The sequence below is a fragment of the Mycobacterium persicum genome, from assembly GCF_002086915.1.
In the GTDB taxonomy this organism is placed as follows: domain Bacteria; phylum Actinomycetota; class Actinomycetes; order Mycobacteriales; family Mycobacteriaceae; genus Mycobacterium; species Mycobacterium persicum.
In genome coordinates this window covers 4,840,025-4,954,733 of the sequence record NZ_MWQA01000001.1, presented here as the reverse complement: position 1 = coordinate 4,954,733, position 114,709 = coordinate 4,840,025, and the positions used below count along the sequence as shown (strand labels likewise).

General features: G+C 63.7%; 106 protein-coding genes, 1 tRNA gene and 7 pseudogenes (1 of these 114 only partly in view). 59 read left to right on the top strand and 55 right to left on the bottom strand.

All coding sequences use genetic code 11. From position 1 onward, the window contains the following. From B4U45_RS22660 to B4U45_RS22615, 10 genes and pseudogenes are all read right to left on the bottom strand, one after another. Positions 1 to 57, bottom strand: a pseudogene (locus B4U45_RS22660) (putative quinol monooxygenase); its annotated part reaches 183 nt to the left of the window's first position; the annotation flags it as partial. Between the two features lie 141 nt (positions 58 to 198). After that, entirely contained in the window at positions 199 to 879 is a 681-nt protein-coding gene (locus B4U45_RS22655) for an NADPH-dependent F420 reductase (RefSeq protein WP_033717985.1), read from the bottom strand. Positions 880 to 889: 10 nt separating this feature from the next. Beyond that, complete coding sequence (locus B4U45_RS22650) at positions 890 to 1,669, bottom strand: SDR family NAD(P)-dependent oxidoreductase (protein WP_033717987.1); 780 nt, start codon at positions 1,667 to 1,669, stop codon at positions 890 to 892. Positions 1,670 to 1,808: 139 nt separating this feature from the next. Next, the gene (locus tag B4U45_RS22645) at positions 1,809 to 2,579 is read right to left on the bottom strand and encodes a helix-turn-helix domain-containing protein (protein ID WP_071321467.1); all 771 of its coding nucleotides are present in this window, start codon (positions 2,577 to 2,579) and stop codon (positions 1,809 to 1,811) included. 386 nt (positions 2,580 to 2,965) lie between these two features. Then, positions 2,966 to 3,223, bottom strand: a complete 258-nt coding sequence (locus B4U45_RS22640) for a hypothetical protein (RefSeq protein ID WP_033717990.1) — start codon at positions 3,221 to 3,223, stop codon at positions 2,966 to 2,968. After that, a complete protein-coding gene (locus B4U45_RS22635; RefSeq protein WP_033717992.1) occupies positions 3,220 to 4,251 on the bottom strand; it encodes an SDR family oxidoreductase in 1,032 nt (343 codons plus the stop codon). The genes B4U45_RS22640 and B4U45_RS22635 overlap by 4 nt, the downstream gene beginning before the upstream one ends. Positions 4,252 to 4,300: 49 nt before the next feature. Then, the gene (locus B4U45_RS22630) at positions 4,301 to 5,092 is read right to left on the bottom strand and encodes an SAM-dependent methyltransferase (RefSeq protein ID WP_033717994.1); all 792 of its coding nucleotides are present in this window, start codon (positions 5,090 to 5,092) and stop codon (positions 4,301 to 4,303) included. Positions 5,093 to 5,126: 34 nt separating this feature from the next. Beyond that, complete coding sequence (locus B4U45_RS22625; RefSeq protein ID WP_033717995.1) at positions 5,127 to 5,513, bottom strand: hypothetical protein; 387 nt, start codon at positions 5,511 to 5,513, stop codon at positions 5,127 to 5,129. Further along, positions 5,510 to 5,638: an SRPBCC family protein gene (locus tag B4U45_RS22620; protein ID WP_217809555.1), complete on the bottom strand. Its 129-nt coding sequence runs from the start codon at positions 5,636 to 5,638 to the stop codon at positions 5,510 to 5,512. The genes B4U45_RS22625 and B4U45_RS22620 overlap by 4 nt, the downstream gene beginning before the upstream one ends. A 5-nt stretch (positions 5,639 to 5,643) precedes the next feature. Beyond that, complete coding sequence (locus B4U45_RS22615) at positions 5,644 to 6,741, bottom strand: NmrA family NAD(P)-binding protein (protein ID WP_033717997.1); 1,098 nt, start codon at positions 6,739 to 6,741, stop codon at positions 5,644 to 5,646. 58 nt (positions 6,742 to 6,799) lie between these two features. Here B4U45_RS22615 and B4U45_RS22610 point away from each other — a divergent pair, with 58 nt between their 5' ends. Beyond that, a complete protein-coding gene (locus B4U45_RS22610) occupies positions 6,800 to 7,378 on the top strand; it encodes a TetR/AcrR family transcriptional regulator (RefSeq protein ID WP_080691729.1) in 579 nt (192 codons plus the stop codon). Positions 7,379 to 8,240: 862 nt separating this feature from the next. Here the strand turns inward: B4U45_RS22610 and B4U45_RS22605 are convergent. Next, positions 8,241 to 8,852 (bottom strand): TetR/AcrR family transcriptional regulator, encoded by a 612-nt coding sequence (locus B4U45_RS22605; protein WP_033717999.1) that lies wholly within the window; start codon positions 8,850 to 8,852, stop codon positions 8,241 to 8,243. Then, a complete protein-coding gene (locus B4U45_RS30540) occupies positions 8,849 to 9,502 on the bottom strand; it encodes an STAS domain-containing protein (RefSeq protein ID WP_075545900.1) in 654 nt (217 codons plus the stop codon). The genes B4U45_RS22605 and B4U45_RS30540 overlap by 4 nt, the downstream gene beginning before the upstream one ends. Positions 9,503 to 9,964: 462 nt before the next feature. On the opposite strand from B4U45_RS30540, the gene B4U45_RS22600 reads away from it, so the two are divergent. Both B4U45_RS22600 and B4U45_RS22595 read left to right on the top strand, forming a co-directional pair. Further along, positions 9,965 to 10,864 carry a haloalkane dehalogenase gene (locus tag B4U45_RS22600; protein ID WP_033718000.1) on the top strand — a complete coding sequence of 300 codons (900 nt, stop codon included), beginning with the start codon at positions 9,965 to 9,967 and terminating at the stop codon, positions 10,862 to 10,864. 583 nt (positions 10,865 to 11,447) lie between these two features. Beyond that, positions 11,448 to 13,058 (top strand): adenylate/guanylate cyclase domain-containing protein, encoded by a 1,611-nt coding sequence (locus B4U45_RS22595; RefSeq protein WP_158006308.1) that lies wholly within the window; start codon positions 11,448 to 11,450, stop codon positions 13,056 to 13,058. 36 nt (positions 13,059 to 13,094) lie between these two features. On the opposite strand, the gene B4U45_RS22590 is transcribed toward B4U45_RS22595, so the two are convergent. Both B4U45_RS22590 and B4U45_RS22585 read right to left on the bottom strand, forming a co-directional pair. Then, positions 13,095 to 13,658: a class I SAM-dependent methyltransferase gene (locus B4U45_RS22590; protein ID WP_225345397.1), complete on the bottom strand. Its 564-nt coding sequence runs from the start codon at positions 13,656 to 13,658 to the stop codon at positions 13,095 to 13,097. Positions 13,659 to 14,100: 442 nt separating this feature from the next. Beyond that, positions 14,101 to 14,751, bottom strand: coding sequence for a cutinase family protein (locus B4U45_RS22585; RefSeq protein WP_370530926.1), 651 nt, complete (start codon positions 14,749 to 14,751; stop codon positions 14,101 to 14,103). 457 nt (positions 14,752 to 15,208) lie between these two features. On the opposite strand from B4U45_RS22585, the gene B4U45_RS29975 reads away from it, so the two are divergent. Both B4U45_RS29975 and B4U45_RS22580 read left to right on the top strand, forming a co-directional pair. Beyond that, a complete protein-coding gene (locus tag B4U45_RS29975; protein ID WP_254893896.1) occupies positions 15,209 to 15,331 on the top strand; it encodes a hypothetical protein in 123 nt (40 codons plus the stop codon). Between the two features lie 29 nt (positions 15,332 to 15,360). Next, on the top strand, positions 15,361 to 15,837 hold the full coding sequence (locus B4U45_RS22580) for a flavodoxin family protein (protein ID WP_050594572.1): 477 nt from the start codon (positions 15,361 to 15,363) through the stop codon (positions 15,835 to 15,837). A 5-nt stretch (positions 15,838 to 15,842) separates the two neighbouring features. On the opposite strand, the gene B4U45_RS22575 is transcribed toward B4U45_RS22580, so the two are convergent. Continuing rightward, positions 15,843 to 16,481: a response regulator gene (locus B4U45_RS22575; RefSeq protein ID WP_033719492.1), complete on the bottom strand. Its 639-nt coding sequence runs from the start codon at positions 16,479 to 16,481 to the stop codon at positions 15,843 to 15,845. Positions 16,482 to 16,725: 244 nt separating this feature from the next. Here B4U45_RS22575 and B4U45_RS22570 point away from each other — a divergent pair, with 244 nt between their 5' ends. Further along, positions 16,726 to 20,277, top strand: coding sequence for a GAF domain-containing protein (locus tag B4U45_RS22570; protein WP_158006309.1), 3,552 nt, complete (start codon positions 16,726 to 16,728; stop codon positions 20,275 to 20,277). After that, entirely contained in the window at positions 20,274 to 20,759 is a 486-nt protein-coding gene (locus B4U45_RS22565) for a response regulator (protein ID WP_080691821.1), read from the top strand. Before B4U45_RS22570 ends, B4U45_RS22565 begins: the two co-directional genes overlap by 4 nt. Positions 20,760 to 20,925: 166 nt before the next feature. Here B4U45_RS22565 and B4U45_RS22560 read toward each other — a convergent pair. The 6 genes and pseudogenes from B4U45_RS22560 to B4U45_RS22530 form a co-directional block, all read right to left on the bottom strand. After that, positions 20,926 to 21,075, bottom strand: a pseudogene (locus B4U45_RS22560) (IS3 family transposase); the annotation flags it as partial. 5 nt (positions 21,076 to 21,080) lie between these two features. After that, entirely contained in the window at positions 21,081 to 21,971 is an 891-nt protein-coding gene (istB, locus tag B4U45_RS22555; protein WP_082275278.1) for an IS21-like element helper ATPase IstB, read from the bottom strand. After that, positions 21,968 to 23,644, bottom strand: a complete 1,677-nt coding sequence (gene istA, locus B4U45_RS22550; RefSeq protein ID WP_055578112.1) for an IS21 family transposase — start codon at positions 23,642 to 23,644, stop codon at positions 21,968 to 21,970. The genes istB and istA overlap by 4 nt, the downstream gene beginning before the upstream one ends. 148 nt (positions 23,645 to 23,792) lie before the next feature. Continuing rightward, positions 23,793 to 24,814 (bottom strand): annotated as a pseudogene (locus B4U45_RS22545) (IS3 family transposase); the annotation flags it as partial. 278 nt (positions 24,815 to 25,092) lie between these two features. Further along, entirely contained in the window at positions 25,093 to 25,452 is a 360-nt protein-coding gene (locus B4U45_RS22535; protein WP_050594573.1) for an SDR family NAD(P)-dependent oxidoreductase, read from the bottom strand. 174 nt (positions 25,453 to 25,626) lie between these two features. Beyond that, on the bottom strand, positions 25,627 to 26,163 hold the full coding sequence (locus B4U45_RS22530) for a nitroreductase/quinone reductase family protein (protein WP_033719495.1): 537 nt from the start codon (positions 26,161 to 26,163) through the stop codon (positions 25,627 to 25,629). Positions 26,164 to 26,325: 162 nt separating this feature from the next. Here B4U45_RS22530 and B4U45_RS22525 point away from each other — a divergent pair, with 162 nt between their 5' ends. After that, positions 26,326 to 26,961, top strand: coding sequence for an FMN-dependent NADH-azoreductase (locus B4U45_RS22525; RefSeq protein ID WP_033719496.1), 636 nt, complete (start codon positions 26,326 to 26,328; stop codon positions 26,959 to 26,961). A gap of 980 nt (positions 26,962 to 27,941) precedes the next feature. Here the strand turns inward: B4U45_RS22525 and B4U45_RS22520 are convergent. Beyond that, a complete protein-coding gene (locus B4U45_RS22520) occupies positions 27,942 to 28,898 on the bottom strand; it encodes an SDR family NAD(P)-dependent oxidoreductase (RefSeq protein ID WP_033719497.1) in 957 nt (318 codons plus the stop codon). 758 nt (positions 28,899 to 29,656) lie between these two features. Between B4U45_RS22520 and B4U45_RS22515 the strand changes: the two genes are divergently transcribed. The 4 genes from B4U45_RS22515 (at position 29,657) to B4U45_RS22500 (ending at position 33,548) form a co-directional block, all read left to right on the top strand. Next, entirely contained in the window at positions 29,657 to 30,115 is a 459-nt protein-coding gene (locus tag B4U45_RS22515; RefSeq protein WP_033719524.1) for a GNAT family N-acetyltransferase, read from the top strand. A 980-nt stretch (positions 30,116 to 31,095) separates the two neighbouring features. Continuing rightward, positions 31,096 to 32,325 (top strand): cation:proton antiporter, encoded by a 1,230-nt coding sequence (locus tag B4U45_RS22510; RefSeq protein ID WP_075545905.1) that lies wholly within the window; start codon positions 31,096 to 31,098, stop codon positions 32,323 to 32,325. 390 nt (positions 32,326 to 32,715) lie between these two features. Then, positions 32,716 to 33,042 (top strand): DM13 domain-containing protein, encoded by a 327-nt coding sequence (locus B4U45_RS22505; protein ID WP_241780184.1) that lies wholly within the window; start codon positions 32,716 to 32,718, stop codon positions 33,040 to 33,042. Next, complete coding sequence (locus B4U45_RS22500) at positions 33,039 to 33,548, top strand: DoxX family membrane protein (RefSeq protein ID WP_075545906.1); 510 nt, start codon at positions 33,039 to 33,041, stop codon at positions 33,546 to 33,548. Before B4U45_RS22505 ends, B4U45_RS22500 begins: the two co-directional genes overlap by 4 nt. Before the next feature lie 51 nt (positions 33,549 to 33,599). Here B4U45_RS22500 and B4U45_RS22495 read toward each other — a convergent pair whose 3' ends face one another. Together B4U45_RS22495 and mtr are read right to left on the bottom strand one after the other, a co-directional pair. Further along, on the bottom strand, positions 33,600 to 34,409 hold the full coding sequence (locus tag B4U45_RS22495; RefSeq protein WP_239988013.1) for an SDR family NAD(P)-dependent oxidoreductase: 810 nt from the start codon (positions 34,407 to 34,409) through the stop codon (positions 33,600 to 33,602). A gap of 732 nt (positions 34,410 to 35,141) precedes the next feature. Continuing rightward, positions 35,142 to 36,521, bottom strand: coding sequence for a mycothione reductase (mtr, locus tag B4U45_RS22490; RefSeq protein ID WP_033719500.1), 1,380 nt, complete (start codon positions 36,519 to 36,521; stop codon positions 35,142 to 35,144). A gap of 589 nt (positions 36,522 to 37,110) precedes the next feature. Between mtr and mdlC the strand changes: the two genes are divergently transcribed. Together mdlC and B4U45_RS22480 are read left to right on the top strand one after the other, a co-directional pair. Beyond that, a complete protein-coding gene (gene mdlC, locus B4U45_RS22485; RefSeq protein ID WP_075545907.1) occupies positions 37,111 to 38,703 on the top strand; it encodes a benzoylformate decarboxylase in 1,593 nt (530 codons plus the stop codon). Between the two features lie 288 nt (positions 38,704 to 38,991). Beyond that, entirely contained in the window at positions 38,992 to 39,708 is a 717-nt protein-coding gene (locus B4U45_RS22480; protein WP_272896424.1) for a superoxide dismutase, read from the top strand. A 185-nt stretch (positions 39,709 to 39,893) separates the two neighbouring features. Here B4U45_RS22480 and B4U45_RS22475 read toward each other — a convergent pair whose 3' ends face one another. After that, on the bottom strand, positions 39,894 to 40,361 hold the full coding sequence (locus tag B4U45_RS22475) for a GNAT family N-acetyltransferase (RefSeq protein ID WP_033719501.1): 468 nt from the start codon (positions 40,359 to 40,361) through the stop codon (positions 39,894 to 39,896). Positions 40,362 to 40,919: 558 nt separating this feature from the next. On the opposite strand from B4U45_RS22475, the gene B4U45_RS22470 reads away from it, so the two are divergent. Both B4U45_RS22470 and B4U45_RS22465 read left to right on the top strand, forming a co-directional pair. After that, a complete protein-coding gene (locus tag B4U45_RS22470; RefSeq protein ID WP_080691824.1) occupies positions 40,920 to 41,828 on the top strand; it encodes an alpha/beta fold hydrolase in 909 nt (302 codons plus the stop codon). Beyond that, positions 41,825 to 42,376 (top strand): Mpo1-like protein, encoded by a 552-nt coding sequence (locus B4U45_RS22465; RefSeq protein WP_075545908.1) that lies wholly within the window; start codon positions 41,825 to 41,827, stop codon positions 42,374 to 42,376. The genes B4U45_RS22470 and B4U45_RS22465 overlap by 4 nt, the downstream gene beginning before the upstream one ends. Before the next feature lie 3 nt (positions 42,377 to 42,379). Here B4U45_RS22465 and B4U45_RS22460 read toward each other — a convergent pair whose 3' ends face one another. From B4U45_RS22460 to B4U45_RS22445, 4 genes are all read right to left on the bottom strand, one after another. Beyond that, complete coding sequence (locus tag B4U45_RS22460; protein ID WP_050594270.1) at positions 42,380 to 42,961, bottom strand: TetR/AcrR family transcriptional regulator; 582 nt, start codon at positions 42,959 to 42,961, stop codon at positions 42,380 to 42,382. A gap of 270 nt (positions 42,962 to 43,231) precedes the next feature. After that, on the bottom strand, positions 43,232 to 43,642 hold the full coding sequence (locus B4U45_RS22455) for a YHS domain-containing (seleno)protein (protein WP_050594578.1): 411 nt from the start codon (positions 43,640 to 43,642) through the stop codon (positions 43,232 to 43,234). A gap of 357 nt (positions 43,643 to 43,999) precedes the next feature. After that, complete coding sequence (locus B4U45_RS22450) at positions 44,000 to 44,275, bottom strand: zf-HC2 domain-containing protein (RefSeq protein ID WP_033719504.1); 276 nt, start codon at positions 44,273 to 44,275, stop codon at positions 44,000 to 44,002. Beyond that, positions 44,265 to 44,939: an RNA polymerase sigma factor gene (locus tag B4U45_RS22445; RefSeq protein ID WP_225345393.1), complete on the bottom strand. Its 675-nt coding sequence runs from the start codon at positions 44,937 to 44,939 to the stop codon at positions 44,265 to 44,267. The genes B4U45_RS22450 and B4U45_RS22445 overlap by 11 nt, the downstream gene beginning before the upstream one ends. 101 nt (positions 44,940 to 45,040) lie before the next feature. Between B4U45_RS22445 and B4U45_RS22440 the strand changes: the two genes are divergently transcribed. Together B4U45_RS22440 and B4U45_RS22435 are read left to right on the top strand one after the other, a co-directional pair. Continuing rightward, positions 45,041 to 45,577, top strand: coding sequence for a carboxymuconolactone decarboxylase family protein (locus B4U45_RS22440; protein WP_033719505.1), 537 nt, complete (start codon positions 45,041 to 45,043; stop codon positions 45,575 to 45,577). A 291-nt stretch (positions 45,578 to 45,868) separates the two neighbouring features. After that, entirely contained in the window at positions 45,869 to 46,645 is a 777-nt protein-coding gene (locus tag B4U45_RS22435) for a DUF427 domain-containing protein (protein WP_033719530.1), read from the top strand. A gap of 152 nt (positions 46,646 to 46,797) precedes the next feature. Here the strand turns inward: B4U45_RS22435 and B4U45_RS22430 are convergent, their stop codons facing one another. After that, positions 46,798 to 47,409, bottom strand: coding sequence for a hypothetical protein (locus B4U45_RS22430; RefSeq protein ID WP_370530862.1), 612 nt, complete (start codon positions 47,407 to 47,409; stop codon positions 46,798 to 46,800). Further along, the gene (locus B4U45_RS22425; RefSeq protein WP_236723054.1) at positions 47,376 to 48,635 is read right to left on the bottom strand and encodes a molybdopterin-dependent oxidoreductase; all 1,260 of its coding nucleotides are present in this window, start codon (positions 48,633 to 48,635) and stop codon (positions 47,376 to 47,378) included. The genes B4U45_RS22430 and B4U45_RS22425 overlap by 34 nt, the downstream gene beginning before the upstream one ends. A gap of 408 nt (positions 48,636 to 49,043) precedes the next feature. Here B4U45_RS22425 and B4U45_RS22420 point away from each other — a divergent pair, with 408 nt between their 5' ends. Beyond that, positions 49,044 to 49,556, top strand: a complete 513-nt coding sequence (locus B4U45_RS22420; RefSeq protein ID WP_033719506.1) for a YkgB family protein — start codon at positions 49,044 to 49,046, stop codon at positions 49,554 to 49,556. Positions 49,557 to 49,651: 95 nt separating this feature from the next. Here B4U45_RS22420 and B4U45_RS22415 read toward each other — a convergent pair whose 3' ends face one another. Next, positions 49,652 to 50,260, bottom strand: coding sequence for a TetR/AcrR family transcriptional regulator (locus B4U45_RS22415; protein ID WP_033719507.1), 609 nt, complete (start codon positions 50,258 to 50,260; stop codon positions 49,652 to 49,654). A 63-nt stretch (positions 50,261 to 50,323) separates the two neighbouring features. Here B4U45_RS22415 and B4U45_RS22410 point away from each other — a divergent pair, with 63 nt between their 5' ends. The 7 genes from B4U45_RS22410 (at position 50,324) to B4U45_RS22380 (ending at position 56,750) form a co-directional block, all read left to right on the top strand. Continuing rightward, positions 50,324 to 52,366, top strand: a complete 2,043-nt coding sequence (locus B4U45_RS22410; protein WP_219859512.1) for an oxidoreductase — start codon at positions 50,324 to 50,326, stop codon at positions 52,364 to 52,366. Then, positions 52,363 to 53,370 (top strand): fumarylacetoacetate hydrolase family protein, encoded by a 1,008-nt coding sequence (locus B4U45_RS22405; RefSeq protein ID WP_075545910.1) that lies wholly within the window; start codon positions 52,363 to 52,365, stop codon positions 53,368 to 53,370. Before B4U45_RS22410 ends, B4U45_RS22405 begins: the two co-directional genes overlap by 4 nt. Continuing rightward, positions 53,367 to 53,849 (top strand): SRPBCC domain-containing protein, encoded by a 483-nt coding sequence (locus B4U45_RS22400; RefSeq protein ID WP_080691825.1) that lies wholly within the window; start codon positions 53,367 to 53,369, stop codon positions 53,847 to 53,849. The genes B4U45_RS22405 and B4U45_RS22400 overlap by 4 nt, the downstream gene beginning before the upstream one ends. After that, the gene (locus B4U45_RS22395; protein ID WP_033719509.1) at positions 53,846 to 54,847 is read left to right on the top strand and encodes a saccharopine dehydrogenase family protein; all 1,002 of its coding nucleotides are present in this window, start codon (positions 53,846 to 53,848) and stop codon (positions 54,845 to 54,847) included. Before B4U45_RS22400 ends, B4U45_RS22395 begins: the two co-directional genes overlap by 4 nt. 222 nt (positions 54,848 to 55,069) lie before the next feature. Further along, a complete protein-coding gene (locus tag B4U45_RS22390; RefSeq protein WP_129560190.1) occupies positions 55,070 to 55,600 on the top strand; it encodes a hypothetical protein in 531 nt (176 codons plus the stop codon). 287 nt (positions 55,601 to 55,887) lie between these two features. After that, positions 55,888 to 56,511, top strand: a complete 624-nt coding sequence (locus B4U45_RS22385; protein ID WP_033719511.1) for an RNA polymerase sigma factor — start codon at positions 55,888 to 55,890, stop codon at positions 56,509 to 56,511. Positions 56,512 to 56,540: 29 nt separating this feature from the next. Beyond that, on the top strand, positions 56,541 to 56,750 hold the full coding sequence (locus B4U45_RS22380; RefSeq protein WP_338396531.1) for an anti-sigma factor family protein: 210 nt from the start codon (positions 56,541 to 56,543) through the stop codon (positions 56,748 to 56,750). Positions 56,751 to 56,846: 96 nt separating this feature from the next. Here the strand turns inward: B4U45_RS22380 and B4U45_RS22375 are convergent, their stop codons facing one another. The 4 genes from B4U45_RS22375 to B4U45_RS22360 form a co-directional block, all read right to left on the bottom strand. After that, positions 56,847 to 57,821, bottom strand: coding sequence for an MBL fold metallo-hydrolase (locus B4U45_RS22375; protein WP_033719512.1), 975 nt, complete (start codon positions 57,819 to 57,821; stop codon positions 56,847 to 56,849). Continuing rightward, positions 57,815 to 58,594: an enoyl-CoA hydratase/isomerase family protein gene (locus B4U45_RS22370; protein WP_033719513.1), complete on the bottom strand. Its 780-nt coding sequence runs from the start codon at positions 58,592 to 58,594 to the stop codon at positions 57,815 to 57,817. The genes B4U45_RS22375 and B4U45_RS22370 overlap by 7 nt, the downstream gene beginning before the upstream one ends. 137 nt (positions 58,595 to 58,731) lie before the next feature. Further along, complete coding sequence (locus tag B4U45_RS22365; RefSeq protein WP_033719514.1) at positions 58,732 to 60,066, bottom strand: cytochrome P450; 1,335 nt, start codon at positions 60,064 to 60,066, stop codon at positions 58,732 to 58,734. Between the two features lie 274 nt (positions 60,067 to 60,340). Beyond that, positions 60,341 to 61,264 (bottom strand): LysR family transcriptional regulator, encoded by a 924-nt coding sequence (locus tag B4U45_RS22360; protein ID WP_033719515.1) that lies wholly within the window; start codon positions 61,262 to 61,264, stop codon positions 60,341 to 60,343. 99 nt (positions 61,265 to 61,363) lie between these two features. On the opposite strand from B4U45_RS22360, the gene B4U45_RS22355 reads away from it, so the two are divergent. From B4U45_RS22355 to B4U45_RS22320, 8 genes are all read left to right on the top strand, one after another. Continuing rightward, positions 61,364 to 62,209: an SDR family NAD(P)-dependent oxidoreductase gene (locus B4U45_RS22355; RefSeq protein WP_033719535.1), complete on the top strand. Its 846-nt coding sequence runs from the start codon at positions 61,364 to 61,366 to the stop codon at positions 62,207 to 62,209. Continuing rightward, positions 62,115 to 62,717: a nuclear transport factor 2 family protein gene (locus tag B4U45_RS22350; protein WP_080691826.1), complete on the top strand. Its 603-nt coding sequence runs from the start codon at positions 62,115 to 62,117 to the stop codon at positions 62,715 to 62,717. Before B4U45_RS22355 ends, B4U45_RS22350 begins: the two co-directional genes overlap by 95 nt. Beyond that, positions 62,710 to 63,411, top strand: a complete 702-nt coding sequence (locus B4U45_RS22345) for an SDR family NAD(P)-dependent oxidoreductase (RefSeq protein ID WP_033719518.1) — start codon at positions 62,710 to 62,712, stop codon at positions 63,409 to 63,411. Before B4U45_RS22350 ends, B4U45_RS22345 begins: the two co-directional genes overlap by 8 nt. 158 nt (positions 63,412 to 63,569) lie before the next feature. Beyond that, positions 63,570 to 64,376, top strand: a complete 807-nt coding sequence (locus B4U45_RS22340; RefSeq protein WP_095785941.1) for an SDR family oxidoreductase — start codon at positions 63,570 to 63,572, stop codon at positions 64,374 to 64,376. A 681-nt stretch (positions 64,377 to 65,057) separates the two neighbouring features. Continuing rightward, the gene (locus B4U45_RS22335; protein WP_033719519.1) at positions 65,058 to 65,681 is read left to right on the top strand and encodes an isochorismatase family protein; all 624 of its coding nucleotides are present in this window, start codon (positions 65,058 to 65,060) and stop codon (positions 65,679 to 65,681) included. 45 nt (positions 65,682 to 65,726) lie between these two features. Next, positions 65,727 to 67,229 (top strand): aldehyde dehydrogenase family protein, encoded by a 1,503-nt coding sequence (locus B4U45_RS22330; RefSeq protein ID WP_158006312.1) that lies wholly within the window; start codon positions 65,727 to 65,729, stop codon positions 67,227 to 67,229. 100 nt (positions 67,230 to 67,329) lie between these two features. Next, entirely contained in the window at positions 67,330 to 68,067 is a 738-nt protein-coding gene (locus B4U45_RS22325) for a dienelactone hydrolase family protein (protein WP_158006313.1), read from the top strand. After that, positions 68,064 to 69,197 carry an NAD(P)H-dependent oxidoreductase gene (locus tag B4U45_RS22320; protein WP_080691724.1) on the top strand — a complete coding sequence of 378 codons (1,134 nt, stop codon included), beginning with the start codon at positions 68,064 to 68,066 and terminating at the stop codon, positions 69,195 to 69,197. The genes B4U45_RS22325 and B4U45_RS22320 overlap by 4 nt, the downstream gene beginning before the upstream one ends. Before the next feature lie 264 nt (positions 69,198 to 69,461). Here B4U45_RS22320 and B4U45_RS22315 read toward each other — a convergent pair whose 3' ends face one another. After that, positions 69,462 to 70,106 (bottom strand): TetR/AcrR family transcriptional regulator, encoded by a 645-nt coding sequence (locus B4U45_RS22315; protein ID WP_071321541.1) that lies wholly within the window; start codon positions 70,104 to 70,106, stop codon positions 69,462 to 69,464. Between the two features lie 600 nt (positions 70,107 to 70,706). Between B4U45_RS22315 and B4U45_RS22310 the strand changes: the two genes are divergently transcribed. From B4U45_RS22310 to B4U45_RS22280, 7 genes are all read left to right on the top strand, one after another. Next, on the top strand, positions 70,707 to 71,249 hold the full coding sequence (locus B4U45_RS22310) for a cupin domain-containing protein (RefSeq protein WP_071321477.1): 543 nt from the start codon (positions 70,707 to 70,709) through the stop codon (positions 71,247 to 71,249). A 196-nt stretch (positions 71,250 to 71,445) separates the two neighbouring features. Further along, positions 71,446 to 71,964 (top strand): MarR family winged helix-turn-helix transcriptional regulator, encoded by a 519-nt coding sequence (locus tag B4U45_RS22305; protein WP_071321478.1) that lies wholly within the window; start codon positions 71,446 to 71,448, stop codon positions 71,962 to 71,964. A gap of 296 nt (positions 71,965 to 72,260) precedes the next feature. Next, a complete protein-coding gene (locus tag B4U45_RS22300) occupies positions 72,261 to 73,037 on the top strand; it encodes an SDR family NAD(P)-dependent oxidoreductase (protein ID WP_033718003.1) in 777 nt (258 codons plus the stop codon). Positions 73,038 to 73,050: 13 nt separating this feature from the next. Beyond that, positions 73,051 to 73,800, top strand: coding sequence for an isochorismatase family protein (locus B4U45_RS22295; RefSeq protein ID WP_217809554.1), 750 nt, complete (start codon positions 73,051 to 73,053; stop codon positions 73,798 to 73,800). A 103-nt stretch (positions 73,801 to 73,903) separates the two neighbouring features. Next, positions 73,904 to 74,347, top strand: coding sequence for a nitroreductase/quinone reductase family protein (locus B4U45_RS22290; protein WP_071321479.1), 444 nt, complete (start codon positions 73,904 to 73,906; stop codon positions 74,345 to 74,347). A gap of 737 nt (positions 74,348 to 75,084) precedes the next feature. Beyond that, positions 75,085 to 75,306: a type II toxin-antitoxin system VapB family antitoxin gene (gene vapB, locus B4U45_RS22285; protein WP_033718008.1), complete on the top strand. Its 222-nt coding sequence runs from the start codon at positions 75,085 to 75,087 to the stop codon at positions 75,304 to 75,306. Beyond that, positions 75,303 to 75,728, top strand: a complete 426-nt coding sequence (locus tag B4U45_RS22280) for a PIN domain nuclease (RefSeq protein WP_033718005.1) — start codon at positions 75,303 to 75,305, stop codon at positions 75,726 to 75,728. Before vapB ends, B4U45_RS22280 begins: the two co-directional genes overlap by 4 nt. Before the next feature lie 968 nt (positions 75,729 to 76,696). Here B4U45_RS22280 and B4U45_RS22275 read toward each other — a convergent pair. Next, a pseudogene (locus B4U45_RS22275) lies at positions 76,697 to 77,455 on the bottom strand (dienelactone hydrolase family protein). Between the two features lie 323 nt (positions 77,456 to 77,778). Between B4U45_RS22275 and B4U45_RS22270 the strand changes: the two are divergent. Both B4U45_RS22270 and B4U45_RS29560 read left to right on the top strand, forming a co-directional pair. After that, entirely contained in the window at positions 77,779 to 78,156 is a 378-nt protein-coding gene (locus tag B4U45_RS22270) for an ArsR/SmtB family transcription factor (protein ID WP_306255285.1), read from the top strand. Next, entirely contained in the window at positions 78,153 to 78,974 is an 822-nt protein-coding gene (locus B4U45_RS29560) for an SRPBCC family protein (RefSeq protein ID WP_071321481.1), read from the top strand. The genes B4U45_RS22270 and B4U45_RS29560 overlap by 4 nt, the downstream gene beginning before the upstream one ends. 29 nt (positions 78,975 to 79,003) lie before the next feature. On the opposite strand, the pseudogene B4U45_RS30535 reads toward B4U45_RS29560, so the two are convergent. Next, positions 79,004 to 80,210 (bottom strand): annotated as a pseudogene (locus tag B4U45_RS30535) (IS30 family transposase). A gap of 126 nt (positions 80,211 to 80,336) precedes the next feature. Here B4U45_RS30535 and B4U45_RS30160 point away from each other — a divergent pair. Beyond that, a complete protein-coding gene (locus B4U45_RS30160) occupies positions 80,337 to 80,648 on the top strand; it encodes a hypothetical protein (RefSeq protein WP_336242252.1) in 312 nt (103 codons plus the stop codon). Here B4U45_RS30160 and B4U45_RS22245 read toward each other — a convergent pair. Further along, the gene (locus B4U45_RS22245; RefSeq protein ID WP_050594517.1) at positions 80,645 to 81,151 is read right to left on the bottom strand and encodes a hypothetical protein; all 507 of its coding nucleotides are present in this window, start codon (positions 81,149 to 81,151) and stop codon (positions 80,645 to 80,647) included. The genes B4U45_RS30160 and B4U45_RS22245 overlap by 4 nt on opposite strands. 245 nt (positions 81,152 to 81,396) lie before the next feature. Between B4U45_RS22245 and mobF the strand changes: the two genes are divergently transcribed. Both mobF and B4U45_RS22235 read left to right on the top strand, forming a co-directional pair. After that, complete coding sequence (gene mobF, locus B4U45_RS29970) at positions 81,397 to 87,249, top strand: MobF family relaxase (RefSeq protein WP_033718006.1); 5,853 nt, start codon at positions 81,397 to 81,399, stop codon at positions 87,247 to 87,249. Positions 87,250 to 87,502: 253 nt separating this feature from the next. Then, on the top strand, positions 87,503 to 90,217 hold the full coding sequence (locus B4U45_RS22235; protein ID WP_131808357.1) for an nSTAND1 domain-containing NTPase: 2,715 nt from the start codon (positions 87,503 to 87,505) through the stop codon (positions 90,215 to 90,217). 181 nt (positions 90,218 to 90,398) lie between these two features. Here B4U45_RS22235 and B4U45_RS22230 read toward each other — a convergent pair whose 3' ends face one another. The 4 genes from B4U45_RS22230 to pgm form a co-directional block, all read right to left on the bottom strand. Beyond that, positions 90,399 to 90,773 (bottom strand): helix-turn-helix domain-containing protein, encoded by a 375-nt coding sequence (locus tag B4U45_RS22230; protein WP_129560181.1) that lies wholly within the window; start codon positions 90,771 to 90,773, stop codon positions 90,399 to 90,401. A gap of 66 nt (positions 90,774 to 90,839) precedes the next feature. Beyond that, positions 90,840 to 91,931: a tyrosine-type recombinase/integrase gene (locus B4U45_RS22225; RefSeq protein ID WP_033719368.1), complete on the bottom strand. Its 1,092-nt coding sequence runs from the start codon at positions 91,929 to 91,931 to the stop codon at positions 90,840 to 90,842. Positions 91,932 to 92,008: 77 nt separating this feature from the next. Continuing rightward, positions 92,009 to 92,081, bottom strand: a tRNA-Ala gene (locus B4U45_RS22220). 65 nt (positions 92,082 to 92,146) lie between these two features. Beyond that, a complete protein-coding gene (gene pgm / locus B4U45_RS22215; protein ID WP_075549135.1) occupies positions 92,147 to 93,793 on the bottom strand; it encodes a phosphoglucomutase (alpha-D-glucose-1,6-bisphosphate-dependent) in 1,647 nt (548 codons plus the stop codon). 91 nt (positions 93,794 to 93,884) lie between these two features. Between pgm and crcB (B4U45_RS22210) the strand changes: the two genes are divergently transcribed. The 3 genes from crcB (B4U45_RS22210) to B4U45_RS22200 are packed head-to-tail and all read left to right on the top strand — an operon-like array spanning position 93,885 to position 95,757. Next, complete coding sequence (gene crcB, locus B4U45_RS22210; protein ID WP_075549134.1) at positions 93,885 to 94,283, top strand: fluoride efflux transporter CrcB; 399 nt, start codon at positions 93,885 to 93,887, stop codon at positions 94,281 to 94,283. Beyond that, entirely contained in the window at positions 94,280 to 94,648 is a 369-nt protein-coding gene (gene crcB / locus B4U45_RS22205) for a fluoride efflux transporter CrcB (RefSeq protein ID WP_075549133.1), read from the top strand. The genes crcB (B4U45_RS22210) and crcB (B4U45_RS22205) overlap by 4 nt, the downstream gene beginning before the upstream one ends. Further along, entirely contained in the window at positions 94,645 to 95,757 is a 1,113-nt protein-coding gene (locus B4U45_RS22200) for a DUF190 domain-containing protein (RefSeq protein WP_075549132.1), read from the top strand. The genes crcB (B4U45_RS22205) and B4U45_RS22200 overlap by 4 nt, the downstream gene beginning before the upstream one ends. A 10-nt stretch (positions 95,758 to 95,767) precedes the next feature. Here B4U45_RS22200 and B4U45_RS22195 read toward each other — a convergent pair whose 3' ends face one another. Genes B4U45_RS22195 through B4U45_RS22180 form a run of 4 tightly spaced genes read right to left on the bottom strand, consistent with a single transcriptional unit; the run spans position 95,768 to position 98,016 of the window. After that, the gene (locus B4U45_RS22195) at positions 95,768 to 96,394 is read right to left on the bottom strand and encodes a GNAT family N-acetyltransferase (RefSeq protein ID WP_075549131.1); all 627 of its coding nucleotides are present in this window, start codon (positions 96,392 to 96,394) and stop codon (positions 95,768 to 95,770) included. A 1-nt stretch (position 96,395) separates the two neighbouring features. Then, on the bottom strand, positions 96,396 to 97,289 hold the full coding sequence (locus B4U45_RS22190; RefSeq protein WP_075549130.1) for an LLM class F420-dependent oxidoreductase: 894 nt from the start codon (positions 97,287 to 97,289) through the stop codon (positions 96,396 to 96,398). A 21-nt stretch (positions 97,290 to 97,310) separates the two neighbouring features. Beyond that, on the bottom strand, positions 97,311 to 97,667 hold the full coding sequence (locus B4U45_RS22185) for a DUF488 domain-containing protein (RefSeq protein ID WP_075549129.1): 357 nt from the start codon (positions 97,665 to 97,667) through the stop codon (positions 97,311 to 97,313). A gap of 4 nt (positions 97,668 to 97,671) precedes the next feature. After that, complete coding sequence (locus B4U45_RS22180) at positions 97,672 to 98,016, bottom strand: DUF732 domain-containing protein (protein WP_158084033.1); 345 nt, start codon at positions 98,014 to 98,016, stop codon at positions 97,672 to 97,674. Between the two features lie 148 nt (positions 98,017 to 98,164). Between B4U45_RS22180 and B4U45_RS22175 the strand changes: the two genes are divergently transcribed. Continuing rightward, positions 98,165 to 99,433 (top strand): HNH endonuclease, encoded by a 1,269-nt coding sequence (locus B4U45_RS22175; RefSeq protein ID WP_075549127.1) that lies wholly within the window; start codon positions 98,165 to 98,167, stop codon positions 99,431 to 99,433. Here B4U45_RS22175 and B4U45_RS22170 read toward each other — a convergent pair. Then, positions 99,430 to 100,347 (bottom strand): HpcH/HpaI aldolase/citrate lyase family protein, encoded by a 918-nt coding sequence (locus B4U45_RS22170; RefSeq protein WP_075544133.1) that lies wholly within the window; start codon positions 100,345 to 100,347, stop codon positions 99,430 to 99,432. The two genes, B4U45_RS22175 and B4U45_RS22170, sit on opposite strands and share 4 nt — an antisense overlap. A gap of 95 nt (positions 100,348 to 100,442) precedes the next feature. Further along, on the bottom strand, positions 100,443 to 101,036 hold the full coding sequence (locus tag B4U45_RS22165) for a TetR/AcrR family transcriptional regulator (protein WP_089025300.1): 594 nt from the start codon (positions 101,034 to 101,036) through the stop codon (positions 100,443 to 100,445). A gap of 76 nt (positions 101,037 to 101,112) precedes the next feature. On the opposite strand from B4U45_RS22165, the pseudogene B4U45_RS22160 reads away from it, so the two are divergent. From B4U45_RS22160 to B4U45_RS22145, 4 genes and pseudogenes are all read left to right on the top strand, one after another. Then, a pseudogene (locus B4U45_RS22160) lies at positions 101,113 to 101,928 on the top strand (mycofactocin-coupled SDR family oxidoreductase). Between the two features lie 11 nt (positions 101,929 to 101,939). Further along, positions 101,940 to 103,133 carry a cytochrome P450 gene (locus B4U45_RS22155; RefSeq protein ID WP_075549126.1) on the top strand — a complete coding sequence of 398 codons (1,194 nt, stop codon included), beginning with the start codon at positions 101,940 to 101,942 and terminating at the stop codon, positions 103,131 to 103,133. 48 nt (positions 103,134 to 103,181) lie between these two features. Continuing rightward, positions 103,182 to 103,658 carry an SRPBCC family protein gene (locus tag B4U45_RS22150; protein WP_075549125.1) on the top strand — a complete coding sequence of 159 codons (477 nt, stop codon included), beginning with the start codon at positions 103,182 to 103,184 and terminating at the stop codon, positions 103,656 to 103,658. Then, positions 103,651 to 105,459: a sulfatase-like hydrolase/transferase gene (locus B4U45_RS22145; protein WP_075549124.1), complete on the top strand. Its 1,809-nt coding sequence runs from the start codon at positions 103,651 to 103,653 to the stop codon at positions 105,457 to 105,459. The genes B4U45_RS22150 and B4U45_RS22145 overlap by 8 nt, the downstream gene beginning before the upstream one ends. A gap of 86 nt (positions 105,460 to 105,545) precedes the next feature. Here the strand turns inward: B4U45_RS22145 and B4U45_RS22140 are convergent, their stop codons facing one another. Continuing rightward, positions 105,546 to 105,926 carry a DUF2750 domain-containing protein gene (locus B4U45_RS22140; RefSeq protein WP_075549123.1) on the bottom strand — a complete coding sequence of 127 codons (381 nt, stop codon included), beginning with the start codon at positions 105,924 to 105,926 and terminating at the stop codon, positions 105,546 to 105,548. A gap of 92 nt (positions 105,927 to 106,018) precedes the next feature. On the opposite strand from B4U45_RS22140, the gene B4U45_RS22135 reads away from it, so the two are divergent. Beyond that, complete coding sequence (locus tag B4U45_RS22135; protein ID WP_075549122.1) at positions 106,019 to 106,420, top strand: styrene oxide isomerase; 402 nt, start codon at positions 106,019 to 106,021, stop codon at positions 106,418 to 106,420. 19 nt (positions 106,421 to 106,439) lie between these two features. Here B4U45_RS22135 and B4U45_RS22130 read toward each other — a convergent pair whose 3' ends face one another. Continuing rightward, the gene (locus B4U45_RS22130; protein WP_075549121.1) at positions 106,440 to 107,267 is read right to left on the bottom strand and encodes an LLM class F420-dependent oxidoreductase; all 828 of its coding nucleotides are present in this window, start codon (positions 107,265 to 107,267) and stop codon (positions 106,440 to 106,442) included. 194 nt (positions 107,268 to 107,461) lie between these two features. After that, positions 107,462 to 108,319 carry an oxidoreductase gene (locus B4U45_RS22125; protein WP_075549120.1) on the bottom strand — a complete coding sequence of 286 codons (858 nt, stop codon included), beginning with the start codon at positions 108,317 to 108,319 and terminating at the stop codon, positions 107,462 to 107,464. Between the two features lie 92 nt (positions 108,320 to 108,411). On the opposite strand from B4U45_RS22125, the gene B4U45_RS22120 reads away from it, so the two are divergent. After that, positions 108,412 to 108,999: a TetR/AcrR family transcriptional regulator gene (locus B4U45_RS22120; RefSeq protein ID WP_075549119.1), complete on the top strand. Its 588-nt coding sequence runs from the start codon at positions 108,412 to 108,414 to the stop codon at positions 108,997 to 108,999. Positions 109,000 to 109,056: 57 nt separating this feature from the next. Then, positions 109,057 to 110,484 (top strand): protein adenylyltransferase SelO, encoded by a 1,428-nt coding sequence (locus B4U45_RS22115; protein WP_176358196.1) that lies wholly within the window; start codon positions 109,057 to 109,059, stop codon positions 110,482 to 110,484. 150 nt (positions 110,485 to 110,634) lie between these two features. Here B4U45_RS22115 and B4U45_RS22110 read toward each other — a convergent pair whose 3' ends face one another. Next, positions 110,635 to 110,826 (bottom strand): transposase, encoded by a 192-nt coding sequence (locus B4U45_RS22110; RefSeq protein WP_075549117.1) that lies wholly within the window; start codon positions 110,824 to 110,826, stop codon positions 110,635 to 110,637. A gap of 78 nt (positions 110,827 to 110,904) precedes the next feature. Here B4U45_RS22110 and B4U45_RS22105 point away from each other — a divergent pair, with 78 nt between their 5' ends. Both B4U45_RS22105 and B4U45_RS22100 read left to right on the top strand, forming a co-directional pair. Continuing rightward, complete coding sequence (locus B4U45_RS22105; RefSeq protein WP_075549116.1) at positions 110,905 to 111,150, top strand: hypothetical protein; 246 nt, start codon at positions 110,905 to 110,907, stop codon at positions 111,148 to 111,150. Positions 111,151 to 111,681: 531 nt separating this feature from the next. Beyond that, a complete protein-coding gene (locus tag B4U45_RS22100; protein WP_122535178.1) occupies positions 111,682 to 113,298 on the top strand; it encodes a PE family protein in 1,617 nt (538 codons plus the stop codon). Between the two features lie 247 nt (positions 113,299 to 113,545). On the opposite strand, the pseudogene B4U45_RS22095 reads toward B4U45_RS22100, so the two are convergent. After that, positions 113,546 to 114,709, bottom strand: a pseudogene (locus B4U45_RS22095) (PE family protein); the annotation flags it as partial.

Below are 114,709 nucleotides of genomic sequence, written 5' to 3'. Positions count from 1 at the left end.
AAGATTGCCCGGTTCCGCGCGTGACGGGACGGCCACGGCTCGCAGGACCTCGGCGAGTCTGTCTGCGGCTTGCTGGTCTTCGCCCGCACGATCGTCTGGAGTCCGAAAGGGCTGTTTTCACCGATGCTGCGCCGTATGCGCGCCGGCAAGTCGTCGCCTTGGTCGTGTTCACTCATCGCGGTGCGTCCTTTTCTGTCGTCATTTCGCCCCGATAGCAACGGCCGGGCCGGCACGCAGTATCGCCGGCGCCAGGTTCTGATATTCGCCGCCGAAGTTGTGTTTCCCGACCTGGTGGGTCAATACCCCGAGCTGCTCGATGCTGCGGGCGGCCGCCGCGTGCCCGGTATCAAGTGCTGTGAAGCCAGCATCGCGGGCCAGCGTGGCCACGACCGCTTTGGCTGCAGTATCGTCGCCGGCCAGAAACACCGGCGGCGGGGTGGGCGTGTCATGCCAGAGCCGAATGTCGAGAAGTTGTGAGGGCATGGTGCTGAACGCTTTCACCACCCGAGCGTCGGGCAATTCGCGTTGCAGCTTTTCGGTCGTCGACGAGCGGGCCATGAACTCGAGATCGTGGCTGTGCTGGAAATGCTCGTCGACCCGCAGCGGGTTCATGGTGTCGATGACGATTTTGCCGGCGATCGGACCGGTCGCCGATAGCACGGCGGGTAGCCGCGGCCAGTACACCGAGAACAGCACGACATCGCCGAAGGCGACAGCTTGAGCCGGTGTGCCGCGACGTGCGATCGGATGGTCGACGATAAAATCGTCGAGCTTGCGTTGGCATCCGTCCTTGGCGAGCAGGAGATCATGACCCGCGCGAAGCCACGCCTGCGCTAATGTCCGACCGATGTTGCCAGCGTTGACGACACCGATGCGCACTACGGATTCCTCATCTGGTGGCGACCAAGTCGAATCCACCGCTTGCCTCAATGTATTGGCCGGTAATCCAGGCCGCCTGGTCAGAAGCCAGGAACGCGGCCACGGCGGCTACGTCGTCGGCTTGTCCTAACCGCCGCAACGCGCTGATCTCCGAGATGGCCTGCTGATTGTGCGGGTCGCCGAGAAATTCTGAGCTCAACTCGGTCACCGTCCATCCTGGTGCCAATGCGTTAACCGTGATGCCACGCGGGCCCAGCTCGGCGGCGAGCATGACTGCCAAGGTGTCCACTGCCGCCTTGGCCATGCAGTAGGCGGCGGTAGACACCAGCGGGCGTTTCGACCGCCCGGAAGAAATGAACACGACTCGGCCAGCATCGCGTAAGCGTGGGATGGCGGCCTGAGTAACGAAGAACGGTCCTTTGACATTTGTGGCAAAGACCGCGTCGAAGTCGGCTTCCGACGTGTCCGATGGGGTCCCTGCCCGGCCGGTGCCGGCGTTGTTGATCAGGATGTCGAAGCCAGAATCGTCACGGCGGGAGGTCAGCTCGCCGTCTAAGGTGTCAAACAACGCACGGATACCGGCGTATGAGCTCAGGTCGGCCTGCACGGTGAAGGCTTCACCGCCCGCGGCCGCGATGGCGGCAACCACCGCCTCGGCCGCGGCGGCGTTGGACATGTAGTTGATAGCAACCAGCGCACCGTCGCCGGCTAGCCGCAGCGCGATAGCCCGACCGATGCCCCGCGAGCCCCCCGTAACGACTGCGACCTTGCCGTCCAGCGGCTTGCTCACGGCATATCACCGCCGCAGTTGTGGAACACGATGACCGGAAAACACGATGGCTCACCACATCGGGTGAGACCGCGCATGCCATATCTCACTCACTTTTGATACCCGATGACAGTCACCACGATCTTGTACGTTTCGCGCTTCAGTTGCGCGAGATCCGAGCCCAGGCAGCCGGGGTGGCGCCGACTTGCCGACGAAAATGGCGGCTCAGATGCGCTTGGTCGGCAAACCCGCACAGCGATGCCGTTGCAGCGACTGACATCCCACTGCGCAGGGCGATCTGGGCGCGCAGGACACGGCGTTCCAACACGTAGCGATACGGGGAGCACCCGACGGCCCGCGAAAACAGACGGGTAAACCAGGATGCTTCCACACCAGCCAAAGCAGCAAGGTCGATGACCGAGATGGGGTCGGCGAGGTTTTCTTCAATCCAGTCGGTCACCGCGCGCACGCCGTCCGGCCGCAGTGCCCCGGTGGGTGGCTTCATGGTTCTGCGAGAACCAATGCCGACCCGCAGTAAGAGCCGCTGAATGAGGTGTTGAGATCGCAGCGGTTCGGCACCGGCCACGGCCTCCATACGCAGCAGCTCCAGCAGATGGCGAACAAACCGGTCATCGAACAGACACAGAGCAGGCACCTCGACATATGAACGCCCTAGACGGTCGGCCGCCAGTAGGTCAGCCACACGCGGATTTACTGAGACGTGCAGTGCCTGGACAGGACCCTGCCACTCCCACAACATGGGAAGTCCCGCCGGCATAATCGACATCTGGCCCGCCGACATGCTCCCCTCGCGACTCGAATCCACCCACACCTGCCGCGCAGACGCCACGGGGATCGATTGCAGCACAAACACATGCGCCGACGAATTCTGCTGCTCACATTGCCCGCTCAATTGCGCGCGTTCCTCCACTACCACACCATCGGTGACGACCCTCGCCGCAAACGGATTACCGACTCCCCCGGCAAAAAGATGGCTATTCACACATCCATAATCCGCTCGGTCGATCAAACAGGTCGCCGAGCCCCCGCCGGCATCACCTCAAGATCATTGAGCGTCGCACCGGGTGCGTGTTGTCACCGCTCATCGGTTTGCCGCGCAGAGTGTGGAGGATGGTTGTTCCAGGGTGATGTGGGTGTCCGCGGCTCCGGAGATGAGCCCGTAGTTCTCGGCGGCCGCCTGTCGGCCGATATTCTTTCCCCGCAAGGGGCCGGCAAGCGCCCAGAGTTGGAAGTCGTCGGTGAGCATGTTCAGCTGAGGCTCGAAGTTGCCGGTGTCCCCGTTGCGCAGCGCGGTTGCTACATCGACCGTCGATTGGTGGTCCCCTGTGTCGGTGAAGGTCTCGACGCGGGGGGATAAAAGCGCCGTGCGGGGTGGAAGGTCGCAGCATTCATGTTGATGCCCAACGTTTTCCAGTACCCGACGCGATCCAGTGACTCGTCGGCGAAACGCCGCATCATTCCGCTTTGTGCGTGACTGAAGGCCGCCTGATCGGTCCACTGCGCCACGTTGACGTAGCGGAACCGGGCCTCTTCGCCATTGGCGTCGTCGGTCATCGTTTGGCAGGAGCGCCGCAGTTGTGGTCGAGGTAGTCGGCGAGTGTCCACTGAGGGGGCAGACCGAGTTGCTCAACGACGGGTGCGGAGTCCCAGTGCGGCTGGTACTCGGCGACGAACCCCATGAGCGCGAAAATGTTCGCAGCTGAGGGGGAGAATGGTCGGGCGAGGGTCTGATTGAGCCAGGCCACCCCAGCCGGCAGCGGGATGATCCGCACCTTGCTGCGTCCGGTCGTGGCGGCGATGGTGTCGGCGATCTGCCGCCAGGTCAGCCATTGCGGTCCGTTGGCTTCGATGAGGAGGTCCTCGCTGCCGGTATAAAGTGCGGCGCCGGTAATCATCTCGGCGACATCGCGGGTAGCGATGATCGGGGTGCCGTGCGAGGCGCCGCCGGGAGCCAGAAAGAAGCCGTACTTCTCGGCCAGGTTCCCGGTCAGGGATCCCCAGAATTTGGTGAAGCCGTGGTTGCGGAGCACGGTGGCGTGAGCAGAGGAGTCGACGGCCCCTTTGAAGCCGCCGAATACCAGGAAGACGTCCATGAACGCGGCGTTGCGCACGATGACTGATTGCATGGGCGATTGTTGGAGGCGCTGCTCGAGCCGGCGCTTGCCGGCCAACTCGGGTACTCGCTGCTCCCGCGGATAGCTCGGGGTCGACGATTGGACGAAGCGCTGGACGTCCGCCTTCTCGCAGATCTCGATGAATCCCAGGGCGTGGTCGTTGACGCTGGCAGCATTGTCGGATTTCTTCTGCGGAACAACACCGTTGGCCGTTGAGACAACGACGTCGATCCCCTCGACGGCTTTGGCCATTGACGCATCGTCGGCGAGGTCGCCTGTGACGTAACGGATGACACCGTGGTACGGGTCGCGGATCTTGGCCCCGTCACTGCGCACCAGTGCGGTGACGTCGAATCCTTTGTCCGCCAGAAGGATGGCGATTTTCGAGCCGACGTGTCCGGTGGCTCCTACCACGAGAAACTTGGTTTGAGTGGTGATCTTGACTGGTTCGGCAGCGTTGGTAGTCATCGTCGTGATTCTTTCGTGGTTTTGGGGACGGGAATCGGCGGAGTTGTTGTCAGGGTGTGGTTTTGGTGAAGCAGCCGCGATAGACACCGAGGGTGCCAGCGGCCAAGGCGGCCCCGAAGTTGACGGTGCGGGTGAATCCGTCGTCGATGACCATCGGGATGCCGGGGCCGGGGTGCAGCCCCGCACCGAAGGTCTGGGTGACCCAGTCGCGAACCCATCCGGACTCATCGACCCACTCCAGAGTCTCGAATCCAGCGCCGGTGATCGCCGTCTGCACCTGTTCGGGAGAGTCGAGGTGGCTGTCGGTGCCATCGATCGACCAGGGCATCGGAAAGGTCACGGGGCCATCGGTGATGCGGACGACGTCCCAGATCCCGAACTGATCGCCGTCGCAGAGTCGGTCGGCGATCGCGCGGTACCAGCGGGGCTTGTCGGCGATGTTCATGCAGACGTGCATGCTGATCGCGGCGGTGTAGGGCCGTTGGGGGTGGTGATCCTCGATAGGGTTGTGTTCGAACGTGACTCGGTCGTGCAGACCGCACCGGCGGGTCAGCGTCGTGGCGGTGTCGACATAGCCTGCGGTGATGTCGACGCCGTGCACGCTGGCCCCCGTCGATTCGGCGATCCGCCGGGCCGGTCCGCCGAAACCCGATCCGATATCCAGCACCCGATCGGCCGCCGTCAGGTGCATCGGGCCGATCGTGCGGTCGACGGCGGCCATACCACCGATGTGGTACTGGTCAAGGAAATTCAGCTGCTCCGGGGACAGTGGGCCGGTCAGATCGGCTTCGGCGAGTAGCCGCTCTACGGTCTGCTGCACGCCTGTTTCGGTGTAGGTCATGTTCTTGCTCCTCGTTCGTGATGAAAATGGCCGGTCACCGCGCCAGTTGACGGTCCGGATTGTGGGTGGCATGCCAGGTCGGCGAGTCGACGGCCAGCGTTTCGATCTCCTTGCCGTCCTGGAACATTCGCAGATACCGGTCGGTGTTAGGAGCGGGAGCGGGCATTGCTTTGGTCAGCGTGGTTATCGCACTGGCCATACCGGAGAGTCCGCGGGTGGTGCCCGGCATGGTGGTCGGGCAACGCCGGGCGATGGTCTCCATGGATTTCGGTGCTCGTCCCGTGAGTCGTTGCACCCCGCCGCGGTCGCGTAATTCCGCGGCGCGTGCATCGTCGTGATGCACCATCGCCCGCACCGGAAATCCTTTGTCTAGCAGGGCCATGGCGGTGTGGGGGCCGGTCTTTCCGGCAGCTGAGGTCACCAGGACGGTTCCCAGGCGTCGTACCAGGTGGCGATGGTCTCAATACGGGTGAGGAATTCCCACACTTTGTGCGGCGTGGCGTTGATGCTGATCGACTGAGTCGGCGTGCGGCTGCGCGTGGTCACCGTTGTCAGCTAGCGGGTACAGACTGCAGCGGGCGGGAATTCATCATGGCGGTGTGCTCCTCGCGCCAGCGGGCGTCCTGGATCCCCAGTGTCGGATTGGGGGGAATGGGCAGGTCCCACTGACGATCCAGACGGCGCAGGTTGTAGCCCGGCAGGAACGGGACGGCCATGAATTTCGCCATCGCCGCGAGTCGGTTCGCCGCGGTCTGGCGGGCGAACGGCATCGCCGAATAGCGGCGTGCCGTCGCCAGGAAGCTCTCGGCCGGTGCGCCGGTCAGCTCTTGGAGGGTCTCGGTCACGCCGCCTTCGAATTCGAACACCCCGGCTTTCATGTCGCCGCCGATGTAGCGCAGGTACACACTCGCCGATAGGGGGTCGACACGCTGCTGGCGGGCGACCTTGGTAAACAGCGAATAGGGCAGCGACACCGGGATGACACGGTGGCCCACCGCCTCGGCCACCACAGCGGCCATCTGCTTGCCGGACAACAGCTCCGGGCCGGTCGGGCGGTAGGTCTTGCCGACGTGACGGCCGGGATCCCGCAGGACCGCGACGACAGTGCGGGCGATGTCCTCATTGGAGACCGGTGCCGCCTTCGCGTCACCGCTGAGGACCGGATAGATGCCGAGCAGAGCGGCAAAGTCGATGGTGCGCAGGAAGTTGTCGGCGAACATACCGGGGTTGACTATCGTGTGGGCGATCCCTGGCAGGTCGGCGAACACCCGGTCCATCAGCCAGGTCTGCCGCGTGAAGTTGACCGGGTGGCTGCGATGAGAGGTCCATTGGCTCATCTGCACGATCGACTCCAGGCCGGCGTAGCGTGCGCTCACGGCGAAGGCGACGGCACTCTGCAAGGCATGCGGATGGAAGGGCGCCATGAAGTAGGCGCGCTGGGCGCCCCGCATGGCGGCGACCAGCTGATCCGGGTCGAACAGGTCGGCCACCGCCAACTCGGCGCCCACCCCCCGTAGTGCCTCGGCGCGCCCGTCAAGGCTGCGGACCATGGCACGGACCGGGAATCCCTGGGCGAGCAGGGCATTCACCACGGCCCCGCCGGTCTTTCCGGTCGCCCCGGTGACCAGGATCGTAGGCTTGATCGCCATCGCAGTCTCCTTTTAGATGTTGGTAGTAATCCAATAAGGATTATGTCTATACTCCAAAATGTCAAGCCGAATCAGACGGGAGTCGATGGACATGCGGATGTCCCAGGCGGAGAAGGACAAGAGCCACGCCCGGATCGTGGCCAGTGCGTCCCGGCTGCTACGCGAGCGCGGCATCGACGGTGCCAGCGTCGGAGAGGTGATGAAGGACGCCGGCTTGACCCATGGGGGGTTCTACAAGCACTTCGCCAGCAAGGACGCTCTCGTGGAAACCGCGCTGCAGACGGCCTTCGCGACGTTCACCGAGATACTCAGAACTGGTGGACCGGGCGCGGTGCAGGCTTGGCGGGACGTGTACCTCTCCGACACGCACGTCCACAACCCCGGAAACGGTTGCCCGGTCCCGGCGCTCGGTATGGACGTCGGCCGCGGAACAACTCAGATCAAAGCGGCTTTCAGCCGCGGCGTCGAGGACACCGTCAACGCCCTCGCCGCAACCATGGACGGTGCACCCGAGGAGCGCCGTACCGCCGCGTTGCAACAGTTCAGCATGCTCGTCGGCGCCGTCGTCATCGCCCGCGCCAGCGACCCGGACCTAGCCGCCGAAGTCCTGGCGGCGGCCTCGGCTGCTGTCGAGTGACCGCGACGGCCGCTGACTCCAAAACGGCCGTGGCCCAGCCGCTCCAACTTCTCGGCAGGCGGCAAAGACCCGTACGGGGGCGACTTGCCGTTCAGCGCATAGGATCCACGGCCAATGACCGCTGAGGGCCACCGGATTGGCGATGCAGGCCCGCGATGGGACACCCGCCTGCCGCCTTCACCCCGTCGCCGCACAGGCAGAGGTTGTCAACGTCGTTAGTGTTCCAAGTGACCAGCGCAACGCCGAGGGTAAAGGCGGTGGCAGCCAGCGATCATGGTGGCCATGGCGCCGCCACGAGGGCTGCGGACCGGGGCTCGTAGAGGTGCGCACTGCGGAAGGTGCTGAGGCAGTCGGCGCGGTCGAGGTCACCGCGCCGTGGGTCAATGACCCTTCAGAACTTAGAGATAGTGTTGCGACCGCCCTCTGAAACCACCTTGCCGCCCGCTGGTCCGTTCTCGGTTGCCGTTGACATGTAAGTCCTTTGAGGTCTTTGCGTTTAATCCACACCTGTCACCGCGGTCATTGATATCGGTTAATTCGTGACCACAGTGCCATTCGGCACCCAGCACGAAGTATGTCGAGTCACATACACGTGCTGATGCAGGCAGAACCGTACTCCGCGGCCCATGACGCCCGTCGGCCTGGCCTTTATCGCGATCTCGTAATTCTACGCCGAGGGCACGGCGATCCCGTCGAGACCGAATTGTCCCACCACCGCCAGCGTAATTGGCTGCGCGGCCCACATGTCGCCGCCCGCTGTGCCGTGACACCGCCTACAGCTCGTGCTTCATTTAGCGGAACCGGTATTACTGGGCTAGGCGTGGGCGTTCAACTTACCGTTCTACGGCGCGCCGCTGTCGCGTCATACATCGTCGCCCATCACTTCGGCGAAGGTACCAGCCAGCTCCTCGAACATTTTCTCTGACAATCGATTGTCCCGGAGCGGATCGTAATGGGAAGGGGTGGTGACGCGGCTCAAATAAGCGCCAGCCGCGATCGCTGACCAAATCGTCACCGCGCGACGCACGCGCCGATCAGCAATACAAACACCCATCCTGTCAGCAAGTGCCCAGCCTAAAACTTCCTTCCGAGCTGCTGACGCTTGCCTCACAAGCCTAGGACTCGTTGCGACGACATGAGCCATCGCCAGCATCCGTTCTCGCGTAATCACGCCTCGCCCATCGATAATTGCGGTCAAGACCTCGGTGGTGGCGACCAGAAGAGCAATTTCTGGACTGGCCGTGGGCCTAACCTGCCCGAGCGCTGCGGCGATGCGTTCTAAGACCGAATAAACGACGGACATCACGATCGCATCCTTGGAGGCGAAGTGACGCGCAAGCTGCTCTGGTGCCACTTCGGCGCCGGCGGAAATCGCGCACAGAGTTGTAGCCTCGAAGCCGTATCTCTCGCAAAGATCGAAGGCGGCGTCAATAACCCGCTCGCGGTCGTCTTGCTCCCCCATCAGCGCAGTCACCCTATGCTCTGGCTAGCCGAGGTTGTTGACACTGACCTGCTCATCCCGGCATGCAATTCGATCTCCGTATCACTGCCGTCGGAGAAGCGTCGCGCTAGGCACCGAACTGCCGCTGCACTCGACGCTTGAATAGCGGCTCGCCAGCCCTCGGAGCGTTCTTCGCAACATAGTCCAACTGGCTGCGCAGAAGAGGCCGCGTCGCCTCGCTGTCGTTGACCTACCATGCCAGTCAAAGACTCGCGGTGCGTCGCAGTCGTGTCGTTGATCTGCTGCAGTGCTTCAGGAACGGATGCCGCGAGGGGCAAGCCGTGATCGGTGATGACCCGCAGCGGCGGTTGCATCGCTGAACCGGCGATGACGCTAAATTGTAGACGGGATTTACGTCGGAAGTCAGCGAGCTTCAGGAGGGCTCGGAATCCGGCGATCTCCAGAAATTGCACACGGCAGTAATCCACAATGAGTGGAGACCCGAGTCGCGCGAAGCGCAGGACCTCGCGATCGACAATCTCGGTGTTCGCGGCGTCAACCTCTCCATCGACTCTCACTACGATGGCTAAGCTGCGCGCGGGAACATCCAGCTGCGCCCCCGCGCAGTCGATTAAGGTATGGCGGTGGATGCGACGAGAGCCGACTTTGCTGCGCAAGGTCACAAGAAACGCCCTATCGGTTCACGGTGTCGCAACAAATCCAGCAAAACTAACAGAGCGCCGGGAAAAGACTATCGGGCTGCGAATTCAACTTGCGGCAACAGTAACAGGCGCCAGCGGCATCAGCTAGCCTGACGGAGCGGCCGACAACACCGGTGTTGACCCGTAATCGTATGACTGCCTTGGTCTTTGACACCCTGAAACAGGCGCGCGGGGTGGTGATGTGTTCGTTTTGCGGATGTCGAGCGCACTCGGGTTCGCTTGGCGACTTCCTGTGGTCGCGCGGCGAGCACAGTAACGGTGTGCTTGGCCGCCTGCACGCGGGCTGCGGTTTCCAAGACTTGCAGGATCAGCTTGAGCGACCTGCGCGTCTCATGATGTACTTTCCGGTACAGTCTGTGGTAGGCGAAGCTGGGACGTCGAGGCCGGTCGATCCGCGACGCGATGGTGAAAGGATGTTTGTCCATGCGTGTCCTGCGAACGCCGAATTCTCGTTTCGAGGGGCTGCCGGATTACGAGTTTGCACCTCACTACGTTGCGGTCGACCGCGGCGACGGCGTGGCGTTGAGAATGCACTACCTCGACGAGGGTCCGCGGCGCGCTCCGGCCATCTTGTTGTTGCACGGCGAACCATCATGGTCATATTTATACCGACACATGATTCCGGTGTTGGTCGACGCAGGATTGCGGGCGGTGGCGCTGGACCTCGTGGGATTTGGCCGCAGTGACAAGCCCGCGATGCGTTCGGACTACACGTACCTGGCGCACGTCAATTGGGTTAAAGAAGCCCTCGACACAATCGGCTTGGACGAAATCACGTTAGTAGGCCAAGACTGGGGTGGATTGATCGGCCTGCGAATCGTCGGCGAGGAGCCCGAGCGTTTTAGCCGTGTGGTTGCCGCAAACACGTTTCTACCGACGGGGGAACAACGGGGCAAGGCCTTTCTGGCATGGCAGCGCTACAGTCAAGAAACACCGTCTTTCGATGCAGGCAGGATCGTCAACGGCGGCTGTACGACGAATCTGACTCCCGACGTCATTGCAGCATACGACGCGCCGTTTCCCGGTGACTCCTTTAAGGCTGGGGCGCGCCAATTTCCGATGCTGGTTCCCACCTCGCCCGACGATCCCGCCGCGCCGGCCAATCTCGCGGCGATGGCGGCGCTTGGCCGCTTCACGCGGCCTTTCCTGTGCGCATTCTCTGACCAGGATCCCATCACTCGGGGAGCTGACGCGGTCCTTCGCGAGCACATTCCGGGCGCGAAAAATATTGCTCCGGTCACTATCTCCGGGGCCGGGCACTTCCTCCAAGAAGATCGCGGACCCCAACTAGCCCAAGTCATTGCCGAATTCGTCCACGATTGACAAGCGTTATGCGAGCCGGTGGACATACTTCTCTCAACGCGGTCGGACATTCATGGATACTCAGGTCGATTGGCACTGCCTGTGCTACCGCACTCACCCGTTGCTTTTCCTGGGCGCTCAGCGCGCGATAAACGTTGTGGCACTGACGTTTTGGTCTGATGGTTGGTTTAGGAGGAACCGTCAGATCGCGGTTCAGGCGGAGTTTAGACAGTGGCCAGAACCGTAGTAAAGAACCTGGATGGCGCGTGCATGCTGCGCGAAACCGGCTGGTCCGGTTTGTTGCTGAGGAGGGTACCTGCTCATTTGGACACCGCACAGAGGTGGGGGCAGCGTGAAGTTTGAGTCGATGCGTCGCTCGTGGGCCTGGACATTCGACCTACCGCCAGATGAACTCTGGCCGGTCCTGGCCGACACGAAGCGGTTCAACGAGGCGCTAGGTCTGCCGCCGTACACCCTCGAGGAAACACCGCAACCCAACGGCACGATCCTGCGCCGCGGACGGGCCAAAGCCGCGGGTTTCGCGCAGGAGTGGGAAGAAAAACCCTACGAATGGATCGCGGGTCGACACTTTCGCCAGCGGCGAGTGTTCAGCAAGGGACCATTCCGCCGCTTTGGCCCGGTCTTCGATGTCGAGCCGGACGGCCGAGGCGGTTCGCGTGTGTCTTATACCCTGGAGTGGGAGCCGCTGAACTTGGCGGGGCGACTGTTCGGCACACGACTTGCCGTGCAGGCCGGGAAGAACGTGAAAAGGCGGATCCTGGAGGCAGTCACGTTCGCGCACGGCGCCGCCGAACCCGAGCGGCTGACCCCGTTCGTGCTTCGGGAGCCGGTAATGCCTCCGAGCGCACGTGAACGGGCCACCGCGATGGCCCGCGACATCGACAGTAGCCCGTATGGGAACGGACTCGGCGACCGCCTCGTCGAGCGGGTGCTGAATGCCATGGCGGCCGATCTCGCCAGGCTGCGGCCAAAGGTTCTGGCCGGCGAGTTGGGGGTGCCGCCGCGAGCGGCGACCGAGGCCTGTCTCGCCGGTGTGCGGGCCGGACTGCTCGGCATGAGGTGGGATCTGTTGTGCCCGAACTGCCGTGGGGCCAAGGCCAGCGTTCCGACACTCGCCGAGCTACCCCACGGCGCGCATTGTTCATCGTGCAACATCGACTACGATCGCGACTTCGAACGTAATGTCGAGCTGACCTTTACACCGTCGCCGACGGTACGTCCCCTGCCAGAAGGCGACTTCTGCCTGTCCGGCCCGATGAGCACCGAGCATGTGGCTGTGCAAGTCCTGCTACGCCCGGGAGAGCGCCGCACCGTTCCCGTTGACCTGCCAGCCGGTTCCTATCGGCTGCGCACATTGCACCCTGGCCACGCTGTCGAAGTCGATTATGAAGCGGGCGCCTTTCCCGGTTTGCACATCACTGCAACCGGTGCAGAGTTGCTTGCGACATCTGAGCCGACCGACCGGCCCGGGACCGTGACGTTCGTCAACGACGCTGGCTTCGAGTTGGCAGCGCTGATCGAGGAACGGACCTGGACACGCGAGACACTTACTGCACCGGAAGTGCTTTCCTTGCAAGTCTTCCGCGATCTGTTCGCCGAGGCAACGCTGCGACCGGGCGATGATGCAGGCATCAGCCAGGTGGCACTGCTGTTTACCGACCTGCGAGGCTCCACGGAACTCTACGAACGCGTCGGCGACGCCACTGCCTACAACCTAGTTCGCGAGCACTTCACATTACTCGCCGAGGTCGTACGGGACCACGATGGCGCGGTCGTGAAAACGATCGGCGACGCCGTGATGGCGTCCTTCGACGACCCCGCACAAGCGGTACGGGCGGCGTTGGCTATGCAGCACCGGATCGTCGCGGCAGCATCCGGCGCCGAGCCGCTGGTGTTGAAGATCGGCGTTCATGCCGGACCGAGCGTCGTGGTGACGTTGAATGACCGCCTCGACTATTTCGGCTCCACGGTGAACATGACGGCGCGCCTGCAAGGTCAGAGCGCGGGTGGGGACATCGTACTGTCGCAAGCGCTTGCCTGCGATCCCGCGGTGCGAGAGATGTTATCCACCGTGACCCAGCGCCGCGAGACGGTGGCACTTAAGGGCTTTACCGAACCCGTCGGATTTGTTCGGCTAGTGAGTTGTGAATCCACTGGAATAGCCGATTTGGATCACACGGTCGAATCCTCTTGACCGCGAGAAGAACACCGCAAAGCCAGCGCGTGCAAATTAGTGTTTGACGGTGCTTCCCACGGCGGCAAGCACGGCGATCATCCGCGAGTGAATGCTGCGTACGTCAGTCACGAGGAGTCCCGCGGCGTCGGCTACGGTCCCAAGAGCACCTGCCCCCACTCGCGACCACCGAAACCATGGACTGGTGTGGTCTGTAGTCTCCCAGCGCAACATTTCATGGCTAACTGCTAAGGGGCGAGGATCGACTTCGACAATGACAATCCCTTGCGGTGCGAGCATCTCGGCGGCGCGCTGTAGCACTCGGACAGGGTTGCCACCGATGCCGATGTTCCCGTCGACCAAAAGCACCTGCTGCCAGCACCTCTCGGCTGGAAGCGGACCGAAAAGGTCGGTGCAAATTGCCGCTCCTCCTCGCGAACGCGTCAGCTCGATGGCAGCGACTGACATGTCGACGCCGAGTGCAGGCGATCCGCGGTGATGCAGCGAAGCCGTGAATCGTCCTGGTCCACAGCCCAAGTCAAGTGTTGGGTGCTGCGAGCAACACGCAATAACGTGTTCGTCAACAATACGATCAGAAGCGGCGATTTCAGACGAGCCCATGAAGCGCGCCATTGGAAGCTCCCGTACCTGTCCACGATCATTACGCACCCAACAGCGCGTACCTTGGGCAGCGGCTCGATAAATGACGTCAATCGTGCCAATCATACTGAGGTCAGCTGTCATCGATCTTTCCACTTGTTTGGCCCAAGTTACGCAAAGTCTGTCGCGGACTTGACGACCAACGATGCACCCGTCGAAAAGATAAGGCTGTCAACCAGATCACATTCAGAGGCCAAAATCTGTCTGGTCATGACGACATGCTGCGTAAACCTGACCCTCCTGCGCATACAAGCATCGGCCCAGCTATCGTAGGGGATTTGACTGTACCAGATAGCACACAGACGATGTATCCCAAGCTCGCGTCGCCGGATCACTATTGCCGACCATCTGGATCGGCGGTTTGCGGCCATATCGCTGGGACGACTGGTGCTCATTGATGTTTTCAGCGAGTGACGTTAAGCCTTTGCGCCGCAAAGTCGGCGGCTTGGTTCGTCATCCCGTTGACGGGGTAAGCACGGTGGGCGGCGCGATCGGTGCCTGTTGGCGAACACACTGGGTCTGCGGGGGCACACAAGTCAATGGTCTTAGCTGCAAATAGGTTACCGATCGTCAGGGGCGGCGCGCCGCCGTCTATTAGCTGCACAAACGAGTCCCGTGGTTTGCCGAATAGTGCTACCACGGCGACGTGCTGCGCGACTCCTGACGGTAGGGGTCCGGCGAGCCCGTCCGGAAGCACGTAACCTGCTGGGACAGCATCCGTTGTGGTGTAGACCGCTACGGCGGCGCCTTGCGAGTATCCACCCATCACAATCCTGGTGGCGGGACAGTCTGACGCCAGGGTGACGACTTCATGGCTTGCATCAACAACCCCTTCGGCAACACGCCAAAAATCCAGTGATGCAGGGTAATCGACAGCATAGGGTTCCACTGTCAAGCCACCAAGGCGCGTCCTGAGGGCGTCGAGAAATGCCTCCCCTGTAACACCTATCCCCGGTGGCTCGAAGGTGCCGCGCGCGAACACGAGAGCGACATTAGGACACTGTGCAGCCTGGGCCTCGGGAAGAGGCTGCAGAAGCAGCCCGAGCCCTACCACTGCTGTCAGCAGGGCTGGCCATCGGAGTCCGCATCCAGTAGTCCATCGCAGGCACAACGACCGCTTGGGGTTCGACTCCGCAGTCCTGAGGATCCCGACTTGCTCTCCTACAGGACAGTGTCGCACGCAGTTGGGGTCGACGCTGCATTGATGCATCGGAGCTCCTTTCGGTCCATGCGCAAGACCCGCTGGCCGTTGATCGTCGCGAACTAGTACTGTACCGATCGGTACTTCGAGCATGAATCCGCCCCGGTGCACGGCCCTACTCGCCGACTACGTAGCAGCCTCCGATCGTGGGACTGCGCAATCAGTGGGTCACGGTTTCCTACATGACAGTTGGGTATTCCCTGAGCGTGCCGCTTCGCGACCGATGACGAAACCGTTTCGGGTTGGCCTTGGCGGACGATAGAGAGGAGCTCGATGTCGATTCAACTGCTCGTCGCTTATGACACCTCTGATGGGCATTGCGCCTATGCCGGTCAACATCTGGCCCGGGGAGCGCGCGCTGCCGGTGCCGATGTTCGACTCCGCCAAGTCACAAGCTGTCACCGCAGCGATTTTCGTGACCTTGACGGCCTGATCTTGGGGTCGCCGGTGCACCAACGCGGAATGAGCTGGCCGATGAAGAAGTTCATCGATGAACTGTGCGAGCCCTCGTGGTTTTACGACGACATGGTGGGCAGGGCTTGCGGCGTGTTCACTACTGGCGGCGGGCACGGAAACGTTGGTGGCGGATGCGAAATGGCGCAGCTGTCCATGCTGGCCAATCTGGCAGCAATGGGCTGCGTCATGGTCCCATTCCCGAAATGCACCCGAGGTTTTGACGTTGCCGGAATGCATTGGGGCCCGCACATCCGCGTCACTTCTGACGACATGACACCACTGCAACCTCACGAGTTGCCCGAAGAGGCGCTCGACGCGGTCTATCACCACGGGGCGGCAATCTGCCGTATCGCCGAAGCCCTCAAGCGACGCGCGCTTGATGGGCAGCTTTTCGACGCGGGCGGACGATTTCCATCAAGGGAAGTCCTTTCCGTCCGGTCCGATCATGACGGTGACGCCGGCGCGCAAGGTTCGCGCCGTTGACACATTCAGTCGGGAAAACGGACTAGCCCCCGTCTGATTGCGATCCGCATCGCTTCCGTACGTGTCGATGCCCCCAACTTCGCAAACAGGTTGTTGGCGTGCAACTTAACGGTGCTCTCGGCAATGAATAAGGCGCCGGCAATCTCCCGATTGGTTTTTCCTTCCGCCATCAACCTGAGCACGTCGAGTTCGCGGGCCGTGGGCTGCGCACGCTGAAGCCGCTCGGCCAGCTTGGTGGCCACCGCGGGCGAAACGCACATCTGACCTGCGGCCGCCCTTCGAATGCCCTGCACCAACTCGATTTCTGCGACATCCTTTAGCAGAAAGCCTTTGGCCCCGGCTTGCAGAGCGAGTTGAATGTCGGCTTCGGCATCGAACGTCGTGAGGATCACCACGCGCGCGTCTGCATCAATTTCGCGGATCCGGCTAACACACTCCACCCCGTCAACGCCAGGCATCCGCAGATCAATGAGAGCAACGTCGGGACGCCGGGCCGCATACATTTCGACCGCCTCGTGCCCATTAGCTGCTTCGGCGACCACTTCCATGTCAGCTTGGCGATTGACCATAAAAGCTACGCCAGCTCTAACCACCTCGTGGTCGTCAGCCAACAACACCGCAATCCGAGCCGCGCTATTACTCATGTTCCGGTCTACCGCAACCTAGCGACGGTGTGCTCGTCCCCCACCCGACATCGTCCACTCCCTCGGACTGTACCATCAAGTTCACTAAAGCTCCCCTGCCGGGCCCGACTTGTCTACCCGTTGGTGCTACCCGAGACAATTTGGGGTCTGCCTCACCTTTAGTTCTAGGCGCAGGCGCAACCAACGACCAGACTTGGTCCAAGACCAGCAGCGTTTTCGTGCCACCGCACATACCATGTCGGTGGTGAGACAGACCGCCTTCGAGGGAACTACTCGCGGCACGACCGAATGCCCCACGCGCAGCCAAGCGTCCGACTTGTCTGCGGCAAGACTTCGTCAAGCAAAGATGCGGTCAGCGATCGGCGATGCCGTTACGGTCCTGACCGAGGCTGACGCGACAGAAGAGGCGTTGCAGAACGCCCTGGCAGCAATCGCTGACGCGGGCGAATTTTCCTCAGCCTGCGTCATCGAACTCAATGACCAAGGTGGGGCAGCACGACCGCGTCCGCAACTCCTAGCCGGATGGGGTGCCCGGGACCGAACACCTCTCGGTAACTCGTTGGCGTTACTCGACATGCGTCCATGGATCGACGCATCGATCCACAGTGACCACCCTCTGGATGCGTTGATCGGCGATCTACCCGACAAAACACTTCGCGGTGTGCTGAAGGAAGCGAAAGTGGCATACGTGGTTTGTTGCCCCATCCAAGTCAACGAAAACTATTGGGGGTGGGTACGATTCGACGATACTACTTCTCGTCGCTGCGACGCGTCGGAAAGGCAGATTCTCCAGTCGGCGGCGATCATCATGGCTCGCGTCGCACGACGTGGTCAGTTACGGCGCAATTCTCGGGATCAGGCGACCGACGCCGAGGGCGCCGGCCATTCCGCCGAGCCGGCGCCTAATGACGCGTCACTCAATGCCCTGCTCTTTCGACTCTCTAGTGGCTCCGATCTCGATACACTTTCGGATGCGTTGTCAGTCGAGGTGACCTCACGGCTACACGCGGACGGCAGTCAGCTTGTGCTGTACGACGAGGCCAAGGACGAGCTGTTTACCGTCGCGGGCGTGGCCAAGAATGAACCCGAGCGATTCCAATTTCCGGCAACAATTCAGGCCAGCGGCGCGGGATGCTTCGAGGTGCTCCGCGATCGTCGCACGCCCCGTTACTTCGACCTTGACCGCGAGCCCCAGAACTTCTGGCCGGGAACAGTCGAGTATCACCGTCGCTTCGGCTCGCAGACGGTGTTGGTGACACCTCTCCATTACGGCGACCGCTTTGCCGGGTTTCTTGGCGTTGCATTTCTTCGGCGTCGCGAACTCACGCAAGACGAACTTGATCTGCTGCAGTCTCTTGGCCACCAAGCCGCATTGGCAGTGCAGCTCATCCGGGCGGGCAAGCACGAGCGTGAGCTGGCGGTGACGCGCGAACGTGAGGCCGCGACGCAGGCGCGGGCGGCAGAACTGGAAGTTGCCAACGTCGCCTTGCAGCGTCTGGTTGACGCGACAGCTAGCCTCGACGGCCTTGAAGGTTTCATCTCGAAGGCCTTGCGCATTGTCGCCGAGGCCCTTAATGCGTCCGGTGCGGGTTACTTCGAGCACCCTGCCGATACCATCTTTCTGCGCTTCTGGCTCGACCACGGCGTCGTCTACGGGCCGGATGAGCTACCCAGCCTCAACGGCGACGACTTGACCACTGTTCGTGAGATGGCGTCCGGGTTCACCGTGTCGCCTGCGCACCTAGGCGTTGACTACCGACGGCGCAGTTCGCCCAGTGTCGTGCACCATACCAAGGCGACCGCGTCGCCAGCACTACACAACTTCTGCCGCAGCCGCGGGTGGGCGTGGGAACTTAACGTGCCGTTGATGGTTAACGGCGTTAGTTGCGCTGCAATCACGTTGCACCGCGATGAGCAGCAGCCCTTCAGCACCGGGGAGGTTGCCCTGGGGGAAACGCTCGGCAAGCAAGTCGCACTCGCCATCCAAGTCAACCGTCTGGCCGAGCGTGATCGCGAGGCCGCTATCGCGGCCGAGCAGGCCGCCGAATTGGCCCGCGCCAATGCGGTCTTGAGTCGATCGTTAAGTCACGCCACTGTGGAGGAAACGACCGACGTGCTCATGGCCCGCATGGTCAAAGAGATCGGTGACATTGCTGGGGCACAATGCAGCGCCCTGATGCTGGAAGAGCCCGACAGGGGCCTCACCATGCCGCTGCTTTTCCTCGACGGCGAGCCGGTGGACCCTCAGAGCGATCGGGCTCACCCCATGTGCCGGCAGACGTGCCAGTGGTCTGACTTTCCGTCCGGCGTCGCACTGTCGGATGACCAATTGGTAGCCGAAGAACTCGACGCGCTGGCGCCGCGGCTCTGGCCGCCGAGCAACGCCTGGCATTACGCCCAGGGCCACCAGGCGCTGGCCATGGTGCCGCTTCGCCACGGTGACCGAACGATCGGCATTCTCGGCCTCGGTTTCGTGCACAGCCCAGTGTTTGACAGGCGGACCAGTGCGTTGCTGCGCGCGCTGGCCAATCAGCTCGGTTTGGTGGCAGCGCTCGAACAGGCCGCGGCGAAGGCGCGAGAGGCCGTGGTACTGCGGGAGAGAGAAAGCGCCGCCCGCCAGCGAGCTGATACCTTGGCCCAGGCCAATGCCGCGTTGACCCGCTCAACCGCCCAGCTCGCGTCCGGCGAGGGCTTATCCGACTTTCTGACCGCCGTGCTGATGGAGGCGATCAACGCTGCCGGCGCCGTGAGCGGAGCGGTGTTTATCCATGACGCCGCAAAGCAGACGCTGAGTGCTGAAGCGTTCATTATGCGTGGTGCAGTTGTCAACGTCGCTACCGATCCTTTGGGCGCTGCGTTCCGCGCTCCCCGGTCGACAGCGGATGATCCGGCCTGGGGCGCAATGGCCGTCGACAAGAAGGTGTTGTGGATGGACTACGACAACCCTTCGCCAATCGATTGGCCGGAGGCGCTGCAATTTCATCGCGCGTTGGGCCACCGGTACGTCGCTGACGTGCCGATGATCTATCGCGGCACCGCTATCGGGTTCCTCGGGTTGTGTTTCGACAAATCGGCTGAATTATCTCTCGATGAAAACACACTCGAGGTAGCGCAGGTCCTAGCTCAACAAGCCGTGCTCGCGGTGCGCCTGACCCGATTGGCCGAAGACGCCCGCACCGCCGCTCTCGACGTCGAACGTGGCCGGGTGGCCGGCGAGATTCACGACGGACTCGCGCAGGGATTCACGGCAATATTGATGCAGGCCCGCGCAGCACTGCTTTCTGACGAGGACTCGCACCGCCACCTTTTCCTCCGCAGGATCGAAGCGCTGGCAGCCGACGGGGTCAGCGAAGCGCGTCGCTCCGTCTTCGCACTGCGCTCGGTGACGTTAGAGGCTGACGGGCTGATCGCCGCATTGACACGCTTAGTCGACAACTGCGCTATCACCGGTCAAATCGACTGCCAGTTGCAGTCCCACGGTCCCCTTCTGCATCTGACACCCGCGCTGGAAGATTCCGCTTATCGGATCGTGCAAGAATCGCTGCAGAATGCCCTCAAATATGCTGACGCGCGCACCATCGTCGTCCACGTCGGCGCTACCCAGGGTCAACTCACCGTCACTGTCGACGATGATGGCACCGGGATTGCCGAGGACATCATTTCGCAGGCCAGGGAACGAGGAGGCTTGCGTGCAATGCGCGAGCGAGCAGCGACTGGCGGCGGCGTTCTCACCGTGACGCGGGTGCAGCCGCACGGAACGCGAGTTTCGGTTAGTTACCCGCTGCCGCCGCCATGATCGCAGACAACGCCGACGCGTGCTTAAGGGTAGTGCTCGCTGATGATCACGTAGCTTTTCGGCAGAGCCTGCGAAGTATTCTCGAAACTCTCGGGGGCACCGACGTGGTTGCTGAAAGCAGCGACGGCGAAGGCGCATTGACCGCTTACCTGTGCCATCGGCCTCACGTGCTGGTCCTCGACTTACGTATGCCTCATCTTGACGGTTTGCAAGTTGTCTGTCGCGTGCTGGCGGCTGATCCGACTGCCTGCATTCTCGTGCTGACGACTAGTGCCACCGACCATCAAATTCAGCGCGTCCTGGCTGCCGGGGCGAAGGCGTGCCTGTTCAAAGATGTTGCTCCACAAGTTCTTCTGCAGATCCTGCGCAGAGTAGCTGCGGGTGAAACCATTCCGCCCACCGCAGCGTGGGGAGAATCGAGTTGCGCCGCAACACCATCGGCCGACAAGCACGGTCAGCGAGAAGAACCGACCGGACCTTGAACCAGGGTTAGAGCGGTTTAGAGCCCGTATCGCAGAATCACGCCGCCGCAAGAACCCGTGACATGTCGGCCCTGTTGATCGGAGCCTGGTGAGTGAGCATGCGACCTTCCTCCCAGAGAGTGATTGAAAACGTCGGGTCTGCTGCACGATCAGGTGACAGTTTCGGTCACGCGGCCTGACTGGCCGGTGTGGTCATGATGGCTTCGAATTCGACGGGGGTCAACCGGCCGAGGCCGGCTTGGCGACGCCGGCGGTGGTAGGTCCGTTCGATCCAGGTGACGATCGCGATGCGCAGTTGCTCGCGGGTGTCCCATCTCTATGTCAACCTGACTCAGGACCACTGTGACGGCTTGATTCGGGACCACCTCGGCGAGGAGGTGGTGGCTCAGGCGTCTTCGTAGGCTGTGATCGCGAGCTGCTACCGCGGGTATGGCTGAGCCGGTATGAGGTGGTGCCGGTTTCGATGATGGTGCCGTGGAAGGTGAGTCGGTCGACGATCGCGGCGCAGAGTCGGGGGTCGGTGAAGGTTTTGGTCCAGCCGGAGAAACTCTCGTTGGATGCGATGGCTACTGACGCCTTTTCCTCGCGTTCAGTGAGTACTTGGAACAGCAACTCCGCGCCCCGGCGGTCGAGTTCCATGTAGCCGAGTTCGTCGATACATAAAAGATCGACGCGGCCGTAGCGGGCGATCGTGCGGGCGAGTTGCTTTTCATCGGCGGCCTCGACGAGTTCGTTGACCAGTTTGGTCGCCAGTGTGTAGCGGACGCGGAAGCCTTGCTCGGCGGCGGCGGTGCCCACACCAATGAGCAGGTGGGACTTGCCGGTGCCCGAGTCGCCGATCAGGCAGAGCGGGTCGCCTCGGCGTATCCAATCGCCTTGGGCGACGGTATGTACGGTGGCGGCGTTGATGTTTGGGTTGGCGTCGAAATCGAAGTCGCCCAACCATTTCTGACGTGGAAACCCGGCCGCTGCGACTCGCCGCAAGGTGGATCGGCGGTCCCGGTCATCGCATTCGGCCAGGAGCAGTTCGGCGAGGAAGCCGTGGTAGGTGAGCTGTTCACGCTCGGCGACTTTCACTGCTTCGTCGATCACCGCACGCACGGTCGGCAACCGCAGGCGTCGGCATGCGGAATCGACGGCGGCTTGGGCCGCTTGTGGGGTCATCCCGCGTTGGCGGCGCAGGGTGTTGGTGACTTTCGTGGCCGTGCTCATGATCCAGTCGTTCCTTCCATTCCGTCACCGGGTGGCGGTGTTGGGGGTCTGCGTTGGAGCAGCTCGTCGTAGGCCGCGACGTCAGGCAGCGGCCGGGTGTCGGGTGGCAGGCCGGCGATCACGGTCGCTGGATCAGCCAGGCGGCGCTGGGTCAGACTGACGACCCGGTAATCGACGGTATTGGCATGGTTACCGGCGTGACGGTCTGATTCGAGACCACCACCGGCGGCATGCAGGCGTGCTTCGACCGCGACCACATCCGCTGAAACGGCACCGACCGACAGGGCGGCGTGGATCCCGGCGATCACATCGGTAGCGCGCATGCTGCGGTGCAGCAGCAGCACGTCGATTAGCGAGCGAGTCCCGCCAGCATCGCCGTCGACGCGGCGGGCCTGCTGCCAGAACGCCTCGTGCGCTGCGGTGAAAGTGCCGGCGGCGCGGGCCTGAGCAAGCGCGGTGGAGCCGGGCAACGCGCCGGGTTTGCAGTGCAACACCTCCAGATAGTGGTCGAGGTTGATCGATTGCCCGTTGCGGGTCGTGACGCGTTCATGGCGTGCGGCGATAGTGCGGCCGTCGAAGACGACCAACTCCGAGGCCCGCAGCGACACCCTGACTTTGCGTCCGATCAACCGGGCGGGAACCGAGTACTTCGCCGACCGCGCCGTGATCAGCGCCGACCGGTCCACCCGTGGATGCAGCACCAGCCCCGGGTCGAACCGCTCGGCAGGCAGAGCGGCGAGATGTTCTCGTTCGGTCTGGAAGTCCTGGCCCACGGTGTGCAGCCGGCCGGTGACCCGCCGATGATCCTCACGTGCTTCGCAGCGGCGGATGTAGTCGTTGAGCTCTGACAGCGAGTCCACTTCCGGCATGGGCGTGAGCCAGGTGCGGCGGAAACGTCCGATCTCGCCCTCGACTCCGCCTTTCTCGTGGGCGCCTTTCACTCCCGGCTGGCAGTAGAACGGGTCGAACCCGTAGAACGATCTGAACAGCACCCACCGGTCGTTCTCGACCCTGCCCCGACCGCGGCCGAACACCACCGAGGTGACCGCAGACTTCAAGTTGTCGTAGCGGATATGGCGCACCGGGATGCCGCCGATCACGTCGAATGCTTCGATGTGGCCTTCGAGGAACGCCTCCTGCGACTGAGTCGCATACACCCGATGGACTGCCTTGCCGGACATCGACATTCGGAAAACGAACATGTAGCAGCGGGTTCTGACACCAGCGAGGATGACGTGAACCTCGCCGAAATCAACCTCAGCTTCAGCGCCGGGCGGGTGTTCCTGCGGCACGAACGCTTCCTGCGCCTGCTTACCGGACTCGGCGATGATCTCCGCACGACGGACCCGGACATAGTCACGCACCGACGAATACGACACATCCTCAACGCCGTGTTCATCGGCCAGACGATTGCAAATCCTTGTCGCAGTGTGGCGTTGCTTGCGGGGCGCATCCAGATCGGTCCGCAGCATCGCATCAATCGCAGGTTTGAGCGGGCCCAGTTTCGGCGACTCCCGCACCGGTGTCTTCCGCCTCGGCGGCTCCGGATTCGCCAACGCGTGCCGGACCGTATCCCGGCCAACCTTGTACTTACGAGCAAGCGCCCGAATACCCAAACCCTCGACCCGGGCGTCCCTACGTATCTGGGCGAACAGCTCCACACGACTTCCCATCCGGAACCCTCCGACAGCGAGCCAATAATCGACACGCCAACCGTCGAGGGTGGTCCTGAATCAAACCGTCACAACACACCGGTCTGAAAGAAGGTGGTCCTGAATCAGGCCGTCACACCGGTCCTGAATCAAACTGTCATAGCCAGTCCCAGCGGCGGCGGTTCAAGACGTTCTTCTGCAGCAAGGAAAAGAAGCTCTCCATGGCGGCGTTGTCACCGGCCGCCCCGACGCGGCCCATGGATCCGACCATCTCGTAGCGACCCAGCATATGCACGAATTTGCTTGACCTGAACTGAGATCCGCGGTCGCTGTGCAATATGCAGCCGGCGACCTCACCACGACGGGCCACCGCACTGCTGAGAGCCTGGACGGCCAGACGGGATTTCATCCGGGAGTCGATGCTGTAGCCGACGATACGATTGGAGAACACATCCTTGATCGCACACACGTAAAGCTTTCCCTCGCCGGTGTGGTGTTCGGTGATATCGCTGAGCCACAATCGATTTGGTGCATCAGCGGTAAAATCGCGGCCCACCAAATCGTCGTGAACGGGTGGACCGGATTTGCCGTTCTTTCCGCGTTTGCGCTTGCCGAACGCGCTCCACCAGCCATTGCCCGAACAGATCCGCCACGCCGTCCGCTCGGCCATGGCCTGGCCGGCGTCGCGGGCCTCATCAACGAGGTAGCGGTAGCCGAATTCCGGATCGTCACGGTGCGCATCGAATAAGGCGTTGGCGCGGTAGGCCTCGACGAGTTCGGCGGCGGCGACCGGCTGGGTCAACCAGCGGTAATACGGTTGGCGAGCGAGCTTGAGGACCCGGCACGTCACCGCCACGGGAATCCCGTCGGCGGCGAGCTCTTTCACGAGCGGGTAGAGCCTTTTCCCGGAAGGTTGGCCTGCGACAAGTAGGCCGCGGCCCGGCGCAGGACTTCGTTTTCCTGCTCCAAGAGCCTGATCCGGCGCCGAGCATCGCGCAGCTCACCGGACTCTCCGGTGGTCTTGCCGGGCTTGGTGCCCTCGTCGATGTCGGCCTGGCGCATCCACTTGGTCAGCGTCATCGGGTGGACACCAAAGTCGGTCGCGATCTGCTCGATCGTCACGCCGTCTTCACGGTTGCGGGCGACCCGGACGACATCGTCGCGGAACTCCTGGGGGTAAGGCCTGGGCACAAACACATCCTTCCAGCCTGCCCCTGCTGGGCAAGCCAACTCAGATGTCACCTATTCGTGCAGCAGACCCGTCCGCGGTGTAGTGAGCTGGGAAGTCCCTCAGCGTTAGGCATCTGCGACGAAGTGATCTGCGCGCCTGGCCTCATCGACGCGTGGCTTGTTTCGAGAGCCTATCGCTGTGTCCTAGCGGTTGCCTGGATGTCGAAGTCGATTGCCTGTTTCGCGCTCAGAGACCTCCCAGCGTGTGGTCGCGGCTCGCCGGTTCAGCGATCGCCCCATCAGCGGACGGTGTGCACGGCGGCTCCGTTGTTAACGAAACGAGGAGCGTAAAGTTGCCCGCTGCGGGCCTTCGGGTCGGTCGCCGCCCGCAGCAAGGGACGTGCGCCGTTCGCTGCGGACATGCCCGCCGCCCCGGCGAGGTTCTTGAAAAACCGCTGCGAGAAGCCGCCGCTCTGAGCCGCGCTCACGGTCTGCAGATCGGTGTTGGACAACCCGGGGTGCGCCACCAAGCTGGACACCGGTAGACCCACGGCCGTCAGACGTCGATGAAGCTCGACCGCGAAGTGCAAATTGGCCAGCTTGGACTGGCCGTACGCCCGCCACGGCTTGGCTCCTCGGTCGTGTCGCGGGATGGCCACGTTGCAGAGCCACCGGAGCCAGTTTGAATACTGCCACCCTCGATACGCCGAGGCCCTCAACCGGCGTTACGGACATGCCCGAGTCAGATCCGAACAATGAGGAACCGGCAACGGGCCTCGACACCGCGGAGTCAAACACCGACTCCCCGCCGTGCTCGCGAAACCATCTACGGGTCAGGAACTTTGCGGAGTGAGCCGAAGTACAGGGATAGCGCGAAGTCCGTCGGTGTTCGCGGCATACGCCGAAAAATTTGATGTATATCGCTCAGCAAGCGCGTATAAGCGGTTACGGTCCTCTCCCTCGGCCGCGCGGGCGATGAAGTCGCCGCCCCGGTCGGGACGGCCATCGGCGAACACCTGGCACTGCGCATTCTTGAGCAAGTTGTGGTACCAGCTCGGGTGGCTGGCCTGGCCGTAATTCGAGGCAATCACGATGACGTCGTCTTCATCGGTGAAGTAGGTGAGCATCACGTCTCGCGACAATCCCGACTTAGCTCCGGTCGTGCGAACCAAGACAAGGGGGATGGCTCCTTTCGCGAAATGTGCGCGTCCGTGAGTAAGCCGAACTAGACGGTTGTCGAGCGGCGCCAAGAGCCTGCGGTGGATCGCTGATCCCGTGTGCGTGGACATGAACCGGCCGATAGCGCGCCGCATCACACCCGGCCTTGCAGTGGGATCGACTCGCGGGATGCCATACAGCCGATCGCTCATGAGCAGAATGGTACGTCTTGTTGCCGCGAGCTGGTAGATGCTCGATCGCGTTCGCGCGTCAACCGGTGACTGTACCTTTCGGTACTTTTCTGGTATGCCTACTTTGCAGAGTGTTGGTGGCTGCCGTGCAGCATCCTGGACACCCGAAACGGAGTTGAACTCTTGTCGAATCTACTTTTCTTGCAAGCCTCCCCGCGCAAGAACGCGTCAAAGTCTATTCAGATCGCCCAGACGTACCTCAATGCGTTGCGGGTGAACAACCCGGACCTGAACATCGATATTCTTGAACTCTGGGAGACCGATCTCCCGGCGTTCGACGGCGATAAGGTGGCAGCCAAGATGAACGTCATCACTGAGCAAAACCAGAACGACAAGCAGCAGACGGCATGGGATCAAATCGTGGCAGTGGCAGCCAGATTCATTTCTGCCGACCGCTACCTAATTGCCGCGCCGATGTGGAACGGCGGCGTCCCGTACCGCCTCAAGCATTATATTGACCTGATACACCAGCCCGGCCTCCTGTGGGGACTCAACCCAGAGACCGGTTACTACGGACTTCTGAAGAACAAGCACGCAACACTTGTGCTGACCTCAGGCGTCTACGCTCAGGGCGTTCCCTCATCGTTCGGCGTTGACCACCACTCGACCCATCTGCGCGCGTGGCTCAACGAGGCGGGGGTGACAGAAATCGACGAGCTGCGATTTCAACCTTCGTTGCTGACCCCTGATCCCGACGGTGGCTTCGACAGAGCCCGTGAGCGAGCGGTCGAGCTGGCAGCTGCCCACGGCCGCGTCTGATTACATTCCCGTATTGTTTCGCGTCATCGACGTCTAGGACTTCGGTTCTGACGCAGCGATATTCGATCGAAGTCCGCCAGAGCACGGACGACCGCGTCGAACAACGATTCCGGAACAGCACGGTAAGCCGCGTTGGCGCAAGGGGATATCACAGTTCGATAGGCCTTCTACATCCCAAGCTCGAGTCCGACCAAAGCCTCGGGGATTCCCGACTTCGACGGTACGTGACCAACGCCTAATGATGGCGTGGAAACGCTGCCAGTGCCGACCGAGAACGACTGGCACGACTTTATATTAGTCGCAATGGATTTCGTCGCCGCCGTGGGATTCGGGTGGTAAGTCTTGGTGTGTACGTTCAGGAGTCAATCTCAGGAACGACAAATCGCTGCGGGCTGCGCTTCGCGTGCGTCTGGTGAATACGCGAGAGAAAAGACTTCAACAATTTCAGATGTTACAGACAACTCTTGGTCGAACGCGTGATGCGGCCGGAGTAGCGGGTTGCAGCCGGGTGCCAATGGGGCAGCGCGGACGGTTCATGCTGCAACGATTAGGAATTCGTTGCAAGTCTTCGTCGCGCAAAAGTCCTTCCCCTCACCTCACCGGAGACTCCTTCCGCGCCGGAATGCGCCGCAAACTGCTCGGAGAGAACCGATCAGCGACGGGCCTTTAGGCGCGGCTGCCGGTACCCGCCGTGAACAAACTGCGCATGGAGGCCTTGATGACGGAGCCGATGTGTTTCGCAGCCGTTCCAAGAGGCCATGGACTCGCCGGCCTGTGACTCGGCCGCAGGGTATTACGCTCAGCCCGGGATCACCTATCGCCTCCTGAAACTGCCGCACAGCACCGTCGCCGTCGCGTGGCAGCCCAAGCTCAGACGATGAGTTGATCGACGCCTTGGCGTCCACGTGTTGCCGCCAAGCGCGGCTCGAGCGTTGCGCCCGTAGCCGCGCGACGGCATGCAGTCCAGATGCGTCCAGGGGCTAAACACCTGACGCCGTGGGCGAGGGCGAAAGGAAACGGTGTATCGCCTCCATCGCGGCGTCCTGGCGTGCTTCGTCTGCGAAGTCGGGCATAATCTTGGCTTGATCAGTTAGCGGTCCGGTCAGGGCGCTGGCCGGGCTCGCGTAGAACCCGCCGCTGAGCAGTGCGTCGTCAATCAGCCCTCGGATCAACCGCTGGGTCCCAGTCTGAAGCGTGTGCGCGATGCCGAACGCAGGCAGGACAAAAGGCATGAGCAACCCGCCCATCAACAGCCGCACGATCGGCGTCATATCCCGGAGGACGTCGGTGCCCGCCGTGTTGCCGGGACTGACGGTGAGCAGACGCGACTCTGGGTGCCGTCGCGCCATTGCGCTCATATAGAGGGCGCCGACATGCTTGACCGCGGCATATGCCGACATCACGCTGCCGCCACGCGACCAGAAAGAACCGTCGGCAACGGATGAATACTCGGCGGCAGAGCCCACGTGGAAAATCGGTCTCGGGATACGCAGCTTCGGCGCACCGCGGGCCGCCTCGCTGCCGACGAGTACGGCAGTGCCGCCGAACGCCCCGCGCTGCATCAGCCCCTCTAGCAAAGCGGCATGTCCCAACACGTTTGCCGCGAAGATGTGAGTAACGCCTGCGGTCGTCCGCGCGTTCGGCGTCGGCCCCCCGGTTCCGCCAGCATTCATGATAATGCCGTCCACAAAGTCATCGAGGCCGTCGATCGCAGCGGTCACCGACCTAAGTTCAGTGAGATCCATCATCAGCGGTTGATAGATCTGCCTGCCGGCTATCCGGCCCAGGTTATCGGCGGCCTTGTATGCCTTTTCCTCAGATCGACAGCTGACGTAGACGCGCTCGACGCCGTCGACGCGAGCGAGCGTTCGCGCCACTTCCCTACCCAATCCCGTATTTGCCCCGGTAACTAGTACTGCTGCGAGATGTGACGTCACGTCGCCCGTATCCTTTCAAGCTCGGCACGGTCATAGTTGTACTGTACGCTTTGGTACACTGCGAGGCGCAGTCGGTGGGCTTCCCACATGGACGTGACAGCCGACACATCGTGACGAAGACGATCATTGCGAGATAGGGAATTCAATCCGGACCTGCGATGGCAGCCCGAATGAGACAGGTCTACGCTCACTGCAATTCACGCCTTCCTTCAGTCGGAGTCGCTGTTGCACAACGAATCCCGCGGATCAGAATTGTTCTGCTTGGTCGACCCGGGCTGTGACGGGGCAATTAACCCGATCAACCCGGAGGTGTAATGCTCTGATGACCCGTCCCTTGAGTGCCGATGCTCATCGGAGCCGCCCCACAACCGCGGTGAGGTCGGGCGTGGTAGTGGCGACGCAGCAGTGCACTGGACCGCATCTTGCGGAGGGCGGACGCAAGAAACGCCAACAAATCAGTGCGCGAGAAAGTTTCACGGCGCATCGTCGGTCGATTTGCTCGTGTTCGGGTGGCACATTAAGTGTACTCTTTGGTACATTGACTGGGTTCGCATTGCAGTAATAACTTGTCAGATCAGCTTCGTTGGCGCGTCAGGATGTCTGCCTGCTCTGCGGCGAAAATGCCGCTATGGCCCCTCCTTCCCGCCACAGTACGCAGTACACAGTGAACTGCACTACCGTTGTCAAGCAGCATCTTTGCGCGGCGGGCAGAGCCGCGATAGCGGATATGACTGGCATACACCCTTGCGAGGCGCATGATGACTGGTTTCGACATCCGCGCGGCGGGCTCGACCGAGCTTACGCGCCTGCTGACCTTGGCTGCCGCCTTCTACCTCGAAGACGGATTTGCGACGCCGGTTTCACAGCTCCGTGACAACCTGGCCTTTCTGCTGCACAGCCATGCCGCCCGCGTCGCCGTGGCGGGCCGGCAGCACGACATCGTTGGCTTTGCCATCACAACCCTTAGCTTCGGGCTTGAATATGGTGCTATCGCTGAACTTGAGGATCTGTTCGTCGCACCGGCCTCAAGGGGATCGGGAGTCGCGACCGCGCTCATTGACGACAGCTGCGATTGGGCTCGGTCTCGCGGTTGCCAGGCCCTCGAAGTGGTCGTAGTGCCGAAGGCCAACGACGTCGCGCATCTTGTCAGCTATTACGCGAAGAGGAATTTTGCCGACCAGGGTCGAAAAGTATTGACCCGGGACCTCACCCGGTAGGGCATGCCGCAGTCCGCGAAATCTATTTTTCATACAGACCTTTCGGATCCGGAGGGTGTTGATGCTGCGGCGTGCAGCTAGAGGCCTCTCCGACGCGCAGGTGATGTACCCAATCATGCCGGGCGAATCGTTTGCCATTAGCTGCGATAGCTTCGGCAAAGTCGCGGCTTACGATCCGATTGGTTGTCCTGGTTTCCCCGGAGAATTTGGTCTATCCCGCGCTCACGCTCAACGGTGTTGTCATACTTGGTTTTACGCCACGGGGTCGGTGGATTGTAGGAGCAGTTCGAGCTCCCTCGGAGTGCGTATGCCGAGCGCGGAGTGACGCCGTTGGCGCTTTAGGACGTTCTCTTGGAACTCGAAGATCGCGTTGGCCGACTCGATACGCGTCCTCCACCGATGGCGGTTGCGCAACTCCGTTTGCGTTCTACTCGAGACGGACTCGATAATTGCCGTCGGCTCGGCCTGCTCAGCCCGGTCGAGGTCGGACAGCCAACCGCATTCGATGAGCTCTTGTTTCGCGTAGTGCTAAATGGTCCGATCGCTACGGCCCATATCGGCAGGGCTCTCGGCGCCGGGGCGCCCGGCGGCACACCAGAGGCTGACCCCAAGCAGAACGGACTTTGGACAACCCGGCACATCATCCGAAAGCGGCCCGTTGACGCGATCGTGGCGACACATGCCACCGCCGAATTGGGGCTTTACAACATCGCTGGTGAAGTTCGTAAGCCGCCTGCAGGTACCTGATCGTCAGACTCATGTAGCGCCGACTCGATCGGACTAATGCGCGACCACCTTTTTGCCGAGCACTGGCGAGCCGGATTTCACCAGCCGGCCTAAATGTACCTACCAGTACAATGTGTCTCGCGGTCGAAGATGTTGTTGTGGTAGTCAAAATTTTGCATCAGTCGTGAATACCGAGGCTGGTATTCACCCCTTGACGGCGGAAGCTCCGCTGCCCTAGGCCATAGGTAGGGTCTGTGATATCGAGCAATCTGGTGGTCGTCTTGGCTTTCGGGGCCGTCGTGCCATTCGTCTACACCATGACCGGTAAGTTGCGACTGCCCGGACCGGTCCTGGAAATGCTAGCCGGTATCTTGATTGGTCCTGCGGCGCTCGGCTGGGCCAGGCCGGATGAACTGGTAAACACGCTGGGAACGTTGGGATTGTCGTTCCTACTGTTCTTGGCCGGCTTCGAAGTCGACGTGCGTCGCTTCAGGACGAGGATCGGACCCAAGGTGATGATGTCGTTGCTCATCTCGATGCTGCTCAGCGCCGCGACGATGGTAACGATGGATGCGAGGATCGGTCAGGGCAGCCTTCTGGTCGGTATAGCCCTGCTGGCGACCTCGCTCGGAGTTGTAGTGCCCGTCTTGGCAGACGCTGCGGTGGCCCGCCAACCTGTAGGCGTCATCACCGTGTCATGCGCGTCCGCCGGCGAAGTTGCAGCAGTAGTGGCGTTCTCGTTAGGGGTGGCCGGATCGCCGACCCCCCTCATCGGACGACTGCTCCTTCTCGGTTTGCTCTTGACCCTTGTCGGCGGAGTCGGCACAGTTCTAGCAGGTGCCAGACATGCTTCGCGCATCGTCTTTCTCATTCAACGGCTCGCTGATACCAGCGCCCAAATCCGGATTCGTCTTACCGTGTTGGTGGTGACGGGAATCGCCTTCGCGGCAGCACGTCTGGGCTTCGAATCGATCCTCGGCGCATTCTTGGCCGGGGTGCTGGTCCGTACCGTCGACCCCGAACCCCAACGTGCCCACCCGCTCTATCGCATCAAGATCGAAGCGATCGCCTTTGGACTACTCGTGCCGGTCTACTTCATCCGCAGCGGAATGGCGCTCGACGTGGAAGGCTTGACACAGCAGCCCGCGACCCTGGCGGAAATGGCTCTGTTCCTCGCAGCACTGTTGGCGGTGCGGGGTCTGCCTGTCGTCGTGTTCTGGCAGGAGTTATCCAAAACTCAGTTGCTCGCGTCTGCCCTGTTGCAGGCAACTTCGCTGCCATTTCTTCTCACAGCCGCCCAAGTTGGTCTGCAGATGGGTTTATTGTCTCGGTCGACATCCACCGCCATTGCAGGCGCGGGGATGTTGTCCGTCCTAACATTTCCACCGATAGCGCTGCGGCTGCTGGCCCTGCCCCAATCAGGCCCTCGACGTCGACGCTTGCGCAGGCGACCAGGGAGCGCCGACCAAAACCGACCTCCCTGATCGAATGGTGCTCGGTGCGGCCCCAGGCACACATACACCTACTGGTCGTTCAATCACCGCGCGCCGCGACACCGCAGCTCCGAAATCGCACAGCACGCGTTCATCACAGCTGTCGCGGCACGGTGTCGCCGCCAGCCCGCGAGCCCTGATGGTTGGGAACCCTGACCGATGTCACACACACACCCACACGGTTGCAGGATATTTCGGCGACAAGCTTCCCTGTACCGATAAGTACATATAGGCTGCTGTCGTTATGGCGCTCACCGAAAGGACTTCACGATGCGATTGACCGCACTCATCTCCGCAGCACTGTTGTCGGTAGCCCTGCTGTTAAGTGGATGCAGTTCCTCGAGCAAAGGGGGCCAATCGAGCTCGTCATCCCAGTCGAGCGTGACGGCTCCCCAGGGGTCTGCCGCGTCGCGTTCAGGCACATTCACCGGGCTCAACGGTAAGCAGGTTGCGGGCAAAGTCACAGTGACCGACGGCCAGATCGTGTTGTCGAACTTTTCCTCCGACGAAGGGCCGGATTTGCACATCTACCTGGCTAATGGCACTGACGAGAGCGCCGTCGCCGCGGGCAAGGTGATCGCCAGCGTCGCTTTCGACAAGAGTTCGCAGACATTCCCGCTCAGCGGCCTCGACGAATCGAAGTACACCACCGTAGTGATTCACTGCGACAAGGCCAAGGCATCCTTCGGGGCCGCCACGCTCTCATGAGTTCTCAGGCACGCCCTGCCGCGCTGTTGGCATGGATCGCCTTCGGCGCGGCAAGGGCGGCGCTAGGCATCTTATGGCTGCACGAGGGCTGGTTCAAATATCGCGCACACTTTGGTCGCGCCGACATCTTGCTCGTTGTCGACGGCGCGAAGGCCAATAGCAGGGTCCCCGACTACTTCACAGCTCTCTCGGAATCGGTGCTTCGCGACAACGCAGGCTTGTTCGGGGTAATGATTCCGCTACTCGAAACCACGTTAGGAATCGCGCTGATTGTCGGAGTGCTCAGCTTGCCTGCGGCGATGGGCTCGATACTGACCCTACTTTCCTACTGGAGCTCCGACCAGCTCATTGCTCAATATCCAATTATGGCAGCGCTTTCCGTGATCGTCATCGCGTGGCCAGCTCAGTCAACGCGCCTGTCCGCCACATCATTAGTGGTACGGACATTGCATCGTCGCCAGCGCGGGCAACGACTGATCGAAGGACCACTGCGACGCTGGCTGTAGTGGTCCTTCGATGCCAAGCGTGATGCCCCGGCTTGATGCGATAGCCGCGCCCTACATCCAGCCGCCCGCGGCGTCGATGGTTGCTCCTGTGATGTATGACGCGTCATCCGAGAGCAAAAATGCTGCGACCGAGGCAATTTCAGCTGGCTCGGCCCATCGGCCCAGCGAATTCATTGACTTAACGACGACCTCGGGCGCCAAGTCGCGCAGCACTGGCGGTGTGTAGCTTGCGGCGTGCTTGGCTGCCATGTCGGTGTTCGTACCTCCTGGGGCGATCGCATTGATGCCGATGCCGCGTTCGGCCAGTTCTGGCGCCAGATTCAGCACCATCGCTGAAACCGCGGCCTTACTGGCTGCGTACAGCGTGTGCTGATACACCGCAATCCGAGCGCTGATCGACGAGGTGAGCAAGATGCGGCCGCCCTGCGTCATCGCCGCGACCGCCGCCTGGGTCGCGAAAAGCTGCCCTGCAACATTGACGTGAAACACTCGATCTACATCGACCGGCGTAATTGATTCCAAAGGCCCGAAATGCTCGACACCAGCGTTGCTAGCCAACAGGTCTAACCCGCCGAACGCCGCCACTACCTGAGCAACCAGATCAGCGGTCTGGGCAGCATCGCTTACGTCGCCCTGGACCGCAAGCGCCCGATCACCCCCGCCCAGCTCACGGATCAATGCCTCAGCAGAGGCCGCATCACGCACGTAATTGACCGCGACTCGTGCACCCTCGCTTGCTAAGCGTCGCGCGATCGCGGCACCGATACCCCGGCCGCCACCGGTTACCAACGCACGCTTTCCTGTCAACCGTCCAGAATGCGACATGGCTCGAACTCCCTGTAGATCGGCGAAGACTGACACCTTCGTGTTAACAACTTTCGTGGAATCCTTCCGCAAGGCAAGACTTCTGGCTTCGTTGCGTACCCACCGCTAGAGGTGCCGAACCCATCGCGCAAAGACGCAAGGCCGCCACTACGCGTGGCCACCTTCTGATCGCCGAAGTCGCGCGCGGTGGTGTGTTCACAGACTTCGGCTCTGTGTTGGAAACGGCGTGCTCCCGAGGCCCTTCGCTGTTCAGCCACCACTTCAGCCTTTCCCACAAACACTGCCTGCACCATCGCCTGTACGTTGAGCCCCCGCCACCGTCAGACAACCGGGCTTGACCCTGCCCATCCGGACAGGTCCGTCGGTTCCGGCGGAGAATTGAGCAGTCCGAGTTGGTTTCCAGGCGCCCTCGCAATACTTCTCCTGATTCCTGAGGATGTGGTGACAGCATCGCCTCGGGTGAAGACGGGGCCGGCGGCGAGTCGGTGTAGGCGGCCTGCCAGACGTCAGCGCCTCATGGCACTGCGGCCTCGCGGACGGAGCGTGGAAACCGCAGCATCCCCCAGCAGTTCTCGACCTACTGCACGGAGCTTGTTGGCAGCGTTGCGCTATTGGGTCGGCTCGATGCCAGCCCGCGGCTTGTCAATCCTCGCAGAGGATTACCAGCACACGCCGGCGCCGCTCTACCATCCTGCCGCTGGACAATGACGCAGTCGAGCCGACCTTCAATCCAAGACTTTAGGATTCGCCCAGGGTGCCGGGAGGGAGTCAGCTCAGCCCCAGTAGGGCGTTCTCCACCACTTCGGGCAGCGCGGGGTGGATCCAGTACTGGCCGCGGGCCATCTCGTGGGCGGTGAGGCCGAAGCTCATCGCCTGGATCAGCGGCTGAATCAGCGAGGACGCCTGGTAGCCCATGAAGTGCGCGCCTAACAGCTGGCCGGTGCTGCGCTCGGCGATCAGCTTGACGAGTCCGGTGGTGTCCTCCATCGCCCACCCGTAGGCGATAGCGCCATAGTCCTGGATCTTGACCAAGATGTCGAACCCGTTTGCCACGGCTTGGTTTTCGGTCAATCCGACGCTGGCTAACTGGGGATCGGTGAACACCGCCGACGGAACGAACCGGTGATCGGTGACGGCCATCGACCCCGTGTCATCCCAGTCGCAGAGCAAATTTCGCTGCACGACACGGGCCTCGTGGTTGGCGACATGCTTGAGCTGAAACGGCGAAGACACGTCGCCGAGTGCGAAAATCCCATGGGCGGAGGTCCGTTGAAATTTGTCGACGACGACGCGGCCGTACTCGAGGGCGACTCCGGCCTGCTCTGCGTCCAGCAGGTCGGCATTGGACACCCTCCCTGTTGCGACCAGCAACGCGTCCGCATCCAGGATGCTTCCGTCGTCGAGTTGCAGCGACACACCCGAGTCCCGATTCTGTCCGCCAACGACATTGCGGTGGGTCCGCAGTTCCCACTTGTCCGCCACCACGCGGGTGAACCGTTCGCAGATGGTGTCATCGCAGTGCCGCAGCAGGCAACTGCCACGGACCACCAGTGTCACGCGTGAACCTAGGGCGGAGAAGACATGGGCGAACTCGGCCGCTACGAAACCACTTCCGACAATGACCAGGTGCTCGGGCAGCGCGGGTATCCGCATGATGGTGTCGCTGGTGTGGTATCTGAGCCCGGAGGCGGTGATTGCCGGCGGAACCGTCGGTCGCGAACCTGCGGCGATCACCACCTGGTCGGCGGTGAACTCCTCGCCGACGTTCGTACGCAGCAGATAACGCCCATCGGCAGCGACCGGCCCGAAACGCGTATGGCTGCGGTAGACGTCGATGTTGGGAGCCGACCGGCGGTAGTCTTCGCCGCTGGGCCCGATCGGATCGATCCGCCCAAACACCCGCGACACGATGTCCGTCCAGCGCACCCCGTCGATATGCGCATCCACGCCATACCGGGCCGCACCCCGGATCGTTTTGGCCACCTCGGCGGCGTAGACGAACATCTTGGTCGGAATGCACCCGACGTTCAGACACGTACCGCCGAAGGTGCCCTGCTCGCAGATCGCCACCCGCTTGGCCGCATAGTGTTCGTTGTAAATACTGTTGCCCGAACCGGTTCCGATGATCGCGAGATCGTAGGTCTCCATCGATACGTCACCCTTTCCCCGACTGGCTCTCGAGCGGGACCGAGGCGTCGGCGTCATTGAGCCTGCTGAGATGTTCGTCGAGCCAGCGGTCCACACGGCAGCAGGACTGCCGGTGCGGATCCGAAAGCCACACCGTACGCGGGTTTGGCCGGCACTCCGCGCGTTCAGCCGACCGAAGCACGTTCGAGCATGCCGGGCGGTTCATCGGCACCGTTCCGATCCATCCGTCCGCCGTAGCCCTTTGACATGCCCGACTGCAGAAACTGGTCGCATGTGGATGCTCGCGTTGCTTGTTGCATGGCCGACGCGGCGATCTGCCATGGCGACCGACCGCGCGGCGAGAGCTGTCACAGCCTACCTTTCGATCTCAAGCCGACGATCCTGCATCGGGCTGCGGGGTCGGGCCAATGACACACGGTATATCTCTGTGGTGCGCGCGAAGTTCGGACGTTCCACCGATACGCTACGGTAGCTTAGACTGATCAGTACAGTGCGGCAACGCGCTGCCCGCGTTGGCTCGCGTGATGGCCTCGCCATCTCGACGGGCATGCGCTAGGTTGACGGACCCGTGAGTTTGAGGAGACCTCTGATGCCGACGGTGCGCCAGCGGACCTACGACATGCTGCGAGCCCACGGAGTGACGACATTCTTCGGAAATCCTGGGTTCACCGAGTTGCCTTTTCTCACCGACTTTCCGGCGGATTTCACCTACTACCTAGGTCTGCAAGAAGCGGCCGTCGTAAGTATGGCTGACGGCTATGCGGGTGTGACGGGTATGCCGGTGGTTGTGAATCTGCACAATGCACCAGGTGTGGGCAACGCGATGGGCAATCTCAAGACAGCGTTTCACAACAAGACGCCGCTGATCATCACCTGTGGTCAGCAGCGCCGTGATATGTGCCTTTACGAGCCGGGCTTTTACAACCGGGACGCCCGCGACCTGCCTAAGCCGTATGTGAAGTGGTCCTACGAACCTCAACGCGCGCAGGACATTCCCGCCGCCTTCCAGCGCGCGATCCACATCGCCTGTCAAGAGCCGCAGGGGCCTGTCTTTCTGGTGCTGCCGGTAGATGATTGGGAGCGCGAAGCAGACCCGTTGCCACTCGTCATTCGTCGGGTCTCTACCCGCGTTGCGCCTGACCCGCAGGCATTGGCGTCAGCCGCAGGGCGTATCGCGGCCGCCAGAAACCCCTGTTTGATCGCTGGGGCCGCGATTGACCGAGCGGGAGCGTGGGATGAGATGGTCGCGCTTGCCGAAAAGTTGCGTGCCGCCGTGTACGGCGCGCCGGCCGCGAGTCGTGCGGCTTTTCCCGAGAACCATCGACTCTTTCGCGGTGCTTTGGTGTTTGACCGGGAACTGCTCCGTCATTGGCTTGAGGATCACGACTTGCTAGTCGTGGTCGGCGCAGCGGTTTTCGACTTCGACATGGGAGGCATGGGTCCGGTCCTGCCCGAAGATAGCGACTTATTGCTGTTCACCGATGATCCCGAAGAGGCCGCCCGCGCGCCCGCAGGCGACGCTGTGCTGGGCAACGTCAAGTTAGCGCTTACGACCCTGGCCCAGGCGGTGCCGGAAACGACTGCCACCTGGCCGCAGACAACACCCAACATGCCAACCCCGGCTACGGGGGATCCGATACAACCGCACGCCTTATTCGCTCTACTGGAAGAACTTCGACCAAAAGATGGTGCCGTGGTGTTGGAGGCGTCTTCTCACGCCTCGGCAATGCACATGCGAATGCCGATCACCGTGCCACAAGGTTTCTTCTACGCCGGCGTGGGCGGTATCGGCAATGGCTTGCCCACCGCGGTAGGGGTGCAACTTGCGCAACCTGACCGCCGCGTCATTTGCGCAACCGGTGACGGAGCGATGCTCTACACGTTGCAGGCTTTATGGACGGCAGCCCAACATCAGGCGCGCATAGTCGTGGTAGTCCTCGACAACGCAGGTTACGCCGTTCTCAAGGAATCCGGCGATTACCTCGGCGTTGGTCATGACCAGCCGGGATTGGACACACCCGGCGTAGACCTGGTCAAGCTGGCCGAAGGATTCGGCGTACCCGGCATCCGGGTGGAACAGTACGCGGGGCTGCGCTCCGCGTTCGAGCAAGCCCTTGCCGCTGACGGGCCAATGCTGTTGAGCGTCAGGGTCGATCCGACCCTGCGACCGCTTCTGTCGTGACAACGCACGCTCTGGCCACAAGCCTTATGCGTTCCGTGCTGGGTTGTCCCGCAGCGTTTTACAGCTGGGAGGAAGCACCGGATTCGCCGAGCTGTGCGCAGTGTCGTTGGATAACAGTCTCGGCTCCGGTTTCGGTTGTAAGGTGCGGCTCAGCTGTGCAACAGCACAGCGGTCCTCCTCTACAACTTTTGGATAGCGCGCGGTTAGACCGATCGATGGGGTCAGCTGTGACCGTCCGGGCACTGGCAGGTTGGCGGCATCAGGCGCACGCTTGATCTGGCCGTGCAGATGCAGGCGCAGAAAAAATTTGGGAATCCGACGTCAACGAACGGAGTTCACCCCATGTCGAGCGGAACGCAAGCCGATGCTTTCACCGGGTACGTCCTGCCCCCGTTGCCCTACGGCTACGACGCGTTGGAACCCTACATTGATGCAGCCACGATGGAGCTGCACCACAACAAGCATCACCAAACTTATGTCGACAAACTCAACGCCGCGATCGCCCCGTACCCACAGTTGCACGGACTGATCATCGAAGATCTGCTCCGCCGCCTCGATGAGGTGCCAGACGAGATCCGCCAGACCGTGCGCGAACAAGGTGGTGGACACGCCAACCATCAGTTCTTCTGGAAGGTGATCGGGCCACCGCGCGACACGACACCGCAAGGTGCTTTGGCCGACGCACTCAAGCGCGACTTCGGCGGTCTTGACGCATTCAAGGAGCAATTCGCGACCGCCGCGGCCAAGCAATTCGGTTCGGGCTGGGCATTTCTCGTGATCAACCCCGGCACCAAGAAGCTGGAGATCCTCACGCTTCCTAACCAGGACAGCGTCTTGCTCTACGGTCGACCCGGTTTGCTGGCTTGCGATGTGTGGGAGCACGCCTACTACCTGCGATATCAGAACCGCCGAGCCGAGTATTTGGACGCTTGGTGGAATGTTGTGGCGTGGGACGTCGTTTCCCGCCGACTGGACAACTTTAACGCCGGTAAACAACAACTCTGACGGTGACGCCGAAGGACATTGCTTCGCGCTGGGGCGGTGTTGGCGAGACACACGATAGTAAGGGTGAGTTCTCAGACTAGGTCGACCGCGCCGAGGCATCCAAATCGTCCTCGCGGCCGGAAGCGGTGGGGCGGAGTCACAGAGCGTAGCTGTCCCGAGTCACTCCAGTTACCCGTTGATGGGCGTCAGCCGAGGCGCTTGTAGAAGACGATCTTGTCGTCGCCGTCGTCGTAAAACTCGCGAATGCGTGCTTCCTCAGTGTAATTGAGCGTGCGGTAGAAGCGGCGGGCACGCTCAAACTCCGGAAGCGATGATGTCTCGACTAGCAGAATGCGTTCACCAGCATCGGCGAGAGACCGCTCGAGATGACCCATGAGTTCAGCGCCAATGCCTCGCCCGTGAAGCTGCGGCAGGACACCGATTGCGAGGACATTCCACGTACCGGTTGTCATTCGTTCGGGTTCGCAGAACGCAAAGCCAGCAAGAAATTGACCGGCTTGGTGTCCAATCCAGATCTGCCGATTGTCGGGTCGTGTGAAGTAGGGCTCGATCATCTTCTCGAGCATCGTCGACGGGAACAGACCGACCGCCTCGACAATGCGCTTGATTTGGGCAACGTCGTCACGCCGGATCGGGCGCACTAGAGAGCTCATCGTGAGTAACGAAGTGTCACATAGTTTGTCGGCGCGGCCGCTAACCATCTCGGAGGCCGAGTCGCGACAACGTGTCCGCTCTGCTGCGCAGCAGCGGCGTGTTCCTTTGCTACAGAGGGCAATATGTTCCTTTCGATGGAGACGATCGACGGCAAGCAGAGACTAGACTCAACAGTACAACTCGTTGTTGCTGTTGCCATCCTCCCGAGGCCGGAACTTTGCATTACTGATTGCTGCTGCCCAGCGTTGCAGGCAGCCGAGCACCGTTACGCTTCCGTGCTCGAAATACCCGCAGTGCTATTCAGGCGCCGACTCGACGCGGCGACCAAAGCCTTCCACTTTCGACCCGACGCAGATGGCTGCATGACTACGTGGTCGGCGGCGACAGCGGAGCCTCGCCCCTGCCCTCGTCGAGCGGGAAGAGTTAACCCCGCGAACCGCCTTTAGGCGTCCCCGGCGTGACCCGAAAGCAGGAGCGGGCCAGTTGCGCGAGCTTGCGGGACCTGGAATAGTGACCGACTGGTCGGTCACTTAGGGAACGCGTGGGAAGGAATTTTTATGAATCGGCAGTCGGTCAGGTGCGCGCGGCCCGCTTCCGGAGGACTCGCAGCCGGCATTGCTCTGAAAGCTGCCGTGGGCGCAGCGCGCCCAGTCGAGATCATCGACGCCTGTGGCTCATCCGTAGCCATCAAGCGGTGGGGTCACGGCGTACCAGTGTTGTGTCTGCACGCGATAGGTCACGGCAGCGGAGACTTCGCGTCTATGGCTTCCCGTCTAGGCAACCACTTCGAAATCGTGGCAGTCGATTGGCCGGGGCACGGCCACTCACCCGACGACGGCCGACCCATGCGCCCCCAGCACTTCGCCGAACTTGCACTGGCGGTCGTGGATCGGCTCCAATTGACGCGTCCGATCGTTGTTGGCAACTCGATCGGTGGTGCGGCGGCGCTTATTGCCGCCGCAACCGTGCCCGAGGCGTTCGCGGCGGTCGTGCTATGCAATGCCGGTGGACTGGCGCCGGTCGATCGGACCGCTCGGCTGGCCACCTCGCTGATGGCCTGGTTCTTCGAAGCGGGCGCGCGCGAAGCCAAATGGTTCCCAGCAGCTTTCGGCTTTTATTATCGATGCCTCGTCCTACCGCGTGCGGCGGCCAAGGAGCAACGTCGCAACATCATCAGCGCCGGGAGCGCCGCTGCGCCTCTGCTGGCCGACGCGTGGCGCGGTTTTGGCGAGCCTGACGCCGATCTCCGGGCGCTGGCACCCCACGTGGCGGCGCCGGTGTGGCTGGCGTGGGCCCAACGAGACCGATTTGTGTCGTGGCGTCGTTCCAGAGCCGCCGCTGAGACGTTCCGCCGCAGGCGGGTCACGCAGTTTAACGCGGGTCATTCTGCCTTTATGGAGGAACCCGACCGATTCGCTGCAGAGTTCGCTCAATTCATCGCCGAAACGGTACAGGAACGGCAATGACGGACTTCAACAGAATCATGGCGTCGTACGAATCGATTCACCGTTCACCGGCCAATCGGGCGTTGCATGCAATCGGTATTCCCATGATCGCAATCTCGGCGCTGGGCATGCTCAGCCTGGTACGGATGTCTGATCACGGCGCAGCCACGTTGATCAACGGGGCGGCCGTCGCAGTAGCAGCGGCCTCGTTGGTGGTAACGCGCTGGTCTGTGCGTGCCGGAATAGGCTTCCTCGCCTTTAGCACGATCTCCTGCGGAATAGCGGACGCCATGGCGACCCAGTGCGAAACAGCCTATGCTGTAACGAGTTTCGCGGCCACGTTTGTAGCTGGGTGGGCGGTCCAGTTCGTCGGACATGTATTCTTCGAACGAAGGGCCCCGCAGTTCACCCGGCGGCCAGAAAATCTGTTGCTTGGTCCGGTGATGATTGTTGCCGAGGTGTTTCCCGCGCTGCGCCGGAGTGATCCGGCTATGTGTTCAGCGAGCGCGAGCTCTGGCGAGGACTCCGACGTTGACCGTCTTGAGCACGCGCCTTGCCGGGATCTGTGAACTTCATTCCTGCCGAGGAAGCGTGAACGCATATTGCAGTGTTCGACGAGTCGCGAGGTCGGGTCCGCCTGCCTCCAACTCGATTAGGGCGCACTCGCCGGCAGCGGCGACCCACAAATCGGCCGCTCGCTGGGGCTCCGGCCAGCCCATGGCGGCAAAGTCCGTCGCGACGAACGCTGCGCTGAGCTTCGAACGCGCTCGCACCTCATCCTGGATCGCCAGCGAACCGCGGGCTTCTAGGATCAATGCGCGCACTCCGTGATTCTCGAGGCAGTAATCCAGATACACCGTAGCCATCCGGTTAAGACGGTCCGGGCCGGCGGGCAACGTCGTCGCCACGGACCGCACCTGCTCGAACATTGCGTCGTGGAAGTGACGGTGCAGCGACACGAGGTATGCCCCACGATCGCTGAAATGGTGGAAAAATGTTCCCTTTGAGACGCCTGCGTATTGGACTACAGCATTGACGCTCATGTCATTCAAGCCGGTGACTTCCGCCATGCGCAGTCCGGCCTCGATGAGCCGACGCCGCGTGCGCTCAGCACTGGCGCGCCGCGCGGGCTGAGATTGCTGAAACGATGCCATGGCTCCCTACAATGTCTGCGAGTGTTGTCAAAACTTGGCGTCGATTATGACTGGAAGCCAAACACACAGGTCAAGCAATGACGGTAGCGCTATCGATGGCCGCCGATGGACTACGACCGGCCTATCCCGTGCCCTAAACCGTCTCGTGGGCAACTGTCTCATGGGCAACCATCGTTTCGGCCGAGCGAAGGACATCTGGGGCTGGACTTGGCGGACCGCAGACCCTCGCATGTCGAACGTCCGCCAAGCCCGGCCAGATGTTACCTCTGCTTACTTGCCGTGCTCGCCGACTAGGCCGGGCCAGTTTCCGTCGGCCTTGGCCAGGTTGCCGTCATAATCCTTATCGAACTCGCTGCGGAGGCCTGCGTTCAAGATCACCGTGAGTTTGCCGTCCCGCACCTCCCAGGTGTTGATGATGTCGGCCGGGAACAGGGCGCCCACCGAGACCCCGAATGCGCAGAAGCCGCCAAACTGTGGGACGTACCTGTCCGGGTTGGCGTTGAACATCTGCTGGTGTGCGCTGGTGGCAAACATGTAGCGCGCGCCGTGATGCTCGGCGGTGATGCTCGGATCACCGTTGACGGGCTCGTTGTCAGTGACAAAAGCGACCGGATCAAAGCCGTCGAGAGCGAAGCCGCTGGCCCCGGCAATGTTGACGAGGGCGCGCGAGTGGGTGGACATGGATCTCTTTCTCCGTTCATTTGTTCGGACTCGCCGCCCAACTGCGACGAGCAGAGATTAGACATCAAAGACCCCCGCCCCGTTACAACCATCGAGCAACTTCACCCACAAAGTTTCAGTCGCCTTCCGGTGACGGCAACTTTCCCGGGGGCCGACCGACGGCCTCTCGTGAACCACTCAAGCGTTGCTGTGAGAATCGTGTTTGCCGCTGGGATTCGTCAGCCGCAAATCGCCGATCGGTCGGCAACCGCGTCAATCGCTCCGGTAGCGCTTCGACAGATGGGTCATCTATCGGCGCTTCTGCCGTATATACCAGGCCGCCAACTGACTCGGGTGAGTTGCGCATGCCGTCATTCGCTAGTCGTGACTATGTCGGCGAAACTCGTCCATCAGCGCGTCGAAGTTGGTGGGACGGATCTCGATCGACTCCTGCCGCGCCGCTCGCGTAATCCATATCGTCCGTCGAATTTGGTCTACGTACACTCTGCACGCTTCGCACAGGCTCGTGTGCTGCTCGAAGCGAGCCAAGTCTGTTGCCACTAGGGCCGTTTCGAGATAATCAGTGACCAACGCGACGGCGTCCGCGCAGGCAATGCGCAAGTCGTTAGCGATGAAGGCGTCGTCAGCGCTCATCGAGGTACACCTCCAGCAAGTTGCGTAGTACGGCGCGGCCTCTGTGCAACAACACACGTTGGTTCGCCGCTGATATGCCGAGCGCCTCGCATGTCTCCTCGCTCGACCAGCCCTCGATGTCACGCATCGACACCACCTCACGTTGAGCACTCGGCAGCCTGCGCAGCCCATCAAGTACCACCGCACGAACCTCCGCCGACATCAGCCGCTGCTCGGGTAAAAGGTCCCACCGGCCAGGCACATCACGCCAGTAGTGTGCTCCGAGTTCAGGATGGGCCATTCGATCCGGATCAACCGACGGCCGCACGTCGGTTTCGGGCCCGGCCGTCGCGTACGGCACCGTATTGAACTGACCCCGCGCGAGGCTGCGCACACGGTTGAGGACGACGCGCACGATCCACGTGCGGAGGCTCGCGCGACCTTCGAACTTACCGATGGACCGCACCACCGAGAGCCATGCATCTTGCACTGCGTCCTCGGCCATCGCTGCGTGAACATAGACGCTGGCCATCCGCACCAACGGAGCGTGCAGGGTTTCGACAAGGGCGCTAAATGCTTGTGCATCGCCGGCTTTCAGCGCCGTAATCAGATCGGCCTCGGTTTTCCACCGATCGTCAGGAACCGTCCGCGTTTCGACCACCACCTCGGTATCGAACTCCTTCATCTGCGGCTGTAACGGAATCGGACACGATCGTCACTACACAGTATCCGCTGCGCCAACTGCGCCGCGGTTCCCGAAAGATTCACCCGCTGAAGGAGAACATCATGAGCAACCTGCCCCTCGTAACCGACGCCACTGCGGCTCCCGACCAAGCAGCGGCCCTATCCGCGGTCAAGAAAGCCATGGGCGCAGTCCCCAACCTGACCCGCGCGATGGCACACAGCCCCGCGCTGCTGCACGGCTATTTGGGCCTGGCAGGCGGCCTCGACCGCGGCACGCTCGACAGGTCCACCCGCGAACGATTGGCCATCGCGATCGCCCAATCCAACGCGTGCTCCTACTGCTTGTCGGCGCACACCTACCTCGGGCAGAAGGTCGCCGGCCTCAGCGCTGAGCAGGTGGCCGCAGCGCGCAAGGGCGACGCCGACGACGCGAAGACCGCAGCACTTCTCACGTTTGCTGTGACTGTCAACGAACACCGCGGACAGATCGATGACTCTGCCCTTGCCGCCGTACGTCACGCCGGCGCAAGCGACGCTGAGATCGCCGAAGTGATTGGCCACGTAGGGCTCAATGTCCTGACCAACTACTTCAACAATGTCGCCCACACCGACATCGACTTCCCTGTCGTGTCAGCGTGATCGTCGCCTCGGCTCGACGAAGCATCTGCTTGGCAGGCTTCGTCGAGCCGAGGCGTTGTGGGTCAGGACCAGCACTGTACCATTACGTACAGAAAGAAGAGCCGACGCGAAGTGAGGCCCGTTATCTCGTCTGAAAACAGCCTCGCTTGAGTGGCCGCGATGCACCCCGAAGCATTCAAACGCTAGGTGGTCCAACGAATATTTCATCGGCGGGTTCGGTCTCGAGTACCGAGGTTCTGCGCCATGCCATCAACGCGTCACGACCATTCCCAGCCAGCCGAAGGAGCTGTGATGATTCCAGAATCCACTAATCCGCACCGGGACTACCCTCAGATGGCGGCCGACCGTGGGCGCATCGAACCGGTCCCACGCCGGGTTCGTGGCTACTTCAACGGGATCCTGGTATTCGACACGAAGGCGGCCCACTACGTCTGGGAGGTGGCGTATTACCCGCAGTACTACGTGCCTATCGAGGACGTCGACACGTTGTGCCTGGTCGACGAGCAGCACACCCAGAAACTCCAGCTAGGGTCCTCGCGGCTGTTCTCGCTGGCAGACGGCAACCGCACGGTTAAGTCTGCTGCGCGCCTTTACGATACCGGTCCGCTCGCGGGGAGTTTCCGCTTCGACTGGGACGCGCTCGACTGGTTCGAGGAGGACCAACCGCTCATCGGCCACCCGCGCAGCCCGTATGTCCGGGTGGATGCGCTACGCTCGCACCGTCACGTCAGAATCGAACTCGACGATGTCCTACTGGCGGAAACCGAGTGTCCTGTACTACTTTTCGAGACGGGTTTACCTACTCGCTACTATATTGACCGCACCGACATCGACTTCTCGCATCTGAAGCCCAGTCCAACACAGACCATTTGTCCGTATAAGGGGATCACCTCAGGCTATTGGTCGGTGGAGATCGGAGAGCGTCTTCACCCGGATCTGGCCTGGACATATCGGCATCCTACGATCTCCGTCGTGGAAATCGCCGGGATGGTCGCGTTCTACAACGAGAAGCTAGACATCTACGTCGACCAAGCGCTGCTGTCGCGACCCAGCACACACTTTGGGTGACTGACGCCGCGAACCCTCTCCTCAACTCGGTGCTTTCATATAAACGATGAGATATTCTGTGCAACAATTTATTTCGGTAGCTTAGGTAAGTACTCGACCTTCTGTGCGTCGAAAGACATGACATGCTCGTGTTGGTGCGCGAAGTGAGGAATTCATTGCGGATTGTCGGTTCGCCGGCCGTCGGCACTTACCGGCACCCGAACATCGTCGCCCTCAACGTTCTCGCCGGCGACCGGCTTGGTCAGCGCTACCCGCACTACGAAACAGATTGCGCTCACGAGGTAGAACCCGGCAGTCAGCAACAACCAACGCGAGAAGTACGGCGCCTGAGTCAGCCCTGTCGCCATCTGATATGTCGACGCCCCTTGTTCGATGATGCCAGGCAGGAAGAGCAAGAGGATCAACCCGCTTGCCACGGTGGGTAAGCGGATGTAATTGACGATCAAAATATCGCGTACCGAGCGATGACGAACGGCCCCATTCGGTAATGATCTCGCAGGGATCAGGCGTTCCGCCATCGCGTAAAGCGGAAACAGGACCAAGTCATGAGCGATGATGGCGACAGCGAACCAGACAGCGATCGACTGCCACCAAACTCTCCGGTTGAAAAGTTCTTCGAGGCCGAGGATTGATACTGCGTAACCCCCAAGTGCCAGCGCGGAGAGCAACACGATGAGGTGCAGCAATCGCTCACCGTACAGTCGTCGTCCCACACCTAGCAGGTAACGCATCATGTCGTCCGGAAGTCGATAGAAGACACCCACTTGGTGCAATGCACACCAGGAAGAGCCGGAACAATGATTCGTGCCGGATAACCGTGGTCAAGCGAAAGGTCGGCGCCGTTGACTTGGAACGCCAGAAGCGATCGCGGGTCCACGATTTGATTACTTTGCAGCACAGCGTGATTGAAGCTTCCGAAACGTTCCAGCGATGACACGAGTGCAGAACCAGGCCGTGGAAGTCCGACCGCCGCCGCGAGGTCGCCGAGCCGGATCCCCGTCCATTCCTGCGTTGTCGACCACCCTTCGACACAAGCGATCGGCAGTTTCACCGTGTGGTGCGGCATCGCCGCCAGCTGCGTGCGATCCAGTGCTATATCGCCAACGCCGACGAGTCGCAGATGCCAGTCTGCTCCGGTAAACCTCGAATCGATCCCTGCGGCAACTGCGGTGCGGTTGATCTGGAAATCAGTTGGGCCCGTGCCGTAGCTACGTCCTCGTGGCAGCAGCACCGCCGCGCGACGCATGACTCCCCCGATAGTCTGGCCCGCGCTCAGCACTCCGACAAGCGCGCTCCCACCGGCGACGACGGCCAGCATGCCGCGGCGACTCAGAGTCGCCGGATCGGGATTTCGCGCCACCAGTCCGTCCTCATCGGACGGTTCCGGGACCGTGTCAATTCTCGAGGTTGCCAGGACGCTTCGCATCGATCGTGAGCGTAGACCGGTCATCATTTTGCTGAACTTGATGCTGACATGGGCAACGAAACCGGCGATGAAGACCCAAGCCCCGAAGTAGTGGGCGGTGTAGAAGCTGAAACCGAAGATGTAGTCGTACTGGATGTTCAACACGCCGGTGACGATCTCGAACAGTATTCCGCCCACCAGCATCAGCAGCGAGACGCGCTCGAGGATGGCGGCGATTGATCGCGCCGGAGGCCAGCTGAAAAGGCGTGGGATCACAGACCATAACTTGGCGAGAACTACGGGAATGATGATCAGCCCCAGTCCGACGTGCAGGCCCTGTGTCAGGCGGTACAGCCAGCTCGGCCTGGTGGGCCAGTCGAAGGTAGGCAGCTTGAGTAGGCCCACGTCGAACGGGATGGCCTGGCCAAATTGGGGGCCATAAGCAATGTATGACAGCAGACCGGTCAAGATGACGACAGGCAATACGACCAACAGAATGAGTCCGAACACCGATGTCAGCCACGGACCCCGTAGTGGACTGCGCCACCTGATCAGCAAAAGACCCGGCGGAGGACGCTTTTCCAGTGCCCGCCATAACGCCGCGGGAAAGCCATATCCCTCGACGTGTTCGCCAGTTGGCGCCGATGAAGGAGCGCCATTCTCGGCGCGGCCAGTTGGAGAAGCGGTCGAATCGCCTTCGGGCGGTGTAGAGGTCGTCACGTCGGACTCGAGCCTCATCTCGTGTTGGGCAGTAGTCGGCGACCGTTCTGACTGCGTCAAGCAGAAGTGTACCGTGCAGTACGCTTACGCCGCAGCCTGTAGATCGATGGCGACTTTCTGGCCTCCTCTGCCCGGAGTCACTGCGACCAGATCACGGCGGCTTCGAAGCCATAGGCAGCTGCAGGCGTGGGTCTGGCACCGGTGTAACGCTCTGCACTCTGGCGGTCACTAACCGGTGACCCGTTTTCACCGAACCTCTTGGATGGAGTTCTGATGCACACTCCGCACGCACCCCTGGCAAAAGCTGCTGATGTCATCAGCACTCTCGGCGGAGTCATATTGCGCTACGGACTGTGCATTCCGCTGGCCTGGATCGGCTTACAGAAGTTCACGATTCAGGAGGCCCAGGCAATCAGTCTGTTCATCAACAACCAACCCCTGATGAGCTGGCTGTACAACATCTTCAGCCTTCAGGGGTTGTCCAGTGCGCTGGGCACTATCGAGATCGCCGCCGCCGTACTGATCGCGAGCCGGCCGGTCTCGGCCTGGGCCGCGGCCACCGGCAGTGCCATCGCCGTCTTCCTTTTCCTGTCGACGCTCAGTTTCTTGTTTACTACCCCAGGCGTGGTCGAGAATTCGTCTGTATATGTTCCGTTGCTCACCGACACCGGCGGCTTTCTGATCAAAGACATTGCTCTGCTGGGTGCGGCCACGTGGACGCTGGGTGAGGCGCTGCGTGCCGCTTGGGAGCGTCGATCGGCCAGGGTGTCGATACAGACTGTGTGACCGACGGCGATGGTCGGCCGCCCGTTCTATATCACTCGAATGCTCGGCAGCGCCAACAACTTGCGGTCAACGCTCGCATGGCACAAACGAAGTGGTTAGCGGCCGGCACCCAGGCCGCGGGCGAGGACGGTGACCAGCCGGCTCAGTTGGCGCCGGTAGGCCTGCACGGTCAGTGTTGCGTCTTCTTTGGCGCCTCGGGCGGCGTCGTAGATGACGTCGGCGGCGGTCGCTGGTGTGAGACCGACGTCGCTCAGGTTGATGGTTCCGGCACGATCAGCGTTGGCCAAGAGCTCACGCAGCAGCCGCGTGGAGCGTTGACGCGAGTCACGGGTGATGTCCCCGCAGGTGCGACTGTTCTCGTCGAGTAGCTCTGCACCATAGGGCGACGAGGCGGTCAGGGCCACGAACGGCGCAAAGCGCGCCGACAGGACGGCGTAGAGCTGATCGGCGATTGGCGCGTCGGGGACGGCGGCATCGGCCATGGCGCGGATGCGGTCGTCATGCAGTTGCGCGACAATGGTGCGAAACACCTCCTGTTTGGAGGCGAAGTGCGCGTAGACAGTCGGGCGGGAGACTCCGGCGGCCGCAGAGATTGACTCGATGGAGGCGCGGCGAAAACCCACCTCAAGGAATTGACGGCGGGCGGCATCCACGATGGCATCGCGTGCACGCGTCCCACGCAGCTGCCCTTCGGAGGCTGACACACGCCAGAGTATAGAGCCCAACAATATCTTGACACTTTTATTGGTTTCGTAAACGATTATTGGATGGTCGTCAAGGAGTCCGGGTTCCCGAGGTTGCTGTCGCCGTGGAGGATTCGCCACAGCCAGATCCGTAACCGCGTCGTCTTCCCACCGACCTGTCCCACCTGGGTCGACGATCCGTGGTCGGGGCGCTTCACCGATCAGGCGGTGGCGTATTACCGCGAACGTGCCGCTGGCGGGGGGGGGTTGATCATCATCGGCGCCACCCACGTTCACCCGTCCTCTTTGGCCGCGCCGCTCACGGTGGGCTCGCTGTATGACAATCGCGCGATCCCGCCGTTGGCCCGGGTGGCCGAGGCCGTGCATGCCGAGGGCGCCAAGCTCGCAATTCAGTTGCTGCACACCGGGGTTCGATCGATGCTGGCGTTCAAGCAGGACACCCGTTTTGACCCGGACGCGGAGTGGTTCTCGCGCGCACCGTCGCAGATCCCGCTGGGCGAAACTCCCGGGGCGATGACGCCGAAGGCCATGGACGATGGCGAGATCGAAGAGATCATCGACGCTTTCGGTGCGGCGGCGGCGCGGGCGGTCGCCGCAGGCCTGGACGGCGTCGAATTCCACCTCTCCCATGGTTACCTGCCATGGCAGTTCCTGTCCCCGCTCTACAACCACCGCGACGACGCATGGGGCGGGGATTTTGAGCGCCGGCTGCAATTCCCGGTCCGCTGTTTGGACGCGATGCGCTCCGCGGTCGGCGACCAGCCGTTCCTCGGATACCGGATCAACTCCACGTCATTTTGGCCGGGTGACCTTGAGACGCCCGACGTGGTCGAGGTGGTACGCGAACTTGAAAAGCGTTGCGACGTGGACTACGTGTCGGTGTCCGCCGGGGTCCACCACGCATTCATCCACACCCCGATGCATTTCGAGCAGGGCTGGGAGCGCGACTTGGCCTCCCCGATCAAGGCGGTGTCGGGGAAGCCGGTCCTGATGGTGGGACGCATCACCGAGCCGCGGGTGGCCGAGCAGCTATTGGTCGAGGGCCACGGCGACGCGGTGTGCTTGGGGCGCCAGCTCTTTGCCGACCCGGACTGGGTCACCAAGGCCGAACAAGGCCGGCCAAAGGATATCCGCCGCTGCGTCGCGGCCAACCTGTGCTGGAAGACTGCGATGCAGGGCCGTCGCGTGCAGTGTGTCTACAACCCGGCGATGGGCCGCGAAGCAGCATGGGGTCGAGGCACGCTCCGTCGCGCCGACGCGCCGCGCCGCGCGCTCGTCATCGGGGCGGGTCCCGCAGGCCTCGAGTACGCGCGGGTAGCAGCGGCACGCGGGCACACCGTCACCGTCGTGGAGGCCGCCGACCAGGTCGGCGGTCACGCGCTACTGCAGTCGCGGCTGCCCACCCGCGCCGAGTACGGACGCATCGGTACCTGGCTGGGTGAGCAGGCCGTCGGCAACGGCGCGCAAATACGTACCGGGGTGCGTGTGGATGGCGCTCTCCTTGACGAGCTGCTGGCCGAGCTGCAGCCCGACCATGTGGTGCTGGCTACCGGCTCGCGCGCCGCCCGCGACGGCTTCCAGGGTTGGACCGGGCAGCCGGTGCCGGGGTGGCAGAGCGGCCGCACCGCGGGCTGGGATGAGGTAGCTGAGGGCAGCGTGACACCCGACGGCACTGTCGTGGTCGTTGACGATCAGTCCGATGTGGTGGCCCCTCTGACCGCCGTGCTGCTCGCGCAGCGCGGCGCGCAGGTGTCGCTGGTAACGCGGTGGCCGATGGTGGGGATGGAGACGATCCTCGACGTCTACCTTGAGTGGATTTACCCCCAGTTGTATGCCGCCGGTGTCGAAATGGTGCGCGACCACTGGATCACCGGCATCGACGGCAAGCAGGTGACACTGTCGCTGGTGCATGACCCTACCGGCGGCACAACCCGGCAGGTCACTGCCGACTGGATCGTGATGGCCACCGCGCGTCACTCCCAGGACGCACTCGCACAACCGCTGCGGGAACGCGAGGTCTCGTTCGAGGCCATCGGTGACGCCGTCGCACCCCGCGGCACCTACGAGGCGGTCTACGAGGGGCACCGCCAAGGCCGCAAGCTATGAGGCTGCGCGTGGTCGGCGGATCCGGCGGGGACACCGTCGCGGCGTGGGATGAGCCGCGTGAGCGGTGGTTGCCGATCGCGGACGCGCTGGCCCGCCCCGAGGTGTCTCCATCGCTGCGTGCGGTGCTGAGTGCCTGTTCGAGCGACGTGGTGACGTTTCTTGCTGCCGGTGCCCCGGCCCGCGCGGCGGTACGCGAGCTGGCCAAGCACGTTGCGTCGCAGCGTTTTACGCCCGATCTGAGCTCACGGCTGCCGTTTTCCGCGCGCTCGCTGCGGCCCTTCCTGCTCTCACCGAGTCATTCCGAGGGTGTCGCCCGAGGCATGCTGGCACGCTACGCGCCACGCGCGGCCCGCGTGGCCGGCGTGTACGAGCGCCTCGCGGGCCGCCCAATCCCCCGGTTGCGGGTGCGGCCCATGATGCTTCACACCCCACTGCTCTACCAAGGCAACCATTGCGCGCTGGTTCCCGACGGAACACCCATCCCGGTGCCCCCGTACGGCCACGATCTGGACTTCGAACTGGAACTGGGCTTCGTGGTCTGCCATCAGGTCCGCGACGCCACCGTCAGCGCCTGCCGCGACGCGATCGGCGGACTCGTGTTGCTCAACGACATCTCACTGCGTGACACCCAATGGGAGGAAGTGCGGGGCAGCCCGCTCGGCCCGGTGAATAAGTGCAAGTCGTTTGCCACTGCCATGTCTAATGAGGTGCTCACCGCCGACGACGTGGTTGACGATATTGCTTCGCTGTCGGGGACCGTGGAAGTCAATGGCCAACAGTGGTGCCACGGTCGCGCCGATGACTTCGCGCACTCGCTGCAGGCGTGCCTCCACCGCGCGTGCGCCGGCGAGACGGTGTATGCGGGTGAACTCTTGTCCACCGGCACCCTGGCCGGTTGTAGCGGAATTGAGCTGGGCCGGTTACCGCCGCCCGGCGCGACAGTCAAGCTCATCGTGCCGCGGATCGGAACTGTGACGAATCGTTTTGGAGGGAGCACGAAATGAGCACTGTCCAGTGGCCCGCGGGCCACGAACCGGCCGGCGCCGCGATCCATGAGACCAACCTCGGAGCCAGCCGCGCCGCACCCGAGGCGGTCTGGGCATGGCTGGTGCGACCTGACCGCTGGCACGACTACTACGGCAACGCCAAGCGGATGCGTTCCCGCGGCGGCCCGTGGCCCGGCGTCGAGCTGGGCAGCCGCTTTTCCTGGGTGACGTTCGGCGCGCCGGTCACTACCGAAATCACCGAATACGAACCCCAGGAGCGGCTCGCCTGGACGGGCAGCGGCTTGGGTTCACGTGGCCATCACGCCTGGGTACTGACCGCCCGCAGCGACGGCGGTACCGACATCCGCACCGAGGAGACCCAACGCGGAGCAGCCTCGAAGCTGCTCAGTCCGGTCCTGGCGCCGGCGATGCGGCGCATGCACCAGCGCTGGGTCGACAACCTCGCCCGCATCGCCGAAAGCGGGCGGCGGCCGTGATCCTGCTCTACGGCGCCACCGGCTACACCGGGCGCCTGGTGGCGCGCACCTTCGCCGAGCAAGGCTTGCAGCCGGTGCTCAGTGGGCGGCGCGAAGACGCCCTTCGCGCGGTCGCCGATCCGCTGGGCCTCGACGTGCGGATCGGCGGATTGGACGACCTCGACCTATCCGCTACGCAGGCGTTGCTCAACTGCGCCGGCCCTTTTGGACGGACCCAAGCGCCGTTGCTGCGCCGCTGTGTGGACGCGGGCGTGGCCTATCTTGATCTCGCCGGCGAGGTCGACGAGCACCTGGCAGCAGCGGCCTGGAACGACCGGGCGCGCGCAGCCGGCGTCCTGGTGATGCCCGGCGCCGGGTATGGCATCGTGGCCTCGGACTGCCTCGCCGCCTACGTCGCGGAAACCTTGGTGGGCCCACCGGTTCGGGTTGAAGTGGCATTGAAGACGGTGGGCGCAGTGTCGCGCGGAACGGCCGAAGTAGTGCTCGGCTCGCTGCGCCGCCCGGGTGTGCGCAGGCGCAGCGGCGCCCTCGTCGCCTGCCGGGCCGGCCGGGCACGCATGAAAGTCGATTTCGGCGACGGTGATGGTCTGACCACTGTTGTCACTAACCCGTGGCGCGCAGACCTGGTGGCCTCGGTTCCGGCGGCTCCGTCCTATGACACCTACATGGCTTTCCCCACCCCGGTACGGATGATGATAGGCATTCCCCACGGCGGGCTACTACGCGCGGTGGCCCGCCGCCTGCCCGAGGGCCCCACCGACGAGGCTTTGGCCCAAGGTCGCAGTGCGGTGTGGGCACGAGCAACTGGCACCGGCGGCGCTCAAACCACCGCGGTGCTACGCGGTCCCGACGCGTACATCTTCACCGCCAAAGCCGCCGCCGCCTGCATGCGGCGCATCCTGGCCGGTGACGCGCCCCCCGGCGTGCACACACCAGCCAGCGCCTGGGGGTACGACCTTGCGTTGGAGATCGACAGGGTAGTGCGCGTCGACGTTTAGCGGCATGCGCCGCAACCGAGTTCGACCTCGCGGTCACGGTTGGCTGGCTCCCAGTTCGTCACCGCTGACCGTCATCCCTACGCTGCCGCACTTAGAAGACATGACCAACCTCGTACGGAGCCAGCTCATGCGAGCAGGATCTGTCCGGCAGATGGGACGTGTAACGCATTGCGTACTGCGGTGCACTCAACGAAGAGAACACCGAACACTTAAGGAGCGTCCGTGTCCCAGCCCCGCGATTTCATTGACCACAGTCCCGTTGATGCGACGACGTCACACAGCGCACAGGTGGTGCCCGGTTGGCGTCTGAATTTCGCCGCCGGCGCCATCCCGTTCACCGCGGGATTGATCACTTTTGTGACCACGCAGCTCGGCGTGGCACGCCCTGATGCTCCGTGGCCGACCGGCCTGAGCAGCTTGGGTTTTACCTTCAACAGACTTGCGGCCGCAGGAAACGGTGCTCAGCAGTGGGCCGAATTGACCGGATCGGTCGGCGGTGTCAACGTCGCGGCCGCGGCCGTCGCGGTCAGCGTGGTCGCACGGTTCGGGCTGCGCGCCGGCCAGCGGTGGGCCTGGTGGTTCCTGGCCTTCTGCTTGTTGTGGATCGGGCTTCACGACGCATTCGCCGCCACCCGATTCTTTGCCGCCACTGGGCAACCGATCATCGTCATGCCCTACAGCTACGTCGCGTTGATGCTTGCGGGTCTCATCCGATCCCGGAAAGCGATCTTCGCTCCGCAGGATCGGAATTGACTCGTCGACCCTCAAGGCGACGCATACCGCCTGTCCTGCCGACGGAGATGCGACGGCGATGGCCCCGACGCGCGGCGTGGCTCAGCAGCTGCAGGTACACGGCCACAAACAGTCCCAGAGAACTCGTCAGCGGTTACCCATCGAGTGGCACCGCCTTTTGGTACCTACCGAAGCGCGCTCATGCCAGGGCCCGTCACACACCGCCTGATGCTGTACTGTCCAGTACACATTGGGATGTCTTTCGACACCCGTCACCGATTCACTACCGGCAGCGGAGGTCACTGGCCATGACGGCAAGACAGGCCACCGACGACACAGAGCTGCTCGACGCGCTGCGTCGCCGCGAGCACTGGGCGTTCACCAGGCTGGTGGACCAGCACACCGGCCCGATGTTACGAATCGCGCAATCATATGTTCCCAGTCGCGAGGTCGCCGAAGACGTCGTTCAAGAGACATGGATTGCCGTGCTCAAAGGGATTGACCGCTTCGAGGGTCGATCGGCGTTGCGGACCTGGCTGTATTCCATTTTGGTCAATCTCGCCAAACGACGCGGCGTGGCGGAAAGCCGCGAAAGCGAGAAGTCGGAGCGAGCACACACGGTTGACCCGACGCGCTTTGAAGGCCCGGAGGATGCGACTCCGGGGCACTGGAAAGAGCATCCATCGCCGTTTCCCCTCACGCCTGAGGGTTCGTTACTCGGCGGCGAGTTGCTGCAGGTGGTCAATGAGGGACTCAGTGAACTCCCGCAGCGGCAAAAGCTGGTAGTCGCACTACGCGATGTGCTGGGCTTCGACTCCGATGAGGTCTGTCAACTCCTGGACATCAGCCTTGCCAATCAGCGCGTGCTGCTGCATCGTGGGCGGGCGGTCGTTCGGCAGCGCCTCGAGGACTATCTTGTAGGACAACCATGACGCGCGAGCCTATGAACTGCAATGAGCTAGTGGAGCTTGTCTCTGAATACCTCGACGACGGGCTCGACGCTCGACGCCGCGCCCGCTTTGATGCGCACCTGGGTGACTGCGAGGGTTGTCGACATTATCTTGAGCAATTTCGGGCGACGGTGGGCGCGCTAGGCCGCATCACCGAGGAGGAACTGGACCCAGACTTCCGCGCTAGGCTTCTGGCGGCAATGCGCGGACTGCGCGACTGAATGATTTCTCGCCCAGCACACCCGAACACACGCTGAGATACGTGAGTCTGCTTGATCTTCCAACTTGGCTGGCACGGCTTCGCGGTAGAGCTCGCCTCACGGCGGCCAAGAGCGGGGAAAGGGCACGCCCACCGGCAACATCTCGACCGGGGTGTATTCGGCGGCGGCGTACAGGAGACCGTTGCGGCAGACGATGGCAGAGCTTGCCAGCATGGCCTCGATCAGCTCGGCTGCGAAAGCTTCCGGCGTGGTCCGCAAGAGGCGCGCCGCATCAACCAGCCACAACCGTTTATGCAGATAAGACTCGACCGCGTTGACCGCGATCCCGTCGTGAATCATCAACGCGAACGCGAAGATTCGGCGAGCACCGTACCACACCGCGTTTTCGGGATCGTCGATGAGGCGCTGGGCTCGGCGGCGCGCTGCGGCTAGGGCGGCGCTCGTGTCGGACGGAATCGGCCCGTGCGCTGGCAGCAGCACCCGCGGACGCAGATCAGTCATGCGATGCAGTGAGGTGAGAGCGGTTTCGGCTGCATCGGGTCCGTCCAACGCCAGATTGACCCAGCCAACGTCGTAATCAGAGAGCGCGTCACCGGTTACCAGGAGCCGCTCGTCGGGCTGCCACAGACACAGGTGCCCCGGCGTATGCCCAGGCGTGCGGATGACTTGCCAGTCGCAGTCGCCAAGCCTGAGGATTGCGTTGTCCTCCAAGGACATGTCGACGACGTAGGGGCTGACCGGCTGGTCGAGGTATTCCGCCTGGCAGCATCCCGGGTCGCGTCGGGCGAGCGCATCAGCGTCGGGAGTGCTGGCGGCGATCGCCGCTCCCATCGCCTGAAGGAGCGCGTTCGCACCGACATGATCTGAATGCCAGTGGGTGTTGACGACCCATCGAATGCGCCGACTGTGCGCACTGGCCCAGGCGACCGTCTGCTTGGCGTGGCCGATAAAGCCACTGTCGACCAGCGCCGGCTCACGACCGGCGATCAACAGCAGGTTGGTGTCGGGGAACGGCCGGCGTTGCCAAATCGTCCAGGGTGGCAGCGTCGACTCAGCGGCGCGACTTACCATGACGGGGGACGGCCTTTGAGTTGCTGCCAGTAGCGCCGATGCGCCCGACGGGCCGGCGCGGCGGTCATGTAGTCGGGAAGGTCTTCATCGAGTGAATCAGCGAGTTCGGTGATGTCACGCAGCGCAGCGGCCTGACAGGCCCGCTTGGTGAAGGCGTACTGCTCGAGACAGTCCTCGGGAGTCCGTTCAGCCACTTCGACGGCGCGATCAAGCAGCGCGTGGGCCGGCACCAACTCATCAACCATCCCCAGCGCGTAAGCTTCTGCAGGAGAGAAGGTTTCGCCAAGCAGGCTGGTACGTGACGCCACTGGCTCGCCCCACGCGTGAGTAAGCATTCGGACGTATACTGCCGGCATGGGGATTCCGATCGGCACCTCGTTGAGACCGAATCGTGCACCCTCGCTGATGGCGACCCGGTAATCGCAGACGGCCGCCGTGATCAAGCCGCCCGCGAAGGCGTGCCCGTTGAGCGCCGCCACCACCGGGCGTGGATAGGTAAACACGCGCATGTTCGTGGCTCGATATTGCTCGAACCACGACGCGACGGGCGCGCGATCACCTGCGAACAGCGGGAAGTGCTCCCCCAAATCCAGACCTGCGGAGAACCGCGTACCGCTTCCGGTAAGCACCACCGGCGAGCTAGCGTGGTCGCGTTCCAGAGTGTCGAAGGCCTCGTGTAGGTCGGCGAAGAACGCGCGGTTCTGCGCGTTGACGAGATTGGTTGTCATCGTCACTACCGCGACGCGATCTCTGCGCCGGATATCCCAACTCATCCTGTTTCCTTGCGGTCATTCGGAATTTCACTGCTAACACCATGTCACGGCCGCGGTTGCCCGAGCGCGGCTCTTGCGGGTGTGTGGGCGCGATAGATCTGCCTTTATCCCGCGTAACGCCGTGCCGGTTCCGCACATCAGCGGCGCTGCAGCACGATGCGCCCGCCGTCTTTCGGTGTGTACGCGACGCCGCGCGAGTGCATTTTCTCGCCTGGGTCGGTCGTCGCGTCGAGAATGAAGTGGCGCAACACCGTTCGCAACACGACATCCATCTCGAAGTTGGCGAATGTTGCGCCGACGCAGCGTCGGGTTCCACCACCAAACGGCAACCAGGCAAAGTTCAAAGGACGATCGCCGATGAAACGGTCGGGGTCGAATCGGTCAGGCTCACAGAAAGCACGGGTGTTCCCATGCAGCGAGGCGATACTGATCAGGATCGAATAATCTTGCGGCACGCGCCATTGGCCAAGTTCGAACATCGCAGTCACCACACGCCGACCCGCCATATCGATGACCGTGCGCGCACGCTGGACCTCACAAATTGTTGCCTGCCGCAGCTGATTGCCCTCGCCGGCGGCTTCGGCAGCCAGTGCTGTGGCGATTGCCGGGTGTCGACGCAGCCGCTCAAAGGCCCAGGCCAGCGTCGAAGCCGTTGTCTCATGGCCCGCGCCCACTAACGTGAGCAACTCGTCGCAGATCTCCGCGTCAGACATCGCTGAGCCGTCGTCGCAGCGGCTGCGCAACAGCAATGCAAGGATGTCGCTGCGTTCGCCGAGATCTGTTGCAGCTCTGGCTTTCTCAATCAATCGATAGATGATTTCGTCAAGCTGGCGCCGTGCTAGCGCCAGGCGCCCCCACGGGCCGTAGCGGGCTAAACCGCTCGACGGCCGCGGCAATAGCACCAGCCGGGAGGCCAGCGTGACCCATCCAGGAACGAGCCGCCGCAGTTCTTCGAATTCGGTGCCTTGGGCTCCGAATACGGCGCGCAAAATCACGTTCAGGGTGAGCCGGTTCATCGGCTCCAGTGTTCGGAACTCCTGTCCGATCGGCCAGCGCGACGCTTCTCGCAGCGTCTCTTCCTCGATGATCCGCTGGTAGCTTTTGATGCTCCTGCCGTGAAACGGTGGTGTCAGGAGTTTGCGGCGGTCGCGGTGCTGCTGGCGGTCAAGGGCGAACACCGATCCCGGCCCTAGCACTCGACTCAGGTTCGGCTGAATATTAACGAGATCGTCGGTGCTCGCCGCGAACACCTGTTTGGCGAGCAGGGGGTCGGCTACCACAACGGTGTTGCCAAACACGGGAATATCAAGAGTAAAAACGTTGCCGCAGCGGCGCACCCCCTGGCGGAGCGTCCAAGGACGCGATATCGAAAAGCCAATTCCCGCTAACGATTTGGGCCATGGCAGGGCGGGCGGCAACTTCGCCGTGGACGTAGTGTGCCGAACCGGTGCGACTGGCACCACGTCGCGCATACTCGCCGTCCCATCCGTGGTACACCGTAGTACCACCCTGATCGAGATCGTACCGGCGGGTACATTACGGTGCAAGACCGGGTGTCGGGCGTTGGACTTGACGTCAGCTGCGCGTGGCCGCCGAACGCACGGTCAACAACTGCAGTGCGGTCGCGGCCGCACCGGCACAACCGCTACTCAGCAGCCGCACGGCGATCGCCGGCTCTCGTTCCTCCCGACCATAACTGGCTCCTGTAAGCGCGACACTGACAACGGATTTGGTTTCTCAGAGTCTCTACTGGTGGGACAGAGGGTCCCGGGTTGCCAGATTCGCTTCTGCTAGCGCCCGGCGTAAAGCCTGCAGTAGGGGTCTGTCATCGTTGCGGCGCCAGGCGAGGACGAGCTGACTCGGGCTCAGTCCGGTGACGGGGCGGATGATGACGCCGTCGCGGTCGATCAGTGGGACATTGCCAGCGGCAAGTAGGCACACGCCCAGCCCAGCGTTGAGTGCTTCGACGGTTTCGTCAGTGCTGGCGGCTTCGGCGCCGATGCGCACGGGACGCCCGTCACGGGCCTCGAGAGCCAGCCAGTAATCGCGCAATACTCCACTTGAGGGCGGCAGGGCGATGAAGGGCTCGTCGAGCAGGTCGGTGAAGGCAATGGTGTCGCGGTCGGCGAGGCGGTGCTTGGGGGGCAGGGCGACCATGCGGGCTTCGGTGGCCACCTGCAGCCACTGATAGGACTCCGGCCGGGGTAGAGGGAGCCAGACGAAGGCGGCGTCGGTGCGCTGATGGCCCGAAGTCATTAGACCGCCGGTGGGGTCGCCCCAAGGGATTTGGCGCATCCGTACTTGGGCATGGGGGGCGTGGTTGGCTAGGCGAGCCCGAATAGCGGGCAGCAGGCCGCGCCCCACGCTGGTCGAAAATCCGACGACCAGGGTGGCGTCCTGGTTGACCGCGGCGGCGCCCACGGCCTGTTCGGCATCCGCCCAGACAGCCAGCATGTGTTGGGCATGGGGCAGCAGCGCGGCACCGGCGGCGGTCAGTTCGACTGTGCGCTTGGTGCGTACGAAAAGCGGTGCGCGCAGCTGGGTTTCGAGGGTACGGATTTGTTTCGACAGGGCGGGCTGGCTGATGAACAACGCCTCGGCAGCACGGGTGAAGTGCAACAGCTCCGCGACAGTGACGAAGTAACGCAAGTCCCGCACGTGCACGTCCATATCCGATGGTTATCACAGAAGATATTGGACGGCTACCCGCTCACACGCCGATGGTAGATCCCAGGGTTGAGACGCCGAAGGTTAAAGGAGTTGATGATGATGACTGCACCAGTCGCGCAGCGAGTGTGGTTTATTACCGGTGCCACCAGCGGCTTTGGCCGGCAGCTGGCGTCGGCAGCCGTCGCCGCCGGTGATGTGGTGATCGCCGCGGGCCGCCACGTAGACCGCCTCGATGATCTTGTCGCCGCCCATCCGGATCAGGTCGAGCCGCTGCGAGTGGATGTCGCTGACACTGCGGCGGCGGTGGCGGCGCTCAATGACGCCGTTGCCCGATACGGGCGCCTTGATGTGTTGGTGAACAATGCCGGGCGTACCCAAGTGGGAGCGCTGGAAGAGACCACCGATGCCGAGCTGCGGGAGTTGTTCGAGCTGCACTTCTTCGCTCCGGCCGCGCTGACCAGGGCGGCGTTACCGCACATGCGCGCCCGCGGCGGCGGCGCCGTGGTGCAAATGTCGTCGGTCGGGGGCCAGGTGCCCGGCCCCGGATTCGGCGCTTACTGCGCCACCAAGTTCGCTTTGGAAGGACTGACGGAAACGTTGGCCCTAGAAGTCGACTTTGGAGTGCGGTTCCTGATCGTCGAGCCAGGGGCGTTTCGCACCAATCTGTTCGGCGCGAACGCGGCTTATCTGTCCCAGCCGATCACCGAATACGCCGCTACCGTTGGACCCACCCGCGACTACGTCACCACCGGCGGCGGCACGCAACCAGGTGATCCGGCCAAGGCCGCCGCTGCTATCGTGGCCGCCCTCGACGCCGAACGCACCCCCCTGCGGCTGCCCTTGGGTTCTGATGCCGTCGACAGCATCCTGGAGCACCTGCACGCGGTCGAAGCTGAACTGCGGCAGTGGGAACAGGCAGCCCGCCACACTACCTTCGACGACTGAAGGGACGATGATGAACGAGCTTGCAAGTGCAGCGGAACGCAGGCCGTGCGGCGATGTTGAGGCTCTCACAACAATCCGCGACGTGCTGCACCGATTTCTGCTCTGCATCGATACCCGCGACTACGTGGGCGCGGTCCGTCAACTCGATGAGCGGGTGCACTTTGACTACAGGGCACTAAATGGCGAGGTCTTGCCCGCGAATCCCACCGCGCTGATCGAGCGTGTCCGCAGCGACCATCGCCTGATCGACGGCATCGAGCATGTCGTGACGAACCACGTCATCGACATCGACGGTGACCGCGCCACCTGTTGGGTCAACTTTGCTGCAATGCACTGCCGCAGCGACGGCGAGCACACCCGCAAGTGGGCACTGGGCGGTCGTTACCGCTATCAGTTCGCGCGCAGGGAGCAGGGGTGGAAGTTGTCGGGCTGCGTCATCACCCCGATCTGGGAGACGGGGGACCGCTCCGGGCTCACCGAGTCCTCACCGGAGCACACTGATGGCTGATCACCGCGTCGCCGTGGTCACGGGCGCAAATCGAGGCATCGGCCTACAACTGGCTAGCGAACTGGCGCGCCGCGGTTGCACCGTAGTCCTTGGCGCTCGTGACACCGCCAAAGGCAAGGACGCCGCACGGCGCTTGGCAGGTCCGCCCGGACGTGTGCTGGTGTGTGCGCTCGATGTCGCCGACGACGCCAGTGTCCGGCGAGCCGCCGAACACCTGCGTGCCGAGGTCGGTCACATCGACGTGCTGATCAACAACGCCGGTGTCGACTACGACGACGACAATCACGCGGTTGACGTGGACATGGCACGCGCGCACCGCGACATCGAAGTGAACTTGTTCGGCGCCTGGCGCATCACCCAAGCGCTGGCGCCGTTGCTGCGCCGCGGCGCGAAAGTAGTCAATGTATCCAGCGGCGCTGGCTCGTTCACCGAAACGGCCGGCAGCGGCGCCACACCGATCTACAGCGTTACCAAAGCCGCATTAAACATGTTGACCGTCAAACTCGCCGCCGACCTGCGCAATCGCAACGTGCTTGTCAACGCCGTCTGCCCCGGATGGGTGGCCACAGACATGGGCGGTGGCGGCGGACGGTCCATACAGGATGGCGCCGCCAGTGTCATGTGGGCGGTGGACTTGCCCGACGACGGCCCCTCGGGCGGATTCTTCCGCGACGCAGCACCGATCCCCTGGTGACACACCGCACGACATACCGCGCGACGCGCAGACACGCGGCGACAAGCACTCTTCGACCGACGAGAGGAAGACCGATGAGCGCTCAAAATGACCGATACCCCACCGACCCCAACACTTTTCAACCTGATCCACAACCCTATTGAGGCATCGAGGCCGAAATGACGCCCCGTCCGATCAGTGACCTCGCCCATTACCGGGCAGCGGGAAAGCTGGACGGCAAAGTGGCGCTGATCACCGGCGGCGACAGCGGCATCGGTCGCGCGGTCGCGATCGCCTACGCCAAAGAGGGCGCCGACGTGGCGATCGCCTACAACATCGCCGACGAAGACGCCGCAACGACCAAGACGTTGATCGAGCAGGAGGGTCGCCGTTGCGTTGCACTCAAGGTCGACCTGGCCACACGCCACGGTTGTCGACACGCCGTAGATGAGACAACCGATGCTCTGGGAGGCCTCAACATACTCGTCAACAACGCCGCCTACGGGCGCGAGCGGCAACGATTCGAAGACATTGACGAGGCACAACTGAGGCGCGTTTTTGACGTCAACATCCTGGCGTGTTTCCACTTGGCGCAGGCCGCGCTCGCTCACATGACGGTGGGCGACGCGATCATCTCGACGTCCAGCGTCGGCGGTGTCTACGGCGCCGCCAACTTCGTCGACTACGCAGCAACTAAGGGAGCAATCGATGCCTTCACGAAAGCCCTTGCGCTCAACCTGGGGCCCCGCGGCATCAGAGTCAACGCCGTTGCCCCTGGCGCCATCTGGACACCGTTCCAGGTGGCGCTGAACACTCCGCAAACGGCTCAAGCATTCCCGCACGCCGCACCAAAAATGTCCGCTACCGGCCGAATCGGACAACCCGAAGAACTCGCCGCCGCATATGTGTACCTAGCCTCTCCTGATGCCAGCTTCACCAGCGGGATCGTGGTCGAAGTCCACGGCGGCTGGATCGGCTGGGGATGACTCACCACCCCACCGCAATCTCAAAGCACCAGACATGACATTGCGAGAAGATTTGATGATTCCCGTTTACCTTCGCCGCAGGCGGCGGGCTTGGGTCGGCTGGAATCAACATCTGTCAACGGCAACCGAAAGCTGAACAGCCGACAGCAAGGTGCCGCGTCATGGTATTCAGTCGCCGTCTACACCCGTGACGAGTTCATCGGCGCGAGGTCGCGCCGATCACGCTGGTACGCCGACTCGTCTACCCGCGTCCGGTGATGGCGTGCGAATCCATCCGCGCAAGATGCTCCACCCCGAACCGGGTGCGTGGCCAGCGTCGGTACTGGGGCGTTCAGATGGTGCCGCCGTATGGGTCGGTGCGGTCTTGATCCGCTTTTCCTGCTCGTCAGACGGGACCGCGCGCTGACCCCTGTGCGCGGCCAACCCCTAGGAGGGCGCCGTCCGGCACCGTGTTTTCCGTACTTTCGGACAGGGTGGCCTTCACCCGATCGATCACCGCGCTACCCAACTCTTTCGGAATGGCGGCACAGCGCCGCGCCCTGACACGCTGGGTACATGAGGGCCGTGGCACACGCTGACGGAACTGCACCACAGAAACGGGGTGGCTCGTCCATGAACACCCTGCCGGCGCTCGTCGGCGATCAACGGGGCGTGCCCCGCAACCAACGATGAGGGCAGCAGATGATTGAGCGTTTCTTCGAGACCCTGACGGCCGACAATTGCGCGCTGCTCCTGATCGACCACCAAGTCGGCACAATGAATTTCGGTTTGACCGATGTCGAAGCGCTACAACTGAAGAATCAGACGCTGTGGTTGGCGGAATCGGCGGCCGCATTTCGGCTACCGGTCATCTTGACGACCAGCAACCCAGACGGAGCTAATGGTCCGCTGTTCCCGGAATTGCTTGCCGCCCTGCCAACCGCGCCCGTCATCGACCGGTTGAAAATCAACGCCTGGCAGGATCCCGCTTTTGTCGAGGCTGTACGTATCACCGGCCGAACCAAACTTGTCATGGCCGGTGTGACGGCCGACGTGTGCCTGACATTCCCGGCACTCGGGGCCGTTAGTGACGGCTATGACGTATATGCCGTCATGGATGCCTCGGGCACGCTCAACCACCACGCGCTGTCTGCAGCAATGTTGCGGATGAGTCAAGCCGGAGTGAAGATCGCCAACGCAAACATGGTGATCGCCGAAATTCTGAGCGACTGGGGCGGCGAGTTCGCCGCCCCGCTCGCGGACCTATACGCACGACGGGTACCCAACTTCGGGTTTATCACCCATCAGCTCGCCGCGCGCGACTGAAACCGCCACAGAAATAATCACACTACGAAACGGATGGATGAACATATGTCCTCAGTTATGGACTCCCCTGCGCCCACAACGACACCCAGGCTCTTCGACCTACACATGCTGGACGGTGCGATTTACAGCGGCGGGTGGGTTAAGGGCGATAGCCGGGTCGACGTCGTCGAGCCAGCGACCGGTGCGGTACTTGCCACCGTCGGATTGGGATCGGCCGAAACCGTATCCAAAGCGGCCCGCATGGCCGCCCAAGCGCAACGTGAGTGGGTACGTGTCCCGCCAGAAGAGAAGCGCCGCTTGTTCATTCGCGCCGAACAAGTGATGCGCAGCTTTGCTGAGGAGTACACAGAGTGGGTGGTACGCGAGGTCGGCGCACCACGATCGAAAGCCCGATTCGAGATCGAATTCCTCGCCGACGAGTTCCTTGAGGCCGCGTCGTACCCAACCCAGAGCCACGGTGAGATCCTCGCCGACCGCGACAACCGCCACAGCTACGCGTTGCAGATTCCGTTCGGGGTCACTGCAGGTATCACTCCGTCAAATGTTCCGCTCACCCTGGGCGCCCGCTACGTGGCACCGGCTTTGGCTACCGGCAACGCTGTGCTGCTGAAACCTCATAAGACAGCCATCATGTCCAGCGGGTTCGTCTTCGCACGCGTCCTGGAAGAAGCCGGATTCCCCGAGAATCTCTTCCACTGCATCCCTGCTGAAGGCGCCGACGCCGAAGCGTTCGAAACCGACCCGTTGATCTCGATGGTGCACTTCACCGGCTCCACCGCCACCGGTGAACGAGTCGCCGAAGCGGCCAGCCGAACCCTCAAGCACGTCTCCATCAGCGGCAGCGGCAAGAATCCGTTCGTGGTTCTCGACGATGTCGAGAACTTCGACGAGATGATTTCGGCCGCCTTGTACGCATCGTTTTATTTTTCGGGCCAAGTCTGCATGGCCGCGGGCCGACATCTCGTGCACCGCGCGCTGCATGACCGGTATATCGAAGCACTGGCCGCCGAAGCGACCAAGTTGGTCGTCGACGACCCGTGGGCCAACCCCGAGGCATCGTATGGCCCCATGACGCTGCCCGGCGCGGTCGACCGCATGCAGGAAATCGTCGCCGACGCCGTCAGCAAAGGTGCAACATTGCATTTAGGCGGCTCCAAGCGGGGCCCCTTCTTCCCGCCCACCATTTTGTCCGGGGTGGCGCCGGGAATGCGCGCTTGGGAAGAGGAGATTTTCGGCCCGATTGCCGCTGTCACCGCCTTCGACACCGACGCAGAAGCGATCGATAAGGCCAATGACACCCCATACGGCTTGTCGGCGGCGGTCTACGGATCCCCGCAGCGCGCGAGCCGTGTCGGGCTGGCCATCGAATCAGGCATGGTGCACATCAACGACAAGCCCGTCGACGACGCCGCCTACGTGCCGTTCGGCGGCGTGAAGTTATCCGGAAACGGCGGCCGATACGGCGCGCGGGTCAATTGGGCCGAATACACCCAGACCAAGTGGGTCACGCTGTCACCGAGCGCACGTCACGTCCCGTTCGGCCATTGATCCCGGCGATTACTGCCAGCCGCCCCACGCCGCAACCACACCCCGGCGTGACCGCGAGGACTCAGGAGCCCCGATGACAACGACAGCGTCAGGTCGACCGGTGGATTACCACGACCGCGAAGAGAGTCTCCGCGGTTATTTTGTGCCGGCAGCAGACGAACCGCGCCCCGGCGTATTAGTGGTGCCGGCCTGGTTGGGCATCACCGACTCAATTCGAGACCGCGTGCACAAGCTGGCGGCCTCGGGCTACGCGACGATGGCCGCTGACGTATTCGGTTACCCGATCACCGATCTCGACGCCGGCCCTCGCCCCGTCGTCACACCCTTCCGATCGGACCGCCGATACCTGCGGCGGCGCATCCGGGCAGCGCTTGACGCGTTGTGCGCTCAACCGGAATGTGACGCAAGCAGGGTTGCTGCGATCGGCTACTGCTTCGGCGGCAACGCAGTACTCGAGCTAGCCCGCGACCAGGCACCGGTGCGCGGCGTGGTCAGCTTCCATGGCGAGCTGGACACACCCCTTCCCGCGTTCCCAGGTGATCTGCTCGCCAAAGTCCTCGTCTTAACCGGTGACGACGATCCTGTCGTGCCGTTCGAAAAGGTCTCCGCATTTCGCGATGAGATGCGCACCGCTCAGGCTGACTGGGAAATCGGCATCTATAGCGGCGCCAAACACAGTTTCACCGGCGAAGGATCGCTGGGCGCCGAACGGACCCCCGAAGCCGTTCTCGATCCCCAGGCCGACTCACGCTCCTGGCAACGCATGCTCGACTTCTTCGCGGAAGTCCTCACCGCCCACGAGTTTCAGATCAGCCCCGAAGTGAGTGAATCACCATGACAGAAAGCAATATTCGCGTCCTAGCACTCTCCGGTAGCCTGCGTCGCGCTTCCTACAACACCGCCGCGTTGGTGGCTGCCCAAGAACTGGCTCCGACGCGCATGACAATCGAGATCGAAAGTCTCGCTGCGATGCCGATGTTCGACGAAGACACCGAAAGCGCCGGCTTGTTGCCTGCCGTGACGCGGTTGGCACAACGGGTAGCCGCCGCCGACGCGCTGCTGATCGCCACCCCCGAGTACAACCATTCCTACTCAGCACCTATCAAGAACGCGTTGGACTGGTTGTCACGAACGCCAATCGGCGCCCCTCCCGGGCAGCACGTATTGGCCGGCAAACCGGTCGCTTTAATCGGCGCATCTACCGGCAGATCCGGATCCGGGCGGGCCCAGCTCCATCTGCGACAGGTGTTGTCCTACCTTGACATGCTGCCCGTCAACCAGCCCGAGGTGCTGATCGACAGCGCCAAAAACAAATTCAGCGATGACGGCAGCCTGCATGATGAACCCACTCGTCGGTTCATCACGATGCTGCTGGATCGACTCGCGGCGTGGGTCGACAAACTCGGCGAGCAGGAGCCTGTCATCGACATGAGCAGCGTGGCGGTGCCCACCGCACATATTGCCCGCGCCGGCACAGGCCCTAGCTACACGATGGCCGGTGACAGTTACATCATCAAGGCCGCCGCAAACAACACAGGAGGCGCCTACGCGGCGTTCGAATTCTTTGTGCCACCCGGCGGGGGTCCCCCACCGCATCTGCATGAGCGTGAATATGAAGGCTTTTACATCCTGGAAGGCGAGCTGACCTTCTACGTCGGCGCCAACCGCACCCGCGTAGACGCAACCGCCGGCGACTTCGTCGCCGCCCCCTTGGGCGTCATCCACCAATTCAAGAATGAAACAGCCTATCCTGCACGCACATTCGTAATCGCCGCCCCCGCCGGGGTGGAAAGCTACTTCGCAGCCGCGGGGACACCCATGCCCGACGGCAGCACTCAAACCGTGGCACCCACCGCCGAAGACCTAGCACGCCTCATCGATCTGGCGCCACGTTGGGGCATGCAGATCTTTGCCACACCACCAGAAATTGATCAGCAACGGGCAAGCGCATCGCAGAGCGTGCGATGATGACGCCTATCGAGTCCCAGACTGCGGTACCCACGTGGCAGCTTCCCTTCGCCGGGCGAGTCGCAATCACCCATGCAGCTTATTGCCGTCGGGAGTCTGACGTTGTTGTGATCGAGGTGGAGCAGTGGCTAGAGCCTTGCACCTCTGCTGCCAGTGTCGGCTCGAGTGCATGGCTCGACTTGAAGAGTTGACAGCCGTATTGACAGGTTCGAGACCGTCTGAGAGCACGTCGACGAGGGCCGTGCGCTCCGAGCAGTGTCGGCATTAGCGCTTGACAATTCGCGGCGCCGCCGCCTTATGGCGCAGCGCCAGCAAGGCATTGTCGACCGCGTCTTCAAGCGGAGTGATGTCGTTGTGAACGCGTGCGGACAGCATTCCACCCTGCAACGCTGCGAGTAGCGCAGCAGCAAGGCGGTGCGGGTCGGCGCTTTTGCGAAGCTGACCGCGCTCACGCATCTTCTCCAAGCCCGCCGCCAGAGCCGATTCCCAGCGATCAAATGCGGCGTCAAGGGCTGGCAAATAGGCCTCGTCGTTCTTTAATTCGGCAGCCATGGAGCCTAGCGGGCAGGCGAAAGGTCCACCAGGAACTCGATGTTTGTCAAGGATCTGGTCGGCCCAACGCCTCAGACCTGCCCACGAGTCGACTTTGTTCAAAGCGGGCTGGTTGGCGAGAATGAGTTCGAGCTGGCGGTCGATCACCGCCTGCACCAGTTCCGAGCGATCCGTGAAGTAGTGGTAGAGCTGCGACTTGCCACAGCCCGCGGCGGCCAGTACGTCATCGAGGCTGGCGGCACTTACACCCCGTTGGTACATTATGGTCGCTGCGGCGTCGATAATGGCCGCGCGACTGCGACGCCCACGATCAGTGGCAGGCAGCTGGGCGGTCTTAGCGAGGCTAACGTTCGGCATCAGGACTACCATAATCCCTAATGGCGGGTCGGCGAGTCAGACGCGGCTCACCGCTGCATCCCCGGACCTGACGAGGCTCGGTCCGAAGATCTCATACCGAGCGTCGCCGCGGATGCTCGAAGCGGTCGCATTTCAAAAGTACAGGACTGTTCACTCCCTCGGCAGGGGCGCCGCAGTGTGTGACAGTCATGCTCGTGGAACCGCTGATGGCCGCTGGAATGCCAAGTCACTAATTCGGCTTACCGTGCTCTTGACGCGCGTGGGATCGGGTGGGATTCGGACCCACTAGCTGATGAGTGTGACCCTGACGCAGCAGGGCAGATATTTAGGCTGGCGGGACTACCAGGTTTCGTCGCGAGTTGGCTCGTGATATGTCGGACGGCGCGCCCCGCGCGAGCGTTTCCCCATGCACTGGGGGACCGGCCGGGAGCCGTCGCTGAGGCCGGCATCGGAAGACAGATCTATTGACCTCCGAGTCTCTCAAGGACAGCGACGAATGCTGATCTAAACTAATTCGCAGCCGAACTTGTTGTGCGGCGCCGTTACACCTGCCGCGTCGAACCTGTCGAGTGGCACTACTGGATATTGAGGTAAATAGATATGATTCCCCAGGTCAGCGCACCCTTCGCCAAAAGCCGCGCTAACGCGCCCGCCTACTGGCTCATCGACATCGTCTGGTACATCTTGGTCGACGGCGAAGACAGCGGCGGCAGCTTCTCGCTCATCGAGCAGTACATGCGGGAAGGATCAGGCCCGATCCCCCACGTCCACGCTTTCATCGATGAGTGGTTTTACGTGCTCGAAGGAAAAATTGACTTCACTGTCGGCGACGATCGCTTCACCGCCGGGCCCGGCGATTCTCTCTGGATACCGCGAAACACCGTGCATGTGTTCACCTCGATGACCGATTGCCATGTGCTCAACGCCTACACACCCGCGGGATTTGAACAGGTCGTCAAGGGATCGGGAACGCCCGCCGCGGCCCGAGAGCTGCCGCCCAAAGACTTCCCGCCTCCGAGCGAGGACGTATTCCGACTGTTCTACAACAACTACTGGTGCGCTCAGGCCGACAAGAGCTGGTCACAGCCCAAGGCCGGAGTTGGCCCAGGCGATCGCGTTCTCGACGGCAGCGGTCGCCAATGAGCAACCCCACGAGGTCGCCTAGTCCATAGGCCGGAAAGCGTTAAGGATCAGCGTCCGTGAGTGATTCACGCGCAGTCGAGGCCCAGCTGCCGCGTGAGGCCAATGAACGTCAATGGCCTGCAGCGTGCGATACCGCGCTGAACCATTCGCGCACTTTGCCGCTCGTGAGCCGCTGCTCCGCGTAATGTGATCAGGCATGCCATCAGCCGACGACCTGAACATGTTGTCCGCCAGTGATAGTCAGGCCTGGGGCGGACTGCTTCGCACTCATAAGCTGATCATGGCCGCGATGAGTCAGGAACTCGAAGACCAGCACGGATTGGCTTTGACGAGTTATGACGTTCTGCGCCATATCGCGCTAGCCGACGGGCAGCGGCTACGGATGAGTCAGCTCGCCGAGCAGGTCATGATTACCCGCTCGGGGCTAACCGGCGTGGTCGGGCGCCTGGAAGCGGCGGGACTTGTCCGACGAGACTCCGCCGACTGCATCGACGGGCGCGGCGCATATGCCAGTATCACCGGCAGCGGGTGGAAGGTGTTGCTCAAGGCCAACGACACCATCACAACGTTGATTAATCAGCTGTTTCTTAATCATCTCACTGAGCACGACCTCGCCGACCTTCGCCGTGTATGGCGCAAGCTCGGGACGGTCGCCCAAGGTCCGGGGAAGCTAGTAAGTCCGCGCTCGCAGCTTGCGTCGCACCTGCGACCATGAGTGCGGAGCCGCGCCTTTCATCGGCGCGCCAGCCGAGTCACAGGTTAGTGCCCAACCTCATCGTGCAGCCCGACACTGTCGAACAGATTGATCGTAGATCTGGTTCGCGCACAAACTACTTGCGGACTACACTGGGTCTGCGAGGCAATCAACACCCACCGACGACCCCAGCTCACCGCCTGGCAGCCGATTGCGGCTTGGATAGCTGCGCGTTGCCGTGCACGGCTTTGGTGGCGGCGTCGATCGACTAGGGGCGCGGAGATATACGCCCATCCGCGTGACGAGAGGGTCCAGTCATGGCAGAGCCCCGAAGGCTAGAGGGCAAACGAGCCCTGGTGACCGGCGGAGGACGCGGCATCGGCGCAGCCATCGTGCGGCGACTGGCCGCAGAGGGAGCTGCGGTCGCAGTCAACTACGTCCACGACGCCGCCTCGGCAGACGCGCTCGTCACCGAACTGCGCGCCGAGGGCCACCCGGTCGCCGCGTTTCAAGCCGACGTCAGCGACGCCGCCCAAACCCACAACCTGGTGGCGCAGGTGGTTGCGGAGTTCGGCGGGCTGGACCTGCTGGCCAGTAACGCCGGCGTCGAACACTTCGGCGCCCTGGGCTCAATCACTCCCGCTGATTTCGACCGCGTCTTTCGGATCAACGTCGCCGGACAGCTATTCGCCACCCAGGCCGCCGCTGCGGCGATGAGCACCGGCGGACGAATCACGCTGACCGCCTCGATCAGCGCTCGCGTCGCCGTCTATCAACACACCCTGTACGCGGCCAGTAAGGCCGCGGTCTCTGCGATGGCCCTCAACCTGGCACCCGAACTGGCCGAACGCGGCATCGCGATCAACGCCATCGCCCCGGGCGGCACCGCCACCGACATGGCAGCAGAACACACCCAACGCTACGTGCACCCCGCGCTGTCCGACGTCGACATCCGCACCTTCACCGAATCCACCGTGGCACTGGGCCGCTGGGCTCAACCCGGCGAAATCGCTGCCGTCGTCGCCTTCCTGCTCTCCCCGGACGCCTCTTACCTCACCGGTGCCACCATCGACGCCTCGGGAGGATGGATGTGATCAACTCACCGTAATGACATCGGCGCGCCATACGCACACCAAGCAGATCGCTGGGGGGGCCGCTATCTCGGTCACCAAGCGTCCGACCCACCGGAGAAACGAAACAATGACCGACTCGCGCTACCTGGAGTTCCTCACCCCCGACAACTGCGCCCTGCTGCTGATCGATCATCAGACCGGCACCATGCTGGGCGTGCAAGACATCCGCCTCGACCAGTTCCGATCCAACGTCTTGGCGCTAGCCAACATCGGCAAAGTGCACAACCTCCCGACCGTGCTGACGGCCAGCTACGCCGAAGGGCCCAACGGACCCTTGCTGCCCGAACTGTTCGAGTTGTTCCCTGATGCCCCCTACATCGCCCGGCCCGGCTGGATCAACGCCTGGGAAGACCCCGAGTTTAAAGCCGCGGTAGAAAATACCGGACGCAAAAAGCTGATCATGGCAGGCGTCACCACCGACGTATGCCTGTACTTCCCAGTCGTCTCCGCACTCGCCGCCGGCTACGACGTGTACGCGGTCTACGACGCCTCGGGCTGCTGGGACATGATGAGCGAACTAACGTCTTGCATGCGCTTAGCGCAAGCAGGTGCGATCGTCGTCAACTGGGCCGTCATCGCGGCGATGCTGCAATGGGATTGGCGACGCCCAGTGGCCGAAGGCACACTCAAAAACGTCTTTGGCGGTCACCTGCCGTTCTACGAATGGCTGGCCAGCAACCAGAACTTCACCAAGACGCAGGTCGCAGGGACCGATGAGCAATGACTACCGGCCATTGCCTGGTCTCTCCGGACGCCTGGGACGCCCATTGGTGACCCACTACCAATCACATGATTAGAGGCGCAACGAGACCATCCAAGGAGGGCCAATGAGCAACAACGACAGCAACGACGCTATGGAATCGGAGAGATCGTTCAACGAGAAAAACATCGCCGAATTCCGGGCCAACAAAGGGAAGGTCGGCGGCCAGTTCGAAGGTTTCGCGCTGCTACTACTCACCAGCACCGGTGCCAAAACCGGCGCCGAGCGTGTCAACCCGGTCGGATACTTCGACATCGACGGCAAGATGTACATTGTTGGCTCGGCAGCAGGCAGAGATGCAAACCCGGCCTGGGTCGCCAATATTCGCGCCGACCCACATGTGACGGTGGAAATAGGCGGCAATCCAGCCGCCGCCGCAACCACAGCAGAGCTGGCCCGCGCCGAACGCGAACTCATATTCGGGATCATCAAACAGCGCGCGCATGGTTTCGCCCACTACGAAGCATCAACGGACCGGATCATCCCGGTTTTCGAAGTGAATCTCGATTGATCGCGCTTTGCATCCCCACCCACCGTTGACCGACTGCCACTATCCGCGACGACCGCCATACTGAAAGTGTCGAAAGCCTTAAATGGTTGCCTCGGCGCTTTGACAAAGATAAGTGTCGCCGTCCTGGTTAGGTGCGACTCGCACATGTCTGGCCATACGTGACATCGTCTTTCCTGGGAGCTTTCGTCTTTCGCAGGCGACAGCGCGCCCTTTTCTTGTGTCGTTGGCTTGATGTGAGCCTGCCCGACCCCGTTGCAGATTCGTGGCTCGTGATAGGCCTCATCGAAATGCTTCCCGTGACCGGACCACGTGCACTGGTCCATGTGATCTGTCCCCGCCGCTTCGGGCTAGGTCGGGCTGGGCGGATCGCCCTATTCCATTCGACTTGTCCTGGGTCCCCGTCCTGTTGCCCATCATCGTCTGGGTCCGACAGCGAGTCTTCTTCACCACGACCCCCTCCAGTTTCGCTATCGATGACGCCGAGCGGAGGCGTCTCCGGGTCCCGCGTGTACCGCACGACGACATGGTCGATCACGTTTTCCGGCGGGGTGTTATTTACGATGATGACTTGTGCGCCTTCACCGGCCCCGGCTAGCCATTCATCGACATGCTTAAAGAATCGTTCGATCAAACGAATGTCCGCAAACTCGGTATTGGCTGCAGCGCTTCTGACCGTCAAATGCTCGAGTTGCGTGTCAGCGCCCCTGCTCGCCGATATCGGGTGATATCATGGTGTGGTGAGCGACGTGCTGATCCGCGATGTTCCTGACGATGTGCTCGCTGGGCTCGATGCGCGAGCTGCCGAGTTGGGCTTATCGCGCGTTGAGTACATTCGCCGTCGCCTTGCTCAAGACGCTCGCGCGCCACGTGTGTCGGTCACCCACGAAGACCTCCATCGGATGGGGCGCAACCTTGCGGGCCTGGCCGAGGACGACCTGATGAACCAGGCCTGGCAATGACGGAAGCGTCATGGCTGATCGACAAATCGGCCCTGGCGCGCCTCGCGCACAGCCACGAGCCGGAAATCTGGAGCAATCGAATCGAGCGCGGACTAGTCCACATCAGCAATCTGACCCGTCTAGAAATCGGGTATTCGGCTCAGTCCGGTGACGTCGCTCGACGAGAGTTCCGCGAATCCCCCTTGGCTGCAATGCCAGTCGAGTACCTGACGCCGAAAATTGAAGACCGTGCATTGCAAGTCCAGCTGCTGCTGGCCGATCGCGGCCAACACCGGGGGCCGTCGATCCCCGATCTCGTCATCGCGGCCACCGCCGAGCTGGCACGATTGACCGTCCTGCACGTCGACAAAGACTTCGACACCATCGCCGCGATAACCGGACAACCCGTAACGCGGCTTGCCTTCACCAGTAGCAGTACGTAAGTAGCGACCACCGGCTTCGCCGAATCACGGCCAAAATAGGAAGGTCGTGATACCACGCGGGTTCCCCTCAGCGACGAAACGCGATCCGCCGTGGGACCGGCGGAATCTGAGCGAAACCCCGATTGGTTCAACGGCTTTCTGCTTGATCGCCAGATTCGCAAGCCCTCCGCGCACACCATGAAGGCGTACCGGCAAGACCTAGCGGCCATCGCGCGTCTGATCACCGCCGGTCAACCAGCGAGCATGAAAGTGGGTGATAAAAAAAGAACCGCCACCATTTAATTGTCAGCGGTCACGTTTTCCCCAGATTTGAGGGGTTGTACGTTACGTAATTCCTCACCCGCCGCCACGTAATTCCGACTTGCATGGGTGTCACGGGACGGCGAATGAGATTGCCAGCCCACAGCGTGTCGTAGCAGGCCGGAGGAATGACTCGCGAAATTCCTCTCACCCGCAAGTGCGGGTTGACCCTGGTGGGGGTGTCACCCCTTCGGTCTGCGTTCGCGGCGTGACTGAAGAGAGGCATGACCATGAGCTGTTGTGAAAGGTACTTGAAGTCGGATTGTCCGCCGCGGATTCCCCACATCACATCAATGAAGGGAACCCGCAACCATGATCGTCATTGGCATCGATCCGCACAAGTCCAGTCACACCGCTACTGCCTTGGACCCAGCCACCAACTGCGATGTCGGGTCGGTGGGCGGAATCCAGTGAACGTCGCAAAGGTATGGGTGGGACGTTAGTCGGGTTGGGGGGCTGCCGGAGACTTTTGTTGCTCGTGCTCGACGACCGTGTCGCCGGTGCAGGTTCGGGTTGAGCTGGAGGTAGTGATCGTGGAGCGCCGGCCGCTACCGCGAGTAACTCGCGGTCAGATTTTTCCGCGCGGGACTGGGTTTTCCGATCGCTCGGTGGGACGGCGCGAAGGCCACCACTCAATGGAACGCTATCGGCGCTGAAGTACTCCCCGCTTATCCAACGTACGGGCGGAGGTGTCTAATGAAGAATCGTCCGGCTTCCTTGGCTGCCCAGGGCGGAACACCGGTGTGTCCGCCCATGTTGGCGACCAGCGTCTTTTCCGCCGATCCGAATGCGTCGAACAGGTCGAGCGACACCTGCCGGTGATTGGCCGCGTCGTCCCACTGAAGCAGGACATGCAGCGGGATCGTGATCTCGCGGGCCTCCGCGATGATGGATTGCGGGACGAAGCTGCCGGCGAACAAGTTGGCCGCGGCGATCCGCTGATCACGCGCGCCATCCGCACCGCGATCGAAATGAAGCCACCCGAGATGCCCACCGGTTCACGCAGCTCGGGAAGCTCAAGCAGCGTGTCGAGCGCCGACCGCCATTCCGGAACTGCTCGGTCCACCAGCGGCAGGATCAGCCGATCGATCAGCTCGGCGTCCGGCGTTGCACCGCCCGTCACCACCGCACGGAGGTCCGCGCGGGCCTGTTCGAATCCCGCGATCGGGGGCCGTGTTCCGCTGCCGGGCAGCTCGACAGCAGCGGTGGCGAATCCGTCGCGGGCAGACGCTTGTACCCGCGGCAGAAGCCGCGGATACATCTGCTCCAACCCACCTTGCTGGCCCAGCAGGATCAATGGAACAGGCGTCGAGCCAGCCGATTCCGGCGTCCAGAGAAATCCCGGGAATCTCGCCGAGAACGAAGGAACGCTCGACGAGGAGGACGAGGAGACTGTCGTCGTGGCGCACAGTAGAAGTGACGTGCATGGTCGTACCTTTCGGGGAGTCCTTTGTGATCGGCGCTCCCGGACGACCTATCGCCCGACCGCGACCCCTCGAGGGAGCACCCATGTCACACCGTTCACGGGTACCACCTCCTCGAGTCGTCGCACGGACCAGCCCAGCGTGGCAACGGAGGCCGGTACCAGTTGACTCGGATGTCCTGTCGTGGGGACGACGCCAACGTCGTGTCCGGGAGCGTTCGGGTTCGGGGACCTGCTCGGCGAGTCGGCTCCTGGCCCACCCCACGTCGCTCCGCGGAGGCCGGACTTCGATTGACACCAACACTCCGTTCGTTCACACTTACGTAAGTGACGACGAACGGAATGTTGAACCGAGCCGCGATGGTGGAGGCGATGGCCGACCCGACTCGGCGATCAATCGTCGCCTTCTTGTGTGAGCGGCCGGCCGCGGTGGGCGCGATCGCCGACGCCCTTCCGGTGAGCCGACCGGCGGTCTCACAGCACCTGAAGGTGTTGAAGGACGTCGGTCTTGTCGCCGTCCGCTCCGTGGGCACGCGGCGGATCTACGCCGTGCAGCCCGACGCCCTGGCTGCGGTCCGGGACTGGTTCAACGACTTCTGGCAGCAGTCGCTCATTGCCTTCCGCCTCGCCGCCGAATCCACGTCCGACCAGCCCGCCGACGGTGACCGCCGGTCGGCCCCCAAACCACCCGAGGAGGACGAATGACTTCGAATCCCGCAACCGACACCGCGCGAACGTCCACTAGCGTCGAGGCGACGGTAGACGCCCCGCTGACGCGTGCGTTCGAGGTTTTCACGATCGGAATCGGCACCTGGTGGGACGCCGACAAGCACATCCTGCGGGCTCCGTTGGCGCGGATGGAGTTCCAGCCGTGGGTCGGTGGACAGATCGTCGACCACGGCACCGACGGGTCCACGTGTGCGTGGGCACGCATCCTCGCCTACGACCCGCCGAGTCGCGTGGTGTTCTCGTGGGACATCAGCACCTCGTGGGAACTCGAAACGGATCCCGCCAAGGCCAGCGAGGTCGAGATCACCTTCGACAGCGTCACCCCAGAGCGCACCAGAGTGGTCCTCACCCATCGCCACCTCGACCGCCACGGCGACGGCTGGGAAGGAATGCGCGACGCCGTGTCGTCGGGGTGGAATCTGAACGGTCTTGCCGCCGCTCTGCGCGGCGCGCCGGCACTGCCGTGGGTGGACGACGACGCCATGCTCGGCAGACTCAACCAATCGAAGGCGTACACCATGGTCATCCTGCTCGCCACCGATCGGTTGGTGCAGCCGCAAGTCGACCCCATCATCTGGGCGCACGGCAGACGCAACATGGGTCTGATGGACGCCGGCATCGCCCCGGTGATCGTCCCGGTCACCTCACCCGAAGGACCCGCCGGGTTCGCCCTGTTCGCCACCGACCCGGACAAGACCCGACGGATCATGGACGCCGACCCGGGCGTGGTCGCCGGGGTGTTCACCTATGAGATCCACCCGTGTCGCGGCTTCCCCGGCTCAGCGCTAACGTGACCGGTCGGCGTCCGAGCGAACGACGGTACTCAGATGGGCAAATCGGTCATCGCGATGTGGGTGAGCAGATCCTTTGGTCTGGCCCAGTCCAGAGTCTTGCGGGGGGCGGTCGTTGACCTCGTCGGCTAGCTGGCGCAGCTCTCGCGCCGAAATATGACTGAGGTCAACGCCTTCGGGGAAGTAGTCGCGGAGCAGGCCGTTCATGTTCTCGTTACTGCCGCGCTGCCACGGAGAGTGCGCGTCGCAGAAGAACACTCGTGTGCCGGTGCGTTCGGTGATCTCCGGGTGATGCGCGAGTTCCTTGCCCCGGTCCCAGGTCAGCGTGCGGCGCAACGGCGGGGGCAAGAACAACAACGCGGATGCGATGTGGTCGAGCATCGCCACGGCAGTGGGCCGCCCGTCAAAAGCGCCGATCAGGATCAGGTAGCGGGTGCGGCGCTCAACCAGCGTGGCGATCGCCGACCGGATTCCCCGCACCCATGATGCAGTCACCCTCCCAATGCCCCTCCTGGACACGGTCTTCCACCTCTGATGGGCGGTCAGCAATCATCGTCATCCCCGACAACCGGGCGACCCGCAGCAGCCCCTGCACCCTTCGCCGCCGGGTAGCGTCGCCGACGCTTGGCCGGCCGCGTCAAGGGCAGGTCAGGATCGTAGATCGCTTGATAGATCGACTCGCAACACAATCGTCGCCGCGGCGCCTCGGGAAACCTCACGTACAGCTCGTGGGCGACCTGTTCTGGGCTCCAACGCTTACCAAGCAATTCCTCCACCACTTGGCGTAATGCGAGGTCGGTAGCCAGGCGACGTGCACGTGGCCGTCCCAGGCGTCTGACGGCGAGTTGATCGGCAGTACCAGGCCGATATCGCCCGGAACTATCGGCGTTGCGACGCAATTGTCGGCTCACCGTCGACTGTGAACGGCCGATCTCGCGAGCGATCTGGCTGACCGTCTTCTTCTCGCGTCACAGATCAGCGATCGTCGTTCTCTCCGCCAAAGACAGGTACCGGGGATGGCGCGGCGCGTGGCGGCGCGAGCTGATGCACAGGTGGATGATGCACCCGCTCACCAGCGGTATTGCGGACCGTACGCCCGTGCCGCCGATAAATCCCCGTACTCCGCGCGACTCGGACTCGGCGGCACGCCTCGGCATTTCCCACGCCCTGCGCGATCAGCCGGGCGAACTTCTGCTGCTTCTCCGTCACCACGAAACTGCGACGCCGACCTCTACCCATCACTACCTCCGGACAATCTCGGTGTCGCGACGTTCACTGGAATCCATCGTGTGTATTGAGGCATCGGTGGCCGAATACCAGAGACTGATCGGCTGAGCGAGGGCGTGGCCGGAGCGAACCTGGGCAATCGAGCACGCCGACGGACTCGAGCACCATTTGGCGTTGTGGCTGCTGGCTCGCGGTGAGGTTGTTATGGACATTCTGACGGCCGCCACCGCCCGGGTGGGGAGGCTCTCCCGGGGGGGTCGTCGCAAGGATGACCGCATCGATGCGGCTGCCGCTGCGAGTGCGGCCACACTACACGGAGACACCCGTCAGGTTTATCCGGAGACCGCCGCCGACTCTCTAGCCCTGCTCGATGAGCGGCGAGTCAACTTGCCTCACAGCAGAACGCGAGCCGTCAAAACATCGCCGCGCCCACCGACCCCGCCGCCTTAGGCCAACGCCGATGACGGCGCCAGCGGCTTTACAGCGGCACCGCTTTGGATCGCGTCTCCGGTCGTCACCGCCAGCCCCTCGCTGGCCTCGTCAGCACCGACCACCCGGTCGGCGACCGTCGGTACCGCCGCGTCGTCCGCGGCCGGCAGCGTGGCATTCGATGCGGCGGCCTCGGCTTCCCGAATCAGTTCGCGGGCTTGCTTTTCGGAGAGCTTGGCCATCCGCGCGATCTCACGCAGACTTTCCCTCCGATCGCGCATCGCGGCCAGCGCCTGCCCGCACACCACACGCTGCGCGTCGCGGCGGCGCTCGGCGTCCTCGCGCAACACCTGCTGGCGCGCTGCAAGCCACCCGTCGACGGCCTCGAGGCGCTCGCGGGCGGAGAAGTACCTTCCCAAATCCTCGACGTTGGCCCGAGTGCGGCGCACCACGTCGTCCTGGGCGGCGCTGGCGGCCTGCCGCGCTGCGCGGCGGGCCTGCTTGCTGATCACTGTGTTCGCCATGGATCACACGCTAAGCCCCACCAACCCCCCAGCGCCGCAACGCAAGCCAAGAATCTTTCCGCACCGCACCCATCACCGGGCTTCGCACCCGACCCGTCACCGCCCACCCGAACGGCACTTAGGGTGCCCTAACTTCTCTCTCCCGCCGAACATCACACCTCTTGCACTCAGGGTCACGGTTCGGTCACGGCCGTTATCTGGGGAGTTTGCCGCCCCTAATTTCAGGTTCAGGTGATGACGCAGTGATGGGCTTACACAAATTGACCGCCGGCGACGGCTATCTCTATTTGATCCGCCAAGTCGCCGCCTCTGACGCCACCGAGCGTGGCCGCCCCACCCTGGCGCAGTACTACAGCGAAAAAGGCGAATCCCCGGGCCGGTGGATGGGGCGCGGACTGGCAGCACTGGGCACTCCGCTGGCCCGCTACGCCTGCGATCCGCTGGTCGCCAAATACTGGGGCGTGCCGGCTGGTTCGCAGGTCAGCGAAGCGCAGATGAAGGCGCTGTTCGGGGAGGGCCTGCACCCCAACGCCGCACAGATCACCCGCCTTCTGACCACCCTGGGCGCCGGTGCGGCCGGAGCCAGGATGGCCGCGCGGCTGGGCCGGCCCTTCGGTGTTCACGGCACCGAAAACCGCTTCCTGACCCGGTTGCGCCAGACCTACCGCGACTACAACCACACCATCGGCGCCGACGCCTCGGCCAGCATCGAACCCAATATCCGGGCCCGGCTGCGCACCGCCGTAGGACAGGAATTGTTCGCCGAAACCTACGCTCGCCCACCGGCAGACGCCCGGGAACTCTCCGGGTTCATCGCCGCCAACTCCCGCGCCGCATCGACCGCGATCGCCGGCTACGACCTCACCTTTACCCCGGTCAAATCGGTCTCCGCGCTGTGGGCCATCGGCGCACCGCCAATCTCCACCGCGGTCGAAGACTGCCACCACCAGGCGGTCGCTGAAACCGTCGGATTCCTCGAAAAGCACGCCGCCTTTTCCCGCATGGGAGCCGGTGGCATCGCCCAGGTCGACACCGCCGGACTGATCGTGGCCGCCTTCGATCACCGCGACTCCCGCGCCGGGGATCCCAACCTGCACACCCACGCCGCCCTCAGTAACAAAGTCCACGTCATTGGCCCCGACGGAATAGGCCGCTGGCGGGCCCTGGACGGCGCCACCCTGCACCGCGCCGCGGTCGCGGCCTCGGAGTTCTACAACACCCGCATCGAAGCGTTGCTGGTCGAAAAACTACGGGTGCGGTTCACCGCCCGCGGGGCCAAACGTGGTAAACGACCGATCCGTGAAATCGACGGCATCCCGGCCGAATTACTCGAGAAGTACTCCTCACGCAGCGCCGCCATCGACCACCGTGTGGGCGAGCTGGCCAAACAATTCCAGACCGAACACGGCCGCGAACCCACCACCGTAGAGATGCTCGCCCTGACCCAGCAAGCAACCCTGCAAACCCGCCAAGCCAAACATGAACCCCGCTCGCTGGCCGAGCAGCGCCACACCTGGCGCGTGCAAGCCGTTGAGGTCCTGGGCAGCCAGCGCGCGCTGAGCAACATGGTCGCCGCGATCACCAATCACTCACCGCCACCACAGATCAACGTCACCGACACCTGGGTGCACCAGCAGGCCGCTCGCGTCATCGACACCGTCTCTGGGCATCGGGCCACCTGGACCATCAACCATGTGCGCGCCGAAGCCCAACGCCAGCTGCGCTACGCCGATCACCCCGGCGGACCCGAGCTCGTCGACCGCATCGTCGCTGACGCCCTCGGCGAGCACAGTCTGATTCTGACCAGCCGCGCCGACACCGACAAAAACGAACCTGCTGCCCTGCGCCGCGCTGACGGCGCCAGCGTCTACACCCGTCACGACTCGACCCTCTACAGCAGCGAGGCCATCATGGCCGCCGAGCGGCGCATCCTGGCCGCTGCAGCTCGCACCGACGGCCGCGTCGTCGACGCCGACAGCATCGGTCTGGCCCTGCTAGAAGCCCACGCCAACACCGGCCTTCCCCTTAACGATGGGCAGGCCGCACTCGTGCGCGAAATGGCCACCTCCGGGGCACGTGTGCAGCTCGCGCTGGCACCGGCGGGCACCGGGAAAACCACCGCGATGGCCGCCCTGGCCGCGGCCTGGCGGGGCAGTGGCGGCACCGTCATCGGACTGGCCCCCACCGCCGGAGCGGCCGAAATTCTGGCCGAAGACCTCGGCTCATGCACCGACACCATCGCTAAACTGGTGCAGCTCACCGGCACCCGCGCAAACCAACCCCAAGCCCCCCACGACGACCCCGCCCTCCGGTGGTTCGACACCATCAATGCGCAGACGCTGCTGATCGTCGATGAGGCCGGCATGGCCTCGACTGCCGACCTGGACACCGTCATTACTCATGCACTGGCCCGAGGGGCCAGCGTGCGCCTGATCGGCGACGACCAACAACTGGCATCGATTTCGGCCGGCGGTGTGCTGCGCGATCTGGCCGGCCGGCACAACGCGGTCACCTTGAGCACCGTCGTACGCTTCACCCACGCCCAAACAGGGCAAGCCGAAGCCGCCGCCAGCCTCGCAATCCGCGCCGGCGACCCCGCCGGCATCGGCTTCTACATCGACCACGGGCGTGTCCACGTCGGCGCCGACCAACACGCCGCGGACATGGCCTACCACGCGTGGGCCGCCGACCGAGCCGCCGGCCGCGACTCTATCCTGCTGGCTCCCACCAACGAGCTGGTCGCCCAACTCAACGAACGTGCCCGCCTGGACCGACTCACCGCTACCAGCGCCGCCGCCAGCCCGCCATCAGCCTCGGCGACCGTCACGTTGGCCGACGGCCTGACCGCCTCAGCCGGCGACACCATCGCCACCCGCAAAAACGCCCGCTGGATACCCACCACCAGCCGCGGCGGCTGGGTCAAAAACGGCCACCGCTGGACCATTCGCGCCGTGCACAACGACGGCTCGCTGACCGTCGTCCCGCTGCGCGGCACCGCCACCCCGGTACGGCTACCCGCCCACTACGTCACCACCCACACCACCCTCGGATACGCCTGCACCATCGACGCCGCTCAAGGCATGACCGCGGGCGGGCGCGCCATCGAAGGCACCTGCCACACCGTCATTTCCGACCGGCTGACCCGCCAACAGTTCTACGTCGCCGCCACCCGCGGACGCACCGAAAACCACTTCTACGGCTCCACCGCAGAATCCGACCCGCACCGCATCCTGGCCCCCAAAGCCACCCACCCGCCGACCGCCGTCGACATCCTCACCGCCATCCTGGGCCGCGACGGCGCCCAAACCTCCGCCTACACCGCCCACGCCCTCGACACCGACCCGTTCACCCGCCTGCACCACGCCGCCGCCATGTACGCCGATGCGCTCTCAGCGGGCGCCGAACACCACGCCGGCACCACCGCCATGGCCGCCATCGACGCCGCCGCCGCCAGGCTGGGGACCCGTGTCACCGAGGCCCCCGGGTGGCCGGTGCTGCGCCGCAACCTGGCCCTGCTCGCCCTGAGCGGAGCCGACCCCGTCGCCGCCCTGCACGAAGCCGCGGCCACCGGACTCGGTGACGTGATCGACCCCGCCGCCGTGTTGGACTGGCGCCTGCCTATCTGCGGCGAATCGTCTGCGGCGCAACCCGCCCCGCTGCGCTGGCTGCACCCCACACCCCTAGCCCTACACACCCACCCCCAATGGGGTCCCTACCTCGCCGCGCGAGCCGAACTGGTCACCGAACTCGCCGACGCCGTACGCGCCACCGCCCGCGCGTGGGAGCCTGCCACCGCACCGGCCTGGGCACGCCCACTGCTCGGTCAACGCACCGCGCTGATGGCCGAAATCGCCGTCTTTCGCGCCGCCCACGGCGTCGATCCCGCCGACACCCGCATCACCGGCCCCGAACAACACCCCAACCGCTCCAAGGTCTTCCAACACCTCATCAACGCCCGCTTCGACGCCGCCCTCACTCGGGCCAACACCGACGCCGCACGCTGGCGCCAGCTCGCCGAAAACCATGACCGAAACATCACTGCGGACCCCTTCTGGCCGCGCCTAGCCACCCACCTGGGCGACGCCGCCCACGCCGGCGCCGACATCGACACCCTCCTGCGCGAGGCCATCACCAGACACGGCCCCCTGCCCGCCGAAATGCCCGCCGCAGCCCTGTGGTGGCGCCTGGCCGGCACCCTGGCACCACCATCGCTAGATCGCGCCGACACCACCCTGCGACCGGCCTGGACCGCGGCGCTGCACGCCCTGTTCGGCACCGTCGTCGCCGAAGCGATCATCACCGACCACGCCTGGCCATCGCTAGTCGCCGCGGTGGCAGCCTCGGACTGGCCCCCGGCTGATCTGCTCGCCGCCGCTTCCGAACACCTGCACGACATCAACGCCGAGCACCCGCTGCGCCCCGACCAATACGCGCGCCTGCTGACCTACCGCGTCGAACTGCTCACCCACCACGCCGCCACCCTCGACCGCGATATTCCGCACCCCGCCCAGGCCCCCCACAATCCCGCGGTGGGAGACCATCTCGACCTCGACAACGCCACCGGCGACTACAGCCACAACGAGGACCTCGCAGAGCCGCCACCCGACCCGTATGACTACCCCTACAGCTTTGCCGAGGAGGACCTCGCCGGTCTGGACTTCGACGACCTCCCCCACCACCGGCCTCTGGCTGCTCAGCAGGCCCAGACCACCGACATCCCGGCATTGCGCGCGCGGCGCGACGCCGCCTATCGCCGTGTCCGCGAACTGGAAAAAGCCATCCTCGGCGGGGGCGGTGGACCCGCCGAACACGCCGCCGCCGCCCACCTCGCCGACTTGGGCCGCCGTTACCACCACCAGCGGCCCCTGCACGAGGCGCTGACCCACGCCCACACTCGGTGGGTGCAGGCCGAAGATGCCGCCGCGCTGCACGCCCAGCTGCTCGACCAGCTCGACGCGGTGATCACCGCGGCGACTCACCGCGGCGATGACGGCGCCGTCGCGCGCTACCGCGCCCACCACGACCAGGTCACCCACAACACCGAGCGCATCAACGCTGCCCTGGCCACCGCACGCACCCGCCTCGACGACGCCCGCACTGCCCTGCTCGACGCCGCCGGCGGCCCCGCAGGAATCGTCACCGAACACCACATCCACACCCGCCGCAGCGAGGCCATCACCGCCGACACCGCCACGCTCAACGACGCCCGCCGACACGCTCGCACCCTCGACGACCAACTCTGCCGCGCCGAAGCTGCTGCGGCCCGCGCCCTAGCCCAAAGCCCCACCCACACCTACGATCTCGCCACCGACATCAACGCATTACGCGCCGAGGTCGCCTTCCTGCAGGCCGCCAGCACCGTCAGCCCCGGAGCCCTCTACTACCCACCCGAGACCGCAGTGGCCGATCTTGACGACACCCACCGCCGCGTCGTTACCGCGATTACCGCCAACATCCACACCGTGCAAGCACTGCACCTGCACCCCGGCGCCGACAAGCACGGTGCCTTGGCCGCGCTGGTGGCTACCGCACACCACCACGACCAAGGCGTGCTCGCCCTGACCGCCAGCCCGGCAGCCCGCGACTACGCCGCCCAACACCCCTACGCCGACGCCAGCGGCCACATCGACAGCGCCCGCACCACACTGGGCAAGACGCCCCTGAAACTTCCTCTGGGCAGCCTGATCGTCATCGACGACGCCGACCACCTCAGCACCGAAAACCTGCACTGGCTCACCAACGCCGCCGCGACGACCAACACCAAACTCATCCTCATCACCACCGCCGCCGACCACCACTACCAACCCGCCCACACCCTGCTCGCCGCGCTCCACCACAACTCCACCACCGCCCACCAACTCGGCACACCCGAACCCGACCCAAACCCGCAACAACGCACCGCACTCGAACGCGCCGAACACCACCTCGCCACCACCAACGCAACCAGCACCCTGCGCGACCAGGCCATCGAACTACTACGCCAGCGCACCCAGATCCTCGGCCGCCTGCGTGCCATCGCCCAAGCCGCCGCTCACATCGACAACCTCACCACCCCAGGCCGCCACATCGACCGTAGCGATCGCGGACTGGAGTTGTAGAAGATGGACTCGAACGCTGGAGCACAGCCTGGTCGAGCGTCTGCAAATCCGTGCGGGGGCGGACATCGATGCATGTCTAAAGTCTCGCGTGGAAACACTCTGCCCGGCGTTCTGTCCGTTCAAAGCCCTGAAGCAATGCTGCCGATCAGATGTGGAACCAACCCGTGAGTGTAAGCGTCGGAGAGGCATGTAGCTGAGCTGAGGTAGTCGATCGTTGGTGGTCCCGCTGAAACGAAGCACGTACGGTAGCCGCATGAAGTCACTGGCAGTCCAGGATGCACAGGTGCTCGTCTTGCCGCCCTCCTCTACAAACAAGGCTAAAGGCGAGTTGTTCGAGCGCTTCATTGCGAATCTGCTGGCCAATCAGTTCGGCTTTGAGGAACCTCAAACCCAGAACCTCAACGTCACCTCCGACGGAATCGAGCTTGACGTCAAGGCAAAACACAAGCTCACTCGCGGTACCGCGATCGCTGAATGTAAGGCATTCAGTCGAAATGTCAGGGCTGCCGAGCTGACAAACTTCTACGGCAAGCTGATAATTGAACGTTTCGAAGATCCGCAGGCATTCGGATTGATGTGCGCTTTACCACGGCTGACGCCGGAGGGTGAAGAGAAGGCGCAAGAAATCACCCGCAACGACAACAATTTTCAATACTTAAGCGGTAATGCAATCGCTGCTGCCTTGAAGCAAGCTGGGTTAATAGTCCAGCAGCCTCCATCGACTGCGGATACTAGCGATTTCACTGTAGTAATTACGGAGTCTGGTGTTTTTGCAGCTGCGATAGTCTTGGATCCCGTCGAACGCACTCCGTTAAATGTTGGGATGTGGAGCAGTGAAGGCGAAGTCCCCAATTCGGTAATCGAGTTGATGCGCGCGTCCGAATATTCAACCGGGCTTTCGGTTCTTGATGTGGGAGGTGGCGGCCCACCTCCGGTGAGTTCGCTCACTCCTCAGACAGAGAATGTGCTTCTAGCGCAAGTTGCAGGATCGACCTCTGATTTTGAGTATCAGTTGCCAGCGTCGCCGAAGTATTTTGTTGGTCGGCGCATTGCGGTGGATCGTCTGCGCGGGTTTTTGACCGCCGAGACTGGGAGCATCGTCGTCCTAAATGCGCAATCAGGTTGGGGCAAGTCAAGTCTAGCCCTTAAAATGCAAGACCTTGTCAGGCGAGTTAGCGGGGTAGGGATCGTTCTCGATACAAGAACGGCTGATCAACCTAGGTACGTGGTAGAGGTCCTGCGGAAGACTGGTACCGAAGCGCACGCTGCGGGGATACTTGAATTGCCGAGTAACGCTAGCTGGGCCAGTCTCGACAGTGCTGTCGCTACACTGATCGAAGCTAAGTGGCTAGAAACCGATCGCCCACTATTGATATTTTTCGACCAATTCGAAAACGTTTTCAGCAATGCTGAACTGACCCGTACGTTCAGGGACCTGGCACTTAGCTGTCGGGAAATTGATGGTCCTCTCATTGTGGGGTTTGCTTGGAAAACCGACTTGGTGGGCTGGACGGAAAACCACCCCTATAAATTACGTGATGATATCCGGTCGGCAGGTTCGGTCGTCGTAATCGATACATTTGGACCCAGCGAAGTGACGGTGCTGCTCAAGCGTCTAGCTGATCAAGCGCTCACGCGCCTATTGCCTGATTTGAGGTCACGCTTACGCGTGTACAGCCAGGGACTACCGTGGCTACTGAAAAAACTTGCAGACCATGTACTCAAAGAACTAAGAGAGGGTGCTACACAGGAACAATTGCTGGCCGAATCGCTGAACGTTGTTGGTCTATTTTCGGCTGACCTGGCGGAACTCAACCCGACAGAACACGAGGTTGTTCGCCACGTGGCGAGATATGCTCCAATTTCGGCCCGCGAAGTTACTGAACGATTCGGCCCGGATCCAGTTCAGTCATTGGTCGATCGGCGGCTATTGGTCCAAGTTGGTGACCGCCTCGACACCTATTGGGACACCTTTCGCGACTTTCTCAATACCGGACGGATACCTGTTCAGGACTCGTACATTCTTCGGCAGACACCCCGTAGTGTTGCTAGGCTGCTTCCCTTAGTGGTCGCGGCGGGCGGGGACATCAGTGTTCAACGACTTGAGACTGAGCTCGGCACCAGCGACCGTGCAATCTTTAACCTGTCCCGCGAACTTCGGCTGCTCGGCGTGACTGCGCAGGAACCGAATCGAGTCAAACTCGTCGAGCAAGTACTAGCTTCAAGCGACCGAGAGTCTGCAATGCGGAGACTCGTTGCCGACTCACTCAGAAGGCACCGCGCATATTCAACTCTGCGGACGTTAGCTGAGCGTAATGACGATGTAGTAACTCTCGATAGCTTTGCGAGAGAGCTACCAAACGCGTTCCCCGCCGTCGATGTTGCTTCTAGTTCTTGGATAGCGTACGCACGAGCATTTCTATTCTGGTTTGAGTATGCGGGTCTTGTAATTCGTCAGGGAACCGAGTATTCCCCGACCAATGAGGGCTTATCTACTCCGACTCTCCGCTTACTCGGCCAACGGACGCCATTGCGTGTGAGGGCAGGAGTTCCCTATATCGCTCCCCGGCGCGCGATTGAATTGTTGAAACGGCTCTCGGTAGAAGTTGAGATTGAGATGCCCAGCCACGCGAAAGACCGGGAAGCCCTTGGCACCTTGGTAGCCCTCGGGGCGGTCAGTGTATCGGTGGATCGCAAATGTCGGCTTGCCGTCGCCGAAGTCGTGCAAGATGGGCAAGTAAACCCCGGCCATCTACAACAGCTGCTAGCCGGTGTGCCCGGCGGCCGGGAGGGCCTCGCCGCGATCGAGGCTAATCCGCGTTGCTCGCCGCGGGATGTGGGACAGGCAATTGCGAGCGCCGCTCATTCAAAGTGGACCGACGGAACGACGCGAAGTGTTGGCGGTCATTTTCGATCGTGGGCAAAGTACGCGGGGTTGGACGTGCAAACTCCTGCTAGGAATCAATGATAATGGTGCCAGAGGGCGCAGCTGCACGGGAATGTCGCTTCAGTGTGCGAATCTCGTCCGACTAACGACTTAGTCAGAACGCCGACGCGGGCTGAGTCACACAGTCCCCTCAAAGCCCGCAAGGCGGGGTTTCTGATGTCGAAATCAAAACATGCGCAGCCCCCGGTGCGTCGACTGGCTTCTACGACGCGAAGCGACGACGACTGGTTTGGGTCAGGCCTGACGACTTCACCTCGCCTGGCTGATACTGCTCTGCCGAAACATCTTGCGGCACAACACGAAACATTTCCACCGCCGATTCGATGTCGCCGAGGGTCATCCGCCACTTCCTACCGACTTTTCGCCCCTGTAGCTTGCCCGCCCGCAGTTGAGCGGCCAACCATTTCTCCGACACGCCGCCGATTCGCTCGGCGGCCTCGGCAAGATCATATGTCAGCGGCCCAGTCAAGATGGATCCCGTGTCTTTATGAAACCTGTTGCGAGACAAGCTGTCCTTGCACGAACCGAATGACATCGATTGCCCAAGAGCGCAATCGATGCCGACAGTTCCATGCATCTACGCTAAGCCCTGGATTCGCTTAACGCGACATCGCTCGCGAACCAATTTTCCGCACAGGCGACGTCACGTGGTCGACGCACGCCCAATCTCCAACCGAGCGCTTATGGCACTGGCGGCTGCCTGCGCGCTCCGCCGGTCCAAATGTCCGTACGTCCCTACGGTCGTCTCGATCGACTCGTGTCCCAGATGTTGCTGTACGACAGCCAGCGGCACGTTGTCAGCGATCATCCACGAGGCACAGGTGTGCCGCAGGTCGTGAATCCGAGGTGTCTTGCCAAGCGCCGCACGCTTGACAGCCGGGGCCCACACCCGCCGCGTGAAGCCCTGTGCGCGCACATAGTCCCCGACCCGATTAGTGAAGAGCCACGAGCCGGAGTAGTCCAGCGTCGCGAGGGCATTGTCGGCGACGTTGATTGTGCGCACGGATTTAGCCGACTTCGGAGGTCCAAGTCTGACGCCCTCGTCGTCGGCCTTCCAGGCCCGGGATATCCGCACAGTGCCTTGCACCCGGTCAACGTCGTCAGGTCGCAATGCCGTTGCCTCGCTCCACCGAACCCCGGACGCAACGAGGAAAGTGACCAGAGGCCGCCAATACTCGGTCACAGCATTCCGAAGGACGGCGAACTCGGATTCGGTCAGGAACACCATCTCCCGCCGCTCCCATCGAGGCAGCCGCAGTCCACGACATGGATTCATAGCGATGTGCCCGCCCGCAACGGCAGCATTCATCGCCCCGGATAAGAACCGCTGCTTGTTAGCAATTGTCTTGCCGGACGCGCCTTCCTCCGACATCGCATTCACCCACAGCGCGATGTCGTCACGGGACAACGCCGCCAGCGGAATGACACCCAACACGGGCGCGATGTCGTTGGCTAGATACGACCGATAGCGGCGCAAGGTCCCAGGCTCGACGCCGGTCAGGTGGTCAATGTGATGGTCGATCCATTCTTCGACCGTCAGCGACAAGCCCTGACGTTCGGTGACAGCCATGACCTCGAGGGCCTTGGCCGGGCCCACCTGATTGACCAATTCCTGAAACCGGACTGCCCTGACGTGGTCGTCGAACGACAGCGACGACTGCTTGCCATTGGCTCGGAACAGCACCGACGTATAGGAGCTACCGTCCTTGCGGGTGCGCAGTCGAAGTGTCGCCATGCAGGCAGAATACGCCTGATGTTGACCGCTATGTTGACGGGAAAATCAGCGAAACTCTCTGACCTGCTATTTCTCGGTGGAGCTAAGGGGACTCGAACCCCTGACCCCCACACTGCCAGTGTGGTGCGCTACCAGCTGCGCCATAGCCCCAAGATGTCGTGCCCATCGAAGCTACACCACCGCCGGGAACCGTTCAAAGTCCCAGGCCACGACACCTACCCGATGACCTGATTGACCACCTCCCGCGCAGTCTGCTGCACCTCGGCCAGATGCTCGGGCCCACCGAACGACTCCGCGTAGATCTTGTAGACGTCCTCGGTGCCGGACGGTCGCGCGGCAAACCACGCATTGGCCGTCGTCACCTTGAGGCCGCCCAGCGGCGCGCCGTTGCCGGGAGCGTCGGTCAGCTTGGCGGTGATCGGCTCGCCCGCCAGCTCGGTGGCGCTGACCTCGTCGGCCGACAGCTTGGCCAGGCGCGCTTTCTGCTCCCGATCGGCGGGCGCGTCGACCCGGGCGTACGTCGGCGCACCATACTCGGAGGTCAACGCCTGGTACCGCTGCGACGGCGTCACGCCGGTGACGGCCAGGATCTCGGCGGCCAGCAAAGCCATGATGATGCCGTCCTTGTCGGTGGTCCACACCGAGCCGTCCCGGCGCAGAAACGATGCCCCGGCCGACTCCTCACCACCGAACCCGATGGTGCCGCCCATCAGGCCGTCGACGAACCATTTGAACCCGACCGGCACTTCGACGAGTCGACGGCCGAGCCCGGCGACCACCCGGTCGATGATCGACGAGCTGACCGCGGTCTTGCCGACGGCGATGCCCGCCGGCCACGACGGTCGGTGGGTGTAGAGATAGTCGATCGCCACGGCCAGGTAGTGGTTCGGATTCAGTAGCCCCTCGTCGGGGGTGATGATGCCGTGCCGGTCGGCGTCGGCGTCATTGCCGGTGGCGATCTGGTAGCGGCCCCGGTTGGCGGACATCGTTCGGAGAAGCCCCGCCATCGCGTCCGGGGAACTGCAGTCCATCCGGATCTTGCCGTCGTGGTCCAGCGTCATGAACCGCCACGTCGCATCGACAAGCGGGTTGACCACGGTCAAGTCCAGGCTATGACGCTGCGCGATCTCGGCCCAGTAGTCCACGCTGGCCCCGCCGAGCGGGTCGGCGCCGATGCGGACTCCGGCCTCGCGGATCGCGGCGACGTCGACCACGTTGGGCAGATCGTCGACATAGTTGCCCAGGTAGTCGTGGCGCCGGGCGCCGCGCAGCGCCCGCGCGACCGGCACCCGTTGCACCGCGGAGACGCCGTCACGCAGAATCTCGTTGGCGCGCTTGGCGATTGCATTGGTCACCGCGGTGTCGGCCGGACCGCCGTGCGGTGGGTTGTACTTGAAGCCGCCGTCGGGCGGCGGGTTGTGCGACGGCGTCACGACAATGCCGTCGGCCAATTCGGTGGTGCGAACCCGGTTGTAGGTCAGGATGGCGTGGCTGATCGCCGGTGTCGGCGTGTAGCGGTCGCGGCTGTCCACCACCGCCAGCACGTCGTTGGCGGCCAGCACCTCCAGCGCTGAGACCCAGGCCGGTTCGGAAAGTCCGTGCGTGTCACGGCCGATGAACAGCGGACCGGTGGTGCCCTGCTGCGCGCGGAACTCCACGATGGCCTGGGTGATCGCCAGAATGTGGGCCTCGTTGAAGGCGCCGTCAAGTGCCGAGCCGCGGTGCCCGGAGGTGCCGAACACCACCTGCTGCGCGACGTCGTGGGGATCGGGTTTGATCGAGTAGTACGCCGTCACCAGGTGCGGGAGATCGACGAGGTCTTCGGGCTGGGCCGGCTGTCCGGCTCGCGGGTGGGCCACCATGGCACCAATTCTGCCCATAGCGCCATTGCCCGCGGACTGCCAGGCTTTACGCTGCGAAGCGCACCCTTGGCACACCGGAAGGACTCGACCAGTGGCACGCCACGACTACCGGGAGTTGGCCGCGATTTTCGCCGGCGGAGCACTGGGCGCGTTGGCGCGTGCGGCGTTGGCCACCCTCGCCGCCCCCGACCCGGCCCGGTGGCCATGGCCGACGTTCACCGTCAACATCGTCGGCGCTTTCCTGGTGGGTTACTTCACCACCCGGCTGCTGGAGCGGCTGCCGTTGTCGAGTTATCGGCGCCCGCTGCTGGGCACCGGATTGTGCGGTGGCCTCACCACTTTCTCGACCATGCAGGTCGAGACGGTCAGGATGCTCGAGCACGGCCATTGGGTGCTGGCTTTCGCCTACACCGTCGTCAGCATTGTGCTCGGCTTGCTGGCGGTGCAGCTGGCCACGGTCGTGGTGCGCCGGGTGCGGGTGCGCGGATGATCTCGGTTGCCGTCTGGTTGGGCGTCATGGTCATCGGCGGGCTCGGGTCGGTGTCGCGTTTCCTGGTCGATCGCGCCGTCGCCCGCCGGACGGCGCGAGCATTTCCCTACGGCACGTTGGCGGTGAACCTCAGCGGTGCCGCGCTGCTGGGGTTCCTCGGTGGCCTGACGTTGCCCAAAGATGTTGCGCTGCTGGCGGGAACGGCGTTCGTCGGCGCCTACACCACGTTCTCCACCTGGATGCTGGAAACCCAGCGACTCAGCGAGGACCGCCAGCTGCGTGCGGCATTGGCCAATATCGCCGTCAGCGTCATACTCGGCTTGGCGGCGGCGCTGCTGGGCCAATGGATCGCGGAGCAGATATGAGTGAGCAAAGCCTGAAGTTGACGGCTTACTTCGGCGAGCGGCAACGCGCCGTCGACACCAAACGGTTTCTGGCCGACGCGATGCTGGATCTGTTCGGTGAGAACGGTGTCGCAACAAGCGTTTTGATGCGCGGTACCACGGGTTTCGGGCCCAAACACGAGCTGCGCTGCGACCGGACGCTGAGCTTGTCCGAGGATCCTCCGGTCACCATTGCCGCCGTCGACGTCGCGTCGAAGATCCGGGGTCTGGTCGGCGAGGTGACGGCGATGACCGACCGCGGATTGGTGACGCTGGAACGCGCCCGACTGGTCACCCGACACAGCGGCGCCGAGACGCTGGGCGAGATGGAAAGCCGAAACGGCGATGCCGCCAAGCTCACCGTCTACGTCGGCCGTCAGGTGCGGGTCGGTGGGACCGCCGCCGGCTACGCCGTCTGCGAACTACTGTATCGGCACGGATTCGCTGGTGCCACAGTGCTTCTCGGTGTCGACGGGACGGCATACGGTGAACGTTTCCGGGCGCGCTTCTTCGGCCGCAACGTCAATGTTCCGTTGATGATCATTGGTATCGGTTCGGTTCCGCAGGTGTCGGCCGCCGCCACCGACCTCGCCGGCCTACTGCCCAACCCACTGCTGACCATCGAACGGGTAAGGCTGTGCAAACGCGACGGCGAGCTGTTGGCCCGCCCCCAACAGCTGCCGCCTACCGACGACCAGGGACGAAACCTGTGGCAGAAGCTGATGGTGCACACCGCCGAGGCGACCCATCATGAGGGCCTGCCGATCCACCGCGCGCTGGTGTACCGGCTGATGCAGTCGCAGACGGCCCGGGGGGCGACCGCCCTGCGTGGTGTCTGGGGTTTCCATGGCGATCATAAACCGCACGGGGACAAGCTTTTCCAGCTCGCGCGTAAGGTGCCGGTCACCACCATCATCGTCGACACGCCGGAGTCCATCGCCCGCAGCTTCGATATCGTCGACGAGCTGACTACCCGCCACGGGCTGGTCACTAGCGAGATGGTCCCGGCAGCGGTGTCCTTGACGGGATCGTCGGGACCGTCGGGATCGCCCAGAGCGGCCGAAACGCCGCTGGCACAATACAACTACTGACGGTCGACCGTCACTGCTTCCGAAGGGCGGGCACGTCGTCAAGGGTCCGCGGCAGCACGTACAGCGCTACCCGCCGATTTGCCAGTTCGTGTTCGCCGAGGAAGACGCAGCCACCGTTCTGGCAGAAATGCCGTATCCCTTTGCTTCGATAGTCCGGGTCGAAAATGATTCGGCGACACCGTGGTTTGGCATTGAGCACGCTGGCCACGAAGTGCGGAAGCAACAGCTGGGCGACACCCAGGGTGATGATATTCGGATCTGCGGTGGCGGCGTGGATCCCCAGATCATAGGGATCGGCCTCGTACAGAGTCGAGATCAAATCCTTTGCAGCCCAGTATAGTTCGAGGTAGCCGTGATATTGGCCGTCCAGGCTACCGACGAACGGCCGCGAGTAGTTGCCGTCGAGCTGTGCCCGCAGATACTGCTGCCATCGCGACGCCGGCCACACGCGTTCCCACGCTCTGGCCAGATGCGGCCTGCTCATCCACTCGGCGATCATCTCCGCGTCGGTATCCGGATCGGCCAGCCGGAACGCATACGGCGAGGGCACCGCCGGCGTCGGCGGCGGCGGAACGTTACGGACCTCGTCGGTGAGATCGGTCAGTTGGCGCGGGAAAAGCGCGTCGGCTTCGGTCATGTCAACCCGTCAGCCTACCTACCGCAACCGTTGCGGACAGCCATTTGCCGGCCAGCGCCGAAACCCAGCCGGCTACCGCGCCGGCATCCTCCGGCGGCGCCTCGGCCAGCACCAGCTCGTCGACGCCCAGTTCGGCCAGGGCCTCGACATCGCCGACCCGGGGATTGCGCAGCGCCACGGCCAGTGACAGCTCGCCACGGTCGCGACCCGACTCGGCGCACAGCTGCTCGAGCCTGCCGACCCGTTCGCGCACCGCGTCCACGCCGTCGAGGTTGAACCCGTACCAGCCGTCCGCCCACCCCGCGACTCGTCGCATCGCCGCATCGCTATTGCCCCCGACCACGATCGGGATGCGGCGCTCACGAGTCGGCTTGGGATTGACCCGGACGCAGTCGAACGTGACGAAGTCTCCCCTGAACGACGCCACATCGTCGCGCCACAGCGTGCGCATCGCGGCGACGTATTCGGCGGTGCGCGCCGCGCGGCGCTCGAACGGCACTCCGAGCGCTTCGAACTCCTCCCTGGACCATCCGACACCGACGCCGAGGATCAGTCGTCCGCCGCTCAGCCGATCCAGGCTCGCTGCCTGCTTGGCGACCACGACCGGGTTGTGTTCGGGCAGCAGCAGCACACCGGTCGCGACGGCGATCCGCGACGAGGCGGCGGCGGCGAACGCCAGCGTGATCATCGGGTCCAGCCAATCCGCCTGGGCCGGAACCGCTATGACGCCGTCGTCGGAATAGGGATACCGGGACGCGGGCCGGTCCACCATCACGACGTGTTCACCGGCCCACAGGGTGGCGAAACCGGCGCTGTCCGCCGCGGATGCGACGGCGTCAATCACCGTCCGGTCGGCGCCGGAACCGATGCCGAGCGCATGCAAGCCCAGCCGCATCTGACGATCGTCTCATGCCGGTCAGCGACTCTTGAGCAGCTTCGCCAGGACAGCCGCGTGACTGCCGTCGATTTCGCGGGTGGCGGTGACCAGGGTGATGGGCCCGCTCGCGGCGAGCTTCCGCAGTTCGGCCAGTGCTGGGCTGCCGGTCAGTTCCGCTTCGTAACGCGCCTCGAATTCGTCGAACCGCTCCACCCGGTGGTGGTACCACTGCCGCAGTTCCTTCGACGGGGCGACGTCCTTGCGCCAGACACCCACTCGCGGGTCATCTTTGCGGATTCCCCGCGGCCAGATGCCATCGACCAGAATGCGTTGGCCGTCGTCGGGACCGGGCTCCTCGTAGATCCGAGTCACTCGAATCTGGCGCTTGGCGACCATGGCGTCAGTGATAGAGCAGATTGGTGTGCTGGCTGCAGTAGCTGTTGACGGCAGCGAGCACGGTCGATCTCGCCTCCTGCTGGGTGAAGTTGCCGGGGCCGCCGACGAGTCTGTTGACCGTCGACTGGTACGTCTGCGGGGTGGGGCTCTGGTCCAGCATCGCGCAGGTGGTGTGGGCCTCGGCGATCATCGTCGGTAGCGAGACCCGGCCCTGGTAGTTGACCCCGTTCTCGGAGAGCCACTTGGTGTAGTAGGAATCCTCGGTACTGAGCGGATCGGCTTGGGCCACCGGGCAGGCCAGCAGAGCCAGGCCCACCAGCGGTACCGCGAGCATTTGTGCAGGCCTCATGATCAGCCTCCCGATGAGCGTCATCAGCACCGATGTCAGCAGGACCAACGCTACGCCGCAACTTCCCGGTTGAGACCCGCTGCGGCGTCTCGACGTCGAGCACGTTCGGGGTGAACGCCACCCAGGGTGCTGTGTTACTATCGAACACATGTTCGAATCAATGACGATTGACCCCCGCGCCGACCAAGCGACCTTGATCGAGCGCATCGCCGAGCTGGAGAGAGTCAAATCAGCGGCCGCTGCGGGCCAGGCTCGAGCGGCCGCCGCCCTGGACACGGCACGCCGGGCCGCCGAAGCTACCGCCGGCGTGCCCGCCGATCGGCGCGGACGTGGCGTAGCCAACGAGGTCGCGCTGGCGCGACGAGACTCGCCGGCCCGCGGCGCGCGGCACCTCGGCTTTGCGAAGGCTCTGGTGTACGAGATGCCGCACACGCTCGCCGCGCTGGAGTCCGGCGCCCTGTCGGAATGGCGGGCCACCCTGATCGTGCGGGAAAGCGCCTGTCTGGACGTGGCGGATCGGCGCACGCTGGACGCCGAGTTGTGTGGCGACCCGGCGAACCTCGACGGGTTGGGCGATGCGCGGGTGGCCGCGGCCGCCAAGGCGATCGCCTACCGGCTGGACCCGCATGCCGTCGTCGACCGGGCGGCCAAGGCCCCCGAGGAACGCACGGTCACCATCCGACCCGCGCCCGACACCATGTCGTATGTGACCGCGCTACTCCCGGTAGCCCAGGGCGTGTCGGTATATGCGGCGCTGCACCGTGAAGCTGCTGCTTGCGGCGACGGGCGCGCACGCGGACAGGTCATGGCAGACACCCTGGTCGAGCGGGTCACCGGCCGGGCCGCGACGGTCCCGACACCGATCGCGGTCAACCTGGTCTTGTCCGACGAGACGTTGCTCGGCGCTGACAGCGCACCGGCGGATGTCTGCGGCTATGGCCCCATCCCCGCGGCTGTGGCCCGCGCGATGGTCGCCGACACCGTCGCTGATCCACGCTCGAGGGCAACGCTGCGCAGGCTGTACGCCCATCCGGAAAGCGGAGCGCTGGTCGCTATGGAGTCACGCGCGCGGCTGTTTCCTCGCGGGCTGGCCGCCTTCATCGAGTTTCGGGATCAGCGGTGCCGAACGCCCTACTGCGACGCGCCGATCCGACACCGCGACCATGCCCGGCCGTGGGCCGAAGGCGGTGCGACCACCGCGAACAACGGGCTCGGCTCCTGCGAGCGCTGCAACTACGCCAAGCAAGCCCCTGGCTGGCAGGTGACAACGAACGACGAAAACCACACGCACACAGCCGAATTCGTTACCCCGACGGGCAGGCGATACCGGTCCGGGGCGCCACCGCGGATACCGCCGATCACGCTCAGCGACGTCGAGGTCCGCATCGGCATCGCGCTCGCTCGGCACGCCGCCTAGTAGTGGTAGGTGTCCGTCGGGGCGGGCATGTGAACCCGCTCGTCCTCGAACTCCGAGACTTCGATGCCGTAGGCGCGGGCCAGGTCGAGGATCTTGGTGGCCCGCGCAATGCGCGGCAGGTCGGAGCCGTTGCGGATCTCTCCGCCGTCGCGCTGGAACTCGGCAAAAAACTCTTTGGCCCAGCCGATTTCGTCTTGCGACGGGGACAATCCTTCGTTTACCACGGCGCATTGTTCGGGCGACAGGCAGATCTTGCCGGTCATGCCGAATTCGACGGAGACGGCCGTAGCCTCGATGAGCTTGAGCGGATTGGTGCCGATGGTCGGCCCGTCGATGGCACTGGGCAGGTTGGCGGCCTTGGCGGCGATGGTGAACCGCGACCGGGCGTAGGCAAGGGTGGTCGGTTCTTCGCCGAAACCGGTGTCGCGGCGGAAATCGCCGATGCCGAAAGCCAGCCGGAAGGTGCCTTTTGCCGCGGCGATCTCGGTGATGCGCTCCAGGCCCCGGGCCGTTTCCACCAGCGCCACGATCGGCACGTTCGGCAGTCGCAGCGCGGTCTCGGTGACATGGTCCACCGATTCCACCATCGCCAGCATCACGCCGCCGATCGACGTGCCGGCCAGCGCGGCTATGTCGTCGGCCCACCACGGGGTGCCGAAGCCGTTGATGCGAACCCAGTCGCCGTTTCCGGCGCCCAGCCAGCGCACCACGTTGTCGCGGGCGGTCGGCTTGTCTTTGGGCGCCACGGCATCCTCGATGTCGAGGACGACGATGTCGGCACGAGAGTGCGCCGCGGACTGGAATCGCTCGGCGTGCGCGCCGTTGACCAACAGCCAGCTTCGGGCGAGAACGGGATCGATGCGTGAACCGATGTCATCTGGATCCGTAGCGGCGCCGTCGACCTGGTCGTACATTGCGTGTTCAGTCGTCATCATCATTTCCGTGGGTATGTAGCGCGGTTCCCTAAACCGTAACCTCATCGCGAAATGAGCCGGCCGGCTGACCCGCCTCAGCGGCGCGAACCACGACGTTCGTGGCCCGCCGTCAGCCGGAACAGGGCGCGGTCCAGGGTCGACAAGATTTCGGTGATGGCGATTTCGCCGGCGGTAAATCGCGCCACCAGACCGTAGGCCAGGTTGGACACGATGGGAGGCAGGTCTGCGACGAGGTCGGGGTCGGCCTCGCCGAGCACAGCCATCGCGGCCGGCACGACGGCGTCCACACCCCGGCTCACCAGCCGTTGACCACCTGGGGCGGACCGCGCACGGTAATAGGCCCGCAGCATGTCCGGGTGACGCTCCCAGGGTTCGAAAATCGTCCGGAACACGCGCATCAGGCCGTCGTAGATGGATTCGTCCGGGCCGGGCTGCTGCGTGGTCAAACTGGCGTAGCGGTTCTCGTCCATCCAGCGCTCGAGCGCCGCCAGGATCAGCGCGTCTCGGGTTGGATAACGCTTGTAGATGGTGGCCAGTGAGGTCCGCGCGCGCCGCGCCACCTCCCGCAGCTGGACGGCGTCGTAGCCTCCGGTCTCCAGGATGTCGACGACCACTTCCAGGATGGGATCGAGGCTGCGGTCGTGCGGGTGCTCCGGGTCGCCGGTCACCAACACCACCCTTGCCCTCGCTCAGTAACATCGTTACGGTACCGGGTGTAACGACGTTACTCAACGAGGAGAAGCGATGGCCGGCCGGGTCGCCGACAAGGTCGCCGTTGTCAGCGGCCAGGGCCGCAGTACGCGGTGCGGCTCGCGCAGGAAGGCGCCGACATCATCGCGGTCGACATCTGCCAACCGATCGAGAACTCGGCGGCACCACCCGCGACACCCGAAGACCTCGCGGAGACGGCCGACCTCGTCAAGGCTCTGGACCGGCGGATCGTCACCGCCGAAGTCGACGTCCGCGACTACGACTCGCCTCAAGGCCGCCGTCGACGGCGCGGTCGAGCAACTTGGGCGGCTGGACATCGTCGTCGCCAACGCCGGCATCGGCACCGTGGGAGCCCGGCTGGACCACATGGATGAAGAACTGTGGCAGCAAATGATCGACATCAACCTCAGCGGCGTCTGGAAGTCAGTGAAAGCCGCAGTGTCCCATTTGAATTCGGGCGCATCAATCGTCTTGACCAGTTCGGTCGCCGGGCTCAAGGCATATCCGCATACCGGGCACTACGTGGCGGCCAAACACGGGATCGTAGGGCTGATCCGGTCCTTCGCCGTCGAGCTGGGTCCGCGCAACATCCGCGTCAACTCGATACACCCGACACCCGTGAATACGCCAATGCTGATCAACGACAACACTTTTCGCTTGTTCCGCCCCGACTTGGAAAATCCCGGCCTCGACGACTTCGCCCCGATCTGCCGGACCTTCCACATCCTGCCGATCCCGTGGGTGGCGGCCGAGGACATCAGCAACGCGGTCGTGTTCCTGGCGTCTGACGAATCGCGCTACATCACCGGCGTCGCGCTGCCCGTCGACGCCGGCAGCTGCCTCAAGTAAAGGACCGGCACATGAGAACCAAGCTCTACTACGACCCCTACGACGTCAACATCGCCGCCGACCCCTACCCCAGCTACGCCCGGTTACGTGACGAGGCGCCGATCTATTACAACGAGCGCTACAACTTCTGGGCACTGTCACGCCACGCCGACGTCGAGAAGGCGCTGTCGGATTGGGAGACGTTCTCCAACAGCCGAAGCGACATCCTCGAACTGATCCAGTCCAGGTTCGACATGCCCCCCGGCGTGATGATGTTCGAGGACCCGCCGGTCCACACCACGCTGCGCGGCGTGATGTCGCGGGTCTTCACCCCGCGCCGGATGGCCGCGATCGAAGACCAGATCCGGCGCTACTGCGTCGGCTGCCTCGATCCGCTGGTCGGCTCCGACGGCTTCGACATCATCGCCGAACTCGCCTCGATGATGCCGATGCGCGTCATCGGCATGCTGCTGGGCATCCCCGAAGGCGACCAGATCAGCGTGCGGGACGCCAACGACGCCAACCTGCGCACCAAACCCGGTACCCCGATGAAGGTGGCCAATCCGGACAAGATCGCGGACGGAAGCATCTACGCCGACTACGTCGACTGGCGCGCCAAGAACCCCTCCGACGACCTGATGACCGCGCTGCTCAACGTCGAGTTTGAAGAGCCCGAAAACGGCGTCACCAGAAAGCTCACCCGCAACGAGGTGCTGCATTACACCCAGGTGGTCGCCGGCGCCGGCAACGAAACCACCGGACGACTGATCGGCTGGCTGGCCAAGGTGCTCGCCGAGCATCCCGACCAGCGCCGCGAAGTCGCCCGGGACCGTTCGCTGTTGACCCGTGCGGTCGACGAGACGTTGCGCTACGAACCCACCGGACCCCATGTCGCGCGCTACACCCTCCGCGAGTTCGAGTGCTACGACACCACGGTGCCCGCCCACAGCGCCATCCTGCTGCTCTTCGGCGCCGCCAACCGTGACCCGCTGCGTTACCGGGATCCCGACACGTTCGACATCCACCGCGACAACATCTCCCACCTCACGTTCGGCAAAGGCGTGCACTACTGCCTCGGCGCGAACCTGGCACGGCTGGAAGGCAGGGTCGCCCTCGACGAATTGCTCAACCGGTGGCCCGAATGGGACATCGACCACGACAGCCTCGAGCTCGCGCCAACCTCCACCGTTCGCGGCTGGGAGCGGCTGCGCATCCTGCTTCCCTGAGCCCACGCGAACCAGGTCTGCGGCAACCGCATGAAACCCGGGCCCGCGATGGTGTTGGATGGCGGAGTGGCAGGCATCAGTCGCAGCCGGACCATAACGGCCGAGCCGCAGGCGATTTGGGACATCCTGGCCGACTTCGGCGCCCTGAGTTCGTGGGCCGGCGGGGTCGACCATTCGTGTGTGTTGAACCACGGCCCGGCCGGCGGGCCGGTGGGCACCACCCGCCGGGTGCAGGTGGGCGGCAACGCGCTGGTGGAACGCATCACCGAGTTCGAGCCGCCCACCAGGCTGGCATACGACATCGAGGGCCTGCCGCCGCGGTTACGTAAGGTCGCCAATTGCTGGACGCTGCGGCCCAGCGGCCCGGCGGGCGCGGCCACAGTGGTGAGCCTGACCAGCACGGTCGAGGTCGGCGACGGCAAGCCGGCGCGGATGGCGGAGTGGGTGGCGCTGCGCGTCCTGGCCAAGCAGTCCGAGGCGATGCTGGCCGGGCTGGCACACCGATTGGAGAACACGCATGTCTGATCGCCCCGACATCGTCATCGTGATGACCGACGAGGAGCGTGCGGTACCGCCCTACGAGTCGGCCGACATCCTGGCCTGGCGACAGCACACCCTGACCGGGCGCCGCTGGTTCGACGAGCACGGAGTGAATTTCACCCGGCACTACACCGGCTCGCTGGCCTGCGTGCCCAGCCGCCCCACGATGTTCACCGGTCACTACCCCGACCTGCACGGGGTCACCCAGACCGACGGCATCGGCAAACGATTCGACGACTCGCGGCTGCGCTGGCTGCGCGCCGGCGAGGTGCCGACCCTGGGCAACTGGTTTCGCGCGGCCGGCTATGACACCCACTACGACGGCAAGTGGCACATCTCGCACGCCGACCTGCACGACCCGGCGACGGGTGGATCCCTGGCCACCAATGACGACGACGGCGTCGTCGACCCGGCCGCGGTGCAGCGCTACCTCGACGCCGACCCGCTGGGCCCCTACGGTTTCTCCGGTTGGGTGGGTCCCGAACCGCACGGGGCCGGCATGTCCGACTGCGGTCTGCGCCGCGACCCGCTGATCGCCGATCGGGTGGTCGCCTGGCTCAACGATCGCTACGCGCGCCGGCGCGCCGGTGACGCCGCGGCGCTGCGCCCGTTCCTGCTGGTGGCTAGCTTCGTCAACCCGCACGACATCGTGCTGTTCCCGGCGTGGGTGCGACGCAATCCGCTCAAGCCGTCCCCGCTGGACCCGCCGCCGGTGCCCGGGCCACCCACCGCCGACGAAGATCTACGGGCAAAACCGGCTGCCCAGATCGCGTTCCGGGAAGCCTATTACTCCGGTTACGGTCCGGCGCGGGTGGTCAAACGCAACTATGGCCGCAACGCGCAGCGCTACCGCGACCTCTACTATCGGCTGCACGCCGAGGTCGACGGACCCATCGACCGGGTGCGCCGAGCGGTCACCGAGGGCGGCTCGGACAATGCGGTTCTGGTGCGCACCGCCGATCACGGCGACCTGCTGGGCGCTCACGGCGGACTGCACCAGAAGTGGTTCAACCTGTACGACGAGGCCACCCGGGTGCCGTTCGTCATAGCCCGCATCGGCGCCAACGCGACCACGGCGCGCACCGTTTCGGCGCCGACATCGCACGTCGACCTGGTGCCCACGCTGCTCGGCGCGGCGGGGGTCGACGTCGACGTCGCGGCCGCACAACTCGCCGAGTCGTTCACCGAAGTGCACCCCCTTCCCGGCCGCAACCTGATGCCGGTGGTCGACGGCGGACCCGCCGACCAGGCCCGGGCCGTGTACGTGATGACGCGTGACAACGTGCTCGAAGGCGACACCGGCGCGTCGGCGTTTGCCCGGCAACTGGGCCGAACCGTGAATCCGCCCGCGCCGCTGCGGATCAAGGTGCCCGCGCACGTGGCCGCCAACTTCGAGGGGCTCGTCGTTCGCGTCGACGACTCCGACGCCGTCGGCGGCGCCGGGCACCTGTGGAAGCTGGTGCGCACCTTCGACGACCCGGCCACCTGGACCGAACCGGGCGTGCGTCACCTGGCCGGCAACGGCATCGGCGGCGAGGCGTACCGCACCGATCCGGTCGACGACCAGTGGGAGCTCTACGACCTGACCAAAGACCCGATCGAGGCCGACAACCGGTGGACCGACCCTGACCTGCGCGAGCTGCGCCAACATCTGCGGATGCAGCTCAAGCAGCTACGGGCGGTGTCGGTGCCGGAGCGCAATCAGCCGTGGCCGTATGCCACCCGTCAGCCGCCGGCCGACCCGTCCGGCGGCGTGCTGCGTCGAGCGCTGGGGCGATTCAGGTAGCCCTCCGCGCGGCGAGATTGCGGTGATGGTCGTGGTCAGGCCGTCGACCGCAGCCATAGCGGCAATCTCGGCGGACGTCGACGCGCTTATAGCTCCCCGAGCAGGGCTCGCGCCATCTCGATCGGCTCGATCTCCAGACCGGCGAGGTCGGCGTTGAAGTCGGGTCCCAACAGGTCACCGCCCTCATGAATGCCCCGCAGCGGTCCGTCGATGAACTCGTCGAGGGTCAACGAAGCCGGTTCCATACCCGCCCACTCCCCCGTTGCGTGCCGGCGCGCATAGGCCGCTGCGGAGTAGACCAGATGTACGCAGACGGGCTCGTCGTCTTCGGTCACGTAGTCATTCGAGTGCACCCACGCCCCGCGCAGATCGGGGCCGAGCAGCACCCAGACTTCTCGGGTCGCGCGCACCCGGTCGATGAAGCGCTGATAGTTCGCCTGAAGGTCGGCGGTCAGGTGGAGAGCCACGCCCGACTCTAACCGCCGCAGCGCCCATAGGAACGAGCCGCCGCTTGCCGGCGAACCTGTTACCGGTGGCCACGCGTCGATAAAGTTTTGCTATGCAGACGCTGCTATTCACCTTCGGGCTGGTGTTGTTCTTGGTTGGTCTGCTCACCGGATTCGCCGGGCCGGCGCTGACGAATCCCCGGATGGCGCTGTCCAGCCATCTCGAAGGCGTCCTCAACGGCATGTTCCTGGTGCTCGTAGGCCTGCTGTGGCCGCACCTCGACCTGCCCCACCCCTGGCAGGTCGTCACGGTCGTGCTCCTGGTCTACGCCGGCTACGCCAACTGGTTGGCGACGCTGCTGGCGGCAGCATGGGGGGCGGGCCGCAAACTGGCGCCGATCGCGGCGGGCAGCCACCAGGCCTCGGCGGCAAAGGAAGGCCTCGTCACCTTCCTGTTCTTGTCGCTGGCGGTGGCCATCGTGGCCGGCGTCGTCATCATCATCGTCGGGCTCTGACAGCGGTCGGGACCGCCGATCACGCCAGCTGCCCGAGTTCACTCGCGAGCTTGTCCAGGTATCGAAGCGTCTGGTCGTACGGCTCGGTGGGCAGGTCCAGCAAGACGCGCTCGACCCCCAGCGGCTGGTATCCTCGCAGATCTTGTGGCGTAGCGTCGCCCCAGTGGCAGACGGTAACCGGTACGTCGCCGCCGGCCAGGGCGCGCAGTCGCTCGAGCGGGCGGGACAGTTGCTCCGGCGACGGGCTGATCGCGATCCAGCCGGCGTTCAGGTCGGCGATCCGGGTGAAATTCGCCGGCCCACCGCCGATATAGAGCGGCGGGTAGGGCTTGGTCACCGGCTTCGGCCAGCAGTAGATCGGGTCGAAATCGACGTATTTCCCGTGGAATTCGGCTTGCTCCTGCGTCCAAATCTCGATCATGGCGCGCAGCCGCTCGTCGGTCACGCGTCCGCGAACCGCGGGATCGACTCGGTGGTTGGCCACTTCTTCGCGCAGCCAACCCACGCCGACGCCGAACCGAAACCGGCCCTGCGACACCATGTCCAGCGAGGCAACCTCTTTGGCCGTCAGAATCGGATCGCGCTCCGGAACCAGCGCGATGCCGGTACCCAAAACCAACGTCTCGGTGGCAACCGCCGCCGCCGTCAACGCCACGAACGGATCCAATGTCCGGTAGTACTTGTGCGGAATGGGCCCACCGGCCGGATAGGGGCTGCGCGTGTCGACCGGGATATGGGTGTGTTCGGCGAGAAACAGCGACTCGAAGCCGCGCTGTTCCAGGGCCGCACCCAGCTGTGCCGGGCCGATGCCCTCGTCGGTAACAAACGTCAAGACACCGAACCGCATGCTTCGCTCCTCTCGTCATATGCGCGATGACCTTCGGCCGGTGGGGCGAAGCGACGCGGCTCGCGCCGCGCAGCATCCACGGCGCCCGCCTGGCAATTATCGCCAGGAGTTGCCGGGTGCCCGACGCTCCATGCACGTCGACATACCGCGTGTTCGGCACCGGACGAGCGTAGTACCGATGTTCGGGCCCTTACCTACCCCACGCCGCTGGGTAACCGGTCGGCGACCGGTCTCGGTGTCGACGTTAGCTTGTTCGCTTTGCGAATTCCCTTGTCCATCAGCGCTTCAGGGGCGACCTTGCGCAGCAGCGACAGTCCGCGCGCCAGGTTGCCGGCCGGGTAGCGCACTTTCGGCCTTCGGCTGGTCGCGGCCTTGAGCACGACCCGAGCCACCACCGCGGGATCATCCCCGTGGTGCACTCCCTCGGCAATGACGCGTCGGGCGTTCTCGCGAGCGGTCAGGTAACCGTCGATCAGCGAATCGGCATCGACCGCATTGGCGCCGAACGAGGTCTTGGTGAAACCGGGTTCGACGACCGACACCCGCACACCGAATTCCCGGGTTTCATGGTCCAGGGACTCCGAGTAGCCCTCAACGGCATGCTTCGACGCCGAGTAGAGCGCGGCGTAGGGCGCCGGCAACAAACCCAACACCGAGCCGATGTTGATGATGCGGCCGCTGCCCTGCGCGCGCAGATGTGGCAGCACCTCACGAGTCAGCCGCACCAGGCCGAAGAAGTTGGTGTCGAAAAGCTGCCGCGCCTGGGCGACCGAGCTCTCCTCCGCGGCGCCGATGATCCCTATGCCGGCATTATTGACCAGGATGTCGATGCGACCGGCCCGCCGGATCACCGAGGCGACGGCCGCGCTGACCGACGCGGCGTCGGTGACATCCAACTGCACCAATTCCACCCCGGGTATCGGTTGCGTGCTACTCGGGTCGCGGCTGGTGCCGAAGACCTCAAAGCCCTTCGCCGCGAAGGCGTTCGCCACGGCGAGGCCGATTCCCGCGGAAACGCCGGTAACCAATACCACTGGCGATCGTCCGTTCATCTCCGCTCCTAGTAAACCGACTGGTGTACCTTGCTTCGCGCAACGCTACGCCGCTTGATGCGAGATGTAAACCGGTCGGTATACTTCTATCCATGGCTGGGCAGCACGCGGCGCGCAAGGGCGGCCGCGGCGCACGTCAGCGCATCCTGGACACGGCTGCCGAGTTGTTCTACCGGGAGGGCATCAACGCCACCGGCGTCGAACGACTGGCGAGCGAATCGTCGGTGTCCAAACGGACTCTGTACCAACACTTTCCGAGCAAGACAGCGGTAGTCGAAGAGTACCTGCGCAGCATTGGAGACGTCGCCGCCAATCCGCTGCGGGTCAGCGGCAAAGCCGCAGAGCAGCCGCCGCGCAGCCGACTACTGGCGTTGTTCGACAGTCCCCGTCCCGGGACAGCACCGCTGCGGGGCTGTCCCTTTCACAATGCCGCCGTGGAGGCAGCGGGAGCGATGCCAGGAGTTGAGAGCATAGTCCGCGCAACGAAACAGAATTTCATCGATGGGCTCACCGAACTGGCCCGGGAGGCGGGCGCCGGCGACCCACACTCACTGGGCAGTCAACTCGCCGTTCTCTACGAAGGTGCGGCCGCGCTGGCTACCTCGCTCAACGACGCATCGACATGGGAGCAGGCCCGCGCGGCAGCGGAGACGCTGATCGACCGAGCGCTCGCGTCATAACGGGCGGGCCCGAAGCCACAGCTCCGTAGTCTGGATCAGGTGAGCGTTGCACCGGATATGACAATCGCGCTGCAGGACCGGTTCTTCCGCGCGTTACCGGAACTGGCAGTCCGCTGGCAAGCCGCTACCCCGCCGGACGCGCGGCTGCTCGTGCTCAACGACCCGCTGAGCAGTGACCTTGACCTCGACGCCGGGTGGCTGCGCAGCCCCGACGGGGTGCGCTTTCTGGTCGGCACCCGGCTGCCCGACGGCGCGGTCCCGGTGGCCCAGGCCTACGCCGGCCATCAGTTCGGCGGCTACGTCCCGCGGTTGGGCGACGGGCGGGCGCTGCTCTTGGGTGAGCTCGCCACGGCCGACGGTCGGCTGCGCGACATCCATCTGAAGGGTTCCGGACCCACGCCGTTCGCGCGCAGTGGCGACGGCTGGGCGGTCGTCGGCCCGATGCTGCGCGAATATGTCGTCAGCGAGTCGATGCACGCCCTGGGCATCCCGACGACGCGCTCCCTTGCCGTCGTAGGTACCGGTCGCCCGGTGCAGCGCGAGACCGTGCTACCCGGCGCCCTGCTGGTCAGGGTCGCCAGCAGCCACCTGCGCGTCGGCAGCTTCCAGTACGCGGCCTTCACCGGCGACCTGGAACTGCTGCGACGCCTGGCCGACCATGCGATCGCCCGCCATCACCCCGGCGCCGCCGAGGCCGAACGCCCCTACCTGGCCCTATTCGAAGCGGTGGTCACGGCGCAGGCGTCGCTGATCGCCCAGTGGATGCTCGTCGGGTTCGTTCACGGGGTGATGAACACCGACAACATGACCATCTCCGGCGAAACCATCGACTACGGGCCGTGCGCGTTCATGGAGGCCTACGACCCCGAAACGGTGTTCAGTTCGATCGACCACTGGGGCCGCTATGCCTACGGCAATCAGCCGGTCATCGCCGGCTGGAACCTCGCCCGCTTCGCCGAGGCGCTGCTTCCGCTGCTCGCCGAGGACACCCAGGAGGCCATCGCGCTCGCCGAGCGGGCGTTCGGGGTGTTCCGCGACCGCTATGACGCGGTGTGGTCGTCGGGTATGCAAGCCAAGCTGGGTTTGAGCACGCCCGCCCCGCTGGTCGACGAGTTACTACCGATGCTGCAGGAGAGCCGCGTCGACTACACCTCGTTCTTCCGTCACCTCGCCAAAGCGGCCCGCGGCGACGCCGAGCCGGTGCGCGGAATGTTCGTCGACGGCGCCAGGTTCGACGGCTGGCTGTCGCGGTGGCAGGCCGGGGGACCGGACGCCGAGCTGATGGACCGGGTCAACCCGATCTACATCCCCCGCAATCACCTCGTCGAGGAGGCTCTGGCAGCGGCGACCGACGGCGATCTCGGTCCGGTCGAACGGCTTCTTGACGCCGTCACGCACCCGTATGCCGAACGGCCGGGCCTGCAGCGTTACGCCAGTGCCGCGCCGCGGGATTTCGGCGTCTATCGCACCTTCTGCGGCACCTGAGCTCGTACCCGTAACCTGCTGAACCACACCACCAGCAGAAGGACCTAGGGGCGTGGGTAAGTAACGGTTGCGGTCCGCAGTGCGCTGGGTGCGGGCTGGGCGCACTGGACGCAGACTCGTGCGTCAAACTCCGGAGAAACGACGGGCGGGTCAGCTGATTGTCAGGGCGGTCAGTCCGGTGGCGCCGACGTGACCGTGAAGTTTGCGCAGGTTGTGCCAGGTTGCCAGTAGTAGCCATTCGCCGCGGACCTGATCCGACTCGCGAAGCAGCAGCTTTTTGGCGTTTTGCAGGGTGTGCACTTGGCCGAAAAAGGGTTCGACGATCGCTTTGCGGGCGTGCACAAATGGTGCGGCCCTTGGTGGTCGTCAGCTTGCGAGCCATGCGCTGTTTTTCGGTGGCATTGTTAGGGATACGTCCACGTGGAGCCACCGGTGGGGGCCGCCTCGGCGGTGGCGTCCGGTGGCGATATCGAACTCGGTGCCGTGGGTAGCGGTGTAGTCGGTGGCGGCGTCGAGGTTGCCCGTCGAGCAGTAGCCGGCATCGGCCAGCAACTCGCCAGGGCTTGTCCGGTGTTGGCGGTGGTTTGCTCGGTCATCGCGATCAGGTTGCCCACATCCGAAGCATTGGCGTTGACATCGGTGGCCACAATGACCGGGTGCTCGTAACCCGCCAGTCACCAAAACGGTACGTCATCGATGCATTTGGTCTCGATCACCCGCGAGGAGCGCACCACTGGTCGTTGATAGGTGCTGATTATTGTTTGATCTGTTTTTTGTGTTTGGTATTGATAGTCGGCTGCGAGACAATCACTCCGGCCCGAGTGCAGTTCCGAATGGAAACTATCAACGGTGTGGAACCTGTGTAAATCGAACGAGCTGTTAATTGTAGCGTACTGGCCGATTACCCAGCCGGGCGGTACATCTTTTTCACGTTACCGGAGACAACGCTAGACATTTTGCCTTTTCGCCTTTTAGTTACCGTCAGCACAATGGTGGAGCATGTTCGTTGAGTTTTCATGTTCGCCGCCGGAGGTTAATTCGCGCGGATGTATTACGACGCGGGATCGGGCTCATGGCATGCGGCGGCGCCCCCACTGGCCACCCCGCCCAGCGTGATCCCACGAACTGGGATCGGATAACAGGCCAGCGGTATCCGGTGCCCCACCACGATATTGGTAGACCTCAGGAGGATGAGCTGTGTCATATGTGACCATCGCGCCGCAGGCATTGCAATGCGCCGCCACGGATTTGGCGGGCATCGGATCGGTATTTGGCGAAGCAAGCGCCGCCGCGGCCCTCCCCACCACCGGGCTGCTGCCCGCCGGTGCCGACGAGATATCGGCAGCCATGTCCGCCCTGCTGACACGCCAGGGCCACACCTGGCAGGCACTCAGCCGCGACTACCAATGGCTGCACCAACAATTCGTCGACCTGCTCAACGGCAGCACGGAAAAGTACTGGATCACCGAGACCGAAAGCGCCGCGCACAACGCGATCCAAACAGCCAACGCCGACAGCGAATGGCTCATCGGACGCCCGATGATCGGCAACGGCGCTAACGGGATCAACGGCACCGGACAAAACGGCGGCAACGGTGGATGGCTGTGGGGCAACGGCGGCAACGGCGGATCAGGCGCCGCCGGCCACAACGGCGGCAACGGCGGAGCCGCCGGACTGTTCGGCCACGGCGGCACCGGCGGAGCCGGCGGAACCGGCGCCAACGGCGGTAACGGCGGCCAAGGCGGACTACTGATCGGCAACGGCGGCACCGGCGGAGCCGGCGGAACCGCCACCATCACCGGCGGCAACGGCGGCACCGGCGGCAACGGCGGAGCCGCCGGACTGTTCGGCAACGGCGGCACCGGCGGAACCGGCGGAGCCGCGGCCATTGGCGGCACCAAACCCAACCAGGCGCTAGGCGGCCAAGGCGGCCAAGGTGGCCATGGCGGCCTATTGATTGGCGACGGCGGCAATGGCGGAACCGGCGGAGCCGGGCCCATAGCCGGCGGTAGCGGCGGCATCGGCGGCAACGGCGGAGCCGCCGGACTCATCGGCAACGGCGGCAACGGCGGCAACGGCGCAACCGGCCCAGTCGGCGGTACCGGCGGCAACGGAGGCCTGGGCGGCCTGTTGATTGGCGATGGCGGCAACGGCGGTGCCGGTGGTGTGGGCGGAACGGGTGGTCCTGGCGGCGCAGGCGGCAACGGCGGAGCAGCCGGACTCATCGGCAACGGCGGCGACGGCGGAGCAGGCGGTGGCGGCGTTGCCGATGCTGTCGGCGGTACCGGCGGCAACGGCGGCCAAGGCGGACTATTGGTTGGCAACGGCGGCAATGGCGCAGCAGGCGGAATCGCGGGCAGTAACAGCGGCGGCGACGGCGGTGGCGGTGGTAACGGCGGAGCAGCCGGACTCTTCGGCCACGGCGGCAACGGCGGAGCAGGTGGAGCCGCGTCCCAAGCTGCCGGTAACGGTGGTGCCGGCGGTAAGGGTGGAGTGTTGGTTGGCAACGGCGGCAACGGCGGCACCGGCGGGGCAAGCGCCGGTAGCGCAGGTCTCGCTGGTCAAGGCGGTAACGGTGGCCAAGCCGGAACGTTCGGCAACGGCGGCAATGGTGGGGCTGGTGGCTCTGCCAGTAATGGCGCGATTGCCGGTGGTGGTGGTGATGGCGGCGCCGCAGGATGGGTCGGCGATGGTGGTGCCGGCGGGGAGGGCGGCCAAGGTGGTGGCTGGGGGGGCACCGGCGGTATCGGCGGGCTGCTATACGGCAACTCGGGATCAGAGGGGTTGACTTTTCCGTCTTCAGATTATCTCTGAGGTAGACGTTTGACCTGCGAAGTTGTGTGTGCGACGCGCGGCAGCGATGTGGTTGAAGGGCGCTAGGAGCCCTCGTCGTTGCGAGTTGTGGGTTGCGAGGTGCGGCTGCGGCGAATGCGGGTCGATGCGACGCATGCGCTCCATCAGCTGCGCTCCATCAGCGACACCCTGGCCCGGCACCGCGAATTCCCGTCGATGGGGACGTCGGCTCGAGCGCTGATAACGTGCGCTGGCCAAATCGTTTAACTCACCTTCTGTAACTCAGCCCCTCCGATCCGGAGTTGCCGTACAGTCGCCCGCCGGCACCACCGGTCCCGCCGGTCCCGCCGTCCCCGGGCCCACTTTGCCCGCCGGCCCCGCCGGCACCACCATCACCGAACCATCTTGCGGCGCCACCAGTCCCACCGTTACCACCTATCCCGCCATTACTAGAACCGCCACCAGCTCCACCATTGCCCCCGTTGCCGAATGTTCCGGCTTCTCCACCGTTACCGCCCGCACCACCATCCCCGCCGGGCATGCTGGCTCCGCCTGCTCCGCCGTTGCCGCCGTTGCCATATAAGAGTCCAGCGTTACCGCCGTTGCCACCGTTACCGGCCACCAAGGCCGTGCCGCCGCCGGCCCCACCGTTGCCGCCGTCGCCGAAGAGTTTGGCCGCTCCCCCATTACCGCCGGTGCCGCCTCTACTTCCGCTGCCGTACGCGGTTCCGCCTGCCCCGCCGTCGCCGCCGTTGCCGAAGAGTGCGGCCTCGCCGCCGTTGCCACCGTTACCGCCTTGACCGCTGCTGCCGGCGTTGCCGCCTGCTCCGCCGCTGCCGCCGTGGCCAAACAACCCTCGACTGTTGCCACCGTTACCGCCCGCGCCACCCCAGCCGGATGAGCCGCCGCTGCCGTCTAGGGAATTTCCGCCTGCTCCGCCGTTGCCGCCGTTGCCAATAAGTCCGGCGGCTCCGCCGTTGCCGCCGTACCCACCACCGCCTGATCTGCCCACACCGCCGGCTCCCCCGTTGCCGCCGTTGCCAATTAACACTCCGCCTACTCCGCCGTTGCCCCCGGTGCCGCCTGGCATGCCGCTACCGGGTAAGGAGTTTCCGCCTTGGCCGCCGTTGCCACCGTTGCCGATGAGTCCGGCAGCTCCGCCGTTGCCGCCATTGCCGCCGCCACCGCCAACTCCGCCTACTCCACCATTGCCGCCGTTGCCGATGAGTCCGGCGGCCCCGCCGCCACCTCCGTTGCCGCCGTTGCCCTCGGCTACGGTCGCGGTTCCACCGGTTCCGCCGTTGCCGCCGTCGCCGACCAGGAGTCCGCCGTGGCCACCGTTGCCACCATTGGCGCCGGCTCCGCCGGTTCCGCCGGTGCCGCCGTTGCCGAACAGTCCGGCGGCTCCGCCGTTGCCGCCGGTGCCGCCGTT

Excerpts from the sequence above, each read along its gene's own strand:
- B4U45_RS22640 (WP_033717990.1), bottom strand. The coding sequence starts at position 3,223 with ATGACCGACGACGCCAATGGCGAAGAGGCCCGGTTCCGCTACGTCAAC.
- B4U45_RS22635 (WP_033717992.1), bottom strand. The coding sequence starts at position 4,251 with ATGACTACCAACGCTGCCGAACCAGTCAAGATCACCACTCAAACCAAG.
- B4U45_RS22630 (WP_033717994.1), bottom strand. The coding sequence starts at position 5,092 with ATGACCTACACCGAAACAGGCGTGCAGCAGACCGTAGAGCGGCTACTC.
- B4U45_RS22615 (WP_033717997.1), bottom strand. The coding sequence starts at position 6,741 with ATGGCGATCAAGCCTACGATCCTGGTCACCGGGGCGACCGGAAAGACC.
- B4U45_RS22610 (WP_080691729.1), top strand. The coding sequence starts at position 6,800 with ATGTCAAGCCGAATCAGACGGGAGTCGATGGACATGCGGATGTCCCAG.
- B4U45_RS22600 (WP_033718000.1), top strand. The coding sequence starts at position 9,965 with ATGCGTGTCCTGCGAACGCCGAATTCTCGTTTCGAGGGGCTGCCGGAT.
- B4U45_RS22590 (WP_225345397.1), bottom strand. The coding sequence starts at position 13,658 with ATGGGCTCGTCTGAAATCGCCGCTTCTGATCGTATTGTTGACGAACAC.
- B4U45_RS29975 (WP_254893896.1), top strand. The coding sequence starts at position 15,209 with ATGGGCATTGCGCCTATGCCGGTCAACATCTGGCCCGGGGAGCGCGCG.
- B4U45_RS22580 (WP_050594572.1), top strand. The coding sequence starts at position 15,361 with ATGAGCTGGCCGATGAAGAAGTTCATCGATGAACTGTGCGAGCCCTCG.
- B4U45_RS22575 (WP_033719492.1), bottom strand. The coding sequence starts at position 16,481 with ATGAGTAATAGCGCGGCTCGGATTGCGGTGTTGTTGGCTGACGACCAC.
- B4U45_RS22565 (WP_080691821.1), top strand. The coding sequence starts at position 20,274 with ATGATCGCAGACAACGCCGACGCGTGCTTAAGGGTAGTGCTCGCTGAT.
- istB (WP_082275278.1), bottom strand. The coding sequence starts at position 21,971 with ATGAGCACGGCCACGAAAGTCACCAACACCCTGCGCCGCCAACGCGGG.
- istA (WP_055578112.1), bottom strand. The coding sequence starts at position 23,644 with ATGGGAAGTCGTGTGGAGCTGTTCGCCCAGATACGTAGGGACGCCCGG.
- B4U45_RS22530 (WP_033719495.1), bottom strand. The coding sequence starts at position 26,163 with ATGAGCGATCGGCTGTATGGCATCCCGCGAGTCGATCCCACTGCAAGG.
- B4U45_RS22515 (WP_033719524.1), top strand. The coding sequence starts at position 29,657 with ATGACTGGTTTCGACATCCGCGCGGCGGGCTCGACCGAGCTTACGCGC.
- B4U45_RS22500 (WP_075545906.1), top strand. The coding sequence starts at position 33,039 with ATGAGTTCTCAGGCACGCCCTGCCGCGCTGTTGGCATGGATCGCCTTC.
- mtr (WP_033719500.1), bottom strand. The coding sequence starts at position 36,521 with ATGGAGACCTACGATCTCGCGATCATCGGAACCGGTTCGGGCAACAGT.
- mdlC (WP_075545907.1), top strand. The coding sequence starts at position 37,111 with ATGCCGACGGTGCGCCAGCGGACCTACGACATGCTGCGAGCCCACGGA.
- B4U45_RS22480 (WP_272896424.1), top strand. The coding sequence starts at position 38,992 with ATGCAGGCGCAGAAAAAATTTGGGAATCCGACGTCAACGAACGGAGTT.
- B4U45_RS22475 (WP_033719501.1), bottom strand. The coding sequence starts at position 40,361 with ATGAGCTCTCTAGTGCGCCCGATCCGGCGTGACGACGTTGCCCAAATC.
- B4U45_RS22470 (WP_080691824.1), top strand. The coding sequence starts at position 40,920 with ATGAATCGGCAGTCGGTCAGGTGCGCGCGGCCCGCTTCCGGAGGACTC.
- B4U45_RS22465 (WP_075545908.1), top strand. The coding sequence starts at position 41,825 with ATGACGGACTTCAACAGAATCATGGCGTCGTACGAATCGATTCACCGT.
- B4U45_RS22460 (WP_050594270.1), bottom strand. The coding sequence starts at position 42,961 with ATGGCATCGTTTCAGCAATCTCAGCCCGCGCGGCGCGCCAGTGCTGAG.
- B4U45_RS22455 (WP_050594578.1), bottom strand. The coding sequence starts at position 43,642 with ATGTCCACCCACTCGCGCGCCCTCGTCAACATTGCCGGGGCCAGCGGC.
- B4U45_RS22450 (WP_033719504.1), bottom strand. The coding sequence starts at position 44,275 with ATGAGCGCTGACGACGCCTTCATCGCTAACGACTTGCGCATTGCCTGC.
- B4U45_RS22445 (WP_225345393.1), bottom strand. The coding sequence starts at position 44,939 with ATGAAGGAGTTCGATACCGAGGTGGTGGTCGAAACGCGGACGGTTCCT.
- B4U45_RS22440 (WP_033719505.1), top strand. The coding sequence starts at position 45,041 with ATGAGCAACCTGCCCCTCGTAACCGACGCCACTGCGGCTCCCGACCAA.
- B4U45_RS22435 (WP_033719530.1), top strand. The coding sequence starts at position 45,869 with ATGATTCCAGAATCCACTAATCCGCACCGGGACTACCCTCAGATGGCG.
- B4U45_RS22420 (WP_033719506.1), top strand. The coding sequence starts at position 49,044 with ATGCACACTCCGCACGCACCCCTGGCAAAAGCTGCTGATGTCATCAGC.
- B4U45_RS22410 (WP_219859512.1), top strand. The coding sequence starts at position 50,324 with ATGGTCGTCAAGGAGTCCGGGTTCCCGAGGTTGCTGTCGCCGTGGAGG.
- B4U45_RS22405 (WP_075545910.1), top strand. The coding sequence starts at position 52,363 with ATGAGGCTGCGCGTGGTCGGCGGATCCGGCGGGGACACCGTCGCGGCG.
- B4U45_RS22400 (WP_080691825.1), top strand. The coding sequence starts at position 53,367 with ATGAGCACTGTCCAGTGGCCCGCGGGCCACGAACCGGCCGGCGCCGCG.
- B4U45_RS22385 (WP_033719511.1), top strand. The coding sequence starts at position 55,888 with ATGACGGCAAGACAGGCCACCGACGACACAGAGCTGCTCGACGCGCTG.
- B4U45_RS22375 (WP_033719512.1), bottom strand. The coding sequence starts at position 57,821 with ATGGTAAGTCGCGCCGCTGAGTCGACGCTGCCACCCTGGACGATTTGG.
- B4U45_RS22370 (WP_033719513.1), bottom strand. The coding sequence starts at position 58,594 with ATGAGTTGGGATATCCGGCGCAGAGATCGCGTCGCGGTAGTGACGATG.
- B4U45_RS22365 (WP_033719514.1), bottom strand. The coding sequence starts at position 60,066 with ATGCGCGACGTGGTGCCAGTCGCACCGGTTCGGCACACTACGTCCACG.
- B4U45_RS22360 (WP_033719515.1), bottom strand. The coding sequence starts at position 61,264 with ATGGACGTGCACGTGCGGGACTTGCGTTACTTCGTCACTGTCGCGGAG.
- B4U45_RS22355 (WP_033719535.1), top strand. The coding sequence starts at position 61,364 with ATGACTGCACCAGTCGCGCAGCGAGTGTGGTTTATTACCGGTGCCACC.
- B4U45_RS22350 (WP_080691826.1), top strand. The coding sequence starts at position 62,115 with ATGCCGTCGACAGCATCCTGGAGCACCTGCACGCGGTCGAAGCTGAAC.
- B4U45_RS22345 (WP_033719518.1), top strand. The coding sequence starts at position 62,710 with ATGGCTGATCACCGCGTCGCCGTGGTCACGGGCGCAAATCGAGGCATC.
- B4U45_RS22340 (WP_095785941.1), top strand. The coding sequence starts at position 63,570 with ATGACGCCCCGTCCGATCAGTGACCTCGCCCATTACCGGGCAGCGGGA.
- B4U45_RS22335 (WP_033719519.1), top strand. The coding sequence starts at position 65,058 with ATGATTGAGCGTTTCTTCGAGACCCTGACGGCCGACAATTGCGCGCTG.
- B4U45_RS22330 (WP_158006312.1), top strand. The coding sequence starts at position 65,727 with ATGTCCTCAGTTATGGACTCCCCTGCGCCCACAACGACACCCAGGCTC.
- B4U45_RS22320 (WP_080691724.1), top strand. The coding sequence starts at position 68,064 with ATGACAGAAAGCAATATTCGCGTCCTAGCACTCTCCGGTAGCCTGCGT.
- B4U45_RS22315 (WP_071321541.1), bottom strand. The coding sequence starts at position 70,106 with ATGCCGAACGTTAGCCTCGCTAAGACCGCCCAGCTGCCTGCCACTGAT.
- B4U45_RS22310 (WP_071321477.1), top strand. The coding sequence starts at position 70,707 with ATGATTCCCCAGGTCAGCGCACCCTTCGCCAAAAGCCGCGCTAACGCG.
- B4U45_RS22305 (WP_071321478.1), top strand. The coding sequence starts at position 71,446 with ATGCCATCAGCCGACGACCTGAACATGTTGTCCGCCAGTGATAGTCAG.
- B4U45_RS22300 (WP_033718003.1), top strand. The coding sequence starts at position 72,261 with ATGGCAGAGCCCCGAAGGCTAGAGGGCAAACGAGCCCTGGTGACCGGC.
- B4U45_RS22295 (WP_217809554.1), top strand. The coding sequence starts at position 73,051 with ATGACATCGGCGCGCCATACGCACACCAAGCAGATCGCTGGGGGGGCC.
- B4U45_RS22290 (WP_071321479.1), top strand. The coding sequence starts at position 73,904 with ATGAGCAACAACGACAGCAACGACGCTATGGAATCGGAGAGATCGTTC.
- B4U45_RS22280 (WP_033718005.1), top strand. The coding sequence starts at position 75,303 with ATGACGGAAGCGTCATGGCTGATCGACAAATCGGCCCTGGCGCGCCTC.
- B4U45_RS29560 (WP_071321481.1), top strand. The coding sequence starts at position 78,153 with ATGACTTCGAATCCCGCAACCGACACCGCGCGAACGTCCACTAGCGTC.
- B4U45_RS22245 (WP_050594517.1), bottom strand. The coding sequence starts at position 81,151 with ATGGCGAACACAGTGATCAGCAAGCAGGCCCGCCGCGCAGCGCGGCAG.
- mobF (WP_033718006.1), top strand. The coding sequence starts at position 81,397 with ATGGGCTTACACAAATTGACCGCCGGCGACGGCTATCTCTATTTGATC.
- B4U45_RS22235 (WP_131808357.1), top strand. The coding sequence starts at position 87,503 with ATGAAGTCACTGGCAGTCCAGGATGCACAGGTGCTCGTCTTGCCGCCC.
- B4U45_RS22230 (WP_129560181.1), bottom strand. The coding sequence starts at position 90,773 with ATGCATGGAACTGTCGGCATCGATTGCGCTCTTGGGCAATCGATGTCA.
- B4U45_RS22225 (WP_033719368.1), bottom strand. The coding sequence starts at position 91,931 with ATGGCGACACTTCGACTGCGCACCCGCAAGGACGGTAGCTCCTATACG.
- pgm (WP_075549135.1), bottom strand. The coding sequence starts at position 93,793 with ATGGTGGCCCACCCGCGAGCCGGACAGCCGGCCCAGCCCGAAGACCTC.
- crcB (WP_075549133.1), top strand. The coding sequence starts at position 94,280 with ATGATCTCGGTTGCCGTCTGGTTGGGCGTCATGGTCATCGGCGGGCTC.
- B4U45_RS22200 (WP_075549132.1), top strand. The coding sequence starts at position 94,645 with ATGAGTGAGCAAAGCCTGAAGTTGACGGCTTACTTCGGCGAGCGGCAA.
- B4U45_RS22195 (WP_075549131.1), bottom strand. The coding sequence starts at position 96,394 with ATGACCGAAGCCGACGCGCTTTTCCCGCGCCAACTGACCGATCTCACC.
- B4U45_RS22190 (WP_075549130.1), bottom strand. The coding sequence starts at position 97,289 with ATGCGGCTGGGCTTGCATGCGCTCGGCATCGGTTCCGGCGCCGACCGG.
- B4U45_RS22185 (WP_075549129.1), bottom strand. The coding sequence starts at position 97,667 with ATGGTCGCCAAGCGCCAGATTCGAGTGACTCGGATCTACGAGGAGCCC.
- B4U45_RS22180 (WP_158084033.1), bottom strand. The coding sequence starts at position 98,016 with ATGAGGCCTGCACAAATGCTCGCGGTACCGCTGGTGGGCCTGGCTCTG.
- B4U45_RS22175 (WP_075549127.1), top strand. The coding sequence starts at position 98,165 with ATGTTCGAATCAATGACGATTGACCCCCGCGCCGACCAAGCGACCTTG.
- B4U45_RS22170 (WP_075544133.1), bottom strand. The coding sequence starts at position 100,347 with ATGTACGACCAGGTCGACGGCGCCGCTACGGATCCAGATGACATCGGT.
- B4U45_RS22155 (WP_075549126.1), top strand. The coding sequence starts at position 101,940 with ATGAGAACCAAGCTCTACTACGACCCCTACGACGTCAACATCGCCGCC.
- B4U45_RS22150 (WP_075549125.1), top strand. The coding sequence starts at position 103,182 with ATGGTGTTGGATGGCGGAGTGGCAGGCATCAGTCGCAGCCGGACCATA.
- B4U45_RS22145 (WP_075549124.1), top strand. The coding sequence starts at position 103,651 with ATGTCTGATCGCCCCGACATCGTCATCGTGATGACCGACGAGGAGCGT.
- B4U45_RS22135 (WP_075549122.1), top strand. The coding sequence starts at position 106,019 with ATGCAGACGCTGCTATTCACCTTCGGGCTGGTGTTGTTCTTGGTTGGT.
- B4U45_RS22130 (WP_075549121.1), bottom strand. The coding sequence starts at position 107,267 with ATGCGGTTCGGTGTCTTGACGTTTGTTACCGACGAGGGCATCGGCCCG.
- B4U45_RS22125 (WP_075549120.1), bottom strand. The coding sequence starts at position 108,319 with ATGAACGGACGATCGCCAGTGGTATTGGTTACCGGCGTTTCCGCGGGA.
- B4U45_RS22120 (WP_075549119.1), top strand. The coding sequence starts at position 108,412 with ATGGCTGGGCAGCACGCGGCGCGCAAGGGCGGCCGCGGCGCACGTCAG.
- B4U45_RS22115 (WP_176358196.1), top strand. The coding sequence starts at position 109,057 with ATGACAATCGCGCTGCAGGACCGGTTCTTCCGCGCGTTACCGGAACTG.